Here is a 115343-nt window from a genome sequence, read left to right as displayed (position 1 = left end):
CAACACCCATCACCCGCGAACTTTTGACACCTGTCTAACAATCGTGCGACAAGTGTCGAATAATCGTGCGACACTTGTCGAAAGTTCGCGGAGCATACAAACAAGCCCGCCGAACACATCATTCAACGCCGTTGAACCATAGCTTCGGCAGCGTTGAATGCCACCTCGTGCGGTTAGTACCACTGCACGGCGTTGCTGTAGCCGCTGCGCTTGTCGTACTTCAGTGCATCGGTCAGGGTGCTGGCATTGCAGCGGAAGGTGAAGTTGTAGCTTGTGTACGGGGCCAGAACTACCTGGCAGCTCATGTTGAAACAGTGCAGGTCGCGCTGCAGCGAGGCCGTGGTCATGCTCATGGAGTGGTTCTCGAAGTCGTAGCCCGATGAGAAGCTGATGTTCCACCCGTCGCTGATGCGCACGTTTCCGCTCACGTTCAGCGTCTGCGAGAACTTGTAGGGGTAGCGCATGGTCTTGTAGTTGAACTTCTTGACGTCCTGATTTTCGCGCATGGTGATGCCGTAGCCAATGGTCAGAGACCACGGCATGGAGAACTTCATGTAGCCGTCGTGGTCGGTTTCGGTCTTGCCGGAGTCCTTTTTCTTGGCTCCCCGCTGTCCCTCTATCATGTCCTCATCCACGTTGCTCTCTATGTTCGTGTCTATTCCTTCTTCGTCGTTGTTCTTCCGCTCGTCCTCTTCTTCGTCGCTGTGGCCGAACCATTTACGCAGTGTTTCGGGGTTCAAGGTGAACGAGAAGTTCTGTGACATGCCCTGGAAGCGGCCGAAGCGGCCCTTGCCCCACTCGGTGTGGGTTCCTACTACGGGCACGCCGTCCTTGTTGAGTTCGTAGGCGTAGGTGGCAAACACGGCATTCATGTTGAAGGTATAGTTCTTCCACCACTTCAGGCGGATGCTCATCTGCAGGTCGCTCCAGCGGCGCACCTTGGCTGCTGCATTGTAGCTCATGCGTGCACCCAGCTCGTCAATGATGCTGATTTTACGGAACCCGGTAGAGTCTTTGTCGCTCTTGACCTTCATCTCGATGTTGTTGGACACGCTCCACGAAATGTTCTCCGACTTGCCTACGCCCGGCACGCCGTACAGAGCGTCGCGATAGGGCGAATATTGCACCAGCTCAACGGTGCCGTCGGCATTGGTACGCTGGTAGCTGTCATAGTAGCCGTAGCGCGAGGCGCCAAAGTCGGGCGCGTAACTGAACGATACCTGCGGCGTAATGACATGCCGGATGGCCTGTATCTTGTCGCCGAAGAGCTTGCGGCTGGGCGTCCAGAAGCCGTACAACTTGGTGCTGGCGCTCATGCTCAGGTTCCAGTCGTACACGTTGTGGAAGCCGTAGGTGGTGTCTGCAACTTCGTGTTGAGCGGCCGCGTCCCATGACCGCATCACCTTCTGCGAGTACATGCGGTCGGTAAAATTGAACGAGGGGCTCACGTTAATGTAGTTAAAGAGGGTGAAGTTGCCGCTGATGGGGATGTTGTGCTGCCATCCGTTGCGCCAGTCCTTCACTAAGTTTGAGTGCAGGAGTTTGTCCTCCTTCGTATTGATAGAGTTCTGTATGTGACCCGTGTAGCTCATGGAAATCTTCTCGTACCAGCGCTCCTTGCCCACCATCGTGCGGCGGCGGAAAGGATAGAAGCGGCTGATGGAGATGTTGAGGTCGGGCAACGTCATGGCGATAGACGAGTCGCGCATGTTCTGACTCAGGTTGGCCGTGCTGCTCAGCGTCATGCCGATGCTCGAGAAAGTAGTGCTCCAGCTTACGGAAGAGGTGCGGGTGCTCTGCGTAAGTGTCTGCGGGTTGTACATGCTATTGAGGTTGTTGCGCTCATAACTGGACGAGGCAAAGTTCACGCTTGCCGACAACGAGCTGAACGGGTTGGCCTTGGTGTCCTGCCGGTGGCTCCACTGCACCTTGAAACTCTTCTGCCGGCTGTAGTCCGGAAGGCCCTTGTCGCCTGTCCTGGTGTCCTGGAAACTGAAGAGGAAAGAGCCGCTGTAACGGTAACGCTTGTGGTAGTTGGAGGCGGCGGAGATGCCCCACGAGCCCTTTGTATAGATTTCGCCGAGCAGCTTGAGGTCCCACTTGTCGCTCATGGCAAAGTAGTATCCGCCGTCTCGGAGATAGAAGCCGCGGGCCTGCTCATCGCCGTACGAGGGCATGATGAAGCCGCTGGAGTAGCTTTTAGTAAAGGGGAAGAAGCCGTAAGGAATGGCCAACGGCAGCGGAACATCGGCTACAACCAGGTAGGCCGGGCCGAACACCACATCCTTACCTGGCCTCACCTTGGCCCGGGATAGGGCAATATAGAAGTCGGGATGCTCCTCATCGCAGGTTGTATAGCGTCCGTGCTGCAGGTAGATGACGCCGGAAGAGTCGCGTTTGGAACGCTCGCTGGTCAGGAAACCTTCTTCCTGCGCCGTATAGACGTTGTTGATAAAGCCTTTCTTGGTCTTGAAATTGAACGACATCTTGTCGCTCTCGTACTCGTCCTGGCCCATTTTGAACTTCGGTTTGTTCCTTACGCCGCCCTTCTCCGTAGAGTCCGGCGTGCCCGTTGCATGCACCAGGTTGCTGTCAAGGCTCATGTAAATCCTGTCGCTGGTCAGGTTCATGTTCTCGTAGTCAACCTTGGCAGAGCCGTAGAGGTGTGCTGTCTTGCTCGTGGCATCGTAGACCATGGAGTCCTGAGCTACGTAGTGGATGGGCGCCTCGAGGCCGTTGGACTTCTTCCTGTTGATGGAATCCAACCTGATAGAGTCGTCTATGACTTTGTTGTGGTGGTATATGGCAAGCTGCAAGGAGTCCATCTTCGTGGTATCGGGCAAGTTGCCGGCCGCACGGATGGTGGTATCGTTTATGGCAATGGTATCGTTACTGACAACTGTCTTGTTCTTTTTCCTGAACACGGGCATGTTGTCATTGGCCATCACAAACATGAAGGCAAACAGAAACACTGCTATAATCGTTCTCCGTCTCATTGTAATTTGCAAAGGTAAAGAAATAAAGATGAATGTAAGAGCGTTTGAGCAATTTTAACGTATTATTCAAACAACGTCTCCCAATGGCGGAAACGCTGTAGTCCGTCGGCACCGAACTTGGCCAGACTGCGTTCTGCCGAGGCTATTGTTTTCTCTTTATCGAGGCGTGTTTTGCTGTAAAATTTGTCGGCGTAGCAGATGACCTGCTCCTCCAAAGTTTCGGGCAGGAAGTCCTGATGCGGCAAAGGCAGGTTCTGGCTGATGATTTCCGCCGCCGTAAGTCCGGCCCCCGTGTGCCGCTCGCACACCCGGGCATGGCGCTCATAGCCCTCTGCCCGCAGCATTTCTGCTCCCAACCGGCCGTGGCAAAGGTAGGGTTCGGTACCGTAACAGCAGATGGACGGGGCGTTGCATCGCACGATTCCGATGTCATGCAGCATGGCAGCTTCGGTAATGAACTGCCTGTCCAGCTTCAGTTCCGGATGAAAAGAAACAATCTGCAACGCCCTACGCGTTACAGATTGGCTATGGGTAAGGAGGATGCGTCGAAGCTCGTTGTCCTCCGGATAGTATTTGTCAATAATAAGTCTAACCATCCCTTCCATGAAAGAAGACTGATGGTTAGACTCACGTATCTTGTTCATTGTGCAAGACTTCTTTATGTTCGCTCCCGTTGGGGGAGACGTTCTCAGGCTTCGTTTCTTTCTATGTAAGCGAGCACATCGCCCTTGCGCACCTTTGAACCCTGCTTGGCAGCAACCTCAACGAGCTTGCCTCCGAGGGCTGCAGGTACCGAGACAAACTCGCCCCAGGGAGCCTGGATGTAGCAGAACACATCGCCCTCCTTGTATTCCTTGCCGATGAAAGGCTCCTGAGCGGGAGCTGCTTCTCCGTCGCCCTGGAACTCCCAGAACAGCTGTCCGCGCAAGGGAGCGGCCACGGCGTCGGCCTTGGCGTGCTTGAACTCGGCCATCTGCTCGGGCGAGAGCTTGCTTCCGAGCTTGGCATCCTTAGCTGCCTGCAGGTCGGAGAGGAAGTTCTTCTTGGCCTGTCCGCTCTTGTAGTTGCGGTACTGCTCCGGGTGCATGGCCAGTTCGAAGAGCTCTTCGTCGTCTTTTCCATACTCCCAGCCGTTCTCGTCCATTTCTTTCTTGAAGTCGTCGAGTGCGTCGGGCAGCAGCGTATGCGGGTCGGCATCGGTAAACTCGAGGCCTTTCTGCTTGGCCAACTCCTTCAGTTCGGGTGCAATCTCGCCGGGTATGCGGCCCGACTTGCCAAGAATCATGCCCCACATGGAGTCATCCATCATCACGAAACGGCCCTTGCCCTGCTCTATTGTCAGCAAGTTCATGAGCGCGATGTTTTTGGTGTACTGCGAGAACGGCGTTACCAGTGGTGGATAACCTACCCGTGGCCAAACGTAAGCCACCTCGTCGAAGAGCTTGATGAGTATATCGTCGACGGAAAGTTCGGGCTCTCCTTTCTTCTTACGCAGGTTGTTGATGGTGCTGCGGATGCCACCCAGGTCGGACATCATGGAGCCCATCATGCCTCCGGGCAGTCCGCAGCCAAGCAGCAGCGAACTCATAATCTTGTTCTGCGGGTTGATGAAGTAGCCCAACCACTCGTCTATGAACTCCTGAGTGAGCGCGCGGGCCTTCATGTAGGCGTCCATGTTGATGTCGGGAACATCGAAGCCGGCGTGCTTCAGCATGCTCTGCACGGAGATAACGTCGGGATGCACCTTGCCCCACGACAGCGGTTCGATGGCCGTGTCGATGATGTCGATGCCGTTCTTGGCCACCTCGAGCATGGATGCCATCGACAGGCCGGGGCCTGAATGGCCGTGATATTCGAGGATGATGTCGGGATGTTTCTCCTTTATCATTCTGGTTAGCTCGCCCAAGAAAGCAGGCTGGCCGATGCCGGCCATATCCTTCAGGCAGATTTCCTCGGCTCCGGCAGCTACTTCCTCGTCAGCTAACTTGCAGTAATACTCCAGCGTATGTACCGGCGAAGTGGTGATACAGAGTGCTCCCTGCGGCGTCATGCCGGCCTCCTTGGCCCACTTGATGGAGGGCGCAATGTTGCGGATATCGTTCAGCCCGTCGAAGATGCGGGGAATATCCACGCCCTGCGCGTGCTTTACCCGGTACATCATGCGGCGCACATCGTCAGGAACAGGATACATGCGGAGCGCGTTCAGGCCGCGGTCCAGCATGTGGGTCTTGATGCCGGCCTCGTTGAACGGCTTGCAGAAAGCACGCACCGCGTCGTTGGGGTTCTCGCCTGCAAGCAGGTTAACCTGCTCAAAGGCGCCGCCGTTAGTCTCTACACGGGCAAAGCAACCCATGTCGATAATGACCGGGGCTATGCGCTCCAACTGGTCCTTACGTGGCTGGAACTTACCCGAACTCTGCCACATGTCTCGGTAAAGGAGACTGAATTGGATTCTCTTCTTCATATTTTCTTGATTCATATTGCGTAATATAATGCTTCGACCGCCCTCGGACAGCGGTCTTATATCAAGGTGCAAATTTAGATAAAAATTATCAATTTACACCTTATTGAATTGTTTTTTTATGATTTATAACTATCTTTGCAGGCAAAACAGTGCGTATATGAAACCATATCTCCTCATCACCTTCACCCTGTTCTCACTCCTCTTTGCCGCCTGCGGCAAGAAGAACGACGTTCACCTGGGCTCAAAAACCGAAGCACAGGATGAAGAGCAGCCGCTCAAGGGCGACAGTACAATCTACGGACTGGCCTGCGAGGGCTGTACTGACTCTGTGGTTGTGCTGCTGCCACAAGACGGAAGCGACCCCGTGACCTACAACATCATAGCCGCCAAGCGCAACGGAAAGGTGCTCGGCAAGATGAAAGTAGGCGACTGGATTGGCGTGGTCTTAGACCAGCATAACAAGCGCGTAGCCCGCCTGGTGGTTGACCTGGACGAGCTGCAGGGCATCTGGTGCTACGTGGTGATGCCGCAGTTGCGCGACTCTGCCAACATAGAAATCACCGACTCCGTACGCAACATCTACTTCATACCGCGCGAATACGGCTTCTGGCTCAAACGACAATGGAACGCGCAGAGCGTAGGCTACGTGAGCGAACAGACCTCGCTGGAGGACGCCAGCCCCGTTACCTACCCCCGCCTGCTGTTCTACACCAACTGGCGGATATGGAACGGCAAGCTCATTGTCATCAGCGGCGACATCAAGATGAACAAAGACAACAGCAACTACACCATCGTGAACCCCCGCAATGATACCTGCGACATTGACTATCTGGGCAACGACTCGCTCGTGTTGAGCTCCGACGGCGAGAGCCGCAGCTACTACCGCAAGGACAACGTAAGGGATATAAACGTGAAGGCCCGCCGCATAGCCGAGCAGCTAAGGCAGAAGGCACTGGCCGAAACCACCAAGTAACGCCGCTCCAAGACCTGCCCGGCGAGTCCCGCTCGGCGCCGGCAGCGAGCGGAAAACATACAGAAAGGCGTGCAACTCATTGGCAGTTGCACGCCTTTCTGCGTCCATGCAGGTAGCTGAAGACCGGCTGCGGGGGTGCCGTAAACGTGCAACGGAAGTCTTAAAGAGGTGCTTCGGGAACTTTCGACACTTGTCGCACAGTCGTGTGACACTTGTCAAACAATCGTGCGACAAGTGTCGAAAGTTCCTGCTCATATCCTCCGGCACCCGAAAAGCGGCGCACCGCCACCCCCGGAAAGGCTGCCGCGCGCCGCCGGCAAAAGCCTCAGAACTCGAAGCCCAGGTTGATATAGAAGTACGGCTCCTTGGTCTTTGACGAATAGCCGAGCGTAGCGCCCAGCGGACCGAAGATGCTGTTGTAGTAGTAACCTATCTGGTAGCCCATCATGGGGCCGTGGTCGAGGATGTTGCGCAGCTTGTCGGCATGCTGTGCTGCAGCCACTTTGGCTATGATGTAGTTGTTGTCGGTAATGCGTTCCTGCAGTTTCAGCTGCAGTGCCACGAACTGGTCTTCCGTCTGCTCGATGTGCCCCACGCCGGCAAAGGGCATCTGCCCCTCCACGTAGTGGTCGAACCAGTTGCCGCCAATGACGTTGCGCTTCACGTTGGGAATGCCGCCCCCGAAGAGCAACCGCCCGTAGAGCATGGGCTGCAGGGTAGCTCGGCGGGTGAGTGCGTACGACATCCGCCACATTGCATTTACGATGCTGAAGCCCAGATGGCTGCCGTAGTTGGCCAAATCGTCGGTATAATAGCCGAAGCCAGCTTGGAAGTTGGCTCCCCGGGTGGGAAAGTTCCACTTGTCCTCACTGTTGTATTCCACGTTGGCATGGTAGCTGATGAAGTGCACGTCGCGGTCGGACACGAAGGTATCCTGCACATGCGGGTCTATGAGAACATCGTTGAAGTTGAAGTAATCGAAGCGTGCGCCTATGTGGAAGTTGAAGTTCCGGATGTTGAAGTCTACCACGTTGAGGTGCACCTTGTGCTCGTTGTAGATGTTGTTGTAAACGCGGTCGCCGCCGTTATATACGTTAATGTCGTCGTGGCGGTAGATGTACGACAGCGTGAGTCGGCTGAATGCCACCGGCGTAAGCGAGAAGTCGGCTCGCCCCATGATGCGCTTGCCCAGCCGGAGCGTACCTTCAACGTTGATGGGGATGGCAGCCTTGATGTGGAAACCTGCGTTGGTTTGCAGTGCCACCATCTCTTCGGTGTCGAATCTCACGCCCAGGTTCACCTGACTTGTTTTCTTTCCGCGGGCCGTAATGTCAACATCGTAGCTGCTGCCGCGGCTCCGGATGTCGTAATCAGCATCGTCATAGTACAGGTCAACGCGCATGGAGGCGATGATGTGCTCTATGTCCTTCACGCTTACAGAGTCTCTGTTGGCCAGCCGGAACTTAAAACGCAGGAAGGCTTCGTCGCCTTTGTCAACATCGGTAAAGGTGATGCGGTTGAGCCGCATGCGTGCCGGCAGCTCGTTGGCCGTGGCAGGCTGCAGGGCAGCGGGACGGTAGCCGGCAGGCAGGCCCAGTTCTTTCTTGAGCGCCATCAGCTCGTCCCAGTGCTTCATGGCTTCCTCCTCGCCGCGGCGTATCAGCGTATCAATGGCCACACGGGTAAAGCTGGCGGCCGAGTATCCGGTGGTGTTGGCCTGAATGAGCACGTCGGTTTGGCGCATGTTGTCCTCGTACTTGTTCTTACAGTTAACGTCTACAATCTGTCCCAGCACCGTTGCGGCCGTCTTGAGGTCGTCGGCCGTCTTGGGCGGACCCTGCACCGTGACGCCTATCACCACGTCGGCGCCCATGGCGCGGGCAATGTCTACGGGGTAGTTGTTGCGCAGTCCGCCGTCTACCAGCATCATGTCGCCCTTCCTCACGGGGGCAAACACGCCCGGTATCGACATGCTGGTGCGCATCGCCTCGGCCAGTACACCGCTGTGGAAGTCGTACTCCGTGTTGTCTACTATGTTCGTGGCAACGCATGCAAAGGGTATGGGCAGGCGGTTAAAGTCCATCGAGTCGCGGTAGCCTACGGTAAGTCTTGCAAAGAGATTGGAGAGGTTCTTGCCCACGATGAAGCCGCCCCCGCCGGGCGAAACGTGGCGACGGATGGTGATGTCCTTGGAGAGCAGATAGGTGTTTTGTTTCCGGCGGTCGTTCAGGCTCTGCTTGCTCACGTCGGTCTTGTCGGAGAGCAGGAAGGTCCAGTCTTGCTCCCTGACCAGCGAATCGAGCAAGTTGGCGTTGTAACCGATGGAATAGAGGCCTCCGATAATGCTGCCCATGGAGGTTCCGGTCACGATGTCAACGGGAATGCCGGCCCGTTCTATCACTTTCAGTGCACCGATGTGGGCCATGCCCTTGGCCCCTCCGCCCGAGAGGACAACGGCAACTTTCTTTCTCGCTTGCTGTGCCTGCAACGGCAAGGCCAGCAAGCCAACGGTGGCTAACAACAAAAAAAATCTTCTCATAGCTGCATGTATGACGGTGTTTTCGTATGCTATCGTCCGGCCATGCCTACGGGGCAGAGCCGCGGAGCGTGGCCTGCGCTACTGCATGTTGTGGTTCATGAAGCGGTGTTCGGCCAGCTGTTCGTACCTTGTTCCCTTGCGGCCGTAGTTGGCGTAGGGGTAAATACTGATGCCGCCGCGCGGGGTGAAGATGCCCGTAACCTCAATGTACTTGGGTTCCATCAGGTGGATGAGGTCCTTCATGATGATGTTCACGCAGTCTTCATGGAAGTCTCCGTGGTTGCGGAAGCTGAAGAGGTAGAGCTTCAGGCTCTTGCTTTCCACCATTCTCTCGGCCGGCACGTAGCTTATTCGTATCTCGGCAAAGTCCGGCTGGCCCGTAATGGGACACAGGGAGGTGAACTCCGGGCAGTTGAACTGTACCCAGTAGTCGTTGTCGGGGTGCTTGTTGGCGAACGTCTCCAACACTTCCGGCGCATAGTCCATGCTGTACCGGGTCTTTGCACCGAGGGATTTGAGGCCCTCGTCTTTTCTCGTTTCAGACATATCTTGTGGTTCGTTAATCGTTCAACTTGAGCCTGAAGATATTGTAGCTGATGCCTTCGTCGTAGGCATCCTCACCCTCGTGGGCTTTCAGTGCAGCCACTATGCGGATGGTAACGGGCAGGGCAACCACCTCGTAGGCCGTCTTCAGGATGACCTGCCACAGCATGAGCTGCGGCAACTCGTCGGCAGGAACCACGCCGCCCAGTGCCAACGGGAAGAAGATAGCAGAGTCTACGCTCTCTCCGGCCACCGTACTCAGGATGGCGCGGGCGGAGAACCGGCGCCCTCCATCGTGTATCTTCATGCGGCTCATCACGTAGGCATTGGCGAAACTGCCGAAGAGGAACGCCACGAATGATGCCGCCGCAATACGCGGAGCGAGGCCGAAAATGGCGTGGAAGCCGGCATCGTTCTGCCAGTAAGATGCTCCCGGAATCCAGTCGCACACGGCACCAAGCATCACGAAGAAGAAGTTCATGGCGAAGCCTGTCCATATCAGGAGCCGTGCCTTGCGGTATCCCCATACCTCACATACACAGTCGTTGATGATGTAAGATACCGGGAAGACAATCAATCCGCCTGTAAGACTGATGGAACCTACTGCTATCTGCTTTGTTTCAAGCACGTTTGCCGCTATCAGGCAAACACAAAAGAGTATGCTGAACATCATGAACAACACGCTCACCGTTTCTTTTCTACTGTTCATTTCCTTGTTTTTAAAGAGGTTTACCAAGCACTCTATTATCCAAAAAATATACTTAACGGGTGCAAAGATACTTAAAATAATCGACACGGTGCACCGTATTCGGCCAAAAAGCGTAATTTTGCAACAGTTTATAACATTAACAACTACGAAAATGAAGAGACTATTTACTTTGACAGCTATCGTGCTGGCAGCCTCGTGCATGTATGCACAGGGCGTCGACTACGTCATATCCGGCACCGCACCCAAAGGCTCCACAATGGCCTACTACTGGGTGAATGCCAACTCAAGCCAAAGAGACAGCGTTGCCGTAAACGGCGACAAGTTCGAGATTAAGGGCAACCTGCCCCTCAATGCGTTCATCACCCTGGCCACCGACAAGGGTCAAGTGGTAACCGTTCTCAACGACCGCACGCCCCTGACGGTGAACCTGAACAACGGCACCGTTACCGGATCGCCCAAGAATGTGCAGTTCGGCGACTTCCAGAAACAGCAGACCAAGAACGGGAAAAAGTCGAAGGAACTCTACGAAGACTGGAAAGAAGCAAGCCAACAGGAAACCATCGAGAACCTGACCAAGAAGAAAACGCTGGAGAAACAGATGGCTGCACTCGACAAGAAGAATGCCGACGACATCAAGACTTTCTGCCAGAACAACGCTGACAACGCCCTGCCGGCCTACCTGCTGAACCAGAATTTCTATTATTTCGACTACAACGAGCTGAAGCAACTCTGCGATGCAGGCACGGCGTACTACAGCCATCCGCTCATGGCTCGGCCCAAGGAGCAGCTCAACGCGCTGGCCAAAAGGCGCCCGGGGCTGAAGTTCACCGACCTCACCCTGCACGACATGAACGGCAAGGCCATGAAACTGAGCCGCTGGGCGGGCAGAGGCAACTACGTGCTGGTTGACTTCTGGGCCAGCTGGTGCGGCCCCTGCAGGCAGGAGATGCCCAACGTTGTCAATGCCTACAAGCGCTACCACAAGGCCAGAGGGTTTCAGGTGGTGGGCGTATCGCTCGACACCAAGGCCGACAGTTGGCACAAGGCAGTGAGAGAACTGGGGATGGCGTGGCCGCAGCTGTCGGACCTCAAGGGCTGGAAAAGTGCCGCCGCAAAGGCTTACGGCGTAACTTACATACCCTCGAACGTGCTCCTCGACCCCAACGGAAAGATTGTTGCAGCCGACTTAGGGGGTGAGAACCTGACGGCGAAGCTCAAGGAGATATTCGGTTACTGATTCCTGCAAGGAACCGAAAGCAGACAAACAAAAGAAGTCCTTTACCCTATCACGGATAAAGGACTTCACTTTTTATCTGCCCCGTCCGGGCATCCAAATGGTCTAAACGGCGTTGTAAACCAGATAGCTTATATACCCCAGGAACACTGCTGTAAGCACCGCGCCCTCCCATCGCTGAATGGTGTACTTGGTAAAGGAGAACAACCACAGCATTATCATGCTCACAACCATCATGCTCAGGTCAAGAGAAGTGATGCCCTGGATGGTCATGGGGCTGATAAGACCTGTGAGGCCGAGAATGAAGAGGATGTTAAACACGTTGCTGCCCAGTACGTTGCCAATGGCGATACCGCTGTTGCCACGGCGTGCAGCCACCACACTTGTGGCCAGCTCGGGCAGCGACGTGCCCCCTGCAACAATGGTAAGACCTATTACGGCATCGCTCACGCCGAGCGTGTGGGCCAGCGCCGAGGCATTGTCTACAAACACACTGCTGCCCAGAATGAGGCAAACCAGGCCCACCAACACCAAAGCCGAAGCCTTCAGGGGGCTCATGGGCGTTTTCTCTTCATCGGGCGAAGCCTCTCCCTTGGCTCCTTTGAGCGTAAAGTACATGAAAAGGATGAAGAATACTGCCAGTATTGCAGCGTCCAGACGGCCGATGTTGCCGTCCATGCACATAATCAGCAACACCACCGAAGCTACCAAGGCAAACGGTATATCCTTCTTTACCGTAACGTGAAGGATGGTGATGGGGGCCACGAGTGCGGCACATCCCACAATAAGAAGTGCGTTGAAGATGTTTGAACCCACAACATTACCCACGGCGAGGTCGGGAGTTCCCTTGAGTGCTGATATCAAGCTGACGCAGAACTCGGGCATCGACGTGCCCATGGCCACGATGGTGAGCCCGATGACCAGCTGCGAGATGCCCATGCGCTCGGCCAGTCCAACGGCGCCGTCGGTGAGCTTGTCGGCCCCCCACAGCACTATCGCGATGCCTACAACCAACAAAACAAGTTGCAACCACACCATCTGCGGCGCAAACGAAAAAAGCAATAAATCCATTCGATAACTAATTATTTAAGGCTGCAAAGTTACGTCTTTTTCTCCACACCACCATCTGTTTGGCCGGCAAATAATGGTGCCAAGGGTTAAAAACGGCGCCGTTACCCTTCTGCCGGCTGCGAGTTGGCAAGGTAAACGCCGCCCAGTATGAATGCTGAACCTGCGTAGGCCATCCACGTCATGGGCTCGTTGAGAAAGAGCGCCGAGGCCACCACCGTGGTGAGCGGATTGAGATACACGTAGTTGGACACGCTGATGGCGCCAACCTTCTTGATGGCCAGGCTCCACAAAGCAAAGCAGGCGAAGCTGGCCACCACCCCGAGAAACAGCAAATTGAGCCCCACCGCCGGCTGCAGAAGGCCGCGGAGCGGAAACCGCCACGGCTCTGCGGCAAACACGGGCAGCACCGTGAGCAGGCCGTAGAAGAACACCTTGCGCGTAATGAACACGGCACTGTAGCGGCCGGAAACGAACTTGATGACGATACTGTACACCGCCCAGCACACCGCGGCGGTAAGAGCAAGCAGGTCGCCGGCGGGGTTCAGCCTGAGAATAAACCGCCCGTTGAATATCACCAGCGCCACTCCAGCCAGCGCCAGCAGCGAACCGCCGACGAGACGGGGCGTAGGCTTGACGCCTTTCAGGAACAAAATGGCCAGTGCGGTGGTAATGAGAGGAGCCGTGCAGACGATGAACGCCACGTTATTAACATAGCTTATCTTGACCGCTACGTTCTCCGACAGGAAGTAGAGCGAACCGCCCGTGAAGCCCAACAGCAGCATGAGGGCCTCGTCGCGCCAGCTGCCGGCCATGAGAACGCGCCGCTGCGGCAGGAACCAAATGCACACATAGGCCAGCAGGAACCTGACAGTAAAGATTTCGTGAGCCTCCATGCCGTGCTGCAACAGCACCTTGGAATTAACGAAGGTAACGCCCCAAATCAGTACGACGAGGATGGCCAGGAGGTGGAAAGCTGTTTTGCTGCGAGTCATAATCTTTGCGTTGCGTGCTGCAAAGATACGCATTTTCCGGCGAATAGCCTTCATCCCGTCTCCTAAAGATGCGCAACCGCCTTCGGCGGGAGCCTGCACCGGAGCTTTCTATGGTTGTTTCTCCACCGTCTGCCAGTCAGCGGAGTACCGCTTGCGGATTTCGGCCAGCCGCCCCTCCGTCATCATCCGGAACAGCGAGACCACATAAACGGGCGTGCCGTTAGCATGCTTGCCCCAGCGTGACAGGGCGTAGCAGAAGCCGTCATTGGCCGATGTGGTTACGTAAACTATCTGCATCGCGGTGCCGTCGCCCATGCGCAGAGTGTTTGAAGCTGGCTCGTAAGTCCACGAGGTGTCGCAGTAAAAGAGGCCGTTGTTCACGTATCCGTGGGCATCGGAGTAGAAGAAGGCCGTTGCCCGGCCGCCTGAACCGATGTAATAATGGGTGGGTCCCCAGCCCAACAGGCTGCCCACGAGGTTCTGACGGGACGACCAACCGTCGTTGTTTATAACAGCTACGCTCAGGCACTCCCACCCTTTGCCGCAGAAGTTCTTCTCAAAAGCCTCCTGCGAGTAGGCATTCATGTGGGGAGAGTGCGGTATGCTGTCGGCATCGAGTTCAAACTTCAGCTGCCCGTCATGCGGGGGCAGTATGCAAACTACGGTGTTGTCGTCGTCATCGTTGCTGCAGGCGGTGAAGGCCGTCAGCAGGCTCAGGGACATCAAAACGATGCTAAAAACTTTTTTCATGTCGTCGGCATTAAACTCATTTCATAGAAAACCGCGCCCCGACAGAATATTGCATCCCCAAGTGTTAAGTATTCCAAAATAACGGTTCGCCACCGGCGGACACGCTGCCGGCAAGCCCCTTGAGCGCCGAAGCACACAAACAAGCCCCTTGACGCAGCCCTTCAAGGCCCTTGAAGCATACCTTCAGCGTCGTTGAATGGCACCTCTTCCGCAGGCCCTTTGCAGCCGCGGGTTGCAGCCTGCTATCGAATGATGGCATTTTTCAGCTGTTCACAGCTCCGTTCTGCGATTTTTTTACGTACCTTTGGCACCGTAAACGAACAACATAAACGTATCAACATGATAGTAGGAAACATCGATGACTGCGCCCGCTACGAGGCGCTGAACAGGCGGTTTAAGGCTTTCTTCGACTATGTGAAGGCCCACAACCTCATGGAAATGCCTGCGGGGAGGATAGTGCTCGACGCCGACAACCTGTTTATCAACATAGACGAGCCGCTGCTAAAGCCTAAGGAAGAGCAGCTGCTGGAGTGCCACCGCCGCTACATCGACATACAGATGCCCCTGCTCAGGCCCGAAACGATGGGCTGGAGGGCACTGCGGACACTGAAAAAGAGCGAAGCCCCCTTCGATGAAGAAAAGGACTTCGCCCTGTATGCGGCACCGGCTTCGGCCTACTTTGAGGTAAAACCGGGCGAGTTTGCCATCTTCTTTCCCGAAGATGCGCATGCACCCATCATCGGAGAAGGCCGGCAGAAGAAGATTATCGGCAAGGTGCGGCTGCAGGATTAGTCCTGCCTGTCGGCAACGTTGTCGCCCTCCGTGGGGGCCAGCACTTGTTCAAAGTCGGTGTAGCCGTTGCTAACGAGGATGTCGTACCACTGGAGCAGCTTCTTGATGTCGCTGTCGTGCACGCGCTCCTGGTCAAAGTTGGGCAGCACCTCTGCAAAGTATGCGCGCAGTTCCCGGGCCGGGCACTTGCGGTAGTTGAGCGAGGTGGGCTTGCTCTGTTCCTTTTCGCCCACGCTCTTGAGCACCTGCCACAGGGGCACGTCGTCGGCATCGGTGTACATGGCGACGTCGGCCAGGCTCGTTACACGGTCGGTTGCGAAAGCGGGCATGCGGCGGTGAGTCTCGTCGAGTACTTCGACTATCAAGTTCATTTTGCCACGGGAAACCAGTCGGTAAAGTCCCGGTTTGCCTGCAATAGATAGGATTGTTTCCATTCTGAATGTTGTTTTATTGTTTAGTTAATAACCTTTTTCTTTTTTTGTCTTATCGGGCGGCATCTGCGGTGCGGAGCTCCGAGAGCAGCGCGTCTATCTGCGGCTCGAGCCGCTGCACGCCGTCGTTTACGATGATGTAGTTGGAACGGGCCGCCACCTGCTCCTGCGGCAGCTGGCTGCTTATCCACTCAAGGGTCTTGGCACGACTGATGCCGTCGCGCTCCATTACCCGGCTGATGCGTACTTCGAGCGGAGCCGTTACGCAGACAATGTAGTCGAAGTGGGTGCGGAGGTAGAACCGGGCATCAAAGAGGATGGCACTCTCCAGCCAGTTGCAGCCGCTCTGCTCGAAATCACGGGCCACCGCAGGGTGCACCACATCGTTAACGGCCTGCTTGTTGGCCTCGCCGGCCAGCAGGAAGCGCGCCAGCACAGGTTTCTGCAGTTCGGTGCCGCGATACACATCGGCCCCAACGAGCTGCTGCAAGGCCTCGCGCAGGCTCTGCTCTGTGCGCATGAGCCGCTTGGCAGCGGCGTCGCAATCGTAGACGCTGATGCCACGGCGGGCCAGCAAGCGGCACACATAGCTCTTGCCGGAGCCTATACAGCCTGTTATGGCGACCTTTACCATGGGGCTACTGCTGCTCTATCAGGTAATCTACCCGATTAATGGCAAGCCTGGCACGCGACACCGTGGGCGGCGACTGGCGCAAGTAGAGGTTGCACTTGTCGGATGGATGGGCCAAGAGTTCATTGTAATCGGCCACCACCATGAACTGTTCGGGCTTCACGCTGCGAAACTTGGTAACGCCAACCGTGAAGTGCACCTTGACGCGAGAGGGGAAAGTGCGCAGCACCTTGCCTGCCGGCATGTTGATGGCCACCACAGGCACCTCGACGTTTTCTTCCGTCAGGATGTCTGGATAGAGTGAGAGCTTGACCGCAGAGGGTACTATCTTGACGCCGTGGATGGGCTTGAGCGTTACCTGGCGGGTAACGGTATCTTCAAAGTTGACGATGTCCAGCGGCGTAGTGGTAACGTACTTCAGGCTGTCGAGGGTATGCTTGTCGGCATAAACGGTGACATGCTCGGGCCAGAACTGGAACCGGGAGAGATAGTAGTTGTGGGCAGGCACCACCTTGCCGGCCATGCGTATGGGCAGCCGTTTGGAGAGTCCGTAGTTGAAGAAGAAGTCCAAACGGTCGGGCTTGATGCCCGTTATACGCGAGGAGCCATAGAGTTGCTGGTACAACTGCTTCTGAACATCGGAGACGGGAATCACGCCGCGCCCGGTGTTCTGTACTGCGTATGAGGCAAAGGAGAACGACAGCGGATGGAGACGGCGGCTCGTGGTGTAAGCCATAAGCGCAAAGCCCTTGTCGCGAACGGTTACACGAACGGTATCGGAGAGGTCGCCCGTGATGACTGCATTCCTGGGAACGCCGGTCAGACGCACGGGAACACGCAGCTCCTTTTCGTAGGTTTCGTTCAGTGCCATCAGCAACCAGAAGACACCACTCAGTGCAAAAAAGAACAAAAAAATCAGAAACTCCTTGTTCACAACACTGAACAAGAAGTCTCTGATGAACCTGTATATTTTTCTGTATCCGGTATCCACTGACTTTGGGTTTATGCAATTGCGGTTCTGCCCCGGGGTTTCCATACCGCCATAGCGGCAACTGCCGGCCGTTGGCGACTGGCAGGCTCAAGGCTGCAGAACTGCTGCTGTGTTACTGCTGTATCTGTGATGTTGCGTCGGCAAAGACGTAGTTCTTGTCGACAGTGATGACCACGCCGCGCGCAATCTCCACGTCAACCTTGTTGTTGGTAAGGTCTATACGTTTTACGGTGCCGTAGATGCCGCCGCCGGTTACCACCTGGGCACCTTCGGCAAGGGCGTTCTGGAACTCGCGGATTTTCTTCTGCCGCTTCTGCTGCGGACGAATCATGAAGAAATACATGATGGCGAAGATGGCTACCATCATAATGAGCAGGCCCATTCCGCCTCCACCTTGCTGCGTCTGGGCAGCTAAAAACATTGAATTCATATTACTTTTATGCTATTTTGTTTGTTATTTCTCTGTATTGACAGTTTACGCGGAGGCTGTTACTCCTGCCCGGCTGCCGGCTCGGCATCGGATTCCTGCGCGGCTTCAGAAGGCTCCTGGCCATCTTGCTCACCCGGCTCCCGGTGCACGAACTTGCGGCGTGGACGCGGCTCAGGCATCGGCTTGAGCAGCACGCCCTGCTGTACCAGGTAGCGGGCTATGGCATCGAGCATGCCGTTAATGTATCCGCCGCTGCGCGGGGTGCTGTAGAGCTTGGCCAAATCGACGTACTCGTTGATGGTTACACTTATGGGGATGTTGGGGAAAGTGAGCATCTCGGCAATGGCAATCTGCATGATGACCACATCCATATAGGCCAAACGGGAGAAGTCCCAGTTACGACTCGTCTCGCTCATGTAACGCTGGTAGGTGTCAGCATTGAGTATCGTGGCGCGGAACAGCTTCTGGGCAAAGTCGCGGTCTTCCTCATCGTGGTATTCCGGCAACAGTTCTTGTGCTCCCTTCTCTTTGGGATCGAAGCGCTTGATGGTTTTCAGCACGAAGGTGTCTACAACCTCCTTGTCGTCGTTCCAGTACAGGCTCTTGTCCTCCAGGAGGTCATCCAGCTCTGCATTTTCCTGTATGAGCTGCCTGTAGAGCTTGCGCCACACCTCGCGGTCGGCCTCGTAGGAGTCGTCTTCACTGGCCATATAATCTTGGTAAGTCTGGCTCTGCTCAATCTGGTTGCACAGCTTGCGCACATATTCTATATCGTTATCCCAAGACAGTTTCTGGTTTTCAATAAAGGTATTGAGCATCTTGTTCTCCTCAAGTTGCATAGCGAACTTGTTGTAAGCGAACCTGAGCGAGGGCTTCTCGGTGCCTTCGCGCTCGGCACGTTGTGTGGCAATATCGGCCCGTTTCTGTTCTTCCTTGGTTACGGCAAGGATGAGCTGAAGAAGATAATTATATAAATCGTATGCTTTAGAAAGGCTGAAGAGAAGCTCCTTTTCAGCATTATCCATGTTCTTATTTCCGTTTTGATAGTATGCGTAGGTTAACTGAACTACCTTGATTCTTATTAATTCGCGATTAATCATTCTCTAACAATTATTTAGTTGTGCGTTCGTATTTATGTTGCAAAAATAGATATTTTCTGCAGAACCCACAAGAAAAGACAATGGAAATATGTTTTTTTAAGATAAACTTTGCACATGTCACGGAAAAACCGTACCTTTGCACCGCTTTTGCAGTTTTGAGGCTGCGGCCGCGAACCGCAGCTTCAGGCTACAGGGCACAATGCCATGTGTGATGGCGAATTAATGACCAATTTTTAATTTAGAGTAACACATTATGAAAGAAATTAATGTATCAGGCAAGAAGCGCACAGACCTTGGAAAGAAGGCTTCTAAAACTCTCCGCAAGGAAGGTATGGTTCCATGTAACCTCTACGGTGAAGCTATGGCCGACGGCAAGCCACTGGCAGTGGCGTTTGCATCGCCCATGAGCGAACTCCGTAAGATTGTTTACACTCCGCACATCTATGTTATCAATCTGAACATCGACGGCGAGCACCACACTGCTATCCTCAAGGAGCTGCAGTTCCATCCGGTTACCGACGCGCTGCTGCATGTCGACTTCCTTGAAGTGAACGAGAGCAAGCCCATCACTATCGGTATTCCCGTTAAGTTGGTTGGTCTGGCGCAGGGTGTCCGCGACGGTGGCCGCATGAACCTCTCCATCCGTAAGATTAATGTCTGCGCTCCTTACCAGCAGATACCCGAACATCTGGACGTTGATGTTACCAAGCTGACCATCGGCAAGAGCATCAAGGTAGGCGAACTGTCGTATGAAGGCTTGGAACTGAAGACCAGCAAGGACGTTGTAGTTTGCTCCATCAAGATGACCCGACAGGCTGCAACTGCCGCAGTGGCAACAACAGAAGAGACTGAAGAGAGCACTCCCGAAGCTGAATAAGGAGGAAACGCCTCCTCATTCGCCCGCTTTCGAGGCGGATTAGTTTGACTTCAGAATAGAATATGGAGAAATATTTGATTGTAGGACTGGGCAATCCTGGTGACGAGTACCAAGGAACCAGACACAATACCGGCTTTATGATATTGGACGCTTTTGCTAAGGCGTCCAATATTGTTTTTGATGACAGGCGCTACGGCTTCATCACCCAGACCGCCATCAAGGGCCGACAGGTGACGCTGCTCAAGCCTACAACCTTCATGAACCTGAGCGGCAACGCCGTGAGATACTGGCTCGGCAAGGAAAAAATACCGCAGAGACACTTGCTGGTATGCGTAGACGACATCGCTCTGCCCTTAGGACATTTCCGCCTGAAAGCCAACGGAAGCAACGGCGGACACAACGGGCTGGGCAACATCCAGCAGCTGATAGGGCATAATTACGCCCGCCTCAGGATGGGCGTAGGCAACGAGTTTCCGCGCGGAAGGCAAGTAGAATGGGTGCTGGGCAGATACAGCGACGACGAGCTGAAAACCCTTCAACCGGCTATCGACACTGCGGTTGAAATCATCAGGAGCTTCGTTCTGGCCGGTATCGACATCACCATGAACCAGTTTAACAAGTTAGGAAGATGACAAAACAACCTACTTCTGCCAACAGCATGGCAACGGGGCAGGCCCGGATAGACAAATGGCTGTGGGCTGCCCGCATCTTCAAGACCCGCTCCATTGCTGCCGACGCCTGCAAGAACAGCCGCGTAACCATTGGCGGCGTGAACGTAAAACCCTCGCACATGATAAAGGCCGGCGAGGTGATAAGCGTCAGGAAGTCGCCCATCACCTACTCTTTCAAGGTTCTCAAGCCGATAGAGCAGCGCGTGGGGGCCAAGCTCGTGCCCGAAGTTTACGAGAACGTGACCGATGCCAAGCAGTATGAGCTGCTGAAAATGAGCCGTATCAGCGGATTCGTTGACCGCGCCCGCGGCACCGGCAGGCCTACCAAGAAAGACCGCCGGGCCATCGATGCCTTTGTTGACCCAACGGTATTCGGCTTTGATGACGACTATTTCAGCAGCGAAGACGAATGATGCGACCATCCTGCAGCCCGTCAACCATCCACGTAAAAACCAACAACCATGAACATAGCGATATTCGTTTCAGGCAACGGAAGCAACTGCGAGAACATCATCCGGTATTTTGAAGCCGACCCCGACATCCGCATTGCCCTGGTACTTAGCAACAAGCCGGATGCCTATGCACTCACCAGAGCCCGCCGGCTGCACGTTCCTACAGCCGTTATGCCAAAGCCTCAATTCGGCGAGAAGGACAAACTGCTCTCGCTGCTGGCCGACTATGAGATTGATTTCATCGTGCTGGCAGGCTTCCTGCTCTACATTCCCGACTTCTTGGTCAAGGCCTTCGACCACCGCATGATTAACCTTCACCCTGCCCTGCTGCCCAAATTCGGCGGCAAGGGCATGTACGGCCACCATGTGCACGAAGCCGTGAAAGCCGCCGGCGAGCGTGAAACAGGCATGACGGTGCACTGGGTGAACGAGCAGATGGACGGCGGCGACATCATCGCCCAGTACCGGACGCCACTCTCGCCCGATGACGACGTGGCGACCATTGCCCGTAAAGAACACGATTTGGAGATACGATACTTTCCATTGACAATCAGGAAAGTCATCGAAAAACTATAGCCATCAGAGGGCTGGAAATATCCGCCCGCCTGATGGCTTTTTTGTTTCGTCAGAACATTCTGCGCCCGCCGAAGCCGCCACGCGAACCCGGTCCGCCGCTGCCATGACGTCTGCCGGAACCACCGAAGCCAGGTCCGTTGTCGCTGTCCTGCCGACGCTGGCCGCCGAAAATGTTCAGGCGATAAATAACGTGCAGCATGGCATAGCTGTTGATGCTGTTGTACTGCGTGTCGCTGCGCAGCACGTCGTTGATGGTTCGGCTGAAGTTGCTCTGGTTGTGCAATATGTCGTAGAACTGCAGCGATACCGTCAGCGCGTTGCCTTTCAAGAAACCCTGCGACAGCTGCGCATTCCACACCAGCTCGTTGGTGTTCATCGCGGCATCGTTGTACCCGCGGCGGCTGTTCTCATGTATATCCGACGAGATGCTCATACCCCACGGCAGGTTCACGTTCACGTTCCCTCCGTAGGCAAACTGCCACGTGTCGAGGTCGTTGTCGGGCTGCAGTTTGTTGCGCGAGTGGGTGTAATTGACCGACCCGTCGAGGTTCACTTCCAGCCAGTCGTTGCGGTATCCGCCCCCCAGACGTTCCCCCAAGGTGAGCGAACGCGTAATGTTTTTCACCGATTCCCTTGCTCCCGCCGGCACCAGATAGCTCGCGTAGTTGTTGTAGTTGGCGTTGGTAAAGGTGTTCACGTTCCAGTATCCGGCCGAGTCTAAGGCCGTGTTGAACATGAAGGCGCCCATGGCATCCCAGTTGCCGTTTATGTTCTCGGGCTGCGTAGTGCGTCCGCCGGTTGCTTCATTGTACGTTACCTTGTTGCTGATGCTGTTGCGCGTGTTGCTGTAGTTCACGAACGTCATGATGGCACGCTGATGTTTCTCTATATAATTATTGTAGAAGAGGCGGAAGCGGTTGGTGAACGAGGGCTTCAGACCTGGGTTTCCTTTCGATATGTTCAGCGGGTTGCTGTCGTCGGTAATGTCGAGCAGCTGGCTCATGGACGGCTGGCTGGTGGTTCCGCGGTAGTTGATGCGCAGGTTGCTCACCTTGCTTATGCGGTAGCGGAAGTCGAGAGTAGGCGTCACGTTGGTAACCGTTCGCGTGGTGTCAACGTGTATTCCCTGGTAGTTCTGCACGTAGTTGGACTTCTGCGGCTGCACCATCACACCCACGTTGAAGTTGTACTTGGGCCTTATCATGCGGAACATGACTTCGAACTCGTTGATGTAGTTCTTGTATTCCGAGAACCGGCTGAGGTCGCTGTTCAGGTAAGTTTCAACGGGATTGGCTAGCAGCGAGAGGTAGTCATTCCACTGCCGGTAGGCCGGAACCACGCCGTCGAAGAGGCCGGGCGTAACATGACTGAAGTCGTACGTTGACCTGTCGCTCTTGCTGTAGCTGTATCTGAAGCTGTACCTCAGCTGCAGGAACGTGGCCCGCCACAGCGGTTCGCTGTACGTTGCCTGCAGGCGGTAGCCGTAGTTGGTGGTGGGCATGGTGTTGTAGCGGTTGGTCATGTAGGTTGAGTCGGTGCCGGCAAGCGTTTGGAGCAGATAAAGGCGCACGTTGTTCAGCTGCAGGCTCTGGCTGTCCGACTTGCCGTAGTTGCCGTCAACGCGCAGGGTGAAGTTGCGCCCCTTGTTGCCCAGCCGGCGGTTGTACTGCAACATGCCCCGCAGGTTCTTGTCGGTGGAATAGCTGATGTTGGTTGAATTTGATGAGTTTACAACCGTGCTGTCGGCCGCCAGCTGTGCCAATGCCTCGGTACTCAGCGGCGACGAGACGTACAGATACGGGTCCTCGTTGAACGTAGCCGATGTGTTGAGCCCGCGGCCGTCGCCCGTAGACCAGGTGAACGATGGCCTGAACATGATGTTGGTCATTGTGTCGGGCTTCCACTCCAGCCTCAGCCGGCCGTCCCAACTGTTGCTGCGGCTGTAGTTCTGGGCAATGCTGTTGCCGTAGGATGATGCCTGCGCACCCGTACCCACAAAGTTCTGGGTCGACTGTATGGTGTGCACGTCGCCGTTGGAGTGGTTCCAGCGCAGGCTGGCGTCTATCTGTATCTTGTCCTTTATCTCGAAGTTGTAGTTGCCGCCTATCATCTTGGTGGCGTTCAGTCCTTGCCGGCCGGCTCCCCACCGGCCGTATCCGCCGCCCCCGGGGAAGCCCATGTCGTTGGTATTGTTGGCGTTGGCAAAGAGCATGAAGCGCGACTTGTCGGTAAAAACTGCCCCCATGCCGCGCCCCGAGTAGCGGCTCTTGGTGCCCACACCCAGGTCTATGTTGGTAAACATGCCGTGGTTCATGCCCGGTTTCACGCCGAAGTCGAGCACCGTTTCCTCCTCACCGTCGTCTATGCCCGTTACGCGCGAGAGGTCGCTACGCTGGTCGTAAGCCTTTATGCGGTCAACAATGGAGGTGGGAAGGTTCTTCAGTGCCGTCTTTGTATCGCCCGTCATGAATTCTTTTCCGTCAACAAGTATCTTCTTCACTTCCTTTCCGTTGATGGTAATCTTGCCGTTGTCGTCAACCTGGGCACCGGGAAGTCGCTTCACCAACTCCTCTATCGTAGAGCCTTCCGGCGTGCGGTAGGCCGCCGAGTTGTACACAAACGTGTCCTCCTTGAGCGTTACCTTCATGGCCTGACCCACCACCGTGGCGCCCTTGAGCATGATGGCATCGGTGCTCATCGTGATGTTTCCCATGGCGAGGTCTTTCTCCTGGGATATCTCTATGTGCTTGATGAGGGTGGTATAGCCCACGCTCGATATCTTGAGCAGATACTTGCCGTTGCGCGGGGCGTTGACAAAGAAGAGGCCGTCTTCATTAGACACCGTGCCGCCTATGAACGTACTGTCGGGCTGCAGCAACTGTATCGTGGCCTGCATCACGCCTTCCTTCGAGTCTTTGTCTATCAGTTTGCCTGTTATCTGCCTGTCGGGAGCGGCCCACGTGGCCATCGCCGGGAGCAGAAACAGAAGCATCAAAATCTTTAGTTTCATTCCATTTAGTTTTTATCTTTTGGTTTTTAGATGTACGGAGCAGCCGATGGTTTAATCGCGCTATTGTTAAAAAAGCCCACAAAAGTGCCTCGGCAAGGGCGCCGGTAGATGATTATCGGGTCGCTAATGGTATGCTTCAGGAACTTTTGACACTTGTCGAAAGATCGTGCGACAGGTGTCGAAAGATTGTGCGACACTTGTCAAAAGTTCCCGAAGCATAGCTCCGGCACCAGATAAAATATTCGTTATGTATATAAAAAAGTCGCTGAAACGCTTGCTGCTTTTACATTTTATACCTAAATTTGACCCTGAAGAAGATCCAGATACTTTCTGGATACAAAACATAACAACAGACCCTAAATTCCAACTATTATGAACAACCAGAACAAAACAACGCAAAATTACAGCTCACTGCTGTCTTCTCTCTTCCTCGCATGGATGATGTTTTGGGTCATTTTGCCCGTATTGGAAAGCAACGACACCTTGTTTTATATATGTACCGCTATTCTTGGCGTACTTCTTCTGGCAGATTTGGCAATAGCAGTTGTTGTTTTCAGGAGAGACAAGCAGGCATTCTTCTCTTGGATGATGGGAACACTGAGTGAAAAAGTTCTCTCGGTAGCCCTTGCTGTTATCGGCCTGTTGGTAGACTATGCCTTAGGCCTGAACAAGCTGGCTTACTTCTGGTGGTTCATTCTTGCACTCGATTTATTTGCCTGGCTGCTGCCTACGCCCAAACAGAGCGGGAGCCCGCAGCAGAACGAAGCTGCGTAGCGCAACCCAGTCAGGTGCCCGCAGGCACCGCTTCATCCTATCACCGCATGCCGTAAAGGAGCTCTGCTCCCGGACCGGACATGCGGTTTCTGCATGCCTCCCAGCCCGAGTAAAAAGCAATGAGGACGGCAGACGATTTCCGGCTGCGCACAACCGTTTAAGCCGCACGCCTTAAATGGCGAAACTTACTGATTCTTGCTCACTTACGTGTACTTATGAGCAGTTTAGGAGAAGCTAATGATAAAAACTATTAAATAAACGGTAACAAGTCATTGATGTTGCATAAACTGTCGTACATTTGTTGGTAACGAATATAGTAAAGTTATGAATATTGAGCAGAAAATCATAGATTCCAAGAATTTGAAACAGGAAACGGCACTGGCCATTTCAGAGTGCGGACACGACAGGATATTTGTCCTGACCGACGAAAACACCGCCCGCCAGTGCTGGCCCGTTATCCGAGACTTCTTCAGTCTCAGGCAGGCGCGCCTCATCGTGACCCCCGCCGGCGACGCCAACAAGGGCCTCGACGCCGTGGTAAAGGTGTGGCACGAGCTGGAAGCAGGCGGCGCCACACGCCACAGTTGCCTCATCAACCTGGGCGGAGGCATGGTAACAGACCTGGGAGGGTTCGCTGCCTCCACTTATAAAAGAGGTATCGACTTCATCAACATGCCCACAACGCTGCTCGCGATGGTAGACGCCGCGACCGGCGGAAAGACGGGTTTCAACTTCGGAGGACTAAAGAATGAGATTGGAGTGTTCAGCAACGCCCGCTTCGTTATCCTCAACACGGACTTCCTGAAGACGCTCGACGAGAGCAACCTGCGGTCCGGATACGCCGAAATGTTGAAGCACGCGCTCATCGACAGCGAGCAGACGTGGGCCGAGTTGCTGAACTTCAACTTGGCCGAACCCGACTTGGAGCAGCTGCAGACCATGCTCACCAAATCGGTGCGGATAAAACAACGCATCGTAAAGAAAGACCCCAAGGAACGCGACAGCCGCAAGGCACTCAACCTGGGGCACACCATCGGGCACGCCATCGAGGAGTGGTCGATGGAGCAAGTGCCGGGCCGGCAGCCCCTGCTGCATGGCTATGCCGTGGCCTACGGCCTCACGGGCGAGCTGTACCTGAGCGCGATAAAGACGCAATTCCCCACCGACAGGCTCTGCCAAACGGTGAGTTTCATCCGCAGCTACTATGGCGTACCGCCCATCACGTGCAACGATTATCCCCACATACTCGAGCTCATGACGCACGACAAGAAGAACATAAACGGCCAGATAAACTTCACCCTGCTTGGCAACGTAGGCGACATACGCATCAACCGCACGGCTACGGAGGAAGAAATCAAGGCTGCACTCGACTTCATCCGCGAGGCATAGCAGTCGCTCCGCGGGCCTCCGCGCCCCTTTCAGTTATCATCTCACACCTAAGGAGCTATGCTTTTTACGATAAGGAGCATAGCTCTTTACAGTAAGGAGCATAGCTTTTTACGATAAGGAGCATAGCTCTTTACGATAAGGAGCTATGCTCACTGCTGTAGTGAGATGGCCTCACTACGATAGTGAGATGGCCTCACTGCGATAGTGAGATGGCCTCACTACGATAGTGAGATGGCCTCACTGCGATTAAGAGAGGGCCTATATATAATAAGGTGATGGCAGGAAGCAGGGCGGGAGACCGTCAACCGGCCTCGCGGGCCATGCGTTCGGCCACGGCGCGGGCGGGCTTTCCGGTTTCGGTAAGCGGTATCTGCGCCACGTGGATGTATCTGCGCGGGCACCAGTATTTGGGCAGCGCGGCCACGCAAAGCTCCTCTACTTCGGCCATGTCGGTCTGTTCGGTCAGCATGACCACTATCTCGCCGAACTTTTCATCTTTGCGTTTGGTTATCATGAAGCCGCCGCGCATGAACGGTTTCAGCGCCCGTTCCACCTCTTCTGCCTGTATTTTGATGCCTCCGGAACAGATGACGTTGTCCTTGCGGCCGATGATGCGGAAGCCGCGAGACGAGAGTTCGGCGCGGTCGTGGGTAACAAGACGGCCCTCGTGCACGGCCGGCGCGTCGATTACCAGGCAGCCTTCATCGTCCAGACTCACCTTTACCGTATCGAAAGACATGTACCACGGGCTTGCTGCGGGGCCGCTCAGGCGGCGCAGAGCGATGTGCGAGAGGGTCTCCGTCATGCCGTACGTGCTCCACACGGCATGGGGAAAGCTCCGCAACTGGCGCTCCATGCGGTCGTCTATCGCACCTCCGCCAATGATGAGGTTGCCTATTTGCATCAGTCTGCGGCGCTCCTCGGGCACCTGCAGACTGTTGTAAACCTGCATGGGAACCATGGCCGCAAAGTCTATCGGCCCCTCCACGCCGGCCAGCGGATGGCCATCGGGCTCAACGGCCACCAGTTGCAGGCCTCGCTCCAGCGCCCGCACAACCATCATCTTGCCCGCTATGTAATCCAAGGACATGCAGAGCAAGGCCCTCTCACCGGGCTTCAAGCCCAAGAAATCGCACGTGATGCGGGCCGAGGCCAGCATCCGCCGCTTCTCCGCCCACATGGGTTTAGGCTCTCCGGTGGAGCCGCTGGTGTGCACCAGCACGCTGTCGGAGGCGTTGTTCCACTCGTCTAAGAATTCTTGCAGTACCATAGCTGGTCTCCTTTGATTAGCAGCGGCATGTCGATATTGTCCGTAAAGAGCTGTCCGGTGCCCAGACCTTGCGGCATGGAGATGTGAGGCCCGTAGACGGAAGCACAGAAGTGGGCTATCGCATTGAGGCCTACGTTGCTCTCCAGGGCACTCGTTATCCAGCTGCCAATGCCCCTCTCGCGGGCCAGCTGAATCCATTCGCGCGAGCCGGACATGCCTCCGTGCAGGCTCGGTTTCAGCACAATGAAGGCCGGGCGGAGGGTGTCGAGCAGCTCTTTCTTTGCCTCCGGGCTGTTCACCCCTATGAGTTCCTCGTCCAGGGCGATGGGTATCGGGCTCTCACGGCACAGCTTCGCCATTGCTTCCCATTGCCGTTGGCGGACGGGTTGCTCAATGGAATGAATGCCGTAGGGGGCCAGCGCCTCCAGCCGTTGCATGGCATTGGCGGGCGTGAAGCCGCCGTTGGCGTCCACGCGCAGTTCCACCTGCTCCTTGCCGAATGCCTCTCGGATGTGGCGCACGAGGGCTAACTCCTGCTCAAAGTCTATCGCTCCAATCTTCAGTTTTACGCAGCGGAAGCCTTGTTGCAGCTTTTTCTCCAGCCTGCTGTACATCTCGGCGAAGCTCCCCATCCACACCAGGCCGTTGATGGGGATGCCTTCTTCGCCCCTGCCGAAGGCCGTATCGAACAGCGCAGGTGAGCCCCCGGCCTCGTACTGGGCCAGGGCAGTCTCCAGACCGAACAGCATCGAGGGGTACGGACGCAGCTCATCGAAGTCTGTCCGGCCAGTTGTGGCCACGAGCCTGCAGGCATCCTGCAGGATTTCGGCATAGTCCGCGAGGGCATCGCACGACAGGTCGGGCAACGGGGCGCATTCCCCCACTCCCTTCACTCCCGGCTTTTGGGGACTTGTGAGGGTAACAAACCAAGAGCGGCGCGTGGTGTACACGCCCCTCGAAGTTCCCGCCGGCTGCCTGAAATGCAGCGTTTTCTCGGTGATACTTATATGGAATTTCGGCATATCTGATAATGAATTGAATGAGCAGAGCGGGCATTTGCCACTCTTCTACCAACTGTTTGAGAGCGTTGAGAGTTAGGGGAACTGGGGAAACTTGTCGAAGTCGGGCTTGCGTTTCTCGAGGAACGCGCGGCCTCCCTCTTGTGCCTCATCAAGCGTGTAGTACAGCATGGTGGCGTCGCCGGCCAGCTCCTGGATGCCTGCCTGGCCGTCGAGTTCGGCATTGAAGCCTGCTTTCATCATGCGCAAGGCCAGCGGCGAGCGTTCCATCATGGTCTCCGCCCAGTCCACGCACTCGTCTTCGAGCCGGTCGAAGGGCACCACCTTGTTCACCAGTCCCATCCGTTCGGCCTCCCGGGCACTGTATTGGCGACAGAGGAACCATATCTCGCGCGCCTTTTTCTGCCCCACGATACGAGCCAGATAGCTGGCTCCGAAGCCGGCATCGAAGCTCCCCACCTTGGGCCCAGTTTGTCCGAAGACGGCATTCTCACTGGCTATCGTGAGGTCGCAGACCACGTGCAGCACGTGTCCTCCGCCAATGGCATAGCCGTTAACCATGGCAATGACGGGCTTGGGGAGCCTGCGTATCTGCATCTGAACATCGAGTACGTTGAGCCGGGGCACACCATCGGTGCCCACGTAGCCGCCTTTTCCCTTGACGTGCATATCGCCTCCGGAGCAGAAAGCCTTGTCTCCGGCACCCGTGAGGATGACCACCCGGATGTCCGGACACTCGCGGCAGTAGCTGAAAGCCTGGCTCATTTCCCACACGGTGAGGGGGGTGAAGGCGTTGCGATACCGCTCGCGGTTGATGGTTATCTTGGCAATGTGGTTGTAACTCTCGAAGAGTATCTCCTTAAAGTCGAAGCTCTCTATCTTTTCCCATTCTCTTTTCATATTCTTAATGATTGATAGTATTGTTCGTAAATGGCTGCATCGCGGGCGGCGTCGGTGAACACTTCCAGCAGCACTGGCCGCTCTGAACGCCCGCAAGTCAGCGTTTCAAGCTGGCTCTCCAATGCCTCCGCGCTGTGGGCAGCATAGTAGCTGACGTTGTTCTCCATGCAGATGCCCTCGGCGGTGGTATGATGCCGGGCCGCAACAAGCTCATCGCAGGCGGCCGATTGGCGCAACCCGTTGAGTTGATAGAAGATTCCGCCACCGCCGTTGTTGAGCAGCAGGATGCGCAGATTGCCGCGGAGGTTGCGGTTCCAGAGTGCATTCTGGTCGTAGAAGAAGCTCAAGTCGCCCGTCACACAGTACACGTTGCGCTCCGTAACGAGCGAGTAGCCGGCCGCGGCAGACACACTTCCCTCTATTCCATTTACCCCCCGATTGCAGTAAATGTAGTGAGAAGCAAAGATGTTGCCCAGTCTCACGGCGGTACTGTTGGCGTAATGAACCTCGGAAGAAGGGTCTTCGAGCTGCAGCCGGGCCTCCAGCAGTTGCACGGCCAGCATCTGCGAGTAAGGCGGACGATAGCTGTTGCGGTGGTCGATGGCCTGCATCAGCACCGCTTCCCACAAGTTACGAAAGGCGTGCGAGCTGCGGTTGTGGAGCTGCGAGAGCACTTCCGCGGGCCGAGCCTGCACCACTCCGGTAAGGTTCATGAGCACATCGTGCACTGCGCCGCTCTCGTTTATCAGCCAGCATTCCGCCTTACGGGCGCGGCGCAGGAACCTGCGGGCCCGCTTGCTCACCAGCGTATCGCCCACGTAGAGGATGAAATCGGGCAGGAAACGCTCACTCCGAGAGGCCAGGAGCACAGCTTCATCCAGGCAGCAGGCCGTCAGTGAGCCGCCGCTCAGCTGCTCCTGCAACACCACATAGCCCAAGTCGTTCAGCCGGCGGCAAAGAGCAGTCGGCAGCGCGTCGCGCTTCAGTTGCCCTACAACTATCATGGGCCGCTCCGCCTGCTCAAAACGGGCAAGGAGAGAAGCATCTACAGCGGTTGTTGAAGGCGTGTACAGACTAATCAGCCGTTCGCGGGGAAGCTGCGCGGTGGTCATCTCGAACAGCGGCTCCGTAATGGGAACGTTGATGTGAACGGGCCCTCCGCCGCCTTGCCTGCAGGCCATCAGGGCCTCGTTTACCAGCCTGTTGCAGTACCAGTGCTCCTCTTCGTCGCGCGGTTCGGGCAGTGTAACGCTCTTGCTCACAAAGCCGGAGAGGGCTGCAGGCTGCCGGAGCGTCTGCCCGTCGAGCTGGTCAATCCACTGCGGAGGGCGGTCGGCGCTCACAACCACTACCGGCTGATGCTGGTAAAAGGCCTCGGCCACGGCCGGTGCCACGTTGAGCAGCGCCGTGCCGGAGGTGACGCAAACCACTACGGGCTGGCCGGTGGCCTGACAGATGCCCAGCGCCTGGAAGCCCGCCGACCGCTCGTCAGTAACCGGCCAGCATGTAATGGCGGGGCACTCGTTGAGGTTATGAACGATGGGAGCATTCCTGCTGCCCGGGCACACCACCGCATGGCGCACGCCGTGGCTCACGAGCAGTGCCGTGAGAATGTTGACATTATCTTTATTCGAATACATGTTTCATTGTCTGGAGTTTGGCTTCGGTCTCGTTCCACTCGCTCTCCTCGCGGCTTTCAGGCAGCAGTCCGCCGCCTGCATGCAGCACGCAGCGGTGGCCCAACAGCTCCATGCAGCGCAGCGACACGTACAGATGCGTGCCGCCGGGCAGGCCTATGGGGCCGCAGAAGCCGCTGTAATAGCGGCGGTCAAGGCCTTCGTGAGCCAGGATGAACCGGCGGGCGGCGTCCTTGGGAATGCCGCACACGGCCGGCGTGGGGTGCAGGCGGGCCACCACATCGCCCACTCCTACGCCCGGATGCAGGCCGAACGTGAAGTCGGTGCGCAGGTGGCAGAGCCCTGCAGCTGTGGTTGTATAGGGCCCGCGGGCAGAAACATGGAGGCCGAACGTGCGGAGGCGGCGACCGATATAGTCGGAAACGAACTGCTGCTCGGCCCTGTTCTTGGCCGACCATGCCGGCTCCAAGCCCGCAGCCTGGCTGTTTTTCATCGTTCCGGCCAGTGCCATGGTGTGCCAGAGGGTGCCGTCGGCACTCTCTGCCAGTATCTCGGGTGTGGCCATGAGCCACTCTCCGCTGCGGGCGGTGCTCACCAGGGCGATGAACAGATGCGGGTACAGGCGGCACGCCTTGTGGAAGAGAGCCTTGCCATCAGCCGGCTCCGCCAGCCTTATCTCCACGCTCCGCGAGAGCACGAGCTTGCCGAACTTGCCCGCACAGAGCTGCCGGTGGAACGCGGCAAAGGCCGAGGCATAGCCCTCGCGGCCGGCTTCGCCAACGCTGTGGGCCACGGGGCCCGCCGTCTCTGCTGTGCTGCAGGGCCGCTGCTGTACCACATCGGGGCGCAACAACAGCACAGGATGCAGCGCCGACGCAGCGAACGGGGCCATCACGAAGCCCCGGCAGCCGTTTAGCTGTCCGTAGTCATGCAGTTCGAGCGGCTCTCCTTCGGTTTGCTCCACATAGGTGTAAGAGGTGGAATCGGGCAGACGATAGCAGGCAAAAGCACTCATTTCTTGCGCTGACTAATCACGTAGTTGGTTACGTGTACGGTCGATATCAGTTCTCCTTTCCTGTTCCTGATGTCCACCTGCCACTCATGAAGCGTGCGGCCCTTGAACTGCAGCTTGGCGTAGGCCGTCACCACGTCGCCCTCCATGACGGCCTTCAGGTGGCTGCCGCTCACGTTTATGCCCACGCTAATTCTGTCCGGACACAGCGCCATGCTGCCTACACCGGCCACGTTCTCGGCCAATGCCAGCGATGCTCCGCCCGAGAGGAAGCCGAAGGGCTGCCGGTTAAGCCCGTTAACCTTCATGCGCGCCATGAGCGTATCTTCTTCCGGAGTTGACAGGAACTCCATGCCCAGCGTGTTGGAGAGCCCGTCCTGGGTCTTGATGATTTCCTTCTGTTTTTCTATATCCATTGTTCCTTTTACTTTTCATAGGTTCTACACACAAACCTTTGGCAAAGATAGCAAATTGTAAACACACAACCAAATATAACGGTTGCTTTCTCTGCCGGTCCCGGAAGTCACGAGCCGGAGTGGGAAACCATGCCGGCATGTGCCGAATAGCCTGCTGCGGGGGTGCTGAAAACATGCCGAAAAAGTGCTGAAAGATAGGAGCAGGAACTTTTGACACTTGTCGCACGATTGTGTGACACTTGTCGAATGATTGTGCGACAGGTGTCGAAAGTTCCCGAAGCACATCTTTTACACCGTAATTGATGGCTGGTGATTACCCAAGGAGGCAGTAACAGTATTGTAACATATATGTAAACGAATAGTTACACGCGCTTAAAGTTTCTGTAATACGGTTGTTATACCTTTGTCGGCGAAGAAAAAACCATTCCGAATATATGGAAACTATCTATTTAGTTATTGTCGTCTTCCTGCTCTGTTTGGCAGTGTTCGACCTCTTTGTGGGCGTAAGCAACGACGCCGTAAACTTTCTGCAGTCGGCCGTAGGCGCCCGTGTAGGCACCTTCAGGACCATTCTCATCATCGCTTCGTTCGGCGTTCTGGCGGGTGCCGTCATGTCATCGGGCATGATGGACGTGGCCCGCCACGGCATCATGGTACCTCAGAATTACTCGTTCGACGAAGTAATGACCATCTTCATGGCCGTGATGGTGACCGACATCATTGTGCTCGACGTGTTCAACTCGCTCGGCATGCCCACCTCGACCACGGTGTCGCTGGTCTTTGAACTGCTGGGAGCAACCTTTGCCCTGGCAGCTATAAAGCTGATGGGCGGTACCGACCTGGGCCTCGGCGACCTGCTGAATACGGACAAGGCCATGAGTGTAATCATCGCCATCTTCGTTTCCGTGGCCATAGCCTTCGTGTTCGGTACCATCGTGATGTGGCTCACGCGCGTTGTCTTCACGTTCAACTACAAGCACCATTCGCGTTATTCCATCGCCATCTTCGGCGGTATCGCCTTTACGGCGCTGGCTTATTTCATCTTTCTCAAGGGCGTAGGCAACAGCCCCTACATATCAGAAGAGAGCCGCCAGTGGATAGAACAGAACATGCGGACGCTCATCGTGGGCACCTTCGTGGGCTCAACGGTGCTCATGGAGGTTCTCCATCTGCTGCGCGTAAACATCTTCAAGCTCGTTGTACTCATGGGTACCTTCGCGCTGGCCATGGCCTTTGCGGGCAACGACCTGGTGAACTTCATCGGCGTTCCGTTGGCAGGACTGGACAGTTATCAGGACTACATGGCCCACGGTGCCGGCTCCACGCCCACCAGCTTCATGATGACGAGCCTGGCGGAGAGTGCCAAGACGCCGCCCCTCTACCTGCTGCTGGCCGGCATCATCATGATAGTGGCCATGGCAACGTCCAAGAAGGCGCAGCATGTTATCAAGACTTCGGTCGACCTCTCGCGGCAGGATGAGCACACGGAGATGTTCGGCTCCTCGAGAGCAGCAAGGAGTCTGGTGCGTTTCTTTCAGAACATGTCCTCCACGATAGATAGCTACATGCCCGACGGTATCCAGCGCTGGCTCAACTTCAGGTTTAACCGGCGCGGCACGGAACTGAGCGACGGAGCCGCCTTCGACGTGGTGCGGGCCGCCGTTAACCTGGTACTCGCGTCGCTGCTCATCACCATCGGCACCAACTACAAGCTGCCGCTCTCTACCACCTACGTAACTTTCATGGTGGCTATGGGTAGCTCGCTGGCCGACAAAGCTTGGGGACGGGAGAGCGCCGTGTTCAGGGTAACGGGCGTGATAGCCGTTATCGGCGGCTGGTTCATTACGGCCGGCGTGGCTTTCGTGGCCAGTCTGATTGTGTGCCTGGCCATGTACTACGGCGGCATTATCGTGCAGGCAGCCTTCATGATCTTTGTAGTCTACCAGCTCATCAGCTCGAGCCGCAAGTTCAATCGCAGCAAGAAAGACAGCAGCAAGAGCCTCTCGGAACTCATGATGCGCACACACGATGCGGATATAGTATGGGAGCTGCTGCGCAAACACGTGGGCCGCACCCAGAGTTTCATGACGATGTTCACCCTGGAGCAGTACAACCAGATTGTTGACGGCTTCTTTGACGACAGGCCACGCATGCTCCACCACGCGCAGAGGGAACTGAAAAAGCAGAAAGGAGAACTGAAGCAGGACCGCCGGCAGGAACTCATCGCACTGAAGAAAGTGCCCGTTGAGATAGGTATAGAGCGCAACACGTGGTTCCACATCGGCGTCAACGCCGCCACGCAGTACATCTACTGCACGCTCAGAATGCTGGAACCCATTCAGGAACACGTAGAGAACAACTTCAATCCCATACCGCGCAGCCTGAAAGAAGAGTACGAACCCATACGCAGAACCATCAATGACCTGATGAAACAAACCAATGACATGATTTCGACAGGGCGCTTCGAGCATTACCGGGACGTGCTGGCCGACGCCGACTCACTGAAAGACGAGCTGAGCCTTACACGCAAACGGCACATTGACCGCATGCAGCAGACGCGCGGCAACGAGTATCTGCAACTCTCGCTCGTATATCTCAACCTGCTGCAGGAAAGCCAGCAGCTGCTCAGCAACATGCGCCACCAGCTGCGCGGAGCCAAAAAGTTCCTGGAATAAAAAATATAGCAGCATGGCAACAGGGATGAAGCAAATAATTTGTATTTTTGTAGCAGAAAACCAATAAGCTATGAGCGAACCTCACAGAATACTCGTCGTAGACGACGAACAGGATCTTTGCGAGATTCTGAAGTTCAATCTCGAAACCGCCGGTTATCAGGTCGACACAGCCAACTCGGCCGAAGAAGCGCTCACTATGGGCGTGGCAGGCTACGACCTGCTGCTGCTTGACGTGATGATGGGCGGCAAGTCGGGCTTCGACTTGGCACAACAGCTGAAGTCGAACCCTGCCACCGCCGCCATTCCCATCATCTTCCTCACGGCCCGCGACACAGAGAACGACACCGTGCGCGGCTTCAACCTCGGGGCCGACGACTACATAGCCAAGCCTTTCTCCATCCGTGAAATGACGGTGAGGGTGAGGGCCGTGCTCAGGCGGAGTGCCGAGAAAGACGCCGAACAGCCCCATGTACTCAGCTACCAGGGGCTGGAAATGAACCTTGACAAGAAGACTGTGAGCATTGACGGCACCGACATTCCCTTCACGAAGACCGAATTCGAGCTGCTGCAACTGCTGCTCGAAGAGCGTGGCAAGGTGTTTTCGAGGCAGGAACTCATAGACCGCATCTGGCCCAAAGACGTGCTGGTGCTCAACCGCACGGTCGATGTAAACATCACGAGACTAAGGAAGAAGATTGGCCGGTTTGCCAAGTGCATCGTCACTCGGCTGGGATTTGGCTATTACTTTGACGCATGAAGAGGATTCCCGTCGACAAACAGCTCTACCTGAGCGTAATGGCACTGTTCCTGGTGTTTGCGGCCGTCTTCATTGTTTTCCAGCAGAAACGCGAAAAACAATTCAAGATTGACGCACTCAACGCGCGCCTGCAGAACTACAATGACAGGATGCAGGACTGGCTGAGCTACCAGGGACGGCACGACGAGGCCACACTCAACGGCTACGTAAGCCGCCATCGGGCCGACGGTATCAGGGTAACACTCATCGACAAGCATGGAAAAGTGTTCTTCGACAATATCAGGAAGAACTATGCCAGCATTTCCAATCACGCCAACCGCAAAGAAGTTGTCCAGGCCTTGCGGTCAGGAAGGGGCTCGACCGTGGAGCGCAACAGCGCTACCTTGAAGCGCGAATACTTCTACTCGGCAACTTGGTACCCGCAGGAGGGCTTCATCATCAGGAGTGCCCTACCCTACGACAACAACCTCTCCAAATCTCTGCAGGCCGACCAGCACTTTATCTGGTTCGCCGTGGCAGCTTTCATCATCCTCACTTTTATTCTCTACCGCTTCACCAACCGCCTGGGGCGGAACCTGACAAAGCTGCGCAGCTTTGCCTACAAGGCCGATCACAACGAGAGCCTGGACTCGGAAGACCTGGCCGACTTCCCCGACGACGAACTGGGAGAAATAGCCGAACGCATCATCAAGATGTATAAACGGCTGCAATCTACCCGCCAACAGCAGGATATCCTGAAGCGGCAGCTCACCCAGAACATTGCCCACGAGCTGAAAACACCCGTGGCCAGCATACAAGGATACCTGGAAACCATTACCGAGAACCCGCAAATGGACGAGCCTACGAGGGCACAATTCCTGCAAAGATGCTATGCCCAGAGCGAACGACTGACCTCGCTGCTGCGCGATATCTCGACACTGAACCGCATGGACGATGCTCCGGAGATGATGGACTTTGAACAGGTAGACATCGCTGAGACTGTACGCGACATCCAGAAAGAAACGGCTTTGCAATTGGAAAGCCGCAACATGCGCTTCCACAACCTGCTGCCGGCAAGCCTCGTGGTGCAGGGCAACCGCTCGTTACTGTACAGCGTGTTCCGCAATCTGACCGATAACGCCATAGCCTATGCCGGCACCGGCACCGACATCACGCTCACCGCACACGAGCAAAACGGCCTGTGGCAGTTCTCGTTCGCGGACAACGGCGTGGGTGTTCCGGCCGAACACCTGCCCCGACTGTTTGAACGCTTCTACCGTATCGATAAGGGCAGAAGCCGCAAAATGGGCGGAACGGGGCTCGGACTGGCCATTGTGAAGAACGCGGTGCTCATTCACAAGGGCCAGATAAGCGTAAGCAACAATCCCGAAGGCGGACTGCAATTCGTCTTCACCATCCCTACAACAGGAAGAAAAGGCTGACGCCGATGCACGAAATCACAGCTCCGGCAACCACCTTGGGCGTAATGGGCTGGTGAAACATCCACTTGGAAGGCAGCAGAATGATGATGGGCGTCATGGCCATGAGCGTTGACGCGATGCCGGCCGCCGTGTACTGAACGGCCATGAGCGAAAAGGCAACGCCGATGAACGGCCCCGAGAAAACGGCGATGAGCATGGCCAAGAGGCCGCGGCGGTCGTGAACGCTGCGCTTGAGGTCGGCAAATCCGCCCCGTGCCAGCAGCCACAGCGAGAAGCAGAACAGGCCGGCCATGCAGCGAATGGAGTTGGCCGAGAACGGCAGATAGTTGACCACGCGCGGCAGGAGGCCTGCAGGAACATTGGCCGTATAATAATCCAACCCTATCTTACTCAACACCAGGCCCAGCCCCTGACCCAGTCCGGCGCCGATACCGAACATGATTCCCTTGGCCGGCAGCTGCAGGGAGAGGCTCGCCTTGTGGTCTCCGCGCGAGAAAACGCTGATGGCGATGCCCAGTAGCGTTACCGCCATGGCCAGCAGCGAGTGCCAGGAGAGCGTCTGCCCTATCAGCACCCAGGCAAAGAGAGCCGTGAACATGGGCGCCAGCGTCATAAAAAGCTGGCCGTAACGGGAGCCTATCGTGAGGTAACTGTTAAAGAGGCACCAGTCGCCGAAGAAGTAACCCACCACGCCGGAGGCCAGCAGCCACACCCATGCACGCGTGCCGGCGTGCACCGGCAGGAAGTCACCCATGAGCACCCAGCACAGCAGGCACGAGAAAAGCAGTGCCAAGGCCATGCGCCACACGTTCATTACAAACACGCCCAAGTGCTTGCTTCCCACTTCGCTTGCTAAGGCTGCAAGCGTCCAGGAGAAAGCTACGCCGATAGAGATGATTTCGCCCAAGTAATTCATTTTGTGCTGATTGTTTCAAAATCAGCTGCAAAGTTACACAAAACCCGCTACACAGGCAACATTTGCATGGTTTTTCTCGCCGTGCCGCCACCGTCCTCTCGCGGTACCGAAAGGGTGCATCAGGAACTTTCGACAAGTGTCAAATTCATGTTCGACAGGTGTCACACAATCGTGCGACAAGTGTCGAAAGTTCGCGGAGCATATCTTCAAGCCCCCTGTCGACCTCTTGTCGCACCCTCACGGAATGCTTTTTAAAGGCTCATCAACGCGTCCGGGTTGCGTAAAAATTTAAAAACGCAACCGCCATTCAAATAAATTTCGTAACTTTGCATCGTATAGAAAGAAGAATATATATCAGACATGAATGTTTTAGAACTCAGTGAGCAGGAGATTGGGCGCCGCCAGAGTCTCCAAGAACTGCGTGAGATGGGCATCAATCCGTACCCCGCCGCAGCGTTTCCTACCAACGCTTTCTCCACCGATATCAAGCGTGAATTCAAGGAGAACGAGCAAAGAGAAGTGGTGATAGCAGGCCGCATGATGAGCAGACGCATCATGGGCAAGGCCAGCTTTGCCGAGATACAGGACAGCAAAGGACGCATCCAGGTCTACATCACGCGCGATGACATCTGCCCGGGCGATGATAAAGACCTCTACAATAAGGTATTCAAGAAGCTGCTCGACATCGGTGACATCATCGGTATCAAAGGTTTCGTGTTCAAGACACAGACCGGCGAGGTGAGCGTTCACGCGCAGCAGCTCACGTTGTTGAGCAAGAGCATCAAGCCGCTGCCCGTCGTCAAGTACAAGGATGGCGTGGCTTATGACAAGTTCGACGACCCAGAACAGCGCGCAAGGCAGCGCTACGTGGACCTGATAGTGAACGACGGAGTGAAGGAAACGTTCCTGAAACGGGCCACGGTGCTGCGCACCATGCGCAATTTCTTTGACCAGGCAGGCTACACGGAGGTTGAGACGCCCATCCTGCAGAGCATCGCCGGCGGTGCCAGCGCGCGCCCCTTCATCACCCACTTCAATGCACTGAACATCGACATGTACATGCGCATAGCCACCGAACTGTACCTCAAGCGCCTCATCGTGGGCGGCTTCGAGGGCGTGTACGAGATTGGCAAGAACTTCCGCAACGAGGGTATGGACCGCTTCCACAACCCAGAGTTCACGTGCGTGGAGCTCTACGTGCCCTACAAGGACTACAACTGGATGATGGAATTCACCGAGAAGCTGCTCGAAACCATCTGCATCGCCGTGAACGGAACTGACGAGGTGACGATTGGAGACAAAGCTGTGAGCTTCAAGGCTCCCTTCAGGCGCCTCCCTATTCTTGACGCCATCAAGGAGAAAACGGGCTTCGACCTCGACGGAAAGACCGAGGACGAGATACGCCACATTGCCGTTGACGAACTCAAGATGGAAACCATTGACGAGAGCTTCGGCAAGGGCAAGCTCATAGACGAGATTTTCGGAGAGTTCTGCGAGGGCACTTTCATCCAGCCCACGTTCATCATCGACTATCCCGTAGAGATGAGTCCGCTCACCAAGATGCACCGCTCAAAGCCCGGACTCACCGAGCGCTTCGAGCTCATGGTTAACGGTAAGGAGCTGGCCAACGCCTATTCGGAGCTCAACGACCCCATCGACCAGGAGCAGCGTTTTGTGGATCAGATGAAGTTGGCGGCAAAAGGAGACGACGAGGCCATGATTATCGACTACGACTTCCTGCGCTCGTTGCAGTACGGCATGCCGCCTACATCGGGCATCGGCATCGGTATCGACCGCCTCGTCATGCTCATGACAGGCAAGGAGAACATACAGGAAATCATGCTCTTCCCACAGCTCAAGCCCGAAGCCAAGATGCCGCAGAGCAGCATCAGGGAGTGGGCAGAGCTCGGTGTGGCCGAAGACGAGGTGTACGTTCTGCGCAAGGCAGGCTTCAACCTCATATCCGACATCAAGGCGGAGAAAGCCCAGGGGCTGCAACAGAAGCTCGGCGAGATACACAAGAAGTACAAGTTGGAGTTCGAGAAGCCCGGCGTGGAGGAGATTCAGAGCTGGATTGACAAGGCCAACGCATAGCACGCAGGGCCCCGGACGGCTGAAGGAGGTGTGAAGATGTACAACATCGGCAAGACAGCAATCATAGGCAGCGGCAGCTGGGCAACAGCTATAGCCAAGATAGTGGTGCAACACCAGCACCACATAGGCTGGTACATGCGACGTGAGGACCGCATAACAGACTTCCTGCGGCTGGGCCACAACCCGGCTTACCTTACGGGTGTGCACTTCGATACCGGCGAGATTTTCTTCTCACCGGATATCAACAAGATAGCCGAAGCCTACGACACGCTGATTTTCGTGACGCCTTCGCCCTATCTCAAGAGCCACCTCAAGAAGCTCAAGGTAAGGCTGCGAGACAAGTTTATCGTAACAGCCATCAAGGGAATTGTGCCCGATGAGAACCTGGTTTGCTCCGAGTACTTCCACGAAGTGTACCATGTGCCCTACGAGAACCTGGCCTGCATCGGCGGCCCCTCGCATGCCGAGGAAGTTGCACTCGAGCGGCTGAGCTACCTGACCATAGGCTGCAAGGACACGGAAAAGGCCCGCGCCTTTACCGAGACACTGGCTTCAGAGTACATCAAGACCAAGATTTCGGCCGATGTTGTGGGCATCGAGTACGCTTCGGTACTGAAGAACGTGTACGCCATAGCGGCCGGCATCTGCTCCGGACTGAAGTACGGCGACAACTTCCAGGCCGTGCTGATGGCCAATGCCGTACAGGAAATGAGCCGGTTCCTTACCGCCATCCACCCCATAGCACGCAACGTGTACGACAGCGTCTACCTTGGCGACCTGCTTGTAACGGGCTATTCCAACTTCAGTCGTAACCGCACGTTCGGCACCATGATAGGAAGAGGCTACTCGGTAAAGAGCGCCCAGATGGAAATGCAGATGATAGCAGAGGGCTACTACGGCACTAAGTGCATGAGAGAGATAAACAGTCACCTGCACATCAACATGCCTATACTCGATGCCATGTACAATATACTCTACGAAAGCATCACCCCCCAGATTGAAATTAAATTATTAACAGATTCATTTAGATAAGCAATGAAAAGTATTTCACTTGACATCACTAAGGCTGCACAGTTCCTCGGAGCCGGTGCAGTAGAGGCTCTGGAGCCTCAGGTTCAGGCTGCGCAGGAAGCTCTTGAGAACGGAACATGCGCCGGTAACGATTTTCTGGGATGGCTGCACCTGCCGTCTTCCGTCACACCTGCATTCCTCGACGAGGTTCAGGCCTGTGCCGACACGCTGCGCCGGCAGTGCGACGTGGTGGTTGTAGCCGGCATCGGCGGCAGCTACCTCGGTGCACGCGCCGTCATCGAGGCTCTGGGCAACAGCTTCGCCTGGCTCATCCAGGACAAGAAGAACCCTGTTATCGTCTTCGCCGGCAACAACATCGGCGAGGATTACCTGGCCGAGCTGACCGATTATCTGAAAGATAAAAGGTTCGGAGTCATCAACATTTCCAAGTCCGGTACTACCACCGAGACCGCCCTCACCTTCCGTTTGCTGAAGAAACAGTGCGAAGCCCAGCGCGGCAAAGCAGAGGCCAAGGACGTAATAGTGGCCGTAACGGATGCCCGCAAGGGTGCTGCCCGCGCCGCTGCTGATAAGGAAGGATACAAGACTTTCATCATTCCCGACAACGTGGGAGGCCGCTTCTCCGTGCTCACTCCCGTGGGTCTGCTGCCTATAGCCTGCGCAGGGTTCGACATCAAGGCCCTGGTTCAGGGTGCTGCCGACATGGAGCAGGCCACCGGGGTAGATGTTCCCTTCGCCCGGAACCTGGCCGCACAGTACGCTGCCGTGCGTCAGGGACTGTACACGCAGGCCGGAAAGAAGATTGAAATCATAGCCAACTTCCAGCCCAAGCTGCACTTCATAGCCGAATGGTGGAAACAACTGTACGGAGAAAGTGAGGGCAAGGAGCACAAAGGAATATTCCCCGCAGCCTGCGACTTCACAACAGACCTGCACTCGATGGGCCAGTGGATACAGGACGGAGAGCGCTCTATCTTCGAAACAGTGATAAGTGTAGAGACCCCGGAACGCGAACTCGACTTCCCTGCTGATGAGGAGAACCTCGACGGCTTGAACTTCCTGGCCGGCAAGAGGGTGGACGACGTGAACAAGATGGCAGAGCTCGGAACCCGTCTGGCACATGTTGACGGCGGCGTGCCCAATATCCGCATCAGCGTTCCTCGCCTCAACGAATACTACATCGGACAGCTGATTTACTTCTTCGAGAAGGCCTGCGGCATCAGCGGACTGGTGGAGAAAGTGAACCCCTTCAACCAACCGGGCGTGGAGGCTTATAAGAAGAACATGTTTGCACTGCTCGACAAGCCGGGCTACGAGGCCGACAGCAAGGCCATCAAGGAGCGCCTCGCCAACGAACAATGACGCCGATGAACCCGTGTACCGTCATCGCGAAGGCTGCAGGGGCAATGAACCATCAAGTGGGTGCGACAGCAATCGCACCCACTCTTTAGTTATTTTTATGGATTATCACATTCAAGAAGCAATCCGGAAGTACAACACCAGGCTGACCGAAAGCCACCGGCAGGGGGCTGTCTTCACGCCTCGGTGCGTGCTGTTCGATATGGACGGCGTGCTCTACGACTCCATGCCGAACCACGCCATAGCCTGGCAACGGTCCATGGCGGAGTTCGGCATCCGCATGGAGGCTGCCGATGCCTACGCCACAGAGGGCATGAAAGGCGTTGACACCATCCGTATTCTGGCCCGCCGGCAGCTCGGCAAGGAGCTTACAGAGGCCGAAGCGCAAGCCATGTACGACGAGAAGACGCGTCTCTTCCATGAGATGCCCACGGCGCCTGTATTCGATGGCGTCATTGATATCATGCAGCGCATCCGCAAAGCGGGTATGCAGATAGGCATCGTGACAGGTTCGGGACAGCGGCCGCTCATCAAACGGCTGATGGACGACTTCGGTTCATTCATCGTCGAGGGGCATATCGTGACGGCCTACAACGTAGATCACGGCAAGCCCGCACCCGACCCATACCTCAAGGGGCTGCAGTTTGCAGGCAATCTGAAACCCTGGGAGGGCATTGTCATTGAGAACGCACCGCTCGGAGTGCGTGCCGGAAAGGCCGCGGGCTGCTTCACCATAGCCGTTAACAGCGGTCCACTGACTGACGAGACGTTGCTCCGCGAGGGCGCCGACATCGTTCTGCCCACCATGCGCAGCCTCTGTAATCTCTGGCAATCGCTCTTAAAGGAGAGCCTGAACGAATAAGGTTTTTTTATGATAAAAAATGATAAAGGGCCTCACTGCGTATCAATTAGAACTTTATCTTTGCAACAAAAAGCCATGCAAAGACTGCTACTCTGTCTTTTCTTCACGGTATCGGCACTTTCGCTGCATGCCCAACGGAGCATTGTTGTCTACAATCTGGATACCAAAACGCCACTACGGGGTGTCAGGATATGGACCAACACGAACCATACCGACACCACCAACTACCTTGGCAGGTGCTCGCTGCCCGAGCAGTTTGACACCCTCGTGGTGAGCAAGCCCGGCTTCCTGGCCGCCCGACTGCCCCGCAAACTCGTCACGGACTCCATCCCCCTGCTGCCCAATGCCCACCGATTGGGCGAGGTGGTGGTATATGGAAGCGACCTGTCCAAACGACTGAACGAGAGCGTAAACCAATGGACGAAAGCTGCGGCCACATCAGTACCGCAGCCGAGTGGCTACAGTTTCGACTTCTTCAGCCTCTTCGACGGCAGCGCGCGCAGGCATGCACGGCAGCGAAAGGAACTGGAGAAGGCTTTTAAAAAGATGGACACATACGATGAAGAACCCATTATCAACGCCTACAAGAAGACCCAAGAGGAGCTGAAACGGCAAAAGGAAGCAGCCGGAAGCGGGCAGAAATAACCGCTGCACCCATGCAGCGCCCGCCCGCAACGATGCTTTTACGCTCCCGATAGTACCTCTTTAATATATCCATTGCACAGACAACACCCCATTACCCGCAACATGAAAGCTCTGATAATATACCTTGCAGCCGTCAACCTGTTTACCTTCGCCCTTTACGGCATCGACAAGCTGAAAGCCAAACGGCATGCTTGGCGCGTGCCCGAAGCCACCTTGCTGGGCCTTGCTGCTGTCGGAGGCTCAGCCGGTGCACTGCTTGCCATGCGCACGTTCCACCACAAAACGCGCCATCTCAAGTTCAAGTACGGCGTTCCCACCATCCTTTCACTCCAACTGCTTGTAGCGTATTTCCTTATTTTAGGCAGAAGTTAAAGTAGGTAAAGAAGTTATCGCTCACTCCGTTCGCTAAGAAGTTGAAGCCAAAAGTCTGTTAAAACAAAGTGACGAACATACGGCCTTTAACTTCTTAACTTCCTTATCTACTTTAACTTCTATATCACTTCAAACAGCCATCCTCACCTAAACCACCACTGCCGTGCCCGAACAGGTGACCATAATCATAGAGTTTCCCTGCCCGATAGTTTCGTAATCGATGTCGATACCCACAATGGCATTGGCGCCCAAAGCGGCAGCCCGTTCTCCCATTTCGGCCATGGCAGTCTCTTTGGCCTCACGAAGTACCTTCTCGTAGCTGTTGCTTCGGCCGCCGATAACGTCGCGGATGCCGGCCAAGAAGTCTTTGAAAAAGTTGGCACCGATAATGGTTTCGCCCGTCACCACGCCCTTGTATTCGCGTATGGGCTGGCCTTCGAGTTGTGGAGTTGTAGAATAAATCATAGTTCCAAGATATTAGTAAATGAATAAAAGTGCTACAAATTTAAGGTAAAAAATCGACTTCGGACGCATGAGCAACGGTAAATCTGCATTTTTTTCATTAATTTTACCACCATTGTTTCACCCACTTCACGAACAGATATACATGCCAACAGAAGATTACACCGACCGGGCGATACGCTTCATGGAACAGCTCGACAAGCTACGCCACCAGCTTTCGACCGCGCAGGAACAGCAACGGCTCCTCTTAAGTAGGATGATTGAACTCAAGAACAACCACCAAACCGACCTGCCGGAGTACGAAGAACTGAGCCAACGCAGCAAGAACCTGCAAGCCATGATAGACAAATGGCGCCCCATTTACCTGGAGCGCCTGCAAATAATCAAAGACATCAAGGCCTCGCACCGTTAGACCGTAATCTCTGCCGAGCCGTAACAGCGATGGTGATGCTCGTCGTAGACGACGCAGAACTGCCCCGGAGCCACGCCGTGTATCTTGTCGGCCGAGTGCACAAGGGCCTCCGTCGCACCCAGCTCCAGATATCCGGGGTGGAATTCTGGCGTGTGCCGTATCTTGAAAGTAATGGGAATCCAGCCCTGCTGCACCCCTTCCGCACTTGCCGAAGGGTGGAGAGAGCCGGCAACCTGCTGCGGTGCAGCCGTAAGCCAGTGCAGGTCGTGTATCCTGAAATCCTTTTTATACGCTGTTTCAGGGTCGTAGCCGTGGCTCACGTAGAGCACGTTGGCCGCCACGTCCTTCTTCACCACGAACCACGGGCCGCCTCCCAGGCCCAGCCCCTTGCGCTGACCGATGGTGTGGAACCACAGTCCGCGGTGCTCTCCTATCTTCTTTCCGGTCTCCAGTTCGATAATGTCGCCCGTCTGTTCGCCCACATATCGGCGCAGATACTCATTGTAGTCAATCTGTCCGAGGAAGCAGATACCCTGGCTGTCCTTACGCTTCGCGTTCACCAGATGCTCGCTCTCGGCTATTGCACGCACCTCTTCCTTCATCATGTGACCGATGGGAAAGAGCGCCTTGCGCAGCTGCCAATCGTAAATCTGGGCCAGAAAGTCGGTCTGGTCCTTCACGGGGTCGGGGCTGGTGGTAAGCCATTTGCGCCCTTCCAGCCACTCCGTCTGGGCATAGTGGCCCGTAGCAATGAGGTCGTAGGCATGCCCCATCTTCTCGTCAAAGGCTCCGAACTTAATCAATCGGTTGCACATCACGTCGGGATTGGGCGTAAAACCGGCCTTCACCTTGTCCATAGTGTACTTTGTTACTTGCCCCCAATACTCCTTGTGACAGTCAACAACCTGCAGCTTGCAGCCGTATTTGGCCGCAACAGCCGTGGCCATCTCCAGGTCTTCTTCGCTGGAGCAGTCCCACTTCTCCTCTTCCTCGGGGCCAATCTTGATATAGAAGCAGTCGGGATGAAGCCCTAAACGGGCCAGCTCGTACACCACCACACTGCTGTCTACGCCGCCCGAGAGCAGCACAGCTATCCTTTTGTCTTTCAGTTCGTTCACATTCATGGTGCAAAGGTACGCAATTAATCCGATGTATGCAAAACTATCCTAAAACATCGGGCGCCTGATGGCCTGCCCGAAATCTTTGTGTAACTTAGCCGACAAAACGGAAACAAACGCATGGAAAAGGAAACCGAGAACATTATACGCGAGCTGGAAGCGCTCGCCACGGACGAGAAGAAGCGCATGCTGCCGCGGTTTTTCAAGACCGGCAAGGGCCAGTACGGCGAAGGTGACAGGTTTATAGGCGTTACGGTGCCGCTTGTACGCACCGTTGCCAAGACGCACAAAGACGCCACCGGGCAGGTGCTGGACGAGCTGATGGCCTCGCCCTGGCACGAAGCACGCCTCTGCGCACTGCTCATTCTGGTGCTGCAATGCCACCGGGCGAGCACCGAACGGCGCCATGAAATACTGCAATTCTACCTCAACCACACAGCTCGCATCAACAACTGGGACTTGGTCGACCTCTCCGCACCTACCATCGTAGGCGAATACTTGGTGGACCGGGAACGCTCGCTCCTGTACCGTTTGGCCCAGAGCAGCCTGCTGTGGGAGCAGCGCATAGCCGTAGTAAGCACCATGACGCTGATACGGAAGGGGCAGCTCGACGACACCTACAAGCTGGCCACGCTGCTGATGAGCCATCCCCACGACCTGATGCAGAAGGCAACGGGCTGGATGTTGCGCGAAGCAGGCAAGCGCGACAGCCGCCGTTTGTTTGCTTTCGTAGACGACAACCGCCTCACCATGCCGCGCACCATGCTGCGTTACGCCATCGAGAAGTTCCCGCCAGAGGAACGGAAGTACCTCATGCGCAGGTAGGGACGGTGCGGGTAGGCTCCCCTTTTGTCATCCCCTCCTCCGCCTCCCCTTTCCAAGGGGAGGATACCAGTTTACCTTTTCGCCAATCAGTGCTTGCTCTTTCCTTTTAATATATAAGCCTGCAACAGCAGAAAAGTAGGCTTCCTGCTGGCTTGCTGTTGGTTTTTAAAGACAAAGTAACAAAGTATTTTTCCTGCTGGAGAAAACATGCAGCTGTGGTTCCTCCCCTTAGAAAGGGGAGGTTAGGAGGGGATGATTTAAGCTGATGGTTTGCTATCGTCTGCTGCATGGTCATCCCCTCCTCCGCCTCCCCTTTCCAAGGGGAGGATACCAGTTTGCCTTTTCGCCAATCATTGCTTGCTCTTTCCTTTTAATATATAAACCTGCAACAGATGAAAAGTAGGCTTCCTGCTGGGTTGCTGCTTGTTTTTAAAGACAAAGTAACAAAATATTTTTCCTGCCGGAGAAAACATGCAGCTGTGGTTCCTCCCCTTAGAAAGGGGAGGTTAGGAGGGGATGATTTAAGCTGATGGTTTGCTACCGTCTGCTGCGGGATCATCCCCTCCTCCGCCTCCCCTTTCCAAGGGGAGGATACCAGTTTGTCTTTTCGCCAATCATTGCTTGCTCTTTCCTTTTAATATATAAGCCCGCAGCAGATATAAAATTACCCTGTTACTCTGTCTTTCAAAACAAGCTGCAACCCAGCAGGAAACCTGCAACAGCAGAAAAATTACTCTGTTACTCTGTCTTTCAAAACAAGCAACAACCCAGCAGGAAACCTGCAGCAGATGAAAAATTACTCTGTTACTCTGTCTTTCAAAACAAGCAACAACCCAGCAGGAAACCCGCAGCAGATGAAAAATTACCCTGTTACGCTGTCTTAAAAAGCAATCAAAAAGCCAAGCTATAAGATATTGGAAATCAACAGGTTACAAACAGCGTTGTAAAAGGTGCCTTTCAAGGGGCTTGAAAGGCATCTCCAAGCGGCTTGGAGGTATCATTCAGGCGCCCGATTGATGGCATATTAAAATCCCGGTCGGTTGCAGCGCGATGAAGAAACACCAAAAGAAGCATCGTTGCCGGTGAGTTAAAAAGATATAAAAACAACGTATCAAGCGTACAACTAACCAAAAGTTGTGATATATTTGCAATATCATTTTGATATCATTAACCATCAACTGTTCAACCATCAAACAACAACCATTATGGAAAATCAGGAATTCACCTTCAAAGGAGCTACCGTTAACGGCTTTCTGGCCTTTGCTATTATCCTCCTCATCCTTGCAGAAGGCGCCGTTCTCACTGGCTATGGGGCCGAATACGAGAATGTAGCAAAGTTGGTGGCGGGCGTTCTGCTGCTTCTCGTGGGGCTCTTCTGCCTCAAAGGCTTCATCCGTCAGGAGCCCAACGAAGCCCGCGTCATGCTCTTCTTCGGCAAGTACCGGGGCACCTTCAAGCGCGTGGGCTTTACGTGGGTGAACCCTCTCATTACGCCCAAAAAGCTCTCGCTGCGCGCCCGCAACCTCGATGGCGAGCCCATCAAGGTGAACGACAAGCAGGGCAACCCAGTGATGATAGGCCTCGTACTGGTGTGGAAACTCAAGGATACGTACAAGGCCATGTTCGAGATTGACGCCCAGACGATGGCTCATGGCGCCGCTGCCGTGGGGCAGGACGTGAGCAGCATCATGCGTGCTTTTGAGAACTTTGTCAAGATACAGAGTGATGCAGCCCTCAGACAGGTGGCCGGACAGTACGCCTACGACAACACCGACAGCGACGACGAGATAACTCTGCGCAGCGGAAGCGATGAGGTAAACAGCGAACTGGAGACCAAACTGGACGAAAGACTGGCCATGGCGGGCATCGAAATAGTAGAAGCACGCGTCAACTACCTGGCCTACGCGCCCGAGATAGCTGCCGTAATGCTGCGCCGCCAGCAGGCCGACGCCATCATAGCAGCCCGAGAGAAGATAGTGGAAGGTGCCGTGGGGATGGTGAAGATGGCGCTCGACAAGCTCGCAAAGGACGAAGTAGTGGAGCTGGACGACGACAAGAAGGCCGCCATGGTGAGCAACCTGATGGTTGTGTTGTGCGGAGACGACACGGCGCAGCCGGTAGTCAACACGGGCACGCTGAACATGTAGCAACGCCGGCAGCACCCGGAAGGAGAAAGGACACAAACAAATTATGGCCGAAGAAAAAAGGAACAAGAACAAATCTTTTATTCTGCGTGTCGATGCCGACACAATGAATGCCATCGAGAAATGGGCTGCCGACGAGTTTCGCAGCACCAACGGACAGCTGCAGTGGATTATTGCAGAAGCACTGCGCAAGAGCGGCAGGCTGCCCAAAAAGAAGAAACACGCCGGCAGCAGCACAGGTCACGGCCCGGAGGAGTAGGCCTTTGCGGGCGCTGCATAATAGCGACACTCGGGCTGCAACTGTACTGCACACGAATAACTGCAACCTTCCGGCTGCCAAAAAACAAAGATGGGAGTAAGCCAAATAGCAGCTTACTCCCATTTGTATTTGCGGTCTATGTGGCGGTTCAGACTCTTGCCGCGCGTCAGCCTGCCGCGCTCGTCGTACTCGGTCTGGTAACTCTCGAAGAGTAATCGGCTGTAGGAGAGCTGGTAGGCCGCGCCAACGGGCAGCTCGCCAAAGTAGCCCAGGGCCATGAAAGGTATGAGGTCGCGCCGCCCCCACTGCCACGACAGCAGTTCGATGAAGCCCATCTGGGTGGCGGGAGCCATGCTGTCGTAGCGCACATGGGCAGAAACTTGGCTGCCGTCGGGCGCCAGCGACTTGATGGCCGTTACCTTGTCCATCTCCCACTCCCACTCTTCGCCGTTGCCGATGCGCAGCAAATGGCGCCCGCCATCGTATACGAAGCCTGTTGAACGGCCCGTGCGGAGTTCCGTGCGGCTCACGATAAGCCCGTTGTTAAGTTTGTATTCCACCGTTCCCACTGCCCCCTCGCGTACCCGGAACGACGAATCGGTGTAATGATAGCGGCGGAAATAGCTCTTGCCGTACAGCTTCGTCACCGTGTAAGCCGGCCTTCCGCGGGCGTCAAGGTAAAAGCGCATGGTGTCGCAGCTGCTCTCGTGGTCGTCTTCTGTCATGGTGAGCAGCAGCTGCAGGTGCGAGACATCGGCCGAATCATGGCCTGAAGCAGCCTCGGCATCATACAGGATGTTGTCCAGAGGGCTGCGCGGAACCTGCCGCTCATGGCAGGCCGTGCACACGAAGAGGGCGGAGAGAAGCAGAAGGGGCCATGACTGTTTCATGCGCAGCAGGTGGTTAGTAGGCTTCGCGGTACTTACTGCCGTCCTTGTCATCGAGCATACTGAGGTAACTTTGGTACCTGCTTGCGGCTATGTAATGGTCTTCCACGGCCTGGAGGACTGCACAGCCGGGCTCGTGTGTATGGGTGCAGTTCGAGAAACGGCACTTCTTGGAGAACTCGAAGATTTCTCGAAAGTAGCTGGTTATCTCCTCCGGCTCCATATCGAACGTGCCGAAGCCTTTTATTCCGGGCGTATCAATCACGTAGCCGCCGCCCGGCAGGGCTATCATCTCGCTGAAGGTGGTGGTGTGCATGCCCGTGTCGTGGGCGTCGGATATTTCCTGCGTGCGCAGGTTAAGGCCGGGTACGAGGCGGTTAATCAACGTAGACTTGCCCACGCCGCTGTTTCCGCTGAGCAAGGTTACGCGGTTGTGCAGCAGCGGAAGCAGCGAGTCGACTCCCTGACCCGTCTCGGCAACAATCTCATGGCACGCATATCCCACCGTTTCATAGAGGTTCACCATCATCGCCTGGTAGCGTTTCTCGTCCGGATCCAGCAGGTCGGTCTTGTTGAAAAGCAGGGTCACGGGCACGCTATATGCCTCGGCAGAAGCCAGGAAGCGGTCGATGAAGGTGGTGGAGGTTTGCGGATGGGCCACCGTTACGAGCAGGAAGGCGCTGTCTACATTGGCAGCAAGGATGTGGCTCTGCTTGGAGAGGTTCTGCGACTTGCGTATAATGTAGTTGCGCCGCTCATCGATGGCGGTGATGAACGCCGTGCCCTCCGGGTTGACAGCTATCTCCACGCCGTCGCCAACGGCAACGGGATTGGTTGAGCGGATGCCCTTCAGCCGGAAGTTTCCTTTGATTTTGCTTTCCACAACCGGCCCTTCGTCGGTCTTGACCGTGTACCAGCTGCCTGTATTCTTGATGACTAATCCGTGCATTAAGATAAAAGTAACATAAAATAAGGATAAAAGCAGGGAAACACAAAAGGGTAAAAAGGCAGGTTGGATGCACGCAGTCAGGCTGCGCCATCTGCCCTTTGCCTTTTTACCCTTTTGCTTTCAAGCCTGCTATACGGTCATGATTTCCTTCTGCTTGGCGGCCAGCAGCTCGTCCACACGCTTGATGAAGCGGTCGTGAACCTTCTGCAAGTCGGCCTCGGCGTCCTTCTCGTTGTCTTCCGAAAGGCCGTCCTTGATGGCTTTCTTCAGTTTTTCCTTGTAGTCGGCGCGGGCGTTCCGTATCTCCACTTTGGCCTTCTCGCCTATCTTGTTGCACTGCTTGACCAGCTCCTTGCGGCGTTCCTCGGTGGGTTGAGGTAAGCGGAGGATAACCATCTCGCCGTTGTTCTCGGGCGTGATGCCTACATCGCTGTCCATAATACCTTTCTCTATGTCCTTGATAGTCTTACGATCCCAAGGGCGGATGGTGATGGTGCGGGCGTCGGGAACAGACAAGTTGGCCACCTGGTTGAGCGGCATCATCTGTCCGTAGCTGCTCACCTTCACACTGTCCAGTATGGCTACATTGGCACGACCGGCGCGGATGCGGGCCAGTTCTTCCTCTAAATAAGCCGCTGCTTTCTTCATTCGAGCCTCGGCATCACCCAAAGTTTGTTTAACGTCTAACATATTTATGAATGTATTAAGTTTTCAATGATACAAAAATAGGTATTAATTCGCAATTCCACAAGCATTTACCGGTTTTTTTAAATGCAGCACCCGAGAATGGGCTTCCATGCCGTCAAGGCCGCACAATATGCGGCACGCAATCGCTGATGAGCACCAGCAGGGCCTCTGTGCGCGCCTGGGTAGCGGTAAGGCGCAGGCAAACAACGCAGGCACGGGTGTTCAGCGGGCGCGTCTGGTCGAAGATGAAGTTGCCTATTCCGTAGTAGATGATGCGCCCGCGGTAGTTCTCCGACGGCTGCAGTGTGTGCGTGTGATGGCCCACGATGAGGTCGGCGCCAGCGTCGATGAGTGCATGCGCCACCATGCGTTGATGCGGAATGACCTCCGTGTGGTGCTCCCAGCCCCAGTGAGGCATCACGATGATGTAGCTGTCAGGGTAGCTTCTGCGCAGTGAAGCCACGCGGGCAGCGAGGCTGTCGGCACTCTCCTGCGCTACACAAGGGCTGCCCGGAAGGTATGCAAAGTTCTCTAACGTCATGCCGAGGGTAGCCAGCAGAAACACTTTTCGCGGCTTCTCGGCCAGCAGAACCGGCTTCACGGCCTCCTGCAGGTTGCTTCCGGCGCCCACGGGAGTCATTCCCGCCGCCCGGATGTTGCGCTGCGTGTCCATCAGTCCTGCCCTTCCTTGGTCTATACTGTGGTTGTTGGCCAGTCCGAGGTGCGTAAACCCGTGCCTCCGGAGTGCCTGGAGCCACTGCGGTTCGGCCCGGAAGATGAAGCGTTTGTACACCGGCTGCCGGATAACTGTTGCCGGACATTCGAGGTTACCCACAACAACTTCGCTACTGCTGAACAGTTTCTCAACGCCCGGAGTGAACAAGGCATCAACTCCCCTGTGCTCAATGAAGCGCCTCACGCCGCGATCCAGCAGCACATCTCCTGTGAAGACAACCCGCAGCGTGTCGTCTCCGCCGCGTGCCACGGTCGTAACCATGCACAGCAACAGCAGCAAGGCAGCACGCCGAAGCCATTTGTCAGAAAGCAGAGCGGTCAGCATCCGGTACTGTAAAACACCTCTTCGTTGGTGGTGGGCATGGCTTCTGCCGGAGCCGTAACATCTTTCATCCAGGCCGGAGTGCCCGTTTCGGGAGCCTCCTTCACCTGCTTCTGCCATTCCTCATCCGTGAGGCGAGGCTCACCAAGCGACTTGCCGAACTCGCGATACGACAGCACGCCGCCGCGCATCAGGTACAGATAGCCGCCCACGGGCACCACAACATAGATTTCATAGGCCGGTCCCGTGGCTTCGTAAAGTATGCGTTTCCGGTTCTCCGGTACATTGTCGCCGTTGGCGGTGAACACATCGGCCACCACTGCCACATGTTTGTCGGCGCTCTGAACGTCGTTCCAGTCCATGAGAAACTGGTCTTCGTTGCGCACAAGGTCGAGCGTGATGTACTCTATCTGCGACCCCATGATGCGGATGGAGGCATATTCCTCCGCCGTAGGTTCGATGCCCTGCAGCTCCTTTTGCGACATGCTGAGGCAGAACTTCAGCTGTTCACGGATGGCGGTGGTGGTGCGCAGCACTTTCTCAGTTGTGAGTCCGTAGCGCTGAAAGGCTGCTGCAGTGGAATCAACAAGCCCCATCGCCGCCTTCCAGAATGCCACATTGGGCTCCACATAGCCCTTTACCACGGGCGGTTCGGGACCTCCGCCGCCACATTCGGCCGCTGCCGGTTGCTTAGCATACAAGATGGCGTCGTGCTTCAGTTCAGCCCACGAGGCCAGCATGGCGTTCAGATTCTTCTTTCCCCACTGCTCTCTGCGCATGAAGAAAGGATAATCGGGCCGGCTGTTGTTCATCTCCGCCAGCGTCTTCAGCCAGCGGTTGGCGATGGTCGACTGCCAGTCGGTGCGCCGGGCCACACGGGCAGCCTTGTCGAGAGCCACGGCGAGCGAGTCCCACTGTTCGGTTGAGTCGTTCAGAAGGATATCCCGCGCCAGGCCAACACCCATTGCCGCAGCCACGTCAAGCCCCTTGGGACAGGGCCGGAGTGACGGTCGGGAGTGCGTGTCGATGGTTTGCAGCAGCATTTCAGCATCGGGTTGATAGCGCTGGGGCATGAAGTTGACCTTGTAGCGACTGGTATGGACAAAGGCCGGAACGATATGCGTCTGCCTCCGGGCTATCTCCTCCACCTGCCGGCGCAGGCGTTTCATGGCCTTGGTGTTGGTAACCGGCTTGCCCATAGGGCGCCAGGCATCGGCCACCTGCAGAATGGTAACATTGTCGGGGGCGCCCATGAGCAGCGTCAGCGGTTCCTCCAGCCGGCGATAGGTGGCTGTGGTGGCCGTATCGGCAGTAACGGCCTCGGCCAGCAGAGCTGCCCGCCGCAGCTGTTCGGGATGGTCGGTGCCCAGCGGAACCGACTGCAGCCACATCATTGCACGGAAGTAGCGGCCGGCCGTCTCGCTGCGTGTATAGTGCCCGCGGGGGCGGAACAAGCTGTAGGCAAACGGCACATTGGCGGGCGAATAATCGGGCCCGAGGAAGCGGGAGTACGCATCTTCCGCCGCCTCCACGTGCTGCAGCTCTTCCTCAACCATAGGTTTACAGGCGCCGGATACGGCCGGCAGCGTGTCCGTAAGCAGCTTCAGCGCCACCGCCATGTAGGCCCGGCACCACTCGGCATCGTCGGCCGCCTGGCCGAAGCTGCCCTCTGAGAAGTGCGCATATACCTTCCGGCAGAGCACTGTTGCCACCGAGTCGAGCCGCTGCTCCTCCACATCGCGCAAAACGGCATCGAAGTAAAAGTGGAAAAGCTGCAGGAAGAGGTCGGTAGTGACAAAGTTGGGAAACATGCCGTAGTCATTCTTCTCGTACACATGGAACAGTTGGTTGTGCCGGGCGGGAACGACGGCAAACCCGTCTTTGGCCAGATGCGACAGGAGAGCAGGCTGGATGGTGTCGAGCTGGAACGTGTTGACGAGATTGTCTACACGAACCTGCGAGCTGTCGGCCGAGAAATTAGCCTTCAGCAGCTCCTCTTCGCGCGCCTTGAGTCTCTTGATAAAGGCCTGTTCGGCAGCCGAATAACGGTAACGGGGTTTGAAACCAGCGGCCTGCCGAGCCTGTTTCCATTGCTCTTCGGTGGCCCCATTCTGATCTACTCCCATCTTGATGAACTGCTGCTCATAAGCTCTCATCTCCAACTCCTCGTCTTTGGCCCACTTGCCGTACAGGGTATCGGGGTACCAGGACGTTGCGCTGTAGATTGCCCGTAAGGTGGCGTCCTCAAAAGGATAACCCTGACGGGCTGCGAAGGCATTGCGCAGCACGCGCAACTCGCTGATGCTGAGCTTCGAGATATCCATCCCGAGGTCTACGTTGCGGTTCAGTTGCTCCACGTCAATGTGCCCCTTGCCGGGCAGGACGACGTGTTTGGACTGCGACCAGACTGCCAGCGGCAGGAGCAGGGCTAACAAAAAGACGATTGTTTTTTTATTCATGGTCACTTGTTTGAATGTTTTTCGTCGAGCAGATGACAGGCTTCGGCCAGCGTGACGTCCTGCGCCACGAAGCGCAGAAACGAGAGTCCGAAGTCGTCCCAGCCATATTCGGCCACCATGTAGCGGCCGTTGGCAGTGGCTTCTACGCTGCGCACGCACGTGCCGGTCCACCTGAAGTCCTGCAAGAGGCCGCCTAACTTGGAGCCGAGCCACATGGGGCGCACGTGTCCACGCACCTGTTTGAAGATGAAGAGGCGCCTGCCGCGGCTGTGGAAACGCGTTTGCCGCACCACGCCCACTAAGGCCTCGGTGCGCCCGTCGCCATCTACATCGCCCGTCTGGAAGCGGTACACCGGGTCGGCAATGCGCCAGCGGTCTTCTCCGCGGCCGGTCTTGAGGACGAGGAAGCCCGTAGAATCCCGTCCCGTCTCCATGCTGAAGGTCTGCGCGCAGGCATCACCACCCGGCCACAACACGGCGAGCAGGATGAGGAGAAGGCGCCCCACGCCCTCTGCCCTCTGTGCCCTGCCGCCGCGGGTGCTGCCCCGCGGTGGCACGCCATGCCGCCTGTTCATTCGCCCGCGTACCTTCATAGCACATCAGAATTTTATCTTTCATAGCCCCGCTGACTTGCAGCCGGCAGGCATGGAAGCACGAATTTTACTGCCACAGCTCGCCGGCAACGATGCTGACGATGCGTTCCAGCCACTCGCGGTCGGTCTCATCGAACTCGTCCGGGCGCCTGCTGTCGATGTCGAGCACCGCGCGGAACACCTTATTATCATCGTACATGGGCACCACAATCTCCGAACGAGACAGGCTGCTGCATGCGATGTGGCCCGGAAACAGCTCCACATCGGGCACTATCAGCGTGCGTCCTTCTTTCCAAGCCGTGCCGCAAACGCCCTTGCCATAGGCTATGTTGTAGCACGCCACGGGCCCTTGGAACGGCCCCAGGCGCAACATGTTGCCGTTGCGTTGCTGATAAAAGCCCACCCAAAAGAACCTTTCGGGGAACGCATCGTGCAGAGCAGCCGACACGTTGGCCAGCACGCCCGTCTCATCGGTCTCGTTATGCACCAGCGCCTCAATCTGGCGCGCCAGCAACTCGTATTTTTCAATTTTCTCGTCCATATCCTGCAAAATTAAAAAATTCTTCTTACAACAACGAGAAAACCGGACAGAAAAACGTATATTTGCGGCATAAAAGTGAGTATATAGTCTGAAAAATGGAAAAACATAGCGATACGGTTGTAATTCAATGTCTTATGTAACTTTTGAAGAAAGGCGCAAATGTCAATTCATGTCTTGGAAAAGCCTACTTAGGACAAAGTTCCGTAACCAAATCGTAACCATGTCCTCCATTCTGGACATGGTGTAAAGATACGGATAAATGGTGAGATAGCCTCCTGATGGCCATAAAAATATCATCATTTCGTGCCCCCTTGGATTGCTTTTCTTCATTCCTCTATGATTTGCCGTGTAGCGAATGACTCTGCATTGAATAATTTTGCAAACAAAACAATTAAAGCAATGAAGAGTACATTTTCAGTCATCTTCTATCTGAAGAAAGCAAAGGTCAGTAAGGACGGCACATCCCCCATCATGGGCAGGATTACCGTCGACGGAACCCGGTCACAGTTCAGCTGCAAGATTTCCATCGATGCCCGTCTCTGGGAATCCAAGGGCGGTCATGCCATCGGCAAGAGCGTGGCCTCCCGTGAAGTAAACCGCACGCTGGACAAGATTCGTGCAAGCATCACCTGCCATTACCACAGTATCATGGACAGGGACAATTTCGTCACTGCCGAGAAGGTCCGCAACGCCTTTCAGGGAATAGACAGCCACAGCCATACCCTCATGAAACTCTACGAGGACTTCCTTGAGGACTATTCCAGAAAAGTGTCATGCGGCATGAAATCCAAAGCCACCGAACAGAAGTACAGGGCCGTATATGGCCATCTGTGCCGTTTCCTGCAAGTGCGCTACCATGTCAGCGACATGTCCCTGAGGGAAGTCCCGTCCTCCTTCATGGAGGACTTTGAGGCCTACCTGCACGAGCGAAAACTCAAGCAGAACACGGTGTGGCTCTATACTTTCCCTCCCCGCATGCTCATGCACAAGGCACAGGAAGAGGGCTGGATTTCCCGCTATCCATTCCCGAACTATATGATAGAGACGGAAGACGTGGAGAAGGGCTACCTTACGCAGGACGAAATCAGGCTGCTCATAGAAGCCCCCAAGATGAATTACAAACGCACGCTTATCCGGGACTTGTTCCTTTTCTGCACCTTTACGGGACTTGCCTTCATTGATATGGCACGTCTGAAGGAAGAGAACATCATCTCCAATCCCCTTGACGGAAGTCTCTGGATACATACCTACCGTAAAAAGACAGGTGTGGAAGTAAACGTGAAACTGCTCGACATCCCACATCGTATCGTGGAGAAATACAGGGGACTCTGCGAGGACGGCCGGCTGTTTCCCGCGCTGCCTTATGACTCCTGCAAGGATATTCTCAGAACGGTCGCCAAGAAATGCTCCATTGATAAGCATCTCACATGGCACATGGCCCGCCACACGATGGCGACGGTCGTATGCCTTTCCAACGGCATGCCTTTGGAGAGCGTGAGCCGCGTACTGGGGCACAAGTGCATCCGGAGTACGCAGGTCTATGCGAAGATAACCAACGAGAAGCTGGGCAGTGAGATGGACAGCCTTTCAGCCAAGCTCTCCGGCCTGAACAAATGCTTCACGGCAGGTACATTCTAAAGGAAGGAGGAAAAGATGAAACACAGGGATTGTTTTTATTTTGAGGGCAGTGCCGTCCGCATGACGGGCTGTCAGATCCGTATGACGGAACATGAACTGGCCGAACTGTTCCATACCACCGTCGGCCTCATACGAAAGGGCATCAGGGAAACAAGGAAAGACGGCTTGCCGGTGAGAGTGGGCGCCGAAATCCTTGAAAACGGCCTGCTGGAAGAGGTATATGATACGGAAACGGTGTTGGCCGTTTCCTTCAGGATCCAGAGCGGACATGCCGCTATGTTCAGGAGATGGCTGGCAGGGAAAGTCCTCCAAAAAGAATGCGACATGATGTCTGTCTTCGTGTCCATCGGACATGGAACAGGATGCTGAAGAGCACTCACCTATTGTATAATGTGTAAGCGGGAAGTCCAGAACGGTCTTCCCGTTTTTCGTATTTTTCGGTCCACTTCCAAAGTGCCACTTGCTACCATTTGGATGCCACATGCTGCCACCTTGAAGCAAAGGCATTGAGGAACATGGTTCATTGTCTATTTTTGCATCCATCAAACCGTAAAAACAGCATAAAATGGAAGTTGTCATCATTGAAAAGAAAGCATTCGAGTCGCTCCTTTCCCATATTCAGGACCTGTCGGCGGGTATAGACAAGCTCTGCGACAAAAATGAAGGGCAGGCCATGAACGTCTGGCTTGACAGTGAGGATGCCTGCCGCCGTATGCGCATATCGCCCCGCAAGCTGCAACGCCTGCGGGATGCCCACCTGATCGGCTGCTCACAGGTAAACCGCAAGTTCTATTACCGTGAGGATGACATCAGGCGTTTCATGGAAGAATGTAAAAGCACAGACTCCGGAAACGTGCCTTGCACAAGACAAACCGACCAAATCCTGAAGCCATGAAGGAAAACATATTCACAGAGCACGGCGAACCCATTGCGGGAGCCCTGGACTCCATGAAGCGGAGCAGCCATAAACTCTCCCGCTTCATGAAGTGCTACCAGCCCATGCTGAAGGGAGAGCGGTATTTCACGGACAGGGAACTGTCGTTCCTGCTGCACGTGAGCCGCAGGACCTTGCAGGAATACCGCAATGAGGGACTGCTTTCCTATGTCCGTATCGGCGGGAAGGTACTGTACCGCGAAAGCGACATAAAAGAGCTCCTTGACAGCCATTATCAGAGGGCCTTCCCACGAAAATGAGGAAAAAACGGGAAAAATCTCACGGTGCTCACGCGTGAGCACCGTGTCCGTCAGAAAGATACATCCTATTTTTGCACAGAACCAAAAGCAACACCGATGGAAGTAATCACAATCGACAGCCGCGCCTACCACGAAATCGTGGGGCGTATTGAAGAAATCTCATCGTTCATCAAAGCACATGCCAAAGGCTATGACATGGTCCCCGAACCCATGCTGAGCAGCAGAGAGGTGGCAACGATGCTCCATGTCAGCATGCGCACCCTCCAACGGATGCGGACAGAGGGGCTTATCGCTTACTGCATGGTCCACGGCTGCTGCCGTTATCACATGAACGAGGTACGCCGCGTCATTGACAGCGGAAGCGTCCGGAGTTCCCCCGCAAGTCTTGATGAACTTGCAGCAAACCTGAAACTGCGTACAGCAGGCAACCATCTCAAAAGACATCTGCCATGAGTGAATTACTTGACAAGGCCACATTCGAGCGCTGGACTGCCCTCATTGCAGAACGCCTTGACAACATTGACGAAGGTCTCAGTCTTCTTACCAATGCCAGAAACACAGAAACGGAAACGGAGGTGGCAGGCAGTGCGAAAGACCTTTTCGAGGGCGAGGAACGGCTGCTTGACAATCAGGACCTGTGCCTGTTGCTTCAGGTCAGCAAGCGGAGCCTGCAACGCTACCGCAGCGAAGGGCATCTACCCTACAGGATGCTCCATCACAAAATCTATTACAAAGTCCGTGATGTCCGGGCATTCATTGCCGCCCATATCAGGGACTTCAACAATGACCTTCTACTGAAGTGAGCTTATGTATCATCCATAAAACCGTTATGACATGGAAAAGAAAACCAAACAGCAGGACGTGCTTGTAGTCCGTGACGAGAAGACCGGTGAGGTCAGCGTGGTGGCCGGGCTTGACAGCAAGGGCTACCCCAAGAGGGTGCCTCCCAGGCAGGAACACTTCAATGAGTTCCTGAAATTCGACAAGTCCGGCGACATGCTCGACAATTTCATGATGAATTTCCTCCGGCAATGCAGGGAGCCCACCCGCTTTGGGTTCTACCGCCTCGCGGCCGAGCAGGCCGAACAGCTCTTAGGCGTCATGAAAGAACTTCTGAAGGACCCGAAAGGAAACAAGGACCTCCTTTCCCCACACAAGGTAGATACCGCACCTTATGAGCAAGCGGTGAAACAAGAACAAACATCAAATTCACAGGACATGAAAGAAAAGACAACGCAGGACGGGGCACAGCAGGAGACCGCCACCGTCCAAGAGAGAGCACAGGAAAAGAAGAACGGCTATCAACCCATCGACGAAAGCCGGATTGACTGGAAACAGCTGGAAACACAACTCGGCATCAGCCGGGAGGCTCTGGAGAAATCCGGAGATCTCAGGAAAATGCTGAACTACGGCAAGTCCGGTCTGGTAAGGATAACCCCTGAGTTCGAGGGCGTGCCTATGGAGACAGCCGCACGCCTTTCATTCGTGCCACGGCCCGACGGGCAGGTCAAGCTTGACCTTCATCTTATTCGTAAGGAAGCCAACCTTGATCTTGAATACAAGGGACACCAGTTCTCCGAGGACGACAAACGCAACCTGAAGACGACGGGCAATCTCGGACGCATCGTCGATCTTGTCGACAGGGAGACCGGCGAGGTCAAGCCGTCCTTCATCAGCATTGACCGCCTGACCAACGAGATCACCGACATTGCCGTGAGCAAGGTACACCTCCGCGACACCATCGGCAAGTCCGTCCTGTCGGAGACGGAAAAGAGCCTGCTGCTTACCGGCGCCCCGCTGAAGGACAAACTCATCGAACTTGAAAACGGGCGGAAGTTCACGGTGACTTTGCAGGTCAATGTGGAACAGCGGGGAGCGGAGTTCGTTCCCGGAACAAGCCGGAGCGTCAAGGACTCCCAGACACAGAAACAGGATGGAACGGGAGAACAGAAGGCCGTGCAGCCCCGCGAGCGTGAAAACCGCTGGACGACCGAAGACGGCAAGATACGCCCCATCAGCAAATGGAAGAACATCAACTTCACGGACCAGCAGAAACAAGACTACCGGCAGGGGAAGACCGTCAAGCTGGAGAACGTCCTTGACAAGCAGGGACAGCCATGTACGATGTACTTGAAATTCAACATGGAAAAGGGAAGGCCCTTTACGCACAGCAAGAATCCCGACGAGGCACAGAGAGTCGCGCCTTCCAACGAAAGCCGCACACAGGTCGCCGTCAATGACGAAGGCAAGACCAACGAGGCGACCAAGCATGTGCAGGAGCCCTTACAGAAAGGACAGGTAGCTCCCAAAGACGGACAGGAGCAGAGCCGGCAGGAGGCGAGGAAACCTTCCGCCAAAAAATCCAAAGGCATCGGCATGTAAATAACACGGCATATGCCACCACTGAATCCACTTATCCCAGACATTGAAAAGAACAAGACAACAGGAAAACAAAATGAAAACGATTATTGCAGAAAAACCGAGCGTAGCCCGTGAAATCGCCCGTATCGTGGATGCCCGCAAGAAGGAAGACGGCTACTATACCGGCAACGGCTATGCCGTGACATGGGCATTCGGGCATCTCGTACAGCTTGCCCTGCCCGAGGAATACGGCATCAAGGGCTTCAGCCGCGCCTCCCTCCCCATCATTCCCCGGCAGTTCAAGCTCGTTGCCCGACAGGGGCGAACGGACAAAGGATACAAGCCCGATGCCGGAACGGTCAGACAGATAGGCATCATCAAGCGGCTTTTTGACCAAAGCGAGCGTATTATCGTGGCGACCGATGCCGGACGTGAGGGCGAACTTATCTTCAGAAATCTCTATTCCTATACAGACTGTCATAAACCCTTCGACCGCCTGTGGATCAGCTCCCTTACGGACAAGGCCATCCGTGCGGGACTGGCCCATCTGGAAGACGGGGCAGGCTATGACAATCTCTACCTCGCCGCCAAAGCCCGCAGCGAAGCCGACTGGCTGGTGGGCATCAACGGGACGCAGGCCCTGAGCATTGCGGCAGGAACGGGGACCTATTCCGTCGGACGCGTCCAGACACCGACGCTTGCGATGGTCTGCTCACGCTATTGGGAAAACCGCCGCTTTGTCCCGGAAGCTTTCTGGCAACTGCACATTGCGGCAGACAGTACCCTTGGAACACCTGTAAAGTTTTCCTCCGAAGAGAAATGGAAAGACAAGGACATGGCGGAGAGACTCTACGGAGAAATCAAGGATGCGCGCAGTGCCCGGATCACCCGCGTACAGAAAAAAGAGAAGAGAGAGGACAGTCCACTTCTCTATGACCTCACGACCCTTCAGAGGGAGGCCAACAGCAAACACGGCCTTACGGCGGATGAGACCCTGTCCATAGCCCAGAAGCTCTACGAGGCGAAACTCATCACCTATCCCCGCACCGGCAGCCGTTATATACCGGAGGATGTGTTTGCCGAGATTCCCCAGCTCCTTGACAAGCTGAAAAAGGACGATGTTTTCGGTCGCTCAGTCTGCGGTCTCACCGAGCTTTCCCGCACCTGTGTGGACAACAGTAAGGTCAGCGACCATCACGCCCTTCTCATTACGGGACAGCCTCCCATAGGCATTTTCAAGAAAGACCTGACGGTTTACCGCATGATTGCGGGACGCATGGCAGAGGCTTTCTCCGAATGCTGTATCAAGGATACGACGGTCATCGAGGCGGAGTGCGGGAACGTGAGGTTCACCGCAAGGGGAAGCGTCGTCAGGCAGGCCGGCTGGCGAGGCGTCTGTCAGGAGGAACAGGAAGACACCATCCTTCCCGACTGGAAGGAAGGTGAGACCGTTACCCTTTCCGCCTGTTCCATCACGGAGGGCAAGACCAAGCCCAAGTCCCTGCATACGGAGGCAAGCCTCCTTGCCGCGATGGAGACAGCAGGCAAGGAGATTGAGGACGAGAAACTGCGGCAGGCATTGAAGGACTGCGGCATCGGCACTCCTGCCACAAGGGCATCCATCATCGAGACCCTGCTTGGCAGGGAGCTCATGTATAGGGTCAAGGCAAGCCTTGTACCGACAGAGAAGGGCCTTGCCCTTTATTCCGTCGTCAAGGACATGGACATTGCCAATGTGGAACTGACGGGACGGTGGGAGGCCGAACTTGCAAGGATAGAAAAGGGAGACCTCGGCGATGATGCGTTTATGCTTGAAATCAGGGAGTACACCAAAAAGGTGACGGCAGACCTGCTTGCCTCGGACAAGCTCTTCCGGGGAAAGGAGAGCGGGTGCCGCTGCCCGAAGTGCAAGACCGGAAGGATGCGCTTCTACGGCAAGGTCGTCAAATGCGACAATGCCGAATGCGGGCTGCCCCTTTTCAGGCAGATAGCCGGCAGGACACTTTCCGAGGGAGAGGCCGTCCAGCTGTTGGAAACAGGAAAGACCGGCCTGCTTAAAGGCTTCAGGAACAAGCAGGGCAAGTCCTTTGATGCCTGTCTCATGCTCGACGGGGATTTCAATGTGAAATTTGTGTTCCCTGATACGAAAAACAGGGGGAGAAGACCGAGAAAAGAAAAATAATCTGTACCTTCGCCACTGGTTCACCTGCATGGGTCGTTTTCTTTCTGGAAATACACTTTGCAGTGGATTTAGTGGTGGCACTTCGGGAGGGATACCCGGAGTGCTTTTTTCATATGTCCCCCATCATTGTATTCAAACACCAGCTAAATCCATCACCCAATGAAGAAAAGAAAACAACCCACCGACCTTTCGTACTATGGTCTCTATCTGCAAAGATACCTTACGGAAAACCATTTCCGGCAGGCTTCCGACATGGACTTCATCCAAGAGCGTGCCATGCTTGCCGCAGAAGTCTTCGAGCATTCCCGCAGGGAAGGCTGTTCGGTCTTCGGATCGCAGGAACTTGCCATGCAGGAACTCACCAGAGGCCTGCACCTGTCCCCTTACTCAATGCTCCATACCATCGTTGAGCAGGAGTTTGAGCGTGAAATTCCTGTCCCAAGAAGGGAAGCCTTCACGGCAAGGCTCCTGCCGCTCCTTGACAGCGTTTTCTCCATATACGATATAGGGGACGGGGACTTTGAGTCCGGAGAGGACTATGAGAATCTGTATGCCGAGCTTACCGGTGCCGTCGCACTTTACATCAGGGACTATGGCAGCATATAACAGAAAGGCAAGGCTCGCGGGCAACATGGAGGCTATCAGGCTCATGTTCGATTTGGAACGTGAGGGACGCAGGCCTACGGCGGACGAGTGCCAAATATTGGAAGCCTACTGTGGCTTCGGCGGACTCAAGTGCATCCTCTGCCCGGCCGAGAATCTGGCCGATGCCGTCCATTGGGTGAAATCCGACCTTGAGCTCTTCGCCCCTACGGTGGAGCTGCACAGGCTTATCAGGGACAACAGTGACTCTCCCCTGCAATACAAACGCTACATGGACAGCCTGAAGTCATCCGTGCTGACGGCTTTCTACACCCCGGATGAGATAGCCGGCACCATCAGCCGCGTGCTGAAAGAGAACGGCATTTCCCCCAAGAAAGTCCTTGAACCCTCCGCAGGGCGCGGCGCGTTTGTGGATGCCGTGATGGAACATCATCCCGAGGCTGACATTATGGCCTTCGAGAAGGACCTCATCACGGGCAAACTGCTGGCGCTTCTTCATCCCGAGCAGAAAATCCGCATACAGGGATTCGAGAAGATAGAAAAGCCATTCCTTGACCATTTTGACCTTGCCGTATCGAACATCCCATTCGGCGATGTGGCAGTCTTTGACCCGGAATTCGACAGGGGCACTCCTGACCGCAGGGCAGCGGCAAAGAAAATCCATAACTATTTCTGCCTGAAGGGGCTTGACGCGGTGCGGGACGGAGGACTCGTTGCGTTCATCGTGCCGCAGGGCATACTGAACAGCGATGGCAACAGTGCCACGCGCCACATGATGCTACGGAATGCCGACCTTGTCTCTGCCATCCGCATGCCTAACAACCTCTTTGTGGAAATTGCCAATACGGAAGTCGGGTGCGATCTCCTTGTCTTGCAGAAGAACAGCACGAAGACCGACCTGACTCAGGACGAGCAGTTCCTGCTCCACAGCATGAAGGGCGGAAACGGCCGGGTAGCGGACAATGAGTATTTCATGAAGCATCCTGAGTGCGTCATCCACACAAAGGCGCAGCTTGACACCGACCCTTACGGCAAGCCTGCCATGATTTACCTGCATGAGGGAGGTGTCAGCGGCATAGCCCATGATCTCCGGCCCCTGCTTGCCAAACATATATTGACAAAGTTGAATATCGACAGGTATGAAGGCATTGGGAAGACAGAAAGTCCACGGACTATGCAGACTGCATCATCTCCAGCCGTGACGGACTCCATTTCACAAGATGAACCGCTAAGTGCAGAAGAAAACCCCAAGCCGGCAGCCGAAGCGGAGCCTTCGCCCACGCCCGTGCTTTCTCTCTTCGACCTGTGGGAGTTCACCGAGGAAGAGCGCAAAGAGGCTTTTTCATCCAAAGGCAGGAAACGGCGTTCCCATGATAAGGGTGAAAAGACAAGAAAGAAAAAAGGAAAAAGCCCGGCCGTCAAGATTATTGAGCAGGGAAATGTAAAGGCAGCGCAAGCGAGACAGGAAACCGCAAGGGATGACGAGGACGTCCGGGCACATCCCGATGACCTGTACGCTTCCATCAACTGGGAGGACAATCCCCCCATCAACGGCTTCTATGAGGTGATGATGGGCCTGACACCTGAGAAGCGTATTGCCCTACGTTACGAGGCCGAGTGGCACAGGCAGGAACAGCTGAAGCAGACGGGACAGAAGGACACACTGGACCCGGCCTTCATTCCGAGCGGGATGAGAAGCAGGGAACCGCAGATGATGCTGGACGGTCGAGAGCCGGCCACGGAGGAACCAACAGACACGGATACCTCCAGACCTCTGCCAACTGAGCCGGAAACGGTTCTCCCTCACAGAGAATCGGAAGAGGAAGAACAGCGTCGGAAAGAGGAAATGCTCAGGGAACGTCCCTTACAGCAGAAACTGCGGCCGCATTACAGGGAGGGTTCCATGATACAGGAATACACGCTGGAATATGGCTATCAGGTCGGAGTCCTGAAGGATGTAACTCCCTATGGGGCCGTCTTCAAGCCGCTCGACCTGCAGGGTCTGCAACGCGAGAAGTCCCTTGCATACATTCATGTCAGGGACGCCTACGAGCAGCTCTACGCCTACGAGGCGGAGAGACAGGAGGAACACAAGCCCATGCGCTCCAACCTGAACACCTACTATGATGAGTTCGTGCTGCGCTACGGCAACCTGAATGCAAGACAGAACGTGGGCCTGATACTCATGGACGCGGGTGGGCGCAATATCCTTGCCTTGGAGCGTGAGGAAGACGGAAAGTTCGTCAAGGCGGACATCTTTGACCACCCCGTTTCTTTTTCCACGCAGGAAACGCTCCATACGGACAGTGCGGAAGAGGCGCTGTCCATGTCCCTCAACCTGTATGGGAAGGTCAATCTTGCATACATGCAGTCCCTCACGGAGAAAACGGAGGAGGAACTGCTCTCCGACCTCAAAGGGCGGGTGTACTTCAATCCGCTTGCCGGGACATACGAGGTCAGCGACCGCTTCATCGCGGGCAATGTGATAGCCAAGATAGAGGACATCGAGCGGTGGCAGGGTGAAAATGGGAAGGATTCCCGTGTGGACGAGGCACTTGCGGCATTGAGGGATGCCGTACCCGAGCCCATCCCGTTTGCCGACCTCGACTTCAACTTCGGCGAGCGGTGGATACCCACTGGAGTGTTCTCCGCCTACATGTCCCATCTCTATGAGACGGATGTTACCATCGGCTACTCCCCGACACTTGACGAGTTCTCCGCGGAGTGCTCGCAGAGGACGATGAAAATATACGAGGATTACCATGTGAAGGGATATTACCGCAACTATGACGGCATATCGCTCCTGAAGCATGCCCTGCACAACACCGTTCCCAACATGATGAAGAGCATCGGCAAGGACGACAACGGCAACGACATCAAGGTGCGCGACGCGGAGGGCATACAGCTTGCCAACAGCAAGATAGACGAGATAAGGAACGGTTTCACGGAATGGCTGGAGGCGCAGTCGCAGGAGTTCAAGGACAGGCTGGCGGACATGTACAACCGCAAGTTCAACTGTTTTGTGCGCCCCCGGTATGACGGCTCGCACCAGACTTTTCCGGACCTTGACCTGAAGGCCCTTGGCCGGAAGTACGGCATATCCTCGGTCTATCCGAGCCAGAAGGACTGCATCTGGATGCTCAAGCAGAACGGCGGCGGCATAGCGGACCATGCCGTCGGAACGGGAAAGACGCTCATCATGTGCATTGCGGCGCATGAGATGAAACGGCTCTCGCTGGCCCACAAGCCGATGATCATCGGCCTGAAGGCGAATGTGGCGGAGATTGCGACAACCTACAGGACGGCATATCCCAACGCGAGAATCCTCTACGCCTCGGAGAGGGACTTCTCCACGGGCAACCGCGTGCGTTTCTTCAACAACATGAAGAACAACGACTATGACTGTGTCATCATGTCGCACGACCAGTTCGGCAAGATACCCCAGTCGCCGGAAATGCAGCAGCGTATCCTGCAGGGAGAGCTCGACACGGTGGAGGAAAACCTTGAGGTGCTCAGACGGCAGGGCAGGAACATATCCAACTCCATGCTGAAGGGACTGGAGAAGCGCAAGCACAACCTCATGGCAAAACTGGAGAAGATAGAGAACGACATCAACAGCCGGAAGGATGACGTGGTGGATTTCGCGGAAATGGGCATCGACCACATCTTCGTGGACGAGAGCCACCAGTTCAAGAACCTCATGTTCAACACCCGCCACGACCGTGTGGCAGGACTCGGCAACGCGGAGGGCAGCCAGAAAGCCCTCAACATGCTCTTTGCCATCCGCACCATACAGGAGCGCACGGGCAGGGATTTAGGGGCGACCTTCCTGTCGGGAACGACCATCAGCAACTCGCTCACGGAGCTGTACCTGCTCTTCAAGTACCTCCGTCCCAAGGAACTTGAACGGCAGGACATACGCTGCTTCGACGCATGGGCGGCCATCTTTGCCAAGAAGACGACGGACTTCGAGTTCTCCGTGACGAACAACATCATACAGAAGGAGCGCTTCCGCTATTTCATCAAGGTGCCGGAGCTGGCGGCGTTCTACAATGAGATAACCGATTACCGCACGGCGGAGGAAGTGGGCGTCGTCCGCCCGGAGAAGAACGAGATCCTGCACAACATTCCGCCTACGCCGGATCAGGAGGTGTTCATCCAGAAACTCATGGAGTTCGCAAAATCCGGGGATGCCACGATACTCGGCCGTGAAAGGCTTTCGGAGTCGGAGGAAAAGGCAAAGATGCTCATCGCCACCGACTATGCCCGAAAGATGGCGCTTGATATGCGGATGATAGACCCGGAGAAGTATGGCGACCATCCCGACAACAAGGCAAGCCATTGCGCAAGGATGATCGCGGAGTATTACAGGAAGTACGACGCGCAGAAGGGAACACAGTTCGTCTTCTCAGACTTGGGTACCTATCAGCCCGGGCAGTGGAGTGTTTACAGCGAAATCAAGCGCAAGCTCACGGAGGACTACGGCATTCCTGCCTACGAGATACGCTTCATACAGGAGTTCAAGAGCGACAAGGGGAAGCGTGCGGTGATTGAGGCCATGAACGAGGGTTCTGTGCGGGTGCTGTTCGGTTCCACCTCCATGCTCGGCACGGGCGTGAACGCACAGAAGCGGGCCGTGGCCGTGCATCATTTAGACACGCCGTGGCGACCGTCCGATCTGGAGCAGCGCGACGGGCGTGCCGTGCGAAAAGGCAATGAGATAGCCAAGCTCTATGCCGACAACAGGGTCGATGTCATCATCTATGCCGTGGAAAAGTCGCTCGACAGCTACAAGTTCAACCTGTTGCACTGCAAGCAGACCTTCATCTCCCAGCTTAAATCGGGAGCGATGGGCGCGCGTACCATTGACGAGGGAAGCATGGACGAGAAGTCGGGCATGAACTTCTCCGAGTACATGGCCATCCTGTCGGGCAATACCGACCTGCTCGACAAGGCACGTCTGGAGAAGAAAGTGGCCGCATTGGAAAGCGAGCGCAAGTCCTTCAACCGTGCCAGACATGAAACCGAGGGCAAGCTCCGGGAAATGACCGACACGGTTATATATAATAAGGTGGTGATTGAGAAGATGTCCGAGGACTGGCAGAGGTTCTCTGCTGCAGCCAAGACCGACAAGGAAGGCAATTACATCAACGCACTTCATATCAACGGCTTCGATTCCCATGACGAGAAGACTATCGGCGCGAAATTGCAGGAGATAGACCAAAAGGCCAATACGGGCGGCGTGCCGCAGGTCATCGGTGAGATCTATGGCTTTAATGTCCGTGTGACGACAGAACGGGTGTTGAGCGATGGACTGGAACTGACACAGAACCGTTTTTCCGTAGAGGGCAACTACAAGTACCAGCACAACTACGGACAGCTGGCGAAGTCCGACAAGGAGGCCGCCGCGAGGAATCCCCTCCGTGCGTTGGAGCATATACCTGCCACGCTGTCGCAGTACAGGGAAAGAACGGAAGCACTGGAACAAAAAATCAGGCAGATGCAGCCGATTGTGGCCAAGGTATGGAAGAAAGAAGAGGAACTGAAAGAACTGAAGTCGGAACTTGCCGCTCTGGACAGAAAGATACAGTTGGAACTGGCTCAGCCCTTTCCGGATGTGCATGATAAAGGAGAATCAGAAGGACATGTGGAAAACAAAGAACAAAAGGCTACAGTCAGTGTGCTGGCCAGAAATGTAGGCTATGGCAGCAGGCTGGGCGTATAGATACCGGAAAGGGGCGGGCGAATGGTTTCCTTAGAATTGAAATTCCACATTCGCACTCTGCCATTCTTTCCCGCCCCCCTAATAGAAACCATACGGTATGTTATACAAAGGTACAAAATTATTTGCAATAAACCTTTTATTTTCTTACTTTTGCGAGTAAAACAAGAAAAAAATGCGCAAAAGTCACAAGGAACAATTGTACAGGGCTGCTTTCCGGCTTTTCATTCTCAATGATTTTAACGGCGTTTCGATTTCTGATATTGAGAAAGCCTCGGGAATGACTCGAGGTGCCATCTTCTATTATGCTGATAGCAAAATGGATTTGTTTAGGAAAGTTCTGGATACCTTTGTGGTGGAAACTCAGAATATAGAGAACAAGATGGCCCTGAAAGAATATGGCAGTCTTGGGACATTCATCGATGCCTATGTGGACGGTGTTGAATACACGATAATGCAGCTGCAGGGCATACTTGGAGATATTCCTGACGGTACGAGCAACAGAGCCTATATTTACCTTGTCATGCAAATATCCAGGCACTTCCCTGACTTAAGAGAAAAGTATCTCGTTTACAGGAACAACGAACTGAGCAAATGGATCTCCGTATTGCACAAGGCCATAGAGGACAAGGAGATACGGGCAGGAATTGACATAATGAGCATGGCACGCACATTTACAAATGTTTTCTATGGTCAGTCTTTTCTGGACTCCCTTACAAATGGGCTGGATGTCGTCTGCCTCCGCCAGCAGATGCATAATTTATATAAAGTGCTGAAATAATTCTCTTTTTTCTTTTGTCTTTATGATATTATTGCTATATTTGCGAACATACTAATCATTATGTAGCAAAAATGAGCAATCAAGTATTTATTACGAAAACCGCTTCGTTCCTCCCCAATTTTCCGGTGGGGAACGATGAGATGGAGGATTACCTTGGAAAAGTTGGCGGCAAGCCGTCACGGGTGAAAAACATCATCCTAAGACAGAATGGCATCAAGACACGCTATTATGCCTTGGATAAATCAGGACAGATCACGCATACAAATGCGCGTATGGCCGCAGAAGCCATCAGGACCCTGCTGCGTGGCATGGGAAAAGAACGTGTGGAGGTACTCACATGCGGATCCTCAACCCCGGACCAGATGCTTCCTTCTCAGGCCTCCATGGTCCATGGGGAGGCATTCGATTATCCCTTGGAGACTTTCTCCCTTGCAGGTGTATGCCTGAGCGGTGTAGCGGCCTTGAAGACGGCCTTCATGTCCGTTGCCAGCGGGAATTCCCGAAATGCCGTATGCAGTACATCCGAGTTGGTTTCCCCCCTGATGTTGTCAAAGTTCTTCGAGGAGGAGTACAGCAAACTGATACAAATGGAGCAAAATCCCATACTGGCTTTTGAAAAGGACTTTCTCCGCTTCATGCTGTCGGACGGTGCCGCTGCCGTATTCCTGTCAGACCGCCCCGCAGGCGAGAAATCACTTGAAATAAAATGGGTGGACACGGTATCGTATGCCAACCGGCAACCTGCCTGCATGTATATGTGGGCTGACTATACTCCAGAAGGGCGTTTCCAGAGTTGGAAGGAATTTTCTGCCAAGGATATTGGCGAACGCTCTGTCTGGTGTATCAAGCAGAATGTCAAACTGCTCAATGAATTCGGAGTTCCCTATTTCGCCGAATCCGTCAAAGATGCCTTAGGCAGACATCACCTCGACCCTGAAAGCGTCCGTTATGTGATCCCGCACATTTCTTCCATGTATTTCTATGGCAGACTGGCGGACTCGTTGAAGGAAAAAGGTGTAGACCTCCCCACGGAGAGATGGTTCACCAACCTTCCAACGGTAGGCAATATAGGAAGTGTGTCTGCTTATGCAGCCCTGGATGAACTTGTCAGGACAAAGCCGTTGGAAAAGGGGGACCGAATCCTTCTGCTCGTTCCTGAAAGCGGGAGATTTTCCTATGGTACGGTCCTGCTCAGGGTCTGTTGACACTGAAAAAGGCAGAAGAAACCATAAAATCATCAGATTTATTTTGATTTCTCAAGAAAAAAACTTATTTTTGCAGAAATTTTAGAGGATTCATAATCGTCTTCCAAAGTGTAAATGTGGAAAATTTCAAAAGGAAGGACTGACGATGTGAAGTCTACCGCCGTACGCATAATATGGTGTGGGGACTTTCGTCTTTCCGATGGCTTTTTCCACGGCCTGCACTTTGGGCGATTGTTTCCCACACTTTTATTATGGGTAAGGAACTGGGTACAAAAAATGAGATTTTAAGGAAGACATATCAGCTTATGTTTACCTATAACTGTGAATCCATAACCATTGAACAGATAGAGAAGGCTACGGGAAGGACAAGAGGAGCTATATTTTATTTCTTCCGTGACAAGCACGAACTGTTCAATGATGTTATCGACAGTTTCTTCTTTTCAGTTTTCAACTCCATTGATAACCTCGAGATTGCAGGCTGGAGGACAGACTCCTCGCTTTGGGATTTTTACTCAACCCCATTTGAGAGGGTTCGCAACATTATTCAAATGGACTTTGGCGAACCACATGCTGACAAGGCTTTGCTCAATATTATGTCTCAGGGGGTTAAGGTATATGCCGGGTTCTGCGCGAAAATGAATGCGGCATTGGAGCATGAGAAAAGTATGCTGACTGATTATTCGAATACAATCGGAAAACCGGTAAGCGAAGATGAGATACGGAACTTCTTCGTAAAACAGTTAGGGGAAATCTTCGCGAAAGCCTATGGCCTTCAAGTTGTTTATAAGGCAAACAACTGATGAAAGGGCATGGAAGGGCGTATCCATTGTGTGTTTTGTGAATAAAACCTAAAAAACCTGTCGACGATTAAAAATACCAATTAAAACATACTATTTGGTATTTTTATTTTGTTATATTTGCTTCCCGTTAAATAATATGCTCATCACAGAGGGTATGGGCATACATTCTGTCATATCATGAGAGAGTTGAATAGGCTTACGAAGAGCAAGTTCTTTCGTATCATAAACGGTGAGATTTCAGGTGAAGGTATAGAAAAGGCATATGAGAGCTTTATACACCGAATTGCAGAGATGTGCAGTCATGGAACCAATGGCGGCGAAGGGATACTGGCACTTATCTTTGCGTATACAGAGATTGAGATAGAGCATGCTCAGAAAGGCCTGAATAGCCACTCGGCACAATGGGTTTATGCCGGAAAAGCCGTGAGCCTTATGAAAAAAGTGGTACGTTACTATCCACTCTTCCAATCGTCTGTTGCTCGGTCTGTTAGACGTAACAAACCATCCAAACTGCAATGGACGGGAAAGGCGGTGGACCTCATGGAACTGGTATATGGATTGGACTCGCTGAAATGTATCAATGAAGGCAATTTGTCTCTTTTGGAACTGTCCGAAGCGCTCTGTTCGTTCTTCAATTTTCAATGCAAGGATTGTTATAGGGTATATTCCGACATTAAACTGAGGAAGAAGGACAGCAGGACCTATTTTCTGGATAATATGAGCCGGCAGCTGAACAGGAGAATGGAAGATGAGTTTAAAACTTTAAAGCAAGAGTGATTCCTTGCGGCTCTATCTTTCCCACAAAACAGGCGTAAATATCAGGCTTCTGCAAAAAACCAATAAAAAAAAGTCACACTGAAGCAAAAAAAAATTAGAAAAAACCATTTGGTATTTATTTTTTTTAGTATATTTGCAGCGAACAGAGTTCTTGCGGTAATTTTAGGGATTTTCCATACCGCAAATTTGGAGTGAGTAACTAAATCCTAAATATATGAAGAAAATTCTACTCCTAACCATCGTTTTTGTTCCTTGCTTCTGCCCATTGGCAGAAGCCCAGAATCCGGGCGGTGTCCATTCCCCGGAAGTATGGTTCAGGACGGTTCCTGTCAGCAACAACCTCCAAGGCTATTATTTTTGGAAAGATCTGTCGGGTGATTCCGTGAAAAACTTACTTTATGACAGCCGCGGTGCTGGCTATGGAACAGAGTTCCGCCAACAGCGGACGAACATCAACACGTTCAACTTCAATCCTGCGCTCAACCTCTCTGAGCGTGACATGCCGAAGGAGGCCCTGCTGAGATTCTCCAATCTATCGCAGGCGACCATTATCGGCATCTTCGCCCCGTCAGTTTCCACCTACAACAGTGATGCCGTGGTGTACAATGTCGATGGGCGCAGCGGGGGCGGTTCCCTGCTGAGCAAGGACAAGGTTGTGCGCGGCACAGGCATAGATGCCCTCGACTACGGCAAAGAGCATGGTGAGGACCTGATGTATTCAGAGTCGGACTCGCTCAGTGCCGACGGCTTCCGCGAGAGCAGCCCACGCATCGTTTCCTACCTGAAGGCGGACCTCCCGCAACATTCCGTATGGGGTGAGGGCAGCCGTTCCGTCATCACGACAGGATACGGCTATTCTTCCAATAATGTAAACAGCAATACAGGCTATACCGGTTCTTTCGGCAACAGGACTTTTGACGGCTATACCCCGGAGCTGATAGCCTACGGACGGATGCTCACCCCGTTGGAGCGCAGGAAGGTGGAAAGCTACCTTGCCATCCGCTATGGCGTAACCCTCAAGGGCTCCTATTTCGGCAGCACGGGCAACCTGCTCTGGGACAGGGATGCCCTCGGCAACTACCACCACCGGGTCACGGGCATCATGCGTGACGACTCCGGCAACCTGTACCAGCCGCTTTCCACGACAAGCTACGAAGAGACACCTTATTATACTGTCATACCAGAGAACGACACTTACTACAACCGGAACTCCTACAACCTTCCTACTTCCTCTCGGCTGCTCGTCATGGGACGGGAGTATGCCTCGCCCATGCGGAACGGGGACTATCTGCTGTGGGGCGATGACGGCGGCGATGTCGCCACCTACCAGCCTGAAGAAGACTCTCCGTGGCATATCATGTCACGCAAGTGGACTGTCAGGACCAACATGGATTCCATTCCCGATACAAAGCAGCTCTGGAACACCTCCGGGCTTGCCGTCAGCCGGGAAGGCTTCACCTATCAGCTCAGGCAGGACAGTACCTCTACCTCCCCTTATGCCGTAACAAGGACTTCCGACGGTCAGGAGACCTACATGGAGTTCACGCTCCCCGCTTCCGCCCCGGCCTTCGACGTAGGGCTGAACAGTGACGGAACGGGTGTCTGCACCTATGGCTACCGCTTCCAGAACGGACGTATCTATCCCATCGTCGGTGGTAAAGTAAACGGCGACCGCGCCTTTGCCGGAACGTCGGGCAGCAGGATAGCCGTCAGTCGGAAGGGTGGCAGCATGACCCTGCAGGTAAACGGAAACGGCTCTTCGGAATCAGCTATTACCGTTCCCGACAGCCTTGGCTCCATATCTTCCCATGCGGTGATTGCCGTGCAGGGAACTGGCACGAAACTCAATCTGGCCGATTTCCGTTTGGGTGGTTTCGGTGACACGGGCAATCAGGCGGAACTGGGCTATCAGCTGACACGAAACAAGGAATTTGCTCCTTACCGCAAGAACCGCACACTGCTGCTCATCGACCGCAGCGGTGAGGGCGACATCAATCCGGAGACTTCCCTGGCCATCCGCTGCTCGGGCTATGACGGCACACGTGGCAAGACGATCTTCCATAATCTGTTCTGGGACACGGACAAGAGTGGCTCCGATGTCTTCACCTTTGCCTATTTTGACGGCATCCTTGCCGATTTCACTCCCTATCCTTCCAGTTGTAAGGACGGCAAGGCACAGAAAGACGGACGCATTGTCATCCATGTAACCGTCGGAACTCCGGCATACACCTACACGCTGACGGCAGACTCCGTCAAGGGACTTGCGAGGGATTCCATTGTGAGCAAGGGCTCCTTCTCCACGGACACCCTCACTTTGACGGGCCTTCTTGCCGGCACCTACCGTCTGGAGGTCACGCAGTCCGGCGGTATGACCCTCAATGCCTCTGTCAGCGGAAACGACAGAGGCGGCTATGCCTTTTCAACCAAGACCTATGCCAATCCAGAATTCTCATGGAGCATAGGCGACAATACTTCTTCCTATAATGCCGGACTTGCCACAGGTACGGTATTTGGAACCTTTATCAGCTACGGTTTTTCTATAGACGGCGGCATCGCTGCCATTATCGACAAGGGGATGATCGTTCCCCATTCTGCTTTCAGGATCAGGGAGGGAGACGTCCTTACCCTGAAAGTCTTCGACCGTGTTCTGGAATACCGTGTCAATGGCAATCCTGTTTACAGAACCCGCATCCCGACGAGATACTGGACGCTCGGAGCCGTGTTCAGTGCGGGTACCTCGTTCCTCAGTGGCGTTAGTGTGAACGGTAGCCCCATCGAGTTTGGCTACACCTCGTCCAATGTCAGTGCAGAACAGGCAAAGGAACGCAGTTATGTGCGCACCGTCATGGTGGGCAACGAATGTGATGCCACGCTGCCCAATGGAGTGGCGCAGGCCAAACCTGCGGAGTCGATTTCTCGGACAACCTCCATCGACAATGTGGAAACTGGCGGCCCGTCAGCCTTCACGATAAGGACCGGTGCGGACGGCTCGCATACCCTGACGGCTGAACTGACCCTCAGTGATGAAAGGGCAGCTACCCTGCTGATCTATGACACGGCCGGAAAGCTCGTCAGCGAACAACCGTTCAACGGCGGTCAGCACAGGAGCTTGTCCGTCAGTGTCGGTGCTTCCGGTGTCTACATTGTCAAGGCTATTACCGACGGTGAGGAATTCACGAGAAAGGTCATGGTCAGGTGATTGCCATTCATTAACCCATAAATAATGAAAACCGTATGAAAAAGATATTCACAGCGGCATTGGCAGCCTGCGTGCTGGCAGTGTCAGGTGTCGCCATTGCGCGATACGCACAAGATAATCCGGCAGCGAAGGTTTCGTCTGCAGACAAGTCCGGAAGAATCTCGGAGAGCGAAGACGAGGCTCCGGCTGTCGCTGCTGCCTCCATTCCCGTACAGAAGAAAGGAACACAGGGAGCAGAAGCGAAAAATCCTTCTGTCAAGGGTACCGACGGTGTAATGACTTTCCGTTCCACCCTGGCACAGGGTATCATTGGAGTCCCGGAAGGACGCGTGTCGGACAACCCCGAGGACAACATCTTCGAGGTCAGCCTTTCGGGGAGTCCCCGCGAGGCATCCCGGGCATGGCTTGCCTATGAGGTCAGGGGCGTGGCTCCCGACGGCGTGGCACGGAGCATCAACGACCGTCCTTCCGTCGGCGGTTACCTGTTGAGCCGCACGGACAGCTGGACGGCAGTCCGTGAGGAAATCAGCCCCGAGTGGCTGCAGAGCGGCAGGAACACCGTGCTGTTTTCCATCCCTTCTGATGCAGACTGCGCCTATACGGTCAGAAATGTCCGTATCGAGACAGTGGAAGGTCAAGCCAAACCTGCCAATACCGATGCCATCGTCCTCTCCTCTCTGCCGACAGAGCGCGGAGGAAAAACCTACATCCACGGCTTCGTCAAGGGTGCGGTCTCCACTGTCAAGGCAGACGGGGAAGCGATAGCACTCAACGGAAACGAGTTTGAGGGATTGGTTCCTGTTAGGGACGGCAGACTGCATATTACGGCTACCCTTTCTTCGGATAAATTAGAGAAGGTAATCAATATACAGAAAGGGAAAATCGCCGACTACGCACGTTCCTTTACGGCAGCCGGGCATAAGGAAGGCAAGCGCTTCCTCGCCGACAAGGCCGACAGTCTTGCCGTGGGCGGCGGCTTCCTGTCCGTTGCCAAGGGTGACATCGCCAAGTCCGCCAGGTTTACCATCGCCTCCCTCCGGGAGACCGATATTCCGGCACTCGACTATGGTATGACCAATGTCACCGCCAAGGGTGAGGGATACCGCTTCCTGCCTCATGGCAACCACTTTGAGGGCAAGGGTGCGACGGTCAGAATCAAGTATGACCGCACGAAGATTCCGAGCGGTTTCACTGAGGATGACATCAATACCTATTATTTCGACCGTGATACCCGCCATTGGGTAGCACTGGAGCGTGTGAAGGTGGACAAGGCAACAGCCAGCGTGGTTTCCAGAACCACCCACTTCACCGACATGATCAACGGTGTCATCAAGGCACCGGAATCTCCGCAGACCGACGGCTTCACGCCGACGATGATGAACGACATCAAGGCGGCAGACCCGACGGCGAAAATCAATCTCATCACGCCGCCTGAGGCTAATAACCGGGGTTCTGCCAGCCTGCAGTACGGCTTCGAGATGCCGCCGGCCCGCAACGGCATGGCACCGTCGCTGGGCATACAGTACAGCAGTGAGGGCGGCAGCGGATGGCTCGGCGAGGGCTGGAACCTCTCCGTTCCTTCCATTACGCTGGATACCCGATGGGGTGTTCCCAGATATGACAGTGCCAAGGAGACCGAGACCTACCTGATGTCCGGCTCCATGCTCTCGACGATGGGTGACGACGGCAAGATGGGCGTGGCTCACCGCGGTGAGAAGATGAGCCGCAAGGCCGATCGACAGTTCTACACCCGTCAGGGTGGCGACTTCAGCCGTATCATCCGCAAGGGCGACAGTCCCGCGAACTATTATTGGGAGGTTACCGACAAGCAGGGTATCAAGTACACCTATGGCGGCGAAGGTGCCGTATTGAAAGGTACGGCTACCGATGCCTCGGGAGCCAGCCATGAGGTCATTTCCGAATGGAAGCTCAAACGCGTGGAGGAAACGCACGGCGATTATATCGAATATGTCTATGAGACGGCTGACGAGCCCGTCCGTGGCGGACTCGTGGGTAAAGCCATCTACCTGAAGGAGGTCCACGCAGGCAACAGCGGACAGGCTCCGCATACCGTGGTGGTCTTCGAGGGCAGCAAGGAAAAGAGGCTGAAGACCAACAACGCAAGATACGGCTTCCTCACATCTTCCAACCGTCTGTTGGAGAAGGTGACGGTGAACTTCCAGGGCAGCGTGCTGCGTAGCTATGCCTTCACCTACGGAGAAGGCGCTTTCTACAAGGATGTGCTCACGGGAGTAAGACAGCTGGACGACAAGGGGCAGGAAGTGTCCTTCCAGAACTTCGGCTATTATGACGATGTGCAGTCTGACAAGGGTTATGTGCCATTCAAGGACAGTCAGGAGACATGGAATACCCATAACGACGGGCTGGACGCTGGGTTCGTCAATCCGCTTCAGGCTGTATCCAAACGGTTCAGCGACAAGCCTACGGCATTGGGAGGTACGACCGGTACCTCATACAGCGGTTCGTTCTATGCTGGAGTAGGTGTTGACGACAAAAGTCCTTGGAAAGGCAATACGGTAGGTGCATCATACAGTTATTCTACCGATAATTCCAAAGGATTATCCGCCCTTGTCGATATCAATGGCGACGGTCTGCCGGATAAGGTTTACAGAGATGGAAGCACTTTATATTACAGGCCACAGCTTAGCAATTCATCAGGAAAGGTTACCACATACGGAGAGCCGATAAAGATAAACGGTATCAGGAACTTCTCTACAGCCAAGAGTACAACTAATTCCGGCGGTGCGAAGGCTATCCCCGGCTATGGAAAGTTCACCGCCGTTGTCGGCGTGGATGTATCCAAGACCAAGACCAAAACCACGGAGTATTTCTCCGACATCAATGGCGATGGTCTGGTAGACCTCGTTTCCAACGGCAAGGTCTATTTCAACCATATTGAGTTTGACGGTCAGGGGAATGCCGTTCCTACTTTCACGCTCAGCAGTGCCGACACGCCGAGTCCTATCATCTACAGTGGCAAGGTCGATGCTTCTGTCATCAAGATAGACCCTGCGGAGCAGCAGGAACTGATTGCCTCCTCGCCGATGGAGGACATGGTGCGTGTATGGCAGGCACCGAAGGCTGGTACGGTCAGCATCTCCGGAAACGTGAGCCTGATAGCACCTTCCGGGGATTATGACACGGAGGAATATGCCAAGGCTGACGGTGTACGCGTTGCTATCCAGAAAGGCGGTACGGAACTGTGGAGCAAGAGCATTGCCAAAGGAGACGCCTCTTCCTACAATGCGGCAGCACAGAACGTAACGGTCAAGAAGGGCGACCGTATCTATTTCCGTGTGCAGAGTGGTACGGAGGAAACGAGCAACGGTGCCTTCGACCATGTAAAATGGGCTCCGGTCATTACCTATACGGGAACGGGCGAGACCTTACCTGACGGAATGTCTACGACAGTCTATAAGTCGGAAGAAGGAGCAGTCTATGATGTGAACACGGTTACAAGCACGGAGGGTAGTACTTCCATCACACTTCGTGGCAAATTCACCAAGCCCGTTACTTCCGATGACATTACATTGAAGGTTATCGCCTCGAATGAGGAAAAGGACAGTCTTGCCAATGATAACCCGGCCTACAAGACGCAGGAGATTTACACCAGGACATTTGCTTATAATGAGACTTTTGACGGTGAACTGACCGAAACCATTGCCAATTCAGGCGCATTGCCTAATCTCCAGTTTATGATTACCTCCACATCCAATGTGGATTGGACAAACGTAAAATGGGCACCGCAGGCAGAACTGACGACAGCAGATGGGAAACAGACCGTTTCCGCGGCACCGCACTATGTCCTGTATCAGAACATGGTCAGTGAGGGAAAGCCGTTCACACTGGCTGCCGATGCAGCGTCTCTCACCGTAACACCTTCCGTTACATTCGTTCCTGCTTCGGGAAAGAACGGTAACGTGACCATGACGGTCAAGTCCGAAAACAGGCTGTGGGGTAAGAAGACCTATACGGTCACTAACGGCATAATGCCGAAGGATGCTCTTACCGTAAGTAATGTCAGCGCAGGCAAGGTATGGGTGGACTACTTCTATTCGGGTGAAATAAGTCCCAGTGATGTCATCACATCTTCCGCTGCCGTTACAGGAACAGGCAGTGTCCAGACCGGCTTCTATGCTCAGGCAGGAGATGACGGCTTCGGCCCACTCTATCGAGGCTGGGGTGGCTTTGTCTATAATGCCGCAGAAGGCAGATATGCCAAACCGATAGACGAGTCATTGCTGGTTCTTCCTAAAGACAAGGATGCTAAGTTGGATCCAAGGACGATGGTATTCACTCCGATTGGAACGGACCAAAGCACGCTGTCACGCTGGACAGGTCAGAATCAGGACATTTATCTGACCGGTGACGAAATGAGTTCTGCCCGTCTGGCCGAGCAGGATGTCATTCTGACCAACCCATTGGAGACCAATGTGGATATAGCTGCCCTTTCCGGTGATTGCCTGCAGGGTACGGGAGCTGCGGCTGTCACACAAGTATCTGAAAACAAGAGTACCGATACGCAAAGTGGTGCCATGGGCATTACCTATAATGATGCCAATGGACATATGAACACTCTGGTTTCCATGATGGACATGAACGGCGATGGTTATCCGGATATTGTGGCCGGCGGTTCAATTCAATATACCAATTCTCTTGGTGGTATCAGCGGCGAGAAGTACGAGAGTATCGGAAATGTCAGATCTGATAATGAATCCTATGCGTGGGGATATGGAGGTAATCCAGTATCTTCCATATCAAATATCATTGGAAAGAAAGCATCAAGGGAAAATAACGAAAATGCCCGTACTTCATGGTTAGGTAAGATTTCTATTTCAGGAAGTGCTCCCAAGAATAATGATTCCGCTGTTGAGAGTTTCACTGACATTAACGGTGACGGTCTTCCTGACAAGATAGAAGCTGGAAACAAGGTCAGAATCAACCTCGGCTACTCATTTACAGAGCCGATTGACTGGCAGATAGACAGGATACAGGGCGGACAGAGCCTTTCATATAATGGAGGTGTCGGTGTAGATATCGCGTCTTCAAGTTATTCAGCCGGAGTGGGCATTGTTACTACTGAAACCTCGGCAGGTTACGACCTGATGGATATAAACTCCGACGGATTGCCTGACAAAGTCTGGAAAACTGACAATGGTATCATGGTTGCACTGAACAATGGACAGGCATTTGATACTCCGATACAATGGAAAGGTCTTATCGGGCTGACCGAGTCAGCTTCCACATCTGAGTCTGTCAATGGTGCATATACCCATTATATACCGATAACCGTTTTTGGAGTAGGAGTTAAGATTACCCTTAACCCAGGCGCAAGTACGGGACACTCCATCAACCGAACGACCTACTCTTTACAGGACGTGGACGGAGACGGCTATCTTGACATCGTGGAATCCGAGAAGGAAAGCGAGCTGAAGGTGACCCGCTCTGCCATCGGCAGGACAAACATGCTCAAGACCGTTACCAACTCCCTCGGTGGAACCTTTACGCTTGACTATAAGCACAGTACGCCTACCTACGGGCTGCCCGGCGGTAAGTGGGTGATGTCGTCCGTAACCGTCGATGACGGTATCCATGACGACGGTCCGCTGATGAAGACGATGTTCGACTACTCCGACGGACAGAAGGACCGCCATGAACGCGAGTTCCTCGGCTTCGGTAAGGTAGTCACCAAGAATATCGACACGGAGAAGGGCGACTCGGTCGTCTATCGTCAGGCTGTCCAGCTCTACGACGTTTCCACCTACTACGCACAGGGCAATGAACTCGGTGCTTCCGTGGAAGATGCAGAAGGCAACAAGTACACCGAGACCCATAATGAATATGACGGCTATTATCTCACTGCCAACGGTGACAAGTACACCTTCACCAAGCAGGATGTGCTTTGCAGCGACCGCGCCTCCGCCTTTGTTCCGCTCCGCTATACCGCCAACAGGCAGTATGAGGGACAGGCAAGTAGCATCACCACTTCCGAGGCATGGAACGAGTATTACCTCACGGGCTACCACGGAGAGCTGAAGTCCTACAAGTTCAGCGACAAGGGCAAGTTGGGTGCTGACGGTTCGGGTAGGTTCGACTACCAGACCGCCATCCAGTACACTTCTAATGAGGGCAAACACATCTATAGTCTGCCGACGGACGTAACCGTTACGGGCGGCGACGGCAAGGCTTACCACCATGTCACTGCCACCTACGATGTGAACTATGCCGACCATATCACGCAGATACGCCAGCAGCTCGGCAGTGGTGAAGCCGTGTCCGACTACACCTACGATGCTTACGGCAACATCACCAAGACCACGCTCCCAGCCAATGCCAAGGGACAGCGTATGTGGTACAGTTACCGCTACGAGCCTGTGATGAATATGTACGTGGAGCGAGTTGACGATGCCTTCGGCTACCGCAGCGAGGCAGACAACTTCGACTACCGTTACGGTATGGCCTTGCAGCGCCGTGACCTCAACAACTTCTATTACGAAACCGACCTCGACAACCTCGGACGAGTGAAAGCCGTGCGTGGTCCTAACGAGTTGGCCACCGGCGTACCTTACATCATCGCCTTCGATTATCAGCCTAAGGCAACCTTTGGCGAGAACGGCATCACGGCACCTGCCTACGCCGTGACGAAGCACTATGACATCCAGCACCCGAATGACGACATGGAGACCATTACCTTCGTGGACGGCTTCGGACGTCCCGTGCAGGTAAAGAAAGACGGTGTCGTTACCACTGCCGCCAAGGGCAGCACACCTAAGGATGAGAACGTGATGATTGTCAGCGGTCGCAACGTATATGATGCCTTTGGTCGCGTGGCAAAGGCTTACTACCCCGTAACAGAGGCTCTGGGCAGCAAGACCACGTTTAACAAGGCTTTCGACAATGTGTCACCGACAGTATCTGTTTATGACGTGCTCGACCGTGCCATGAAGGTAACGCTTCCTGACAATGCCGAGACCAAGACGGAATACACCATCGATGCGGGCAGCAATACGCTCGTAACGACCGTAACCGATGCTCTGGGCAACCGACAGGCTACCTATACCGACGGCAGCGGCAAGACCGTGAAGACCGAGCAGCTCAGCGGCCCGGACGGAACGATTACCACCTCCTTCGAGTATGACGGCATCGACCGCCTCGTCAAGGTAACCGATACCGAGGGCAACGTGACGACATCCGTCTATGACATGGGCGACCGCCGTACGGAGGTCAATCACCCTGCCAGCGGTATCACCACCTTCACCTACGACGCTTTGGGCAATGTGGTGACCAAGCAGACCGCCAACCTCAAGAAGGAGGGCAAGACCATCAGTTATGAGTATGACTACGGACGTCTGACGGCTATCAACTATCCCGACCATCCGGAGAATAACGTGAAGTATTACTATGGCGGGCGCAATGCCTCCCAGAACCGTATCGGCAGGCTGATGCTCCGTGAGGACGGCAGCGGTGCCATCGAATACTTCTACGGCAAGATGGGTGAGGTTGTCAAGACCCGCCGCACGATGATTGTGCCTAATCAGGCTATTGCCACCTACGTGACGCAATGGACCTACGACAGCCACAACCGACTCCTGGAGATGATCTATCCCGACGAGGAGAAGGTTACTTATTCTTACAACCTCGGCGGACAGCTTGACCATGTGCGTGGCTACAAGTCCTACGGCTACGACTATGTGAACAAGATTGGCTACGACAAGTTCGAGCAGCGCACCTACCTCAAATACTGTAACGGTGCCGAGACCTTCTACAGTTACGACCCGCAGCGTCGCAGGTTGCAGAACCTCGCGGTCAGTGCCAAGTCAGGTACCATCATGGACAATGCCTATACCTACGATGCGGTGAGCAATGTGCTCAGCGTGAAGAACGGTGCCCCGCTCCCGCAGAGCGGCAAGGCCGGTGGTCAGATGAACCACCAGTACACCTACGATGCGTTGTATCGTCTGGCAAGTGCGACGGGAACCTACACAGGAGCTGACAGCAAGACGGCATCCTACACCCTTGCAATGAGCTATGACAACATGCACCGTATTACGAGCAAGAAGCAACACCTCACGCAAAGCAATGTGCAGTTCAACGGCTCGCTCAATGCAGGCTACGACCTCACCTACACCTATCAGGACTCTGTGGGACACAAGTTCCAACTGGCGAATGTTCAGGACGTGAACTACCGCACGGAGGGAACAGCCGATGAGAACGACAAGGTGGATAACGGTCACCGCTATACCTACGATGCCAACGGTAACCTCGTCTATATCAACACCAGCCGAGTGAAGAGAGACGGCAAGGAGGATGAGAAAGCGACCGAGCAGAAGTTCAAGTGGGACGAGGAGAACAGGCTCCTTGCTGCAGATGAGAACGGTTTTGTGAGCAACTACTGGTACGATGCCGATGGTGAGCGCACAGTGAAGACCAGCGGCGAGGGTGAGCTGATCTATGTAAACTCCGAGTTCGCAGGTGGCAGAACAAACACAGCCAAGTTCAGCCTGTATGTCAGTCCATACCTTGTAGCCAACCAAGGTGGACGTTACACCAAGCATATCTATATTGGTAGCCAGCGCATTGTCAGCAAGCTTGGTGACTTCGCTTCCTACGGTTCAGACCCACGTCGGATACCGTATGCCGGCAGTGAGGCTGATGCAGTCAGCGTGGATTACAAGAGTAAGTATGCTAGCCAGCAGCAGGTCATCAAGGACAACTATGCCACGTTCAATGTTCCTTATAATGGTGAGGACAACAACGACTATGTGGATGGCGAGGGCTTCTGCTGTAACGACGGTACTCCCGAGGCTGTACAGGCTAAGGCGATGGCTGCAAACGTGGCTGGAGCGAAAGCTATCAACGGCAACTTCAAGGAGAACGACGACTACGAGAAGATGCAGTTCTTTTACCATCCTGACCACTTGGGCAGCAGTAGCTACATTACCAATCTTGACGGTGAGGTGGCACAGCATATTGAGTATGTGCCATTCGGAGAGGTGTTCATAGAAGAGCGCAACAATACGTGGAACACGCCTTATCTCTTCAACGCCAAGGAATTTGACGAGGAGACAGGGTTGTACTACTATGGTGCGAGGTATTATGAGCCGAGGTTGAGTTTGTGGATGAGCGTGGATTTATTGCAAGAAAAAAATCCAAACATATCAAGCTATGCATATTGTATAGATAATCCAATTAAATTTATTGATTTTGATGGGAAAGACTGGTTTGTAAATTACCAAGGATTTTATTTGTGGTCAAATAGTTCGGAGGTTTCTGGTTTTGTGTACTATGGGGCAACTTTACCAAATACTGTTTCCAAGTATAATATCCTCGAAAATATCAACGGGAAATTATACCACAAATATACAACTAACATTCCCAATAGAATCTTAAATAAATTATTCGGCACTCATCTTGTAGAAAAGAAGATTTATGATGCCGCATGGGAATCTGCAAGTAGTGAACTACAAAGTACTGCTTTTGGAGTGGCATCGTGGGGGCTTTTATCGAAGTTAGCAGGCCCCGTAATAGGAAGAATTATTTCACAGATTCGAGTATCTAATATCGTTCCCAATAAAGGAGTTTTCATGAATTCTGTTTTAAGCACTTCGAAAAATGGTATGACACAGATTGCCCGTGCTTTACAGAAGCATGCAGGTAGGGCTAATAGTTCATTTAGCAACATAAAATTTTCGGGTAAGACAGCCACGAAAGATGGCTTAAATGTGCTAAAGGATATCATGAATTCAAAGAAAAAGATAATTGATATCGAATCTAATGAAACAAAAACTATATATGATAAGGCAACAGGACGTGGCTTTAATATCAGTCGAGAAGGAAAATTCAATGGATTCAGAGATCTTAAAGAAAGAAGCAAGTGATTCTATAACTATTCAGCTTGCCACGCTGACTCCAGCAAGCGAAACGCGAAATATCATCCACATATAATCTGGTGTCAAAAGTGGTTATTGCTGAATAGTTTTTTAAATTGTTGTACTATGGACTGGAAAGAAATTAAAAAGAAATTGTATTATACCAATGACGATTATATAAGAGATGTTATTGCGTTTCATTTGCGAGATGAGGCATGGGATATAATCTCCAATTATATTTCCCAACACACTCTTTTTTATGTAAGTAAGAGTATTACAAGTGGTGCAAGTGTTGAGAAAAAACTGGATGGCAATATTATTACAATCTATATAGAAAACAATCCTCTAATAAGATGGTACTTAAATAGTAGAAATATTTTAGAGATGGATGTTGATGCTAGGTTTGTTACCAATGAGAATATTCATAACACAGTCTGTAGTTTTTTTGTTAATTTGTCAAATTTGCTTGATAACGAAATCTATATGTTAGACGATACGATAAAAGAAAAATCTGTGATACTTATAGAATTCAGACCACATAAACCAGCAAATATACTAATGCAGACTAAATATTTAAGGATGTGAAGGAATGCGACCCCTTACTGAATACATTTCATCATGTAATATAAAGGATGCTCTATTTCGTTCGACCTATTGTTTACATATGCAGGACGGCATCACGGTACCTGCCTACGCCGTGACGAAGCACTATGATGTCCAGCATCCGAACGACGACATGGAAACCGTCACCTTCGTGGACGGCTTCGGACGTCCCGTGCAGGTGAAGAAGGACGGTGTCGTTACCACTGCCTCCAAGGGCAGCGCACCCAAGGATGAGAACGTGATGATTGTCAGCGGGCGCAACGTATATGACGCCTTCGGCCGCGTGGTAAAGGCTTACTACCCCGTAACAGAGGCTCTGGGCAGCAAAACCACGTTCAACAAGGCCTTCGATAATGTGTCACCGACAGTATCTGTTTATGACGTGCTCGACCGTACCATGAAGGTAACGCTTCCTGACAATGCCGAGACCAAGACGGAATACACCACCGATGTCAGCAGCAATACGCTCGTCACGACCGTAACCGATGCCCTGGGCAACCGTCAGGCAACCTACACCGACGGTAGCGGCAAGACCGTGAAGACCGAGCAGCTCAGCGGCCCGGATGGAACGATCACCACCTCCTTCGAGTACGACGGTATCGACCGCCTCGTGAAGGTAACCGACACCGAGGGCAACGTGACGACATCCGTCTATGACATGGGCGACCGCCGCACGGAGGTCAATCATCCTGCCAGCGGTATCGCCACCTTCACCTACGACGCTTTGGGCAACGTGGTGACCAAGCAGACTGCCAACCTCAAGAAGGAAGGTAAGACCATCAGGTATGAGTATGACTACGGACGTCTGACCGCCATCAACTATCCCGACCATCCGGAGAACAACGTGAAGTATTACTACGGCGGGCGCAATGCCTCCCAAAACCGTATCGGCAGGCTGATGCTCCGTGAGGACGGCAGCGGTGCCATCGAATACTTCTACGGCAAGATGGGTGAGGTTGTCAAGACCCGCCGCACGATGATTGTGCCCAATCAGGCCATTGCTACCTACGTGACGCAGTGGACCTACGACAGCCACAACCGACTGCTGGAGATGATTTATCCCGATGAGGAGAAGGTTACCTACTCCTACAACCTCGGCGGCCAACTCGACCATGTGCGTGGCTACAAGTCCTACGGCTACGACTATGTCAACAAGATTGGCTACGACAAGTTCGAGCAGCGCACCTACCTGAAGTACTGCAACGGTGCTGAGACCTTCTACTCTTACGACCCGCAGCGCCGCAGGTTGCAGAATCTCGTTGTCAGTGCCAAGGCAGGCACCATCATGGACAATGCCTATACCTATGATGCGGTGAGCAATGTGCTCAGCGTGAAGAACGGTGCCCCGCTCCCACAGAGCGGCAAGGCAGGCGGCCAGATGAACCACCAGTACACCTATGATGCGCTGTATCGTCTGGCAAGTGCAACGGGTACCTATACGGGTGCTGACAGCAAGGCGGCTTCCTACACCCTTGCGATGGGCTACGACAATATGCACCGCATCACGAGCAAGAAGCAGCACCTCACGCAAAGCAATGTGCAGTTCAACGGCTCGCTGAGTGCAGGCTACGACCTCACCTATACCTATCAGGACTCTGTGGGACACAAGTTCCAGCTGGCGAATGTCCGGGACGTGAACTACCGCACGGAGGGGGCAGCCGGAGAGGACGACAAGGTGAATAACGGCCATCGCTACACCTACGATGCTAATGGTAACCTTGTCTATATCAACACCAGCCGTGTGAAGAAAGACGGCAGGGAGGATGAGAAGGCTACGGAGCAGAAGTATCGCTGGGACGAGGAGAACCGCTTATTAGCAGCTGATGAGAACGGCTTTGTATCTAACTACTGGTACGATGCCGACGGTGAGCGCACGGTGAAGACCAGTGGCGAGGGGGAGCAGATCTATGTGAACTCCGAGTTTGCAGGAGGACGCACCAATACCGCCAAGTTCTCGCTCTACGTGAGCCCATACCTTGTAGCCAACCAAGGCGGACGATACACCAAGCATATCTACATCGGCAGCCAGCGCATTGTCAGCAAGCTCGGTGACTTTGCTTCCTACGGCTCAGACCCAAGGAGAATACCGTATGCAGGTAGCGAAGCTGATGCAGTCAATGTGGATTACAAGGGCAAGTACACCAGTCAGCAGCAGGTGATTAAGGACAACTACGCTACGTTCAATGTTCCTTACAATGGTGAGGATAACAACGACTATGTGAATGGTGAGGGCTTCTGCTGTAATGACGGTACCCCTGAGGCTGCACAGGCAAAGGCTATGGCTGCAAATGCGGCAGGTGCCAAGGCTGTCAGCGGCAACTTCAAGGAGAACGACGACTACGAGAAGATGCAGTTCTACTACCATCCTGACCATTTGGGCAGCAGCAGCTACATTACCAATCTTGATGGCGAGGTGGCGCAGCATATCGAGTATGTGCCGTTCGGCGAAGTCTTCATCGAGGAACGCAACAATACGTGGAACACGCCTTATCTCTTCAACGCCAAGGAATTTGACGAGGAGACGGGTATGTATTACTATGGTGCAAGATACTATGAACCGAGGCTGAGTTTGTGGATGAGTTGTGATCTTTTGCAGGAATTAAAAGCAGATATTTGCTCTTATACTTATTGTATTGGTAGCCCTATTGTTTATACCGATCCAAATGGGTGTCTGGAAAGTACTGATGTTATAAAAAAATCTAACGGTACATACCAAGTGGTAAATGCCCATAATGATGGTGACAATAATATTTATCTTGTGGACAGGGAAGGTAAGAGAACAGGGGAGATTATTGGAACAACTTTGAGACCATACGATTTTATGGGAACGGATAATAAAAATGGGAAATTCCATTTTAAGGCAAATGAGACGGGAATTATTTTTGACATCAACAAGTTAACTGTATCAGGAACTGTACAAACAAAAAATGCAACATATTCTGTTTATAATGCAAATGCCCAGAGGCTTCTTGACTGGGGACAGAGTCTTTTTAGATCCGAAGTACAATTTGAAAGCCCTATGACTTTTTATGGAGAATTAAAAGTTCTGAAATCACTGTCAGCCAATAATGCTGCATTAGATGTAAAAGTAAGTTTGGGGGCAAATCCTTATACAGCTTTAAAGGCTGGCACTAATAGTAATGGTACTCCTAAAATAACTACACTAAGAGCAATAGGTAACATGATTTTTGGTGCAAATGTTCATTCAACAAAGCCATTCCTGCTGGGAACACCGACTTGGTATTATTCGATGGTTATGGGAGAAGTTGGAAAATATAATCAAAGTCAAAATTCAGGCTTAGGTTATAATAAAGGCTTCCCTTATTTCGGCGAACACACTTACTCTGGAGATTATATATATTATGGATATTATGGGAAGTTTTATAAATAACATAACGGTATCTTTCGCATGCTTATTCTTGGTTGGTGGATGCGTTCCCAGCTTTCGTCCTCAAGAGAAAGAGCAGAATCGAATAAACGTAAAGAATGGTACATTTGTATTGATTGATCATATCGGCACACTGGACAGTGAATTCCCTTCTGAAGTCTATTTTATTAGTAATAAAGACTCTGTTCTAGTATATAAAGGATATGGAATCAAAAACATGAGCGTAAAAGATGATACGCTTGCCATATATTCGAACGGAGAAACTCTACATCATCTTAGCAAAATTGATAATTATATTGTAATATCATATTTATCTGAATAGCATACGACTGTGATGGTAATGCTCCAGTTTGGGAGTTGTGAGAATAAGGTCTTGATTATCAAGACTATCTGATAAGTTAAAAATGCGAAGGCTGGGGATTAACGCTCTGCCTTCGCATTATTTTCGCAATTACAGAATAAGCAAAAGAAGCAACGAGATAATTTTGGAACTTCATGCTCCAGATAGGGAGTTAAGTTTTTATGTCCCTATTGTAATCTGAGTCAATCGTTAAAAGTGGGAAGAATTGCAATGGCAAACAACGCTACTAATGTTTCACGATACGACTGTTATACAACGGAGTATTGCCGAATAGACATTCTGGAGGTTGGGGGCGCTTCCTGCAACCAACACCTTCATATTATCGATTGCTGATGCCAAGGGAGGCGAGTAATCCAAAGTTTTGCTCGAAAATCATTACACATCATTACTCAACAGATAATAGGACGTATTGTGATATAAAGCAGCATACCATGCAAAAGCATCCGTTCTTTGTTATGAGGGTATCAAGCAGCGCATGCAACAGGACTATTCCTGTGCCATGAATAGGTTTCTGAATGGCTCTATTTCTCTGCCTATCTTATACTTGTATATGTCAAACTGTGATAAAACACTTTGACGATGTTCCACGCTATAACCACAGGTGCAAGGAAAAATCCTGTAACAATATACACAATCAACTTCAACAGCATATACAACCATGCCGTATCTGCACTGAAGACAAACACCGTGTTGCGCAAAAGAGAATTAAAGACCTGCCACCCGGTAACCAAGGCCACCAAAATGTAACCGCTCAGAAAAGACTGGTCCCCTCCTGACTTCGACGGCAGGAAATCAAGTTTGTATCCGACGAAGAACAGGACGGCAAACACGACCAGATAGCCGATTGAACTGGCAATGTTTTCCGCCTTCTTCGTCTTCCTGCAATCAGCACAAAGCAGGCTTCCCCTGCTATTAGAACATTCTGTACAGAGCCCATGCCCACACTCAGGACAAACGGATACCGCGGGCCTTTCCGGATGATTCTTACAATTCATATCTAATTATTTCCGATGATTTTGCAAAGTTAGCATTTATTCTCAAATTAAAAGATAACATTCGGTATTTTTTATTTTACCGGCTACGGACGATGTGATGCCAGTCATTCACCACGCAGCAAATGCTTCAATTTCTCATCGCTGGAAATCCTTTTCAACTCGTCACTGACAATCTGCCGCACCTCTGCCTTGATGCGGTTGTAGTTCTCCTGTATCATCTCCTTCATGCAGTCCCTGCCGTCGGCATCGGTAAAGTCGGTGATGACCGGGATGGGCCTGTACCTCCCCATCTCTTCTGAAACCTTGGCACTGTCGATGACAATCTCGGCATGGAAAATCTTCTGCTCGATGCGCTCGTCGAAGTTGTCCGACACGGCCCCTACGAACATTCCCTGCGTGAGCCCTGAAATCTTGCTGGGCGGTATAAGGCTGTCCATCTGCGTGTTGATGGAGGTAGACACGTCCTGCCGGTTGATGGACAGCGACTGCCGTTTCTGCAACACCTTGCCAAACCGCTCTGAAAGCGTCTTGGCCGTCTCACCGACAACCTGCCCTGAAAAGATATTGCCCACCGTGTTCATCACCACCTTTGCCTCCTTGTCGCCATAGTCGCGCACCAGCTGCGAGAAGTCCTGAAAGCCCAGACACACGGCCACCTTGTTGCTTCGGGCGGTGGCGATGAGATTGTCAAGGCCCTTGAAATAGATGGTGGGCAGCTCGTCGATGATGACGGACGACTTGAGCATCCCTTTCTTGTTGATGAGCTTTACGATGCGGCTGTTATACAGGCCGAGTGCCGCCCCGTAGATATTCTGCCGGTCGGGGTTGTTGCCCACACAGAGAATCTTCGGCTCCTCGGGGTTGTTGATGTCAAGCGTGAACTCGCTGTCCGACATCACCCAATAGAGCTGCGGTGAAATCATCCTCGACAATGGTATCTTGGCACTGGCAATCTGTCCCTGCAACTGCTCCATCGCTCCGCCTTGCCATGCGTCCATGAAGGGAGAGAGATAGTTCTCCAGTTCGGGATAACTCGTCAGGATAGGAAACACATCTTCGTACCTGCGGTTGAGCAGTTCGATGGCGTGCGGGAAGGTGCAATACCTGCCGTCCTGATAGATGCGCAGGAACCAGATGATGGCAGCAAAGAGGATAATCGGGCTTTCCACGAAGAAGTCACCCTGTTTCTGCACCCATGTCTTGTTGAGGTTGAGCATGATGGTGTAGGCACTCTCGTAGGCATCGGAGATGTCCGTCATAAAGTCCGGGTGGATGGGATTGCAGCGGTGGCTGCGGCGAGGGTCGTCGAAGTTGATGACATAGAACTTCGGTTTCACCCTATATCCCCCTAAGTGATTGAGTAAATGGTTATAGGCAATCATCGTGAGGTCGGGAAACTTGAAGTCATAGACATACATCGAGTAGCCTTTCTCTATCTGCTGCCTGATGAAGGAATTGACCACGGCGTATGACTTTCCGCTGCCCGGCGTGCCGAGTACGATGGTGGCCCGGAACGGATTGACCACGTTGATCCAGCCTTTGTTCCATTTCCTGCGGTAATAGAAGCGCGTGGGCAGATTGACGGAATATTCATTCTCCAAGAGCTGTGTTTCCTGCATGAAACTCTCATTCTCCGTATTGAACACATCGTCCATCAGATTGTGCTTCAGAAGACGGCTCATCCACAGTCCTGCCATCAGCAGGCACACATAGCCGGCGGACAGGGCCAAGATATACAGGACTGCGTTGGCCATGAAAGGAAGGGGCAGGTACAATATCCACCAGTTGAGAAAGAACAGCACAAAGCCGATGGCAAGCACCGTCCATATCCTGCCCCAAGTAATCTGCTCTCCCTTTACTCCTTTGGTTCCGAGGCATGAGAGTGCCAGAAGCAAGGCGGAAAAGAGTTTGGTATAGAGGATGGAGCCGAACAGCCCCGCCGTCCGCTGGAAGTTCACCAGTATTCTGTCCACGACACCGATATTGAAGCCCCACTGTCGGATGGCATCATAGCAGTACCAATAGACATTCATCACCACTAAAATAATACTTACGGCACGCAGAAAATCCATGATTTTCGCCAGTGCCCTCAAATCGTCTTCCTGTTGCATTTTGCTTATTGTTTGATATTCTTTCTTCTGTTACAATGAACGCCCCTTGCCTTTCTTCTTCCGTTTTCGCATAGCACGGATGAACGCTTCTTCCTCCGCGTCAATTACTGGACTGGTGGGCATCAACAGTCCCAATCCGTCGGGCAAATGCTCATGTCCGTCGGAAACGGTCTGCTGTTGAGACGAGGTTTCTTCTGTACGGACAGCCATCGGTATGGGTTTCTTGTCTGCATATGGGAGCGTGAAGTGTTCCTGCAAGGCATTGGCAGAAAGTTCCTTTCCCATGCGTGAGCCGTTGAGGACACAGCCGGTGCGATGGTCAATGAAGGTCGCACCGTAGATACGCCCTTCTTCCGTCAGGCGGAATACGGTGTCAATGCCTTTCTCCTTGAGCAAGTCCACAAACCTGTCCTTGTGGTAAGTACGGGCAAGTGCTGCAAGCACTGCCCGCTTCGTCGGATTGGTAAACTTGCCTTCGGCAATCTGTTTCTTGGAAATTTCAAAATGCCTTTCGATGGCGGTGTGTCCTGCCGCCTTGCCGAAGAGCGAGGACTTAAAAGGATTGCCAACCTTGTTTCCCTTGTCGTCCGTTGCCGAATAGACCAGTCCGTGATATTCACGCCCCTTGACCTCTCCCCGCACTTCCTCGACACTTATATGGTATAATGAAAGCAAGGCACGATATTCTCCGAAGGACTGGAAACGGTATTTGGGGGCCAGTGCCTTGACGGCATTGCCGACCTGCTTTTTGACATCGCCCTTGCCTATATCCACCTTGCGTGCTACCTGCTGCACTTCTCCTTTCTTTTTCTGGGCAGGCTTCAGTCCATACTGCTTTTCGAGTTCCTTCCTGATTCTCTCGCTCCTCCTGAAGAGAAAGTCCTGATTGAGCCGCTTGCCTCTTTCGTCCACATTGAGCGTGACGATATGCAGGTGGTGGCGGTCTATGTCCTCATGCTTGAAGATCATGTAGGGCTGGCTGCCATACCCCAGACGGTCCAGATAGTCCCTTGCTATATTCTCCATCTCCATATCCGTAAGCCTGTCGTCGGGATGCGGATTGAGGGATATGTGCAGGACTGGCTTCTCAGTCCGGATGCCTTCGGGCAGATAGACCATGAAGTCGTTGAAAGCGCGCGCAAGGTCTATCTTTCCCGTGCAGGAATCGAACACCTTGTTCGTGGCAAGCAGCTTGCCTTGTCCCTCGTTTATCTTCTGCGCGTTGTAGGCAAGCGCCCCGTAAAGGGAACTTCCCATGCTTATCTTTGTGACCATTTTCGTTCAAATTCTTGGGTCAGGATAACGATTTCCTGTGTAATCCGTATCAGTTCCTGCGTGCATTTCTCCAGTTTATACAGCAGTGCCATCGCCTTTTTCTCGGAGAAATGCACCCTTAATTCCTTCACTATCTGGTTGTAATTGTTGCCCACCGCACGGTATTGCGAGTGGAAGGAGGACAGTTTCTGATAGTATTCCAACAGGCTCCTGTCCTCCACGAGCACCCTGAAAGGCTGTCCGAAGAACTGCTGCTTGATGAAAACGGAGCGTGTCGTAGCCCCTGCCTTGTCAAACATGGCAAGGAAACGGATGTGTTCCTCCGCATTGAAACGGACGGTATAACGGAATACCGCCGGGTCTTTCTTGGGATGTCTTCCCATTTTTCTCTTTGTCTCATTCATTTTTATAACGGATTTAGTGGTGATATGGCAGCATGGACTGTTTCTGTCAGCCTGCGGGCTTGTCTCATGGGCTCCCGACTTCGGAGGGAAAGCCCGCCCCCTGCAAGGGCAAGATACTTTTCAGGGATGCTTAAATCATTTTGAGCGGCTGAAAAGACATCTTGCTGTGTCTTTGAGGACACAAGAATCCGCCTTCGGACGGATTGGGACAGACCCTTGACGCAGCAGGTCGGAAAGCCGACAGAGACCATTCTGCCCTGTGGGTGCAAAATTACGGGTTAAACGGCAGTCGGAAACGCTTTGGAAAATGCCACTTGCTACCACTTCCGTGCCACATGCTTCCACCTTTGCCGAATCTGGCGGCAGTATGGAGGAAAAGTCATTCTTTTGCAAATGCCATCAGGCAGACATTCCTGTAAGCAGGTGTACCAACAGCCGTTCATCTGTCAGCCTGTGGATATATCCATTCCCCTGCCTGTACGGCTGGCACTGTTATTTGCGCAAGGCCTTATGCTATCGGGGAGGAACATCACGCCCACCTGCGTTCATACGCCATCATGAATGCCGTATGAATGTAATGACAGCAGTACGCACGGCCGGCACGGGAACTTTCTACCAGTGGGTATGTATGCACGAATTTATAAACCTATAAACAACTTCAAGTATGAACAAACCCAAGTATGTGGCCTTCTCCACCCAAAAAGGGGGAGCGGGCAAGACGACGCTCACGGTGCTCACCGCCAGTTACCTGCAATATGTAAAGGGGTACAATGTCGGCATCATCGACTGCGACTTCCCCCAGTACAGCATCCATGACATGCGCAAGCGTGAGCTGGATGCAGCCGTCAGGAACGATTATTACAAGGTGCAGACCTTTGAACTGCTCAAGAGGATGAAACGCAATTTCTATCCCGTAGAGTGCTGCCTGCCGGTCAATGCCATCCCGACGGCAAAAACGCTCAGCCGTGATTACGGAGACCTTGACTTCCTTTTCTTTGACTTTCCCGGTACGGTGAACAACAAGGATGTGATCGACACCATCGCCCGGATGGACTACATTTTCACACCCATCACCGCAGACCGTGTGGTGATGGAGAGTTCCATCACTTTCGCCACGGTCATCAATGAGCAGCTCATCCTGTCGGGCAAATCCCATATCAAGGCCCTCTATCTGCTGTGGAACATGGTGGACGGCAGGGAGAAGACCTCCCTCTATGAAATCTATGAAAAGGTCTGCGCCCAATGCGGCCTTCATATCCTGAAAACATTCATTCCGGACAGCAAGCGTTTCCGCAAGGAAGTGGAGACGGATCGGGCAAGCGTGTTCCGCTCGACGACCCTCCCTCCGGACAAGTCACTCATCAGGGGAAGCAACATTGACAGCCTCGTGGAGGAAATCCTTGAACTCATCCAATCATAATGCAGCTATGGCAAAGAAAACAAGAGCAGACGAGATAGACAGTTCCTTCATCATCAATGCCTTCCGCAAGGATGACAGGAGCATTCCCCCCAGTGCGAGGATAATCAGCGAGCATCCTGAAGACACTCAAAGGGAGGGGCCGGAACCTCCCGACATGGTGGAGCAAACAGTAAAGGAGCCGGTAAGAGAAGATACGGAAAGAAGGCGTAAAGTCGCCAAGCCCGACTATGAAAGCACTTTCGTGCGCGAGACCTCCATCACGGCCCGACAGGGGAAACAGGTATATATCCGCAAGGAGTATCACGACCGTATCCAGAAAATCATCCATGTTGTCGGGCAGAACGAGCTTTCCATAGCCAGTTACCTCGACAACGTGCTGGCATATCATTTTTCCATGTTTGCACAGGAAATCAATGAGACTTTCAACGACCATCTCAAGTCATTCGGATTGTAGACAGCCACTCCGTTTTACAATGCAGGAAACACCTTTTACAAAAAATAAGTTATCCTATGGAAACATTACTGATTATCTGCCTTCTTGCCTGCAACGCATGGCTGCTACACCTCCTTTCCTCCGGCAGGGAAAAGAAAGATGGCCGTGGAAAACGGCAGGCAGAACCATCGCCGGACCATCATGCAAGCATGGATGACATCATTGGCAAAAGCCGCTTCCGCATGTTCAGTCCAAGGGCAGGGAAAGAGGCACAAGCTGCCATTCCGGCGCCACATGCTGCCACTTCCGACGAAACGGAGGAAGTGAGCATTTCAGACACTACCTTTGCCGACGAAATCCCGCAGAAGTCACCCATGCAGGTTCCTGCCGACCGTCTTGACGAGGTCTTCACCGATATGAGAATCGAGGATGCGGACGGCAGGGACAGATGGGAAGAAAGCAGGGAGGACGAGCCGATGGCACAGGGAACGGGCTTTGAGGACATCGACAAGGCCGTGGCCACGGTAAGGAAAGACAGTGCAAGCGACGAGGACAACCTCCATGCGGGCAAGGTGTTTACCCGGATAGAGACCAGCGAGCTGTATGACAGCATCGTCAGCAGCTACGAGTCCGTCGGCACGCGAGTCCGTCAGGTCATGGACATGCACCTCTCCGCCCTTGAGTCAAAAGCAGCAGCCCGCAAGGCTTTCAGCCTTCCGGACAGCATTGAGGACTTCGATGTGAGGAAATATGTATAACCGTCAAAACAAACGACAATGAAAGAAAGGGACTACGGATAAGCCGGGGGATGGACTCACACCACTATCTCCACTTAAAAAAGTATTCACCGCCGGCAAAGGGTTACAGCAGAAAGTCCCTTCCGGCAAATCCAGACAACAATCAATGCAAGCAAACATGAAAAGAGAAAAACAAGTAAAGTGCCTCATGGCTGCCCTCATGCTCCTTGGGGTAACAGGCGCGTCCGCACAGGGTAACGGCCTGGCTGGTATCAACGAGGCCACCCAAATGGTCAGCAGTTATTTCGATCCCGGCACGAAGCTGATTTATGCCATTGGTGCCGTCGTCGGTCTCATCGGAGGCGTAAAGGTCTATGGGAAATTCTCCTCCGGCGACCCCGATACCTCCAAGACGGCGGCAAGCTGGTTCGGTGCGTGTATCTTCCTCATCGTGGCCGCAACCATTCTGCGTTCCTTCTTCCTCTAATCCGCTACAGTATGGCAGAATATTCAATCAACAAGGGGATTGGATCTTCGGTTGAGTTCAAGGGGCTGAAGGCGCAGTACCTGTTCATCTTTGCCGGCGGGCTTCTCGCGCTCTTCGTCATCTTCGTGATTCTCTATATGGCAGGCACAGACCAACTGGTGTGCATCGCTTTCGGCATCGTGTCGTCCTCCATACTCGTATGGGGAACCTTCACCCTGAACAGCCGCTATGGGGAGCACGGACTCATGAAATTGGGAGCCGCCCGCGGCAGACCCCGCTACCTGCTCAACCGGAAACCCGTTTCCCTGATTATCAAGAACAAGGTAAAGAAGAAAAGAAATGAGGAACATACTTAAAGCCACGACCATAGAGAACAAGCTGCCCCTGCTTGCCGTTGAGCAGGGCTGCATCGTGTCGAAGAATGCCGACCTCACCGTCTGCTTCGAGGTGAGCCTGCCGGAACTCTATACGGTGACGGCACAGGAATACGAGGCACTGCATGCCGCATGGTGCAAGGCAATCAGGGTGCTGCCCGACTACAGCGTCATCCACAAGCAGGACTGGTTCATCAAGGAAAAATACAGTCCCCGGACGGACAAGGCGGACATGAGCTTTCTATCACGGAGTTTCGAGCGGCATTTTGCGGAGCGGCCCTATCTGAACCACACCTGCTACCTCTACCTGACCAAGACGACCAAGGAGAGAAACAGGATGCAGAGCAATTTCTCCACGCTTTGCCGTGGACATATCATCCCGAAGGAACTCAATGCCGAGACCGCCGCGAAATTTTTGGAGGCGACGGAACAGTTCGAGCGTATCATGAACGATTCGGGCTTCATCACCCTCAGGCGGCTTTCCGATGAGGAAATCGTGGGGACTGCCCCAAAGTCCGGCATCATCGAGCGCTACCTCTCACTCATGACAGAGGACGAGGGCTGCCTTCAGGACATCGACCTCTCACCCTCAGAAATGAAGGTCGGCGACAACCGTCTCTGCCTGCATACGCTCTCCCATGCGGAGGACATGCCACAGCGCGTGATGACGGACATCCGCTATGAGCGCCTGTCGACCGACCGCTCCGACTGCCGTCTGAGCTTTGCCTCACCCGTAGGGTTGCTGCTTTCGTGCAACCACATCTACAACCAGTACATCTTTCTTGACAACAGCGAGGAAAACCTCCGGAAGTTCGAGAAGACCTCCCGCAACATGCAGTCGCTCTCACGGTACAGCCGGAGCAATGCCATCAACAGCGAATGGATAGAGCAATACCTCAATGAGGCCCACTCCTTCGGGCTTACCTCCGTGAGGGCGCACTGCAACGTAATGGCGTGGAGCGACGACAGGGAGGAACTGCGCAGGATTAAGAATGACGTGGGAAGCCAGCTGGCGTCTATGGGCTGTATGCCCCGCCATAACACGGTGGACTGTCCGACCCTGTTCTGGGCAGCCATGCCCGGCAACGGCGCGGACTTTCCCGCTGAGGAAAGTTTCTATACCTTCACCGAGCAGGCGGTGTGCCTTTTCACGGAAGAGACCAACTACCGCAGTTCCCCGTCGCCCTTCGGCATAAAGATGGTGGACAGGCTCACGGGCAAGCCCCTGCACCTTGACATCTCCGACCTGCCGATGAAGCAAGGCATCATCACCAACCGCAACAAGTTCGTACTGGGGCCTTCGGGCAGCGGCAAGTCCTTCTTCATGAACCACCTCGTCAGGCAGTATTACGAGCAGGGCACGCACATAGTCCTCGTGGACACGGGAAACTCCTATCAGGGACTCTGTGAGATGATACGCCGCAAGACGGGAGGCAGGGACGGCATCTACTACACCTACACGGAAGAGCATCCCATCTCGTTCAATCCTTTCTATACCGACGATTATGTATTTGACGTGGAGAAGAAGGACAGCATCAAGACCCTGCTGCTCACGCTGTGGAAAAGCGAGTCGCAGGAAATCACCAAGACGGAATCCGGAGAACTCGGAAGCGCGGTGAATGCCTATGTCGGGCTGATCCGCTCGGACAGGAGCATCACTCCCTGCTTCGACACCTTCTATGAATACATGCGTGACGTGTACCGCAGGGAACTTGAAGAACGGGACATCAAGGTCGGTAAGGAGGATTTCAACATCGACAATTTCCTCACGACGCTCCGCCAGTATTACAGGGGCGGCCGCTATGACTTCCTGCTGAACTCCCGTGAGAACATAGACCTGCTGTCAAAGCGTTTCATCGTCTTCGAGATTGATGCCGTGAAAGAGAACAGGGAACTGTTCCCTGTCGTGACCATCATCATCATGGAGGCGTTCATCAACAAGATGCGCCGCCTGAAAGGGGTGAGAAAGCAGCTCATCGTGGAAGAGGCATGGAAAGCCCTCTCCTCGGCCAACATGGCGGAATACCTCCGCTACATGTACAAGACCGTGAGAAAGTATTTCGGGGAGGCCATCGTCGTGACACAGGAGGTGGACGACATCATCTCCTCCCCCGTAGTGAAGGAGTCCATCATCAACAACTCCGACTGCAAGATCCTGCTTGACCAGCGCAAGTACATGAACAAGTTCGACCAGATTCAGTCGCTCCTGGGACTGACGGACAAGGAGAAGTCGCAAATATTGTCCATCAATATGGCCAACCACCCCGGAAGGCTCTACAAGGAGGTGTGGATAGGCCTCGGCGGAACGCAGAGTGCCGTCTATGCCACGGAGGTGAGTCCTGAGGAATACTTCGCCTATACGACGGAAGAGACCGAGAAGGTGGAAGTCCGCGCGATGGCGGAAAGGTATGGCGGAGACATGGAGAAAGCCATCAGGGTGCTGGCCGAAGAAAAGAGAAGCAACCATTAAACTTACAACAAACAATCATCAAATGAAAGAAACGACAATGACAGAAAAGAGAATGAAAGCAAGGACAATCATCCTTACGGTCTTGTGCCTGCTGATGTCCGCAGGCAGGGCGAGCGCGCAGTGGACGGTCATAGACCCGTCCAACATCGCACAAAGCATCATCAACACCACCAAGAACGTGGCCCAGACCACGACGACGGCGCAGAACATGGTGAAGAATTTTCAGGAAACGGTCAAGATTTACGAGCAGGGAAAGAAATACTACGATGCCCTGAAATCCGTGAACAACCTTATCAAGGATGCCCGCAAGGTGCAGCAGACCATCCTGATGGTGGGCGACATCAGCGACATCTACGTGGGGAGTTACAGGAAGATGCTCCACGACGACCATTTCACCGTGGAGGAACTCACCGCCATCGCATTCGGCTATGCCAGACTGCTCGAAGAAAGCAATGATGTGCTCAAGGAACTCAAGAACGTGGTGAACATCACCACGCTCTCCATGACGGACAAGGAACGCATGGACGTGGTGGACAGGTGCTACACGAGGATGAAGCGTTACCGCAACCTTGTGAGCTACTACACGAACAAGAACATTTCCGTTTCCTATCTCCGGGCAAGGAAGAAGAACGACCTTGACCGTGTGATGGCCCTCTATGGAAGCAGGAACGAAAGATACTGGTAGCCTATGGACTTCGAGAATCTTCATCAGGTGCTGCGGTCGCTCTATGACGAGATGATGCCGCTCTGCGCGGACATGGCAGGCGTTGCCAAGGGCATCGCCGGGCTGGGGGCACTTTTCTATGTGGCTTACCGTGTATGGCAGGCGCTTGCCCGTGCCGAGCCCATCGACGTGTTTCCCATGCTCCGCCCCTTCGCCGTCGGCCTGTGCATCATGTTCTTTCCCTCCATCGTGCTGGGCACGCTCAACAGCGTGATGAGTCCTATCGTCAGGGGAACGAACGGCATGTTGCAGGAACAGACCTTCGACATGAACAAGTACAGGGAGCAGAAGGACAAACTGGAATATGAGGCGATGATGCGCAATCCAGAAACCGCCTATCTCGTGAGCAACGAGGAATTCGACAGACAGCTCGAAGAACTGGGCTTCTCACCCGAAGACCTCGTGACGATGACGGGCATGTATGTAGAGCGCGGGGCCTACCACATGGAAAAGAAGATCAGGGACTTCTTCAGGAGCATCCTTGAACTGATGTTCGAGGCCTCCGCCCTCATCATCGATACTCTCCGCACCTTCTTCCTCGTCGTGCTGGCGATACTCGGACCGGTAGCCTTTGCCATTTCCGTATGGGATGGTTTCCAGTCCACCCTTACGCAGTGGATATGTCGGTATGTACAGGTCTATCTGTGGCTGCCCGTCTCAGACCTGTTCAGCACCATCCTCGCGAGGATACAGATACTGATGCTCCAGAATGACATCTCCGAGTTCCAGAACAACCCGAACTTCTCCATAGAGGCAAGCAACGGGGTGTACATCGTCTTCCTTATCATCGGCATCGTGGGATACTTTACCATCCCCACCGTGGCGGGATGGATCATACAGGCCGGAGGCATGGGAAGCTACAACCGCAGCATCAACAACATCGCGGGGACAGCCGGCAAGCGCGTATCGGGTGTTGCAGGAGCGGCGGCAGGGAACATCGCCGGACGCGCGGGACATCTTGTCAAGGCTGCTGGGTCGAAAGTCATGGGTGCGGCAGGAAACCTGCTGAAACGTTGAACATAAAACTACAATGAACAAATGGAATTCAAGTCTTTGAAGAATATTGAGTCGTCATTCAGGCAGATACGCCTGTTCGGCATCATCTTCGTCCTTCTCTGCGCGGCAATCGTAGGCTACTCCCTCTGGAGTTCCTACGACTTCGCGGAGAAGCAGCGTGAGAAGATTTATGTCCTCGACGGTGGCAAGTCCCTGATGCTTGCCCTGTCGCAGGACCTCTCCCAGAACCGCCCTGCCGAGGCACGGGAACACGTCAGGCGCTTTCACGAGCTGTTCTTCACGCTCTCTCCGGAAAAGAGCGCCATTGAGAACAACATCAGGCGTGCCCTGCTTCTGGCGGACAAGAGCGCATACGACTATTACACGGACTTTGCCGAGAAAGGATACTATAACCGCATCATTGCCGGCAACATCAACCAGACACTGAAAGTGGACAGCGTGGTGTGCGACTTTGACAAATATCCCTACGATGTGAGGACATACGGCAGGCAGCTCATCATCAGGACGAGCAACATCACGGAAAGAAGCCTCGTCACGCAGTGCCGTCTGCTCAATGCCGCACGGTCGGATGACAACCCTAACGGATTTACCATCGAGGGGTTCAACATCCTTGAAAACAAGGACATACAGACCGTCAAGAGATAAGGAGGGCTTATGAAGAAGAAGGAAATCAGCAAAAAGATGTGGCGCGGCTTCTGGAAGGCATACGACCTGAGGAAGAAAGCCATTAAAGCGGTAAAGGCCTGCCATGACAGCCTTTCCATGAAGGCAAGGAGGAATATCATACTGGCCATGCTCGCGTTATTCGCCCTCCTTGCACTCTATACGGCGGGCAAGTCTCTTTATAACCTGCTCCATTACACGGAGAGGGAGCAGTTAAGAATCGAACACATGGAGAGGCTGGAAATCATCGATTCCTCTCCAAGGAAAACAACCATCAAACAATCCAAGAACTATGACAGAACAGAAAATGCAGGCAGACCGGCCTGAAAAGGAGAAGCTGCCGTTTACCGAAGCGCAAAGGCAGAAACGGATGAAGATGATAGCCTATCCGCTGATGGGCCTGCTCTTCATCGGGTCCATGTGGCTGATCTTTGCGCCCTCTTCCAAGGACAGGGAAAAGGAAGGCAAGGGGTTCAACACCGAGATGCCGACGGCTGACGGCACGGACATCATTGCCGACAAGAAGAAAGCCTACGAGAAGGCAGAGGACGAACAGAAACAGAGACGGCGGGAGGATGCCCTCCATGACCTCGGCGCGCTCTTCGGAGACAACGCGGGGAAGGTGGATGGCACGCCGGACGACTTCACTCCCGCACGGGAAGGAGGCAGTACGGCATCCCCCGTTTCAGACCGAAGGGCAGGACACGGGACTGTCCGTTCATCCATGATAGCCTATGAGGACATCAATGCCACTTTGGGCAACTTCTATGAACGGTCCGGGCAGGATGCGGAAAAGGAAGAACTCAAAGGCAGGGTCAGTGAACTGGAGGAAAGGCTGAAGGCCGAGCGAGACCGCAAGTCCTCGACCGAGGAACAGGTGGCACTGATGGAGAAGTCCTACCAGCTGGCAGCCAGATACATGGGACACGGTGGGAACGGACAGACACCTCCTGCCGTTGCCCCGGAGCCTTCAACGGTGGAGGAATCCAAGAAAGGAAAAACTGTTTCTGCCGTGCGGCAGGTAGCCCATCAGGTCGTCTCTGCACTCGGACAGCCCGTATCTGACGAGGAGTTTATCCAGCAGCATTCATCCGACCGCAACTACGGCTTCCATACGGCCGTGGGCACAAAGCCTCTTACGGACAAGAACACCATAGCGGCATCTGTCTATGGCGACCAGAGCGTGACGGACGGACAGACCGTCAGACTCCGGCTGCTTGAACCGATGGCGGTCGGGGACAGGATTATCCCAAAGAACTCGGTCGTCGTGGGTACAGCCAGAATACAGGGAGAGCGGCTTGCTGTCCAGATAACCTCCCTTGAATACAGGGGCATGGTCATCCCGACGGAGCTTGCCGTCTATGACACGGACGGACAGGCAGGGATTTTCATTCCCGGCTCTATGGAACAGAATGCGGCAAGGGAAATCGCGGCCAATATGGGCGGCTCGCTCGGAAGCAGCATCAACATCTCGACCAATGCGGGGGCACAGCTTGCATCAGATATGGGGAAAGGCATCATACAGGGAACGAGCCAGTATATTGCCAAGAAGATGCGTACCGTCAGGGTGCATCTGAAGGCCGGCTACCGTGTCATGCTCTATCAGAAGCCGCAATAGGTACAGGAAAGGAAACAATCATCACTTTATCCAACAAATTAAAATCACAGCAAGATGAAAATGAAACAAATGGCAATGGCGCTGGCCCTCCTTCTGGGGGCAGCCGGCGTGGAAGCGCAAGTGCCGGAAAAGGAAAACGGCAATGTGAGGATGGCAAGGGAAATCCCCTTTGACCGCATGATACCGCCACACGAGCTGGAAGTGTCCTATGAGAAGACCGTCCACCTGCTTTTCCCTTCGGAAGTGAGATATGTCGATCTGGGCTCTCCCAACATCATCGCGGGAAAAGCCGAGGACGCGGGGAACGTCATCCGGGTGAAGGCAGCGGTGAGGAACTATAAGGGAGAGACGAACATGTCCGTCATTACCGAGGACGGGGCTTTCTACTCGTTCAATGTCCGCTACGCGGAAGAGCCGCTCATGACGAACATCGAGATGAAGGACTTCATCCATGACGGGGAGGCGGTAAACCGCCCGAACAATGCCCGGCAGGTCTATCTGAGAGAGCTCGGCAGCGAGAGCCCGTTACTGGTACGCCTGATCATGAAGTCCATCTGGAAAGAGAACAGGAGGCTCGTGAAGCATATCGGGAGCAGGCGTTTCGGCGTGCAGTTCCGTCTCAAGGGCATCTACGCCCACAACGGGCTTCTCTATTTCCATACGGAAATCAGGAACATGGGAAGCATCCCCTTTGACATTGACTACATCACATGGAAAATCGTGGACAGGAAAGTGGCCAGGCGCACGGCCGTGCAGGAGCAGGTGGTACTTCCCCTGCGGGCACAGAACAACGTGACGAGTATCGCTAGATATTCCAGCGAGAGAACGGTCTTTGCGATGCAGAAGTTCACCATTCCTGACGACAAGCACCTCGTGGTGGAACTCTGCGAGAAGAACGGGGGAAGGCACCAGACCTTCACTATAGAGAACGAAGACCTTGTCCGTGCGTGCAATATTGAGGAACTGACCATCAAATAGCAGGAAGATGACAAAGTTATTTCCTATTCTTACCGTCCTGTTCTGCCTCACGACAGGGCAGGCAGACGCGCAGAGATGTCTTCCCGGGATGAAAGCCCTTGAAGTCCGTGCCGACATGGCTGACGGTTTCTATCATGGAAAGGGAGGCGACAAGGCCGGATATGCCTTCGGCGCGGCGCTTTCCACCTATGCCAAAAGTGGAAGCAAGTGGACCTTCGGAGCTGACTACCTGCAAGTGCATCATCCCTATAAGGCGACACACCTGCCCATAGCGCAGGTAACGGCAGAAGGAGGCTATTACCGCCTGTTCCTGTCTGATGACAGGAAGAATGTGTTCTTCTACATCGGCTGTTCCGCATTGGGCGGCTATGAAACCGTGAACTGGGGCAGGAAACTCCTTTCCGACGGTGCGACCATCCTTGACAGGGACGCTTTCGTGTACGGCGGCGCATTGACATTGCAGGCTGAGGTCTATCTCTCAGACCGCATCGCCCTTACGGCAAGCCTAAGGGAGCGTTCCCTGTGGGGAGGACACACGGGACATTTCCATACGCAATACGGTGTCGGACTGAAAATCATGCTGGACTGATGGACGCGCGGCAGATGAGAGAGATTCCCATTGCGGACTTCCTGAACGCAATGGGGATTCATCCGGCCAGACAGAGAGGGAACGCCCTGTGGTATTCCGCTCCGTACCGAACGGAACGGACACCTTCGTTCAAGGTCGATACCACCAAGAATGTCTGGTTCGATTTTGGGACGGGAAAAGGCGGCGACATCTTCGACTTGGCAGGAGAGTTTATCGGAAGCGGTGATTTCCTCCTGCGGGCGGCTTTCATCGCAAAGAGCGGAACGTGTCCGCTACCCATAATGGAACGTCCACAAAGAAATGAAGAGAAAGAACCCGTCTTCGAGGATATTTGGGTACGCCCATTGCAGGACAGCAAATTGCTGGGGTATCTGAGGGAGCGCGGCATTTTTGCCGATATTGCCATAACCAACTGCGAGGAGGTCCGATACCGGGTACATGGCAAGCGGTACTACGCCATCGGGTTCCGTAACAAGGCAGGAGGATGGGAGCTTCGTAACCGCTTCTTCAAGGGCTGCATACCACCCAAAGACATATCACTGAGGCGTAACGGCTCGGACGTGTGCGCCGTCTTCGAGGGATTTATGGATTACCTCTCCGCCATGCAACTCGGCATCATTGCTTCGGACTGGCTTGTCCTTAATTCCGTTTCCAATGTGGAGAAGGCACTGAAAGTGCTTGGCGGCTATCGAAGGATAGATTGCTATCTCGACAATGATGATGCGGGACATAGGACATTGGAAAGGCTGAGGGAAGATTTCGGGGAGAAGGTCTTTGACCGTTCCTCCCTGTATGCCGGTCACAAGGATTTGAATGACTACCTGCTCTCACAAAAGCAGGACTGAATGTATAACGATAAAATGTAACAAACGATGAAAATAAAAATATTAAATACGATTTGGGTAATGGGAGTGCTTACCCTCGCCATGTTTTGCCTATCTGCTTGTGATCACGAGCTGGATATTCAGCAGGCGTACCCGTTCACGGTAGAGACAATGCCCGTCCCCAAGAAAATAGCAAAGGGGCAGACGGTCGAGATACGGTGCGAACTCAAAAGGGAAGGACACTACGAGGACACAGGCTATACCATCCGCTACTTCCAGTACGAAGGTAAGGGTATGCTGAGAATGGATGACGGGACGGTGTTCAAGCCCAACGACCGTTATCCGCTGACCAAGGAAGTTTTCCGACTGTACTTTACTTCCGCTTCTGCCGAAGCTCATAACTTCATCGTGGTCATAGAGGGAACGGACGGCAATTCCTGCCAACTGGTCTTTGACTTCAACCATGACGGGGAGGACCGGAAGGACGATGCAGGGAATAAAGGGGAAGGATGATGTGGAGAAAGACTTTGACCAGATGGCTGTGCGTGTATGCATTCATTGCCGTACTCCTGCCGGCTGAAGCGCAGAAGACGGCATGGGAGAGGCTTTCAAGGTTTGACAAGGCTGTCCTCTGCGTCAAGTATTTTGAAGGGTGGCACGGCCGCCACTATCCCTATATAGGGTATGGGCACAGGCTGCTGCGTGGAGAAAGGCTGTCTCCCAATATCTCGGAAAAGCAGGCGGACTCCCTGCTGCGTTCCGACCTTCTCGGTCGGTACGCCCTTTTCCGCCGATACGGGAAGGATGCCCTGCTGCTGACCGTTCTCTCATACAATGTGGGAACGGGAACGCTGCTCGGATATGGCAGACATCCCAAAAGCAAACTCATCAGAAAACTTGAGCGGGGAGACAGGAATATCTATCGTGAGTTTATCGTGTTCTGCCGTTATAAAGGACAAGTCCTCAAAAGTCTTGTCAAACGACGAAAGATAGAGTTTGCCCTGTTTTATATCCCCTGATTCTCAAATTACGCCTCTTGCGACATTTTTATGTTTCGCAAGGGGCGTTTTCTTGCCAATTTATTCATCTTTCTCGTTATGAATGAGTAACTTTGCTAAATAAATTATTATTTGAATGTATGTGTCGAAAATCAATACATGAGATATTTATTGAAAAAATGAAATTTTTAGTAGAGAACTTCCTTTTGTACTGAAATAGAGAAGGGATTAAAACAAGAAAGAATATTTACTATAGTAAGAGAAATAAGTATTTCAAGTTCCGCAAAGAGAGATTGTGTTTCTATTCTTGCTGGGTAAAACAGAGTTTAATGAAGCTGTGTCAAGTCAGCTGCGGAATATAAAAGACGACAATAAAGATAATATGGCTATATATAAAGAAGGGAAATTGGCAGGAATTGTTGGATACAAACAATTGTACCCAAATGGAGAAATGTATCCTCTCGAAAAACTCCTTGCTGGATTACCGCGTATTTGGGCTATCAGGTTAGTATCGAATATGCAGAATAAGTTGGTTGGTAAACTTTTCTATAATCCTGATTTTAGAGATGAGAAAACAACTCAGATTGATGTGCCGAGATTCTTTTTTGGTCCCAATAATTTAGACCAGTTACTTGATGTAATCCATAGGTATAAAGCCTATTTCACACGGGAGACAGACAGAAAGCAACAACCGATGGAATATGCGACAGGTAGCGAGACACCGCTTCTTTTGCTGAAATACATTATGGCGATGCAGGAAAGTGATGGCTCTGATAACATTGCGCAACTAGAGAAAAATCTGTATACAGCATTTTTGATAGCCAATGAAATTACCTTCAACAGAAATCAAGGTGAACCACCATACAAGCAAGAGGATGATTTGGAACTGTTTATAGCCAGTCTTTTGATGTCAAGGTATGCGTATAATGACTTTATAAATCGGGAATCAGATATTAAAGAATTGGTGAGGAATCAGAATGTCCGAACTGTCAAGTTCTTCAATTTTGTGTCCCAGCACCCTCAACTCAAAGACTTATATGATGAATTTCTAAAAGTATACGGTCTTACATCATGGGAATATTATTTGAGAACATATTGGAGCATTTTGGCTTTAGCCAGAGATAAAACCGGTGTTATCAACTTTGAACGACTTAGGGATGAGGACGAACTATTATCAGAGCAGATTGTGAGTAAAGATTCCATTGACATTCATGAAGTCATCTCCTTAGAAGATAATGTGGACTATCAAACTTTTAGAGAGAAACCATTTATTAAGATAGTACCTCACGAATATGCTGTCATAGATGTTTCATTTATGATTTATAGGATGTTTGATGGGCTATATTTCATATTCAATGATTTGTGGAAATGTAAGCACCCTGATAATATGCAGGGGTTTAATACGATTTTTACAACAGAGTTTTCGGAAAAGACTATATTAGCAAATTGCCTGAAAGAAGTAACTAACACACATGGATGGTTTTCGCTTGCTGACGACGAATGTAGGAATATAGTTCCCGAGAAGAAGTTGAGTTCTCCTCCAGATTTTTATATTCGAGACGGAAAGAATGTTATACTGTTTGAATGTAAGGATGTCAAAATACCCAAAGAGGTCAAGGCAGAAGGAACCATTCAGCTACTCTTGAATGAAGTTGACAAAGACTTTGTAGGCTATCTGGATACTAAGAAAAACAAATGGCGTTATAAGGGTGTAGGACAGCTTGTTAGGAATGCTAAAAGGATTTTGGAAGGAGAATTTGCTTGGGATAAGAACATAGATAAAGATAGCAGAATATTCATGGTTCTGGTATTAGCTGATGCAAGACAGGTAGACGCAGGGTGGAAAAACTATTTAGATAGAAAGATGCGTGAAGAGTGCATTCGTCAGAAAATAGATTACAATAGAATATGCCCACTGATATTAACGGATTTGGGAACTCTTACTCTTTATAAAGGCAACTTTAAGAAATACGGATTCCTACAATACTTTATCAGCTACTATAAAAAAACAACTTTTAATCCCTCGACAATTCGTATTGGTGATATGATGACAAATATTATAAATCAGACTATGTCGTTCAGTAGGTATATGAATGGTGAAAAACGGTTGGACGGCGAAGACTTGAGAACAGATGTATTGAGCGCAATAACCAAACAACCTAAACAGCTAGGAAACCACTCTTATGTCACAAAGACGGTGGAATACGCAGATTTGTTTGATGACAATGCTACAGAATCGGTGTCGTACCTCAATGGCATCAACAAACGGTGGTTGATTGAAGGTGTTGTTCATATGATAAGTGTAGATGGTTTTGATAGTTTCTCAATGAATGCAGAGCATGGGCTACTGGTTATGTTTCAAGATTATCGGGGGAAGCCTGAAGTCAAACGACTTTTCCATCGATTAAAAGCACAAGAAGAAAAATATAAAAATGCTTGGCTGACTTTGGTTAATCATCATGCACTTTTTAGTCTTCTGACAAAAATACTGATGTTACCCAATGAAAGAGAAGGTATAGGTGAGAGTTTTGAGGCATACGAAGCATTGCTGAAAGCCATTTTGGCAGAGAACAATATGGAGATGCAACGTGAAAAGGAAATCTTGGCAAAGATAGGTGGTGATACGGATATTCGGAATGCAAAGATTATTATGCAACAGGATATATTGAATATTGACCAATTTGGAGAAAATAAAAAGGAACTGGAAAAAGCTCAACTCTTTAAGTTTTTGGCATTGAACGAATTTGGGAAAGAATACAAAGAAGTGGGCGATGCCATCAGAAGGGTGGTAAATAAGCATGGATTCCAGAACGAGTTTAGCTATATGTTGTTGGCGCAAATGCCTCTGGCAGTCTACCATGATAAAGAGAATTTTAAGGAAGGACTTTATTATATACGCCAGCAAGATTATGAACAGACAAAATCATTGCAACTATGGAATAAATTTGTAAAATACATTTCAGACAAATGTATTGATATTTGGGATACGGATAAGATGAGTACAATCTTTACTGAGCAGGAATTGCTTGACAATACATGTTTTAGAAAGTACCCCATACTAAAAATGTCAGAAGAGGAATATCTAATAATATCACAGCCGTACTATGCACATTTATTCTTCGATAGTTTTTGGTGGAGTGTGAAAGAAGAATTAAAACAGGTTCATTCAGAGAAAGCCCTTATGAACTTGCTGACAAAAGAGTTTTCAGAGAAAAAACTATTCTATAAGTCAGTTAAAAACATGATAGGTAACAAGCGTATTCAAATCTACAATAATCATTGTTTTGCGGCACAACAATCAGCACCAGATATTGCTATCAAAACACGACATCATTTGTTTATGTTTGAATATAAAGACATAAGGGTTCAGAGAAAAGTTGCAGATGGGGGAGATATGAATCTAATGATGGATTTTATTGATGATCGTCTCAATAAAAAGAAAGGTGAAACTGGTGGAAATAAAGGGTTGCCACAATTGGTAACCAACATGGAGGATTTCTTTACGGGGAAATCCCCTTGGAAAGAGTATTATGGGAGGGGGAAGGTAGTAGTACATCCAATAATTGTTGTTAATAGCCGTTTATTTGGTGTGCGTGGGATTAACTACATAATGCAGCATAAGTTGCGCCAGCGAATACTTGAAAGTGAGATTTTACAAGAGCATATTGATAAAATTGGAGATTTGTTGGTAGTAGATTATGACATGATGATATTAGTTGCATCATATTCGTATAAAGACTTTAGAAATTTCCATAATCTTCTGTATAGTTACCAGACTTATGTGAAAAAAGGACAAGATATAGTAAAACAATGTACTTCCTATCGGTATTTTGTGATGAATAAATGGGAATTGGAAATGACAGAGAAAGATAAAAAAAGGTTTGGACATAATTATAAGAAAGTGATTAAAGCTATGCTTGGAGTAAAAAATATATAAAGTGGATGGGATGATTCAGAGCAGATGGTAGTGTAAATAGAACTGTGTCAAGGTCATTTTCCTTATTATATTAACCTCAGATGAGGAACACGCTTTTTAATCGTGTTTTCCAAATGAGGAGCCTTTCTGGTTGCGAAGTTACATAATTTCAAATCTATCTCCAAATTTTATTGCCAATTGTTGTGAGATGAGTGCCCAGTTCGCAAGGGGCATGGTCCACTTTTCGCTGACATTACGATATGCCAGATAGACCAGTTTCTCCAAGGCTGTATCAGATGGGAATACGCCCTTGTTCTTCGTAACTTTGCGTATCTGGCGGTGGTAGCCTTCGACGGTGTTGGTCGTATATATGAGACGTCGGATTTCCTTGGTGTACTGGAAGAACTCCGCCAAGCGCTCCCAATTGTCACGCCATGACTTGATGACGATAGGATACTGTTCGCCCCATTTGGCTTCAAGGTTGTCAAGTTCCGTTTCCGCAGCCTCTTTGCTGACGGCTCCATAGATACGCTTCAGATCTTTCAGAAACTCCTTCTGGTGCTTGCTGCCAACATACTTGATGGAATTGCGTATCTGATGCACTATACAGAGTTGAACGGCAGTATGTGGGAATACGCTTTGGATAGCATCAGGGAAGCCCTTCAGACCGTCCACACAGCATATCATAATGTCCTCCACGCCACGGTTCTGCAAGTCCGTAAGCACCTCAAGCCAGAAGTTGGCTCCTTCGCTCTTTGCGACGTACATGCCAAGTAACTCTTTATGACCCTCCTTGTTTATGCCCAGAACATTGTAAATGGCACGAGTGACTGCACGACCTGCATCATCCTTGACCTTGTAATGGATGGCGTCAAGCCAGCAGATAGCATATACGGCATCAAGGCTACGCGACTTCCACTCTTTAATCTCAGGCAGAACACGGTCGGTTATCGCACTGATAGTCTCTGCAGACAGTCTGGTGTTAAACTCACGCTCAAAGTAGCGGCTAATCTCACGGGTGCTTGTACCAAAAGCATACATGCCAATAATCTGGTCTGCCATCCCTTCTGCAAGAATCGTCTCACGCTTGCGGACAGTCTGGGGATCAAAGCTGCCATCACGGTCACGGGGAGTCTCAACGGTCACTTCACCATATTGTGTCTGAACTGTCTTGGACATCTTCCCGTTACGCCGATTGCCAGACTCACGGGATTCTACACTCAGGTGAGCATCCATCTCACCTTCAAGAGCTGCATTCAATATACGCTCCAACATCGGTGCCAAAGCACCGTCTTTTCCAAATAAAGGCTTGCCTGTACGTAATTGCTCGGCTGCCAACTTGTAATCTATTTCTTCGTTTGCCATCTTAAAATAAACGTGTTAAACTACTTTTTTATTGGTGCCTGACACAGTTTACTTTACACTCTCGAG

At 53.2% G+C, this 115343-nt stretch carries 93 protein-coding genes; 57 read left to right on the top strand and 36 right to left on the bottom strand.

Translation table 11 applies throughout. The annotated features are described in order from the left end of the window. Positions 1 to 173: 173 nt before the first annotated feature. The 3 genes from BMW31_RS03870 to BMW31_RS03860 all read right to left on the bottom strand — a co-directional run bounded on the left by BMW31_RS03870 (position 174) and on the right by BMW31_RS03860 (position 5460). Complete coding sequence (locus tag BMW31_RS03870) at positions 174 to 2996, bottom strand: putative LPS assembly protein LptD (protein WP_091821280.1); 2823 nt, start codon at positions 2994 to 2996, stop codon at positions 174 to 176. 62 nt (positions 2997 to 3058) lie between these two features. After that, positions 3059 to 3640: an HDIG domain-containing metalloprotein gene (locus BMW31_RS03865; RefSeq protein ID WP_410524422.1), complete on the bottom strand. Its 582-nt coding sequence runs from the start codon at positions 3638 to 3640 to the stop codon at positions 3059 to 3061. Positions 3641 to 3684: 44 nt separating this feature from the next. Next, the gene (locus tag BMW31_RS03860) at positions 3685 to 5460 is read right to left on the bottom strand and encodes a biotin/lipoyl-binding protein (RefSeq protein WP_091821277.1); all 1776 of its coding nucleotides are present in this window, start codon (positions 5458 to 5460) and stop codon (positions 3685 to 3687) included. Positions 5461 to 5617: 157 nt separating this feature from the next. On the opposite strand from BMW31_RS03860, the gene BMW31_RS03855 reads away from it, so the two are divergent. Beyond that, positions 5618 to 6433, top strand: coding sequence for a lipocalin-like domain-containing protein (locus BMW31_RS03855; RefSeq protein WP_091821274.1), 816 nt, complete (start codon positions 5618 to 5620; stop codon positions 6431 to 6433). A gap of 325 nt (positions 6434 to 6758) precedes the next feature. Here BMW31_RS03855 and BMW31_RS03850 read toward each other — a convergent pair whose 3' ends face one another. The 3 genes from BMW31_RS03850 to BMW31_RS03840 form a co-directional block, all read right to left on the bottom strand. After that, positions 6759 to 8972, bottom strand: a complete 2214-nt coding sequence (locus BMW31_RS03850; RefSeq protein ID WP_091821271.1) for a patatin-like phospholipase family protein — start codon at positions 8970 to 8972, stop codon at positions 6759 to 6761. A gap of 78 nt (positions 8973 to 9050) precedes the next feature. After that, complete coding sequence (gene queF, locus BMW31_RS03845; protein WP_091821268.1) at positions 9051 to 9518, bottom strand: preQ(1) synthase; 468 nt, start codon at positions 9516 to 9518, stop codon at positions 9051 to 9053. Positions 9519 to 9531: 13 nt separating this feature from the next. Continuing rightward, positions 9532 to 10224, bottom strand: a complete 693-nt coding sequence (locus BMW31_RS03840; protein ID WP_091821441.1) for a queuosine precursor transporter — start codon at positions 10222 to 10224, stop codon at positions 9532 to 9534. Between the two features lie 151 nt (positions 10225 to 10375). On the opposite strand from BMW31_RS03840, the gene BMW31_RS03835 reads away from it, so the two are divergent. Further along, on the top strand, positions 10376 to 11461 hold the full coding sequence (locus BMW31_RS03835; RefSeq protein WP_091821265.1) for a TlpA disulfide reductase family protein: 1086 nt from the start codon (positions 10376 to 10378) through the stop codon (positions 11459 to 11461). Between the two features lie 102 nt (positions 11462 to 11563). Here the strand turns inward: BMW31_RS03835 and BMW31_RS03830 are convergent, their stop codons facing one another. The 3 genes from BMW31_RS03830 to BMW31_RS03820 form a co-directional block, all read right to left on the bottom strand. Then, positions 11564 to 12529 (bottom strand): calcium/sodium antiporter, encoded by a 966-nt coding sequence (locus BMW31_RS03830; protein WP_255404808.1) that lies wholly within the window; start codon positions 12527 to 12529, stop codon positions 11564 to 11566. A gap of 101 nt (positions 12530 to 12630) precedes the next feature. After that, a complete protein-coding gene (locus BMW31_RS03825) occupies positions 12631 to 13521 on the bottom strand; it encodes a DMT family transporter (RefSeq protein WP_091821261.1) in 891 nt (296 codons plus the stop codon). A gap of 108 nt (positions 13522 to 13629) precedes the next feature. Then, on the bottom strand, positions 13630 to 14271 hold the full coding sequence (locus tag BMW31_RS03820; RefSeq protein ID WP_143049142.1) for a hypothetical protein: 642 nt from the start codon (positions 14269 to 14271) through the stop codon (positions 13630 to 13632). A gap of 339 nt (positions 14272 to 14610) precedes the next feature. Here BMW31_RS03820 and BMW31_RS03815 point away from each other — a divergent pair, with 339 nt between their 5' ends. Then, entirely contained in the window at positions 14611 to 15063 is a 453-nt protein-coding gene (locus BMW31_RS03815; RefSeq protein ID WP_091821435.1) for a NanQ anomerase/TabA/YiaL family protein, read from the top strand. Here the strand turns inward: BMW31_RS03815 and BMW31_RS03810 are convergent. The 5 genes from BMW31_RS03810 to nusB all read right to left on the bottom strand — a co-directional run bounded on the left by BMW31_RS03810 (position 15060) and on the right by nusB (position 18646). Further along, the gene (locus BMW31_RS03810; protein ID WP_091821255.1) at positions 15060 to 15497 is read right to left on the bottom strand and encodes a DUF5606 family protein; all 438 of its coding nucleotides are present in this window, start codon (positions 15495 to 15497) and stop codon (positions 15060 to 15062) included. The genes BMW31_RS03815 and BMW31_RS03810 overlap by 4 nt on opposite strands. Positions 15498 to 15546: 49 nt before the next feature. Then, on the bottom strand, positions 15547 to 16128 hold the full coding sequence (coaE, locus tag BMW31_RS03805; protein ID WP_091821251.1) for a dephospho-CoA kinase: 582 nt from the start codon (positions 16126 to 16128) through the stop codon (positions 15547 to 15549). Positions 16129 to 16132: 4 nt separating this feature from the next. Next, positions 16133 to 16996 carry a CdaR family protein gene (locus BMW31_RS03800; protein ID WP_255404807.1) on the bottom strand — a complete coding sequence of 288 codons (864 nt, stop codon included), beginning with the start codon at positions 16994 to 16996 and terminating at the stop codon, positions 16133 to 16135. A gap of 232 nt (positions 16997 to 17228) precedes the next feature. Next, positions 17229 to 17546: a preprotein translocase subunit YajC gene (gene yajC / locus BMW31_RS03795; RefSeq protein ID WP_091821246.1), complete on the bottom strand. Its 318-nt coding sequence runs from the start codon at positions 17544 to 17546 to the stop codon at positions 17229 to 17231. Positions 17547 to 17605: 59 nt separating this feature from the next. After that, positions 17606 to 18646 (bottom strand): transcription antitermination factor NusB, encoded by a 1041-nt coding sequence (gene nusB / locus BMW31_RS03790; RefSeq protein ID WP_091821243.1) that lies wholly within the window; start codon positions 18644 to 18646, stop codon positions 17606 to 17608. A gap of 253 nt (positions 18647 to 18899) precedes the next feature. Between nusB and BMW31_RS03785 the strand changes: the two genes are divergently transcribed. The 4 genes from BMW31_RS03785 to purN all read left to right on the top strand — a co-directional run bounded on the left by BMW31_RS03785 (position 18900) and on the right by purN (position 21222). Next, a complete protein-coding gene (locus tag BMW31_RS03785) occupies positions 18900 to 19523 on the top strand; it encodes a 50S ribosomal protein L25/general stress protein Ctc (RefSeq protein ID WP_091821240.1) in 624 nt (207 codons plus the stop codon). 62 nt (positions 19524 to 19585) lie between these two features. After that, on the top strand, positions 19586 to 20155 hold the full coding sequence (gene pth, locus BMW31_RS03780; protein ID WP_091821237.1) for an aminoacyl-tRNA hydrolase: 570 nt from the start codon (positions 19586 to 19588) through the stop codon (positions 20153 to 20155). Continuing rightward, on the top strand, positions 20152 to 20607 hold the full coding sequence (locus BMW31_RS03775) for an RNA-binding S4 domain-containing protein (protein WP_255404806.1): 456 nt from the start codon (positions 20152 to 20154) through the stop codon (positions 20605 to 20607). The genes pth and BMW31_RS03775 overlap by 4 nt, the downstream gene beginning before the upstream one ends. Before the next feature lie 48 nt (positions 20608 to 20655). Then, positions 20656 to 21222: a phosphoribosylglycinamide formyltransferase gene (gene purN / locus BMW31_RS03770; protein WP_091821234.1), complete on the top strand. Its 567-nt coding sequence runs from the start codon at positions 20656 to 20658 to the stop codon at positions 21220 to 21222. A 49-nt stretch (positions 21223 to 21271) separates the two neighbouring features. Here the strand turns inward: purN and BMW31_RS03765 are convergent, their stop codons facing one another. After that, positions 21272 to 24232 (bottom strand): TonB-dependent receptor, encoded by a 2961-nt coding sequence (locus tag BMW31_RS03765; protein ID WP_091821231.1) that lies wholly within the window; start codon positions 24230 to 24232, stop codon positions 21272 to 21274. A gap of 372 nt (positions 24233 to 24604) precedes the next feature. Here BMW31_RS03765 and BMW31_RS03760 point away from each other — a divergent pair, with 372 nt between their 5' ends. After that, a complete protein-coding gene (locus BMW31_RS03760; RefSeq protein WP_091821228.1) occupies positions 24605 to 25006 on the top strand; it encodes a hypothetical protein in 402 nt (133 codons plus the stop codon). 324 nt (positions 25007 to 25330) lie between these two features. Beyond that, positions 25331 to 26395 carry a 3-dehydroquinate synthase gene (locus BMW31_RS03755; protein WP_091821225.1) on the top strand — a complete coding sequence of 355 codons (1065 nt, stop codon included), beginning with the start codon at positions 25331 to 25333 and terminating at the stop codon, positions 26393 to 26395. A gap of 301 nt (positions 26396 to 26696) precedes the next feature. On the opposite strand, the gene BMW31_RS03750 is transcribed toward BMW31_RS03755, so the two are convergent. From BMW31_RS03750 to BMW31_RS03725, 6 genes are all read right to left on the bottom strand, one after another. Beyond that, positions 26697 to 27665, bottom strand: a complete 969-nt coding sequence (locus BMW31_RS03750; RefSeq protein WP_091821221.1) for an AMP-binding protein — start codon at positions 27663 to 27665, stop codon at positions 26697 to 26699. Then, entirely contained in the window at positions 27644 to 28687 is a 1044-nt protein-coding gene (gene menC, locus BMW31_RS03745) for an o-succinylbenzoate synthase (RefSeq protein ID WP_091821218.1), read from the bottom strand. Before menC ends, BMW31_RS03750 begins: the two co-directional genes overlap by 22 nt. 72 nt (positions 28688 to 28759) lie before the next feature. Then, positions 28760 to 29584 (bottom strand): 1,4-dihydroxy-2-naphthoyl-CoA synthase, encoded by an 825-nt coding sequence (gene menB / locus BMW31_RS03740; protein ID WP_091821215.1) that lies wholly within the window; start codon positions 29582 to 29584, stop codon positions 28760 to 28762. Beyond that, positions 29581 to 31224 (bottom strand): 2-succinyl-5-enolpyruvyl-6-hydroxy-3-cyclohexene-1-carboxylic-acid synthase, encoded by a 1644-nt coding sequence (gene menD, locus BMW31_RS03735; protein WP_091821212.1) that lies wholly within the window; start codon positions 31222 to 31224, stop codon positions 29581 to 29583. The genes menB and menD overlap by 4 nt, the downstream gene beginning before the upstream one ends. Next, entirely contained in the window at positions 31211 to 32236 is a 1026-nt protein-coding gene (locus BMW31_RS03730) for a chorismate-binding protein (RefSeq protein WP_091821209.1), read from the bottom strand. Before BMW31_RS03730 ends, menD begins: the two co-directional genes overlap by 14 nt. After that, complete coding sequence (locus tag BMW31_RS03725; protein ID WP_091821206.1) at positions 32233 to 32649, bottom strand: PaaI family thioesterase; 417 nt, start codon at positions 32647 to 32649, stop codon at positions 32233 to 32235. The genes BMW31_RS03730 and BMW31_RS03725 overlap by 4 nt, the downstream gene beginning before the upstream one ends. A 434-nt stretch (positions 32650 to 33083) precedes the next feature. On the opposite strand from BMW31_RS03725, the gene BMW31_RS03720 reads away from it, so the two are divergent. The 3 genes from BMW31_RS03720 (at position 33084) to BMW31_RS03710 (ending at position 37502) form a co-directional block, all read left to right on the top strand. After that, complete coding sequence (locus tag BMW31_RS03720; RefSeq protein WP_091821202.1) at positions 33084 to 35324, top strand: inorganic phosphate transporter; 2241 nt, start codon at positions 33084 to 33086, stop codon at positions 35322 to 35324. 70 nt (positions 35325 to 35394) lie between these two features. Continuing rightward, positions 35395 to 36081, top strand: coding sequence for a response regulator (locus BMW31_RS03715; protein ID WP_091821198.1), 687 nt, complete (start codon positions 35395 to 35397; stop codon positions 36079 to 36081). Continuing rightward, the gene (locus BMW31_RS03710; RefSeq protein WP_091821195.1) at positions 36078 to 37502 is read left to right on the top strand and encodes a sensor histidine kinase; all 1425 of its coding nucleotides are present in this window, start codon (positions 36078 to 36080) and stop codon (positions 37500 to 37502) included. Before BMW31_RS03715 ends, BMW31_RS03710 begins: the two co-directional genes overlap by 4 nt. Here the strand turns inward: BMW31_RS03710 and BMW31_RS03705 are convergent. Next, positions 37480 to 38418 carry a DMT family transporter gene (locus tag BMW31_RS03705; protein WP_091821192.1) on the bottom strand — a complete coding sequence of 313 codons (939 nt, stop codon included), beginning with the start codon at positions 38416 to 38418 and terminating at the stop codon, positions 37480 to 37482. The two genes, BMW31_RS03710 and BMW31_RS03705, sit on opposite strands and share 23 nt — an antisense overlap. 360 nt (positions 38419 to 38778) lie before the next feature. On the opposite strand from BMW31_RS03705, the gene lysS reads away from it, so the two are divergent. The 6 genes from lysS (at position 38779) to BMW31_RS03675 (ending at position 44782) form a co-directional block, all read left to right on the top strand. After that, positions 38779 to 40512, top strand: a complete 1734-nt coding sequence (lysS, locus tag BMW31_RS03700; RefSeq protein WP_091821189.1) for a lysine--tRNA ligase — start codon at positions 38779 to 38781, stop codon at positions 40510 to 40512. 36 nt (positions 40513 to 40548) lie between these two features. Beyond that, entirely contained in the window at positions 40549 to 41544 is a 996-nt protein-coding gene (locus BMW31_RS03695; protein WP_091821186.1) for an NAD(P)H-dependent glycerol-3-phosphate dehydrogenase, read from the top strand. 3 nt (positions 41545 to 41547) lie between these two features. Further along, the gene (locus BMW31_RS03690; RefSeq protein ID WP_091821183.1) at positions 41548 to 42906 is read left to right on the top strand and encodes a glucose-6-phosphate isomerase; all 1359 of its coding nucleotides are present in this window, start codon (positions 41548 to 41550) and stop codon (positions 42904 to 42906) included. A gap of 97 nt (positions 42907 to 43003) precedes the next feature. Beyond that, a complete protein-coding gene (locus BMW31_RS03685; protein WP_091821180.1) occupies positions 43004 to 43765 on the top strand; it encodes an HAD family hydrolase in 762 nt (253 codons plus the stop codon). Between the two features lie 75 nt (positions 43766 to 43840). Further along, complete coding sequence (locus BMW31_RS03680; RefSeq protein ID WP_091821177.1) at positions 43841 to 44410, top strand: hypothetical protein; 570 nt, start codon at positions 43841 to 43843, stop codon at positions 44408 to 44410. A gap of 102 nt (positions 44411 to 44512) precedes the next feature. Beyond that, positions 44513 to 44782, top strand: coding sequence for a DUF1294 domain-containing protein (locus tag BMW31_RS03675; RefSeq protein WP_091821174.1), 270 nt, complete (start codon positions 44513 to 44515; stop codon positions 44780 to 44782). Between the two features lie 147 nt (positions 44783 to 44929). Here the strand turns inward: BMW31_RS03675 and BMW31_RS03670 are convergent, their stop codons facing one another. Continuing rightward, on the bottom strand, positions 44930 to 45247 hold the full coding sequence (locus tag BMW31_RS03670; protein WP_091821171.1) for a heavy metal-binding domain-containing protein: 318 nt from the start codon (positions 45245 to 45247) through the stop codon (positions 44930 to 44932). 142 nt (positions 45248 to 45389) lie between these two features. Between BMW31_RS03670 and BMW31_RS03665 the strand changes: the two genes are divergently transcribed. Next, positions 45390 to 45656 carry a hypothetical protein gene (locus BMW31_RS03665; RefSeq protein WP_091821168.1) on the top strand — a complete coding sequence of 89 codons (267 nt, stop codon included), beginning with the start codon at positions 45390 to 45392 and terminating at the stop codon, positions 45654 to 45656. On the opposite strand, the gene mnmA is transcribed toward BMW31_RS03665, so the two are convergent. Next, the gene (gene mnmA / locus BMW31_RS03660) at positions 45653 to 46780 is read right to left on the bottom strand and encodes a tRNA 2-thiouridine(34) synthase MnmA (protein ID WP_091821165.1); all 1128 of its coding nucleotides are present in this window, start codon (positions 46778 to 46780) and stop codon (positions 45653 to 45655) included. The two genes, BMW31_RS03665 and mnmA, sit on opposite strands and share 4 nt — an antisense overlap. 114 nt (positions 46781 to 46894) lie before the next feature. On the opposite strand from mnmA, the gene BMW31_RS03655 reads away from it, so the two are divergent. The 3 genes from BMW31_RS03655 (at position 46895) to BMW31_RS03645 (ending at position 50002) form a co-directional block, all read left to right on the top strand. Further along, entirely contained in the window at positions 46895 to 47599 is a 705-nt protein-coding gene (locus BMW31_RS03655; RefSeq protein WP_091821162.1) for a DNA alkylation repair protein, read from the top strand. A 1205-nt stretch (positions 47600 to 48804) separates the two neighbouring features. Then, the gene (locus BMW31_RS03650) at positions 48805 to 49746 is read left to right on the top strand and encodes an SPFH domain-containing protein (RefSeq protein ID WP_091821160.1); all 942 of its coding nucleotides are present in this window, start codon (positions 48805 to 48807) and stop codon (positions 49744 to 49746) included. A gap of 43 nt (positions 49747 to 49789) precedes the next feature. After that, a complete protein-coding gene (locus tag BMW31_RS03645) occupies positions 49790 to 50002 on the top strand; it encodes a type II toxin-antitoxin system antitoxin (RefSeq protein ID WP_091821157.1) in 213 nt (70 codons plus the stop codon). A 113-nt stretch (positions 50003 to 50115) separates the two neighbouring features. Here the strand turns inward: BMW31_RS03645 and BMW31_RS03640 are convergent, their stop codons facing one another. The 7 genes from BMW31_RS03640 to BMW31_RS03610 all read right to left on the bottom strand — a co-directional run bounded on the left by BMW31_RS03640 (position 50116) and on the right by BMW31_RS03610 (position 57175). Further along, complete coding sequence (locus BMW31_RS03640; RefSeq protein ID WP_091821154.1) at positions 50116 to 50892, bottom strand: hypothetical protein; 777 nt, start codon at positions 50890 to 50892, stop codon at positions 50116 to 50118. A 13-nt stretch (positions 50893 to 50905) separates the two neighbouring features. After that, entirely contained in the window at positions 50906 to 51838 is a 933-nt protein-coding gene (gene rsgA / locus BMW31_RS03635; RefSeq protein WP_091821151.1) for a ribosome small subunit-dependent GTPase A, read from the bottom strand. A 129-nt stretch (positions 51839 to 51967) separates the two neighbouring features. Beyond that, positions 51968 to 52528 (bottom strand): ribosome recycling factor, encoded by a 561-nt coding sequence (gene frr, locus BMW31_RS03630; protein WP_091821148.1) that lies wholly within the window; start codon positions 52526 to 52528, stop codon positions 51968 to 51970. A gap of 112 nt (positions 52529 to 52640) precedes the next feature. Further along, positions 52641 to 53585, bottom strand: a complete 945-nt coding sequence (locus BMW31_RS03625; RefSeq protein ID WP_091821145.1) for a CapA family protein — start codon at positions 53583 to 53585, stop codon at positions 52641 to 52643. Continuing rightward, positions 53579 to 56041, bottom strand: coding sequence for a DUF3160 domain-containing protein (locus BMW31_RS03620; RefSeq protein WP_091821142.1), 2463 nt, complete (start codon positions 56039 to 56041; stop codon positions 53579 to 53581). The genes BMW31_RS03625 and BMW31_RS03620 overlap by 7 nt, the downstream gene beginning before the upstream one ends. Before the next feature lie 2 nt (positions 56042 to 56043). Then, positions 56044 to 56634, bottom strand: a complete 591-nt coding sequence (locus BMW31_RS03615; protein WP_255404804.1) for a hypothetical protein — start codon at positions 56632 to 56634, stop codon at positions 56044 to 56046. Between the two features lie 67 nt (positions 56635 to 56701). Then, positions 56702 to 57175: a GAF domain-containing protein gene (locus BMW31_RS03610; RefSeq protein ID WP_091821138.1), complete on the bottom strand. Its 474-nt coding sequence runs from the start codon at positions 57173 to 57175 to the stop codon at positions 56702 to 56704. 399 nt (positions 57176 to 57574) lie between these two features. On the opposite strand from BMW31_RS03610, the gene BMW31_RS03605 reads away from it, so the two are divergent. From BMW31_RS03605 to BMW31_RS03520, 18 genes are all read left to right on the top strand, one after another. After that, the gene (locus BMW31_RS03605; protein WP_091821135.1) at positions 57575 to 58813 is read left to right on the top strand and encodes a site-specific integrase; all 1239 of its coding nucleotides are present in this window, start codon (positions 57575 to 57577) and stop codon (positions 58811 to 58813) included. Between the two features lie 81 nt (positions 58814 to 58894). Beyond that, positions 58895 to 59182 (top strand): hypothetical protein, encoded by a 288-nt coding sequence (locus tag BMW31_RS03600; RefSeq protein ID WP_143049141.1) that lies wholly within the window; start codon positions 58895 to 58897, stop codon positions 59180 to 59182. A gap of 196 nt (positions 59183 to 59378) precedes the next feature. Further along, positions 59379 to 59708 (top strand): helix-turn-helix domain-containing protein, encoded by a 330-nt coding sequence (locus BMW31_RS03595; protein ID WP_091821129.1) that lies wholly within the window; start codon positions 59379 to 59381, stop codon positions 59706 to 59708. Further along, positions 59705 to 60007, top strand: a complete 303-nt coding sequence (locus tag BMW31_RS03590; RefSeq protein WP_091821126.1) for a helix-turn-helix domain-containing protein — start codon at positions 59705 to 59707, stop codon at positions 60005 to 60007. Before BMW31_RS03595 ends, BMW31_RS03590 begins: the two co-directional genes overlap by 4 nt. A gap of 96 nt (positions 60008 to 60103) precedes the next feature. Further along, complete coding sequence (locus BMW31_RS03585; RefSeq protein ID WP_091821123.1) at positions 60104 to 60460, top strand: helix-turn-helix domain-containing protein; 357 nt, start codon at positions 60104 to 60106, stop codon at positions 60458 to 60460. Next, positions 60457 to 60810: a helix-turn-helix domain-containing protein gene (locus BMW31_RS03580; protein ID WP_091821120.1), complete on the top strand. Its 354-nt coding sequence runs from the start codon at positions 60457 to 60459 to the stop codon at positions 60808 to 60810. Before BMW31_RS03585 ends, BMW31_RS03580 begins: the two co-directional genes overlap by 4 nt. Positions 60811 to 60841: 31 nt before the next feature. Beyond that, on the top strand, positions 60842 to 62389 hold the full coding sequence (locus tag BMW31_RS03575) for a DUF4099 domain-containing protein (protein WP_091821117.1): 1548 nt from the start codon (positions 60842 to 60844) through the stop codon (positions 62387 to 62389). Between the two features lie 73 nt (positions 62390 to 62462). Continuing rightward, positions 62463 to 64550, top strand: coding sequence for a type IA DNA topoisomerase (locus BMW31_RS03570; RefSeq protein WP_091821115.1), 2088 nt, complete (start codon positions 62463 to 62465; stop codon positions 64548 to 64550). Between the two features lie 159 nt (positions 64551 to 64709). Continuing rightward, positions 64710 to 65156 carry a DUF1896 family protein gene (locus BMW31_RS03565; protein ID WP_091821113.1) on the top strand — a complete coding sequence of 149 codons (447 nt, stop codon included), beginning with the start codon at positions 64710 to 64712 and terminating at the stop codon, positions 65154 to 65156. Continuing rightward, positions 65143 to 70878, top strand: coding sequence for an N-6 DNA methylase (locus BMW31_RS03560; protein ID WP_091821111.1), 5736 nt, complete (start codon positions 65143 to 65145; stop codon positions 70876 to 70878). The genes BMW31_RS03565 and BMW31_RS03560 overlap by 14 nt, the downstream gene beginning before the upstream one ends. Positions 70879 to 71050: 172 nt before the next feature. Next, positions 71051 to 71656, top strand: coding sequence for a TetR/AcrR family transcriptional regulator (locus BMW31_RS03555; RefSeq protein WP_091821109.1), 606 nt, complete (start codon positions 71051 to 71053; stop codon positions 71654 to 71656). Between the two features lie 71 nt (positions 71657 to 71727). Then, complete coding sequence (locus BMW31_RS03550; protein ID WP_091821107.1) at positions 71728 to 72861, top strand: beta-ketoacyl-ACP synthase III; 1134 nt, start codon at positions 71728 to 71730, stop codon at positions 72859 to 72861. Between the two features lie 251 nt (positions 72862 to 73112). After that, positions 73113 to 73661, top strand: coding sequence for a TetR/AcrR family transcriptional regulator (locus BMW31_RS03545; RefSeq protein ID WP_177166264.1), 549 nt, complete (start codon positions 73113 to 73115; stop codon positions 73659 to 73661). Between the two features lie 177 nt (positions 73662 to 73838). Further along, positions 73839 to 74438 carry an RteC domain-containing protein gene (locus BMW31_RS03540; RefSeq protein WP_091821103.1) on the top strand — a complete coding sequence of 200 codons (600 nt, stop codon included), beginning with the start codon at positions 73839 to 73841 and terminating at the stop codon, positions 74436 to 74438. Between the two features lie 214 nt (positions 74439 to 74652). Further along, positions 74653 to 77637 carry a T9SS type A sorting domain-containing protein gene (locus BMW31_RS03535; RefSeq protein ID WP_091821101.1) on the top strand — a complete coding sequence of 995 codons (2985 nt, stop codon included), beginning with the start codon at positions 74653 to 74655 and terminating at the stop codon, positions 77635 to 77637. A 35-nt stretch (positions 77638 to 77672) separates the two neighbouring features. Continuing rightward, positions 77673 to 87536 carry a toxin TcdB middle/N-terminal domain-containing protein gene (locus BMW31_RS03530; protein ID WP_255404803.1) on the top strand — a complete coding sequence of 3288 codons (9864 nt, stop codon included), beginning with the start codon at positions 77673 to 77675 and terminating at the stop codon, positions 87534 to 87536. 117 nt (positions 87537 to 87653) lie between these two features. After that, positions 87654 to 88112 carry a hypothetical protein gene (locus BMW31_RS03525; protein WP_091821099.1) on the top strand — a complete coding sequence of 153 codons (459 nt, stop codon included), beginning with the start codon at positions 87654 to 87656 and terminating at the stop codon, positions 88110 to 88112. A 151-nt stretch (positions 88113 to 88263) separates the two neighbouring features. Then, on the top strand, positions 88264 to 91521 hold the full coding sequence (locus BMW31_RS03520) for an RHS repeat-associated core domain-containing protein (protein WP_410524423.1): 3258 nt from the start codon (positions 88264 to 88266) through the stop codon (positions 91519 to 91521). Positions 91522 to 92412: 891 nt separating this feature from the next. Here the strand turns inward: BMW31_RS03520 and BMW31_RS03515 are convergent. The 4 genes from BMW31_RS03515 to mobA all read right to left on the bottom strand — a co-directional run bounded on the left by BMW31_RS03515 (position 92413) and on the right by mobA (position 96664). Next, a complete protein-coding gene (locus tag BMW31_RS03515; RefSeq protein ID WP_091821095.1) occupies positions 92413 to 92874 on the bottom strand; it encodes a B-box zinc finger protein in 462 nt (153 codons plus the stop codon). 104 nt (positions 92875 to 92978) lie between these two features. Next, entirely contained in the window at positions 92979 to 94985 is a 2007-nt protein-coding gene (gene mobC, locus BMW31_RS03510) for a conjugal transfer protein MobC (protein WP_091821094.1), read from the bottom strand. Between the two features lie 30 nt (positions 94986 to 95015). Next, positions 95016 to 96260: a conjugal transfer protein MobB gene (mobB, locus tag BMW31_RS03505; RefSeq protein WP_091821092.1), complete on the bottom strand. Its 1245-nt coding sequence runs from the start codon at positions 96258 to 96260 to the stop codon at positions 95016 to 95018. Then, positions 96245 to 96664 (bottom strand): conjugal transfer protein MobA, encoded by a 420-nt coding sequence (gene mobA, locus BMW31_RS03500; protein ID WP_091821090.1) that lies wholly within the window; start codon positions 96662 to 96664, stop codon positions 96245 to 96247. Before mobA ends, mobB begins: the two co-directional genes overlap by 16 nt. A gap of 664 nt (positions 96665 to 97328) precedes the next feature. Here mobA and BMW31_RS03490 point away from each other — a divergent pair. The 17 genes from BMW31_RS03490 (at position 97329) to BMW31_RS03410 (ending at position 113933) form a co-directional block, all read left to right on the top strand. After that, positions 97329 to 98084 carry a ParA family protein gene (locus tag BMW31_RS03490; RefSeq protein ID WP_091821086.1) on the top strand — a complete coding sequence of 252 codons (756 nt, stop codon included), beginning with the start codon at positions 97329 to 97331 and terminating at the stop codon, positions 98082 to 98084. 7 nt (positions 98085 to 98091) lie between these two features. After that, positions 98092 to 98538: a DUF3408 domain-containing protein gene (locus BMW31_RS03485; RefSeq protein WP_091821084.1), complete on the top strand. Its 447-nt coding sequence runs from the start codon at positions 98092 to 98094 to the stop codon at positions 98536 to 98538. Between the two features lie 56 nt (positions 98539 to 98594). Beyond that, positions 98595 to 99275 (top strand): hypothetical protein, encoded by a 681-nt coding sequence (locus BMW31_RS03480; RefSeq protein WP_091821082.1) that lies wholly within the window; start codon positions 98595 to 98597, stop codon positions 99273 to 99275. A gap of 187 nt (positions 99276 to 99462) precedes the next feature. Continuing rightward, on the top strand, positions 99463 to 99741 hold the full coding sequence (locus BMW31_RS03475) for a DUF4134 domain-containing protein (protein ID WP_255404812.1): 279 nt from the start codon (positions 99463 to 99465) through the stop codon (positions 99739 to 99741). Positions 99742 to 99752: 11 nt separating this feature from the next. Beyond that, entirely contained in the window at positions 99753 to 100097 is a 345-nt protein-coding gene (locus BMW31_RS03470) for a DUF4133 domain-containing protein (RefSeq protein ID WP_091821078.1), read from the top strand. Continuing rightward, positions 100081 to 102585, top strand: a complete 2505-nt coding sequence (locus BMW31_RS03465) for a TraG family conjugative transposon ATPase (protein WP_091821076.1) — start codon at positions 100081 to 100083, stop codon at positions 102583 to 102585. Before BMW31_RS03470 ends, BMW31_RS03465 begins: the two co-directional genes overlap by 17 nt. Before the next feature lie 52 nt (positions 102586 to 102637). Continuing rightward, entirely contained in the window at positions 102638 to 103270 is a 633-nt protein-coding gene (locus BMW31_RS03460) for a DUF4141 domain-containing protein (protein WP_091821426.1), read from the top strand. A gap of 3 nt (positions 103271 to 103273) precedes the next feature. Then, complete coding sequence (gene traJ, locus BMW31_RS03455) at positions 103274 to 104326, top strand: conjugative transposon protein TraJ (protein ID WP_091821074.1); 1053 nt, start codon at positions 103274 to 103276, stop codon at positions 104324 to 104326. Between the two features lie 21 nt (positions 104327 to 104347). Beyond that, positions 104348 to 104971, top strand: coding sequence for a conjugative transposon protein TraK (gene traK, locus BMW31_RS03450; protein ID WP_091821072.1), 624 nt, complete (start codon positions 104348 to 104350; stop codon positions 104969 to 104971). A gap of 9 nt (positions 104972 to 104980) precedes the next feature. After that, the gene (locus BMW31_RS03445; protein ID WP_091821070.1) at positions 104981 to 105316 is read left to right on the top strand and encodes a TraL conjugative transposon family protein; all 336 of its coding nucleotides are present in this window, start codon (positions 104981 to 104983) and stop codon (positions 105314 to 105316) included. Continuing rightward, positions 105282 to 106607 (top strand): conjugative transposon protein TraM, encoded by a 1326-nt coding sequence (gene traM / locus BMW31_RS03440; protein ID WP_091821068.1) that lies wholly within the window; start codon positions 105282 to 105284, stop codon positions 106605 to 106607. The genes BMW31_RS03445 and traM overlap by 35 nt, the downstream gene beginning before the upstream one ends. A 60-nt stretch (positions 106608 to 106667) precedes the next feature. Beyond that, positions 106668 to 107585 (top strand): conjugative transposon protein TraN, encoded by a 918-nt coding sequence (gene traN / locus BMW31_RS03435; protein WP_091821423.1) that lies wholly within the window; start codon positions 106668 to 106670, stop codon positions 107583 to 107585. 7 nt (positions 107586 to 107592) lie between these two features. Beyond that, a complete protein-coding gene (locus BMW31_RS03430) occupies positions 107593 to 108174 on the top strand; it encodes a conjugal transfer protein TraO (RefSeq protein WP_091821066.1) in 582 nt (193 codons plus the stop codon). Continuing rightward, positions 108174 to 109019, top strand: coding sequence for a toprim domain-containing protein (locus BMW31_RS03425; protein WP_091821064.1), 846 nt, complete (start codon positions 108174 to 108176; stop codon positions 109017 to 109019). The genes BMW31_RS03430 and BMW31_RS03425 overlap by 1 nt, the downstream gene beginning before the upstream one ends. A gap of 27 nt (positions 109020 to 109046) precedes the next feature. Then, positions 109047 to 109511, top strand: coding sequence for a DUF3872 domain-containing protein (locus tag BMW31_RS03420; RefSeq protein ID WP_091821062.1), 465 nt, complete (start codon positions 109047 to 109049; stop codon positions 109509 to 109511). Beyond that, positions 109508 to 110017, top strand: a complete 510-nt coding sequence (locus tag BMW31_RS03415; RefSeq protein WP_255404802.1) for a glycoside hydrolase family protein — start codon at positions 109508 to 109510, stop codon at positions 110015 to 110017. The genes BMW31_RS03420 and BMW31_RS03415 overlap by 4 nt, the downstream gene beginning before the upstream one ends. 361 nt (positions 110018 to 110378) lie before the next feature. Further along, complete coding sequence (locus tag BMW31_RS03410; RefSeq protein ID WP_143049140.1) at positions 110379 to 113933, top strand: hypothetical protein; 3555 nt, start codon at positions 110379 to 110381, stop codon at positions 113931 to 113933. A 138-nt stretch (positions 113934 to 114071) separates the two neighbouring features. Here BMW31_RS03410 and BMW31_RS03405 read toward each other — a convergent pair whose 3' ends face one another. After that, entirely contained in the window at positions 114072 to 115277 is a 1206-nt protein-coding gene (locus BMW31_RS03405) for an IS256 family transposase (protein ID WP_091821058.1), read from the bottom strand. Positions 115278 to 115343: the final 66 nt, after the last annotated feature.

Source organism: Prevotella sp. kh1p2 (assembly GCF_900111525.1).
In the GTDB taxonomy this organism is placed as follows: Bacteria; Bacteroidota; Bacteroidia; order Bacteroidales; family Bacteroidaceae; genus Prevotella.
This window is presented reverse-complemented; position numbering and strand designations above follow the sequence as displayed.

Coding starts and splice junctions, on each gene's coding strand:
- BMW31_RS03765 (WP_091821231.1), bottom strand. CDS start 24,232: ATGAAACTAAAGATTTTGATGCTTCTGTTTCTGCTCCCGGCGATGGCC.
- BMW31_RS03835 (WP_091821265.1), top strand. CDS start 10,376: ATGAAGAGACTATTTACTTTGACAGCTATCGTGCTGGCAGCCTCGTGC.
- traJ (WP_091821074.1), top strand. CDS start 103,274: ATGGACTTCGAGAATCTTCATCAGGTGCTGCGGTCGCTCTATGACGAG.
- BMW31_RS03725 (WP_091821206.1), bottom strand. CDS start 32,649: ATGGATATAGAAAAACAGAAGGAAATCATCAAGACCCAGGACGGGCTC.
- BMW31_RS03580 (WP_091821120.1), top strand. CDS start 60,457: ATGAGTGAATTACTTGACAAGGCCACATTCGAGCGCTGGACTGCCCTC.
- BMW31_RS03470 (WP_091821078.1), top strand. CDS start 99,753: ATGGCAGAATATTCAATCAACAAGGGGATTGGATCTTCGGTTGAGTTC.
- BMW31_RS03760 (WP_091821228.1), top strand. CDS start 24,605: ATGAACAACCAGAACAAAACAACGCAAAATTACAGCTCACTGCTGTCT.
- BMW31_RS03530 (WP_255404803.1), top strand. CDS start 77,673: ATGAAAAAGATATTCACAGCGGCATTGGCAGCCTGCGTGCTGGCAGTG.
- BMW31_RS03475 (WP_255404812.1), top strand. CDS start 99,463: ATGGCTGCCCTCATGCTCCTTGGGGTAACAGGCGCGTCCGCACAGGGT.
- BMW31_RS03540 (WP_091821103.1), top strand. CDS start 73,839: ATGAGAGAGTTGAATAGGCTTACGAAGAGCAAGTTCTTTCGTATCATA.
- yajC (WP_091821246.1), bottom strand. CDS start 17,546: ATGAATTCAATGTTTTTAGCTGCCCAGACGCAGCAAGGTGGAGGCGGA.
- BMW31_RS03800 (WP_255404807.1), bottom strand. CDS start 16,996: ATGGCACTGAACGAAACCTACGAAAAGGAGCTGCGTGTTCCCGTGCGT.
- BMW31_RS03420 (WP_091821062.1), top strand. CDS start 109,047: ATGAAAATAAAAATATTAAATACGATTTGGGTAATGGGAGTGCTTACC.
- coaE (WP_091821251.1), bottom strand. CDS start 16,128: ATGGTAAAGGTCGCCATAACAGGCTGTATAGGCTCCGGCAAGAGCTAT.
- BMW31_RS03610 (WP_091821138.1), bottom strand. CDS start 57,175: ATGGACGAGAAAATTGAAAAATACGAGTTGCTGGCGCGCCAGATTGAG.
- BMW31_RS03830 (WP_255404808.1), bottom strand. CDS start 12,529: ATGGATTTATTGCTTTTTTCGTTTGCGCCGCAGATGGTGTGGTTGCAA.
- BMW31_RS03590 (WP_091821126.1), top strand. CDS start 59,705: ATGAAGGAAAACATATTCACAGAGCACGGCGAACCCATTGCGGGAGCC.
- BMW31_RS03425 (WP_091821064.1), top strand. CDS start 108,174: ATGGACGCGCGGCAGATGAGAGAGATTCCCATTGCGGACTTCCTGAAC.
- BMW31_RS03570 (WP_091821115.1), top strand. CDS start 62,463: ATGAAAACGATTATTGCAGAAAAACCGAGCGTAGCCCGTGAAATCGCC.
- BMW31_RS03685 (WP_091821180.1), top strand. CDS start 43,004: ATGGATTATCACATTCAAGAAGCAATCCGGAAGTACAACACCAGGCTG.
- BMW31_RS03690 (WP_091821183.1), top strand. CDS start 41,548: ATGAAAAGTATTTCACTTGACATCACTAAGGCTGCACAGTTCCTCGGA.
- BMW31_RS03575 (WP_091821117.1), top strand. CDS start 60,842: ATGGAAAAGAAAACCAAACAGCAGGACGTGCTTGTAGTCCGTGACGAG.
- BMW31_RS03815 (WP_091821435.1), top strand. CDS start 14,611: ATGATAGTAGGAAACATCGATGACTGCGCCCGCTACGAGGCGCTGAAC.
- BMW31_RS03655 (WP_091821162.1), top strand. CDS start 46,895: ATGGAAAAGGAAACCGAGAACATTATACGCGAGCTGGAAGCGCTCGCC.
- BMW31_RS03525 (WP_091821099.1), top strand. CDS start 87,654: ATGGACTGGAAAGAAATTAAAAAGAAATTGTATTATACCAATGACGAT.
- traM (WP_091821068.1), top strand. CDS start 105,282: ATGACAGAACAGAAAATGCAGGCAGACCGGCCTGAAAAGGAGAAGCTG.
- BMW31_RS03640 (WP_091821154.1), bottom strand. CDS start 50,892: ATGAAACAGTCATGGCCCCTTCTGCTTCTCTCCGCCCTCTTCGTGTGC.
- BMW31_RS03645 (WP_091821157.1), top strand. CDS start 49,790: ATGGCCGAAGAAAAAAGGAACAAGAACAAATCTTTTATTCTGCGTGTC.
- BMW31_RS03605 (WP_091821135.1), top strand. CDS start 57,575: ATGAAGAGTACATTTTCAGTCATCTTCTATCTGAAGAAAGCAAAGGTC.
- BMW31_RS03410 (WP_143049140.1), top strand. CDS start 110,379: ATGGCTATATATAAAGAAGGGAAATTGGCAGGAATTGTTGGATACAAA.
- BMW31_RS03865 (WP_410524422.1), bottom strand. CDS start 3,640: ATGAACAAGATACGTGAGTCTAACCATCAGTCTTCTTTCATGGAAGGG.
- BMW31_RS03545 (WP_177166264.1), top strand. CDS start 73,113: ATGGGTAAGGAACTGGGTACAAAAAATGAGATTTTAAGGAAGACATAT.
- BMW31_RS03695 (WP_091821186.1), top strand. CDS start 40,549: ATGTACAACATCGGCAAGACAGCAATCATAGGCAGCGGCAGCTGGGCA.
- traK (WP_091821072.1), top strand. CDS start 104,348: ATGGAATTCAAGTCTTTGAAGAATATTGAGTCGTCATTCAGGCAGATA.
- BMW31_RS03680 (WP_091821177.1), top strand. CDS start 43,841: ATGCAAAGACTGCTACTCTGTCTTTTCTTCACGGTATCGGCACTTTCG.
- BMW31_RS03620 (WP_091821142.1), bottom strand. CDS start 56,041: ATGAATAAAAAAACAATCGTCTTTTTGTTAGCCCTGCTCCTGCCGCTG.
- BMW31_RS03625 (WP_091821145.1), bottom strand. CDS start 53,585: ATGCTGACCGCTCTGCTTTCTGACAAATGGCTTCGGCGTGCTGCCTTG.
- BMW31_RS03460 (WP_091821426.1), top strand. CDS start 102,638: ATGAAAGCAAGGACAATCATCCTTACGGTCTTGTGCCTGCTGATGTCC.
- BMW31_RS03445 (WP_091821070.1), top strand. CDS start 104,981: ATGAAGAAGAAGGAAATCAGCAAAAAGATGTGGCGCGGCTTCTGGAAG.
- lysS (WP_091821189.1), top strand. CDS start 38,779: ATGAATGTTTTAGAACTCAGTGAGCAGGAGATTGGGCGCCGCCAGAGT.
- BMW31_RS03555 (WP_091821109.1), top strand. CDS start 71,051: ATGCGCAAAAGTCACAAGGAACAATTGTACAGGGCTGCTTTCCGGCTT.
- BMW31_RS03405 (WP_091821058.1), bottom strand. CDS start 115,277: ATGGCAAACGAAGAAATAGATTACAAGTTGGCAGCCGAGCAATTACGT.
- BMW31_RS03850 (WP_091821271.1), bottom strand. CDS start 8,972: ATGAGAAGATTTTTTTTGTTGTTAGCCACCGTTGGCTTGCTGGCCTTG.
- BMW31_RS03585 (WP_091821123.1), top strand. CDS start 60,104: ATGGAAGTAATCACAATCGACAGCCGCGCCTACCACGAAATCGTGGGG.
- mobC (WP_091821094.1), bottom strand. CDS start 94,985: ATGCAACAGGAAGACGATTTGAGGGCACTGGCGAAAATCATGGATTTT.
- BMW31_RS03650 (WP_091821160.1), top strand. CDS start 48,805: ATGGAAAATCAGGAATTCACCTTCAAAGGAGCTACCGTTAACGGCTTT.
- BMW31_RS03705 (WP_091821192.1), bottom strand. CDS start 38,418: ATGAATTACTTGGGCGAAATCATCTCTATCGGCGTAGCTTTCTCCTGG.
- mobA (WP_091821090.1), bottom strand. CDS start 96,664: ATGAATGAGACAAAGAGAAAAATGGGAAGACATCCCAAGAAAGACCCG.
- BMW31_RS03710 (WP_091821195.1), top strand. CDS start 36,078: ATGAAGAGGATTCCCGTCGACAAACAGCTCTACCTGAGCGTAATGGCA.
- BMW31_RS03755 (WP_091821225.1), top strand. CDS start 25,331: ATGAATATTGAGCAGAAAATCATAGATTCCAAGAATTTGAAACAGGAA.
- BMW31_RS03515 (WP_091821095.1), bottom strand. CDS start 92,874: ATGAATTGTAAGAATCATCCGGAAAGGCCCGCGGTATCCGTTTGTCCT.
- BMW31_RS03750 (WP_091821221.1), bottom strand. CDS start 27,665: ATGGTACTGCAAGAATTCTTAGACGAGTGGAACAACGCCTCCGACAGC.
- BMW31_RS03535 (WP_091821101.1), top strand. CDS start 74,653: ATGAAGAAAATTCTACTCCTAACCATCGTTTTTGTTCCTTGCTTCTGC.
- menD (WP_091821212.1), bottom strand. CDS start 31,224: ATGTATTCGAATAAAGATAATGTCAACATTCTCACGGCACTGCTCGTG.
- BMW31_RS03485 (WP_091821084.1), top strand. CDS start 98,092: ATGGCAAAGAAAACAAGAGCAGACGAGATAGACAGTTCCTTCATCATC.
- purN (WP_091821234.1), top strand. CDS start 20,656: ATGAACATAGCGATATTCGTTTCAGGCAACGGAAGCAACTGCGAGAAC.
- BMW31_RS03785 (WP_091821240.1), top strand. CDS start 18,900: ATGAAAGAAATTAATGTATCAGGCAAGAAGCGCACAGACCTTGGAAAG.
- menC (WP_091821218.1), bottom strand. CDS start 28,687: ATGCCGAAATTCCATATAAGTATCACCGAGAAAACGCTGCATTTCAGG.
- BMW31_RS03600 (WP_143049141.1), top strand. CDS start 58,895: ATGACGGAACATGAACTGGCCGAACTGTTCCATACCACCGTCGGCCTC.
- BMW31_RS03490 (WP_091821086.1), top strand. CDS start 97,329: ATGAACAAACCCAAGTATGTGGCCTTCTCCACCCAAAAAGGGGGAGCG.
- BMW31_RS03820 (WP_143049142.1), bottom strand. CDS start 14,271: ATGAAAAAAGTTTTTAGCATCGTTTTGATGTCCCTGAGCCTGCTGACG.
- BMW31_RS03560 (WP_091821111.1), top strand. CDS start 65,143: ATGGCAGCATATAACAGAAAGGCAAGGCTCGCGGGCAACATGGAGGCT.
- BMW31_RS03550 (WP_091821107.1), top strand. CDS start 71,728: ATGAGCAATCAAGTATTTATTACGAAAACCGCTTCGTTCCTCCCCAAT.
- BMW31_RS03670 (WP_091821171.1), bottom strand. CDS start 45,247: ATGATTTATTCTACAACTCCACAACTCGAAGGCCAGCCCATACGCGAA.
- menB (WP_091821215.1), bottom strand. CDS start 29,584: ATGAAAAGAGAATGGGAAAAGATAGAGAGCTTCGACTTTAAGGAGATA.
- BMW31_RS03855 (WP_091821274.1), top strand. CDS start 5,618: ATGAAACCATATCTCCTCATCACCTTCACCCTGTTCTCACTCCTCTTT.
- BMW31_RS03715 (WP_091821198.1), top strand. CDS start 35,395: ATGAGCGAACCTCACAGAATACTCGTCGTAGACGACGAACAGGATCTT.
- queF (WP_091821268.1), bottom strand. CDS start 9,518: ATGTCTGAAACGAGAAAAGACGAGGGCCTCAAATCCCTCGGTGCAAAG.
- BMW31_RS03870 (WP_091821280.1), bottom strand. CDS start 2,996: ATGAGACGGAGAACGATTATAGCAGTGTTTCTGTTTGCCTTCATGTTT.
- BMW31_RS03480 (WP_091821082.1), top strand. CDS start 98,595: ATGGAAACATTACTGATTATCTGCCTTCTTGCCTGCAACGCATGGCTG.
- BMW31_RS03415 (WP_255404802.1), top strand. CDS start 109,508: ATGATGTGGAGAAAGACTTTGACCAGATGGCTGTGCGTGTATGCATTC.
- BMW31_RS03720 (WP_091821202.1), top strand. CDS start 33,084: ATGGAAACTATCTATTTAGTTATTGTCGTCTTCCTGCTCTGTTTGGCA.
- BMW31_RS03665 (WP_091821168.1), top strand. CDS start 45,390: ATGCCAACAGAAGATTACACCGACCGGGCGATACGCTTCATGGAACAG.
- BMW31_RS03675 (WP_091821174.1), top strand. CDS start 44,513: ATGAAAGCTCTGATAATATACCTTGCAGCCGTCAACCTGTTTACCTTC.
- BMW31_RS03825 (WP_091821261.1), bottom strand. CDS start 13,521: ATGACTCGCAGCAAAACAGCTTTCCACCTCCTGGCCATCCTCGTCGTA.
- pth (WP_091821237.1), top strand. CDS start 19,586: ATGGAGAAATATTTGATTGTAGGACTGGGCAATCCTGGTGACGAGTAC.
- frr (WP_091821148.1), bottom strand. CDS start 52,528: ATGTTAGACGTTAAACAAACTTTGGGTGATGCCGAGGCTCGAATGAAG.
- BMW31_RS03565 (WP_091821113.1), top strand. CDS start 64,710: ATGAAGAAAAGAAAACAACCCACCGACCTTTCGTACTATGGTCTCTAT.
- BMW31_RS03520 (WP_410524423.1), top strand. CDS start 88,264: ATGGAAACCGTCACCTTCGTGGACGGCTTCGGACGTCCCGTGCAGGTG.
- nusB (WP_091821243.1), bottom strand. CDS start 18,646: ATGATTAATCGCGAATTAATAAGAATCAAGGTAGTTCAGTTAACCTAC.
- BMW31_RS03615 (WP_255404804.1), bottom strand. CDS start 56,634: ATGAAGGTACGCGGGCGAATGAACAGGCGGCATGGCGTGCCACCGCGG.
- BMW31_RS03810 (WP_091821255.1), bottom strand. CDS start 15,497: ATGGAAACAATCCTATCTATTGCAGGCAAACCGGGACTTTACCGACTG.
- BMW31_RS03840 (WP_091821441.1), bottom strand. CDS start 10,224: ATGAACAGTAGAAAAGAAACGGTGAGCGTGTTGTTCATGATGTTCAGC.
- BMW31_RS03430 (WP_091821066.1), top strand. CDS start 107,593: ATGACAAAGTTATTTCCTATTCTTACCGTCCTGTTCTGCCTCACGACA.
- mnmA (WP_091821165.1), bottom strand. CDS start 46,780: ATGAATGTGAACGAACTGAAAGACAAAAGGATAGCTGTGCTGCTCTCG.
- mobB (WP_091821092.1), bottom strand. CDS start 96,260: ATGGTCACAAAGATAAGCATGGGAAGTTCCCTTTACGGGGCGCTTGCC.
- BMW31_RS03465 (WP_091821076.1), top strand. CDS start 100,081: ATGAGGAACATACTTAAAGCCACGACCATAGAGAACAAGCTGCCCCTG.
- BMW31_RS03860 (WP_091821277.1), bottom strand. CDS start 5,460: ATGAAGAAGAGAATCCAATTCAGTCTCCTTTACCGAGACATGTGGCAG.
- BMW31_RS03730 (WP_091821209.1), bottom strand. CDS start 32,236: ATGAGTGCTTTTGCCTGCTATCGTCTGCCCGATTCCACCTCTTACACC.
- rsgA (WP_091821151.1), bottom strand. CDS start 51,838: ATGCACGGATTAGTCATCAAGAATACAGGCAGCTGGTACACGGTCAAG.
- BMW31_RS03595 (WP_091821129.1), top strand. CDS start 59,379: ATGGAAGTTGTCATCATTGAAAAGAAAGCATTCGAGTCGCTCCTTTCC.
- traN (WP_091821423.1), top strand. CDS start 106,668: ATGAAACAAATGGCAATGGCGCTGGCCCTCCTTCTGGGGGCAGCCGGC.
- BMW31_RS03775 (WP_255404806.1), top strand. CDS start 20,152: ATGACAAAACAACCTACTTCTGCCAACAGCATGGCAACGGGGCAGGCC.